The organism is Pseudomonas sp. TE3911 (assembly GCF_054062775.1).
The window spans coordinates 3,320,956-3,436,298 of the sequence record NZ_JBSSFP010000001.1; the positions used below are offsets into that span (position 1 = coordinate 3,320,956).

Below are 115,343 nucleotides of genomic sequence, written 5' to 3' on the forward strand. Positions count from 1 at the left end.
TCACCCGTCTGGAAATGCCGCACCCGGAGCGCTTCAGCGAGCTCATAAGCTCTTTCCAAGCCGGTTTCAGAAACAAGCACTGAGCACACAACAAAGAATCCGGAGCTGCCTTGCTTCGAGGTTTCTAGATCATGATTTCCGGATTCGTCGACAAACGCATAAGTCCTTTCCAACCCAGATACTCCTTCATGCCTCGGGAGGCTTTTCTTAGCCATTGATGCACTTTAACCCACCTCGACACGAGCAGCGGCACGAATTATAGCCATGTGCCACCAAGCATAGTTCGCGTAGAAGTCTCACCTGTCCGCCTTCATCTACGAGTATTCAGACACGCGTGCCAGCGCCTCATTGAGATGAGCTCCGTCACTCGATCCTCCTGCTCAAGCACACAACGATCTTGCTTGACCAAAATCGAGTTGAAGCGAAGTAAAGGCCTGTCCAATTGGAGACGGCATGCGCAGACGTCCTTCATCCCTGCGGAGCCGTCAAGCTCGAGTTGTATTTACGTACAAAAATCACGAAGAGCTGCCGGCCGCGGATCAGCGTTTAGGCCATGCCAATCCGTGGGTCATCACGTGAAAAAGCTAATGGTTCGCCCACAGCGCCTCAAGATTAACGTCATCGCTCGCAGGCCTGTGCCCTTCAAGCAGAGGATCTATCTTCAGGATCATCGGTAAATCAAAGGCCGTTCCAGTAAGTACACAGCACCCTTTAGCTAGCGTGGGTATCAATGATTTGGACGAAGCGTCCAATGTGCTGATTGTATTATCCAGAAGCATCAAATCGCGTTCATTCACCAGGCGATGAATGAAGAAATTGTGTATTTGAGAGACGATAGTAGGAGAGATGTCCGCAGGTCGCTGGCTGGAGAGCGTCAGGTACACGCCATATTTTCTTCCTTCCTTGATTATCTCCTCAAACAACTCCAGTCTATAATCCTTCCAGATTTCATGCTCTCGTGTCGATTGCTCGGAGAGGATGTTGTGTGCCTCATCAATGATCAAGTGCAGGGTTTTAGTCGGTGGGCTGTTCAAGCCTTCTGCTTCCTTGTGATTCACATAAAAATTCTTTGCAATGAGCATTGGCAGAATTTTTTTCACATCGTTCTTGCATTTTTTCAGTGAAATGACGTGCAGAAGGTAGGGAGGGGGTGGTGCATCGACGATATGCAATACGTTGCGCAATCCCGCCAGAGAAGACCTCGCCCTCGCCAACACGGGTTGGATATGTTCGTATTGTGCATAGCCCATCACCACATCACCGCAGAGCTGTAGATAGCAACGCAAAAGCAGCTCGTCGAATTGGTCCAGCGCATCCAGTTTTACATGTGCGGCAAGGAAAGGTTTCAAAAAGGCAGCAAATGCTTTCCCATCAGAATCGTAGTAGTGCCCTTCCAGCGCTCTGAAGTATTTGTTCTGCGCATGGTATTTTACCCCTGCCAAGTGGTGCTGCAATGCCTCAGAGCCTATAATCCGGGCGACCTCGCGTGTTAACTCCAGCGCCTCCGCTTTAGGTTCAGCAGCAGCAAACACTCGCTCAAACGTTTTTTCCAGAAAATGGGAGAGCGGCAGGTCTTTAAACTTTTCCCTCCCCGACAGAACCCGTCGGAGAAACGGTGCCTGAGTGTTGGTGGTTGCCTGAAAAAGCAGGCTGAGGGTTTCCGCATCCCAGAAATGAGCACTTTCCAGCGTGAATTTTTGTGCCCCATTCTTGGAGTCCAAAACCGTAACCTTTTTATCTTGGGTGGCCAGGATCTGGCCTCCAGTGTATTCACCATTAAAATCAATGATGACGAACTGACTCTTCCCTTTTAACCCGGCAAGTTTCTCCCGAAATAAAGTCGTATATAATTTGGCCAGCGTGTTCGACTTCCCACTGCCGGTGTTACCAAAAATGCCCAGATGACTGTTAAACAGCCGTGTCCACGGAAGGCTGATAGGGATATTCTCTTTGAGCATCGCGCCGATGGTAAAGCTGCCCCCATCATTCACACCGTAGATCTTCCCTACCATCTCCTCACTTAGGAGAGAGGCACGATCCCTGATCATCGGCATGTATTTCACGCCTTCATAGAACTTATTGTCAGCCACGTAACCGATGGGTCGAACATCCACCTTCCTGATGTAGGAGGTTTTTTCTGCGGTCTCGTCAAGCTTGCGCTCATCCAGATACTCACCTTCCACTAGGCATACAATATCGATGAACCCGCGTTGAATCAGCAAATGCTCTCTGATTGAAACACCCCTATACTTTTTACCCTCGTGAAATAGGGTTTCCTGGTTGGAATCCTCAAATATCCTCAGAGTAATCCTGACTCCGCTGACGGCAATAACCTCACCTACCCGGATGACCATCAGTGAGCATCTCCCGGCACGTAGGCCTGCGGGCTGAGCGAAAGCACATGCTTATTAAAATTGGCAAAATTCAAGTCAGCCCCCTCGGGCGGGCCAATGACCTTGACGTTTCTCCACGCGCCAAACTCGTCGCGCATTTTCTGTGCACCTCGTTGGCTGTATGCGCAGACAAACGTCTGCAGCTTGGGATTCGACAGCGAGCGCTGAACGAGCTTCAAGATGTGCTCATCCGCAAAGGAGAACCCGAATGTAATCAAGATCGAGTTGGGCCGTTCCAGTTCGTAGCTGAGTAGTCTGAGCATTTGATAGTAATGCTCTTCAAAAACCGTCTCGTGAAATTTCCACTTTGTGGGGTTCACGATTGGAAGCTTATTGTACTCGTACCAGAATCTTTCCATCTGATTGTGGGTAATCTTTACCAACGGAATCTCGTCCGTGACGCCCCCTTCTGTAGTCAGATACTTTGAGAGCTCAGAAATTTTGTTTATGACGTGCGGACTGAGAAGGTTTTTGAAGTCATTCTTGTAACTAACTTCAATCTTGTCCCCGCTCTTTGCCCAGTAGACCGAGCCATGCAGGTGAATAATATTGAGCTGCGGGACGCCGTACGCGGCACGCTCGAAAACACCGGTCTGGCATTGAAAAGTGTTAAAGTTTTTCGCGTGCAAATGCTTCTTATGAAACCCTGAAGTCCCGTCATTCACGACAAATTCGTGCGTCCCTCTCACCAGCAGGCGATCAGCGGCGTGCGCCAGACAGCCATCATAGTTGGTGGTGAAGATGTTGATCTTGCGATTGACATCCTTTCTTCTGTCCAAAAAACCTAATAGCGTACGCAAAAAAACTTCGTAATTATCAAGATTTTCCAGTCCCTCAGCCGTGGCAATCGCTGATGGAGAAAATTTCTGAACCGGATGAATGCACGTATTGTAATAGTGCATGAACAGCGCCGCGTTCTTCTCTGGGCGCAGTGCATATTTTGTCGACAGCGTTTCGATCGTCTCCCAGTTGCCGAGCGCATCCCTAATCTGCAATCCCAAAGTGGGAAACAAATCCGCCGAAGCACCAGAGCCGATCAGAATATTGACATTTTTGTTGTAGACATCCAGTGCTTCTATGGGCTCAAACAGACAACCTCCTGTCATTCGGCCTTGAGCCTTTTCCTATTCCGCGCCTCCTATAACCGTTCTGGAGAGGCCTGCCCTGCACGCTACTGTTTTGCCACCATACTGTCTACTAATGGCATCATGTCTTTCTCATGGCACTGCCAGCCCGGCAGTAGCGTTCGGAGCAAGCCAGACGCGGCACCGACCTCCTGCTCACCAACGAGGTGCACTTTAACCATCAGCCTTGACGCCTTGTAGCCATTTTATGCTCGGGGAATTGCGGGTCATGTCACAGAGCCTGACAGGTCAGTAATAGGTCTTGTTGGCATGAGGTGCGGCAGCCACGCTCAAGGCACACGAAAGCGGCCCTGATTTAAGGACGCGCCGGATTTGGCACTCCTTTGCACGATGTTTGGCACTCGAAAATATCGGCGGAATACTCCTTTTTGCGTTTTGTTTGGCACCGAGGCACTCAGGTGTTCCGACGTTTCGCCACTTCAGCAGTTAATGTCGGAACGACCTAGGCCAGTGTGTGATTCGAAGCAGCCGTTTGGCTTGCTGTCTTGGTTCACCATGAGCCCGATCATGGCCTATAGTCTCGAGCATGACGAATAATCCAACTGAAAAAGCTCTCATGGCGCGCGGCTTCGATAGTGAGACGGCCGCAAGGCTGCGGTTCGCAGGTCAGACATTGGCGAAGCTAAAGCTTTCGAGTGAAAATGCGTTGTCAGCGCTTGGACTGAATGCTGAGCAAATCGCAGCTATATACGGCGGAACCCGGCCAGCGATACCTCAGGAGGATCTTGTCAAAGTCTTGTTTGCCAACCGCTGGGTTTGCTGTGTCTGCCGTGATCCTCAAAGACCAATTATTGTGCACCATATTAACGAGTGGTCTACCAGTCGTGATCACTCAACGCCGAATCTAGCGGTGCTGTGCACTATCCATCATGGAGAGGCGCATACGAATCGGCAGCTTGAACAGAATCTGACGTCATCACGTATTTCAAGCCTCAAGGCTCAATGGGAACAGCAGGTTGTACGAGATGATGCCCTGGCTATTCAGCAAGGAAGTCAGCTCCAGCTTGATAACTGGCTTTACTTTAATCATCTGCGTCTGTTCGAGTTGGCGCAGGGGTTGGGAGTAGACCCCACTGCTGTATCGGGCTTTCAGCAGGCAATCACGGCAGGGGTCTGTGACCAAGCAGGTGCGGTCGTGAAGAGGGTGACAGCTGGCAGCTTTATGTACGCGGACTCAGATCGAATACAGCTTTACTATTATGTTACTGCGCTGTTTGCGGCCGTAATGCAGGACGTCGTTGTCAGGAACATTTCAGACCACCTCGACCGAAGCGTGCTGGGATGCACGATTGCGCCCGGCGACATCATATTTGTTCAAGGTGCTCACTCATTCTCAGATGAGTTACCAGCACCAGTGGGCATCGCTCTACGCAGAGGTACACGAACAGCAAATCACGTAATTATTAGCTTCATATTTGACTCGGCCGAAGCTACCTCAGTGTCCGCTTGGAGTCTTTGGCTAACAGGTCGACAGTCGGTTGGTAGCCTTATTCAAGTCAGGCAAATCCGGCGTATGGATGGTGGATTGCATATTGCTGGGACGGTGTTGGCAATTAGAAACGACTCTTCCGACTTGAAGGGACGGACGTACGAGCAAAGCCTTCACGATTCCGGGCTACCTCACCAAAGAGATGATGATTCTGACATCGATATGAGCCAATTCGATGCTGTATTTTGACTTGGTCGAGGGCTGCCCGGCTTGACGCTTCGAACTCACCTTTGTACCTGGTAAGTGCTCGGCGCACCGACACACACCAAGCTCCCTGACAAGCATGGAGGTTGTAGCGGCAACTGCTCAGTCAATAGGAATGACTAGGGTAATCCCGTTTCTTCCCGCCGACTCCCTCACCAGTGCCAAAGCTGTCACCTCCTCACACCTGAGCTTGCGCGTAGCGCGCCATTCCTGGTGCTCAATGTCTTAACCCAATCTTTTCAGATTCGGCGACATTGAAAAATATGGTCGGGACGGAGTGATTCGAACACTCTCCCTTTAGCACCCTATACATGGGGTAGCTGGATATTCCAAGTTTGTCCGCCAGCCGTGCCTGCCGAACGAATAAAAAACCCGGCACGAGGCCGGGTGGTTACCCGCCATCCCCAAGACGCAGCCCCCAAATGAGAGGGATGGAGAGCTGAAAAGAGAGGGCGGGAGCGAGATGATGCCAAAGGGTGTCTTCCTGCGCAATAGAAGCCTCTTGCCGAACATCTCCGCCGCACCTCAGGCAACGCGTGAAGTTCACGCACTTACGGCAGCCCGAGCTAGATGGACCCAAGCAAGCAGCGACATCCATCACAGCAAAAAGACAGCACCTCAGCTTGAACCCAGCGCACTGCAAACGATTCGTGCGGTCCCGTCGAAATTTGCCATATTGAGCACATCGATTGGCGCGCGACCTTTTAATCGCTCATGAGGCTTACAAAGGGCGCCATAAAGCCTCCACGCATCTATATCTGGAAATTGCGCTAACGCCGCAAGCACCAACTTATGCCGCAGTGGATCAAGCTGCCAATCGGGAATGCGCTGACCGCGATTCCCGAGGCTCAAAGACAGCAGGCGCCGAGCCTTGATATCGCGGTTGATCTGATCTCTGGATTTGCCTGCCAATTTGGCGAAGACTAGCAGCGGCAAATTACTCGAAGCCTCATAGGTGGCTAGCATCTCGGCGCGCTGGCGTTGAATGTCAGATACTTGGGGTTCGCGCAGCTGTTCAGTCTGCATTGGAATAGGTAGGACAGGTGAATACTGAGCCGCGTTAAGGACCTGTTCGTTGCTGACGGACATTTTGGAGACTGGGGCCGTCGTCGCAGGGAAGCCACTGCTGTACAGAACGGCGTTTGCGTTCGCGCTTTCCAACGAAGGTAACGAAGCTGCACCTTCTAAACGAATAGTAAGCGGAGAGCTAGCCGCTTTCAGCTGGCCTTGCCCCCAAAGATCCAGACGGTTCGCCCAATCCTGCATCATGGTCCGGCGCTGCTCGACATATTCCGCGTGATTGTAGGCCGCACTCACCTTGTCCGGATCCGCGTGAGAAAGCTGAGCATCCACCCAAACCTTCGGGTATCCGATCTCGTTCAACGCCGTCGAGATCGTCGCCCTCATCCCATGCCCGGTAAGTTGATCGGCGTACCCCATCCGACGTAACGCGCCATTCAGCGTGTTCTCACTGATACGCTTGCTCAGGTCGCTTCGATGCGCAAACAAGTAGCGCTGTGCGGGAACAACCTGGTCCAGTAAGTGACGCACGATCTCCAGCGCCTGAACTGACAGCGGCACGATATAAGGCGGTACGTTTTGGGTCTGCTTTCCAGGCTTCCGCATCGCTAGCTGGAGTTGTTTCACCACTTCCGCCGGTATGACCCACAAGCGCTTCTCCAGATCGAACTGGTCGGGTGTCGCCAACCGCAATTCGCCCGTGCGGACACCGGTCAGCAACAACAACCGAAGGCCAAGCCGAGTATGGTTGGCGCCACCGTAGTTTCGAAGAGCAGCCATCAATGCCGGAAGCTCATCCATTCGGAGAAATGGATTGTGCGTCACGGGAGGTTTGGGAAGTGCGACCACATCAAGGTCTGAAGCTGGGTTGTGTTCCAGCCCCTCGATCTTCACCAACGCATAGCGGAACAACTGGTTGAACCAGGTCCGGCATTTTTCGGCGGTCGTTAAGGCCTTGCGCTGCTCAATCCTGCTCAGCAAATCCAACAGATCGTGACGATTGATATCGTAGATGGACCGCCCACCCAGCGTGGGCAGGACGTCTTTATTGAAGATTCTCAAGATTTGCGAGAGCGTGCTTTGCCGGCCTTCCTTCAGGCTCAGTTTGCGAAACTCCACCCACTGATTGAACACGGCCTCGAAGGTATGCTCTGCCGCAAAACGAACAGCACGACGCTGTTGTTTACGGTGCTCATAGGGATTGATGCCTTGGGCGACCAAGGCGCGTGCCTCGTCACGTCGAGTACGGGCTTCTTTGAGACTGATTTGCGGATAACTGCCGAGAGACATGCGCTTCTGCACACCCGCCCAGTAATATCTGAAACGCCAGATTTTCCCGCCGCGTGCGGTCACGTTGAGCGCGAGCCCATCCGTGTCGCCTATCGTGTAGTCATTGCCGGTGATTCGGGCTTGCCGAACGGTGGTATCTGAGAGTGCCATCGAGAGCTCCTGAACAGAGTCAGGGCCAGATGCTCGTCTCGCTATCCAAGCTGCTCCAGCAAAAAACCGATTCAGTGCACATCCAAATCCAAGATCCTCGTTCGGGACTTAAATCGGGACTTAAAAGCACTGGATGGAGCTGGATTTCAGTGGTTCCCGCTGGAACGAAAAAAGGGCCTAAAGGCCCTGATTTCAATCACTTACAGAATTTAGTGGAACTCTGCAGCGCAATATTTGGAGCGGGAAACGAGACTCGAACTCGCGACCCCGACCTTGGCAAGGTCGTGCTCTACCAACTGAGCTATTCCCGCTTGGTGATGCGCATTCTATAGAATCCTGAGCACCCGTCAACCTCTTGATTCAAAAAAGTTTTATTTCTTTTCAACAGTAGTGCGCAGATGTGGCCAGGCAGCGCGCAGATACTGGAGCATCGACCACAGGGTCAGACCGGCGGCGATAAGCAGCAAGGCGTAGCCCAGCAATACCCAAAAGGAGAAATCGGACGGGTTCGCCAGCAGGATGACCAGCGCGAGCATTTGCGCGGCAGTTTTCCATTTCCCCATGTTGGACACGGCTACGTGGGCGCGGGCGCCAATTTCGGCCATCCATTCGCGCAGAGCCGAGACGACGATCTCACGACCGATGATCACCGCGGCCGGCAGTGTCAGCCACAGATTACCGTGCTCCTGCACCAGCAGGACCAGAGCGACAGCCACCATCAGCTTGTCGGCCACGGGGTCCAGGAACGCGCCAAAAGGCGTGCTCTGCTCCAAGCGGCGGGCCAGGTAGCCGTCAAGCCAGTCGGTGGCAGCCGCAAAGGCGAACACCGAACTGGAGGCCAAGTAGCTCCATTCGTACGGCAGATAGAACAACAAAATGAAAATCGGGATAAGCAAGACGCGTAGAACGGTGATCAGATTAGGGATATTCATCGGCACAACTGGCTACGAGGTGGAAAGGCATTCTATTCGCTGTGCAGATTCGCATAAATCAGCTCAGCGAGCTTTTTACTGATACCGGGTGCTTTGGCTATCTCGTCAATGCTGGCACGGGACAGCTCCTGCAAGCCACCAAAATGTTTAAGCAAGTCGCGACGTCGCGTCGGGCCGACCCCGGCCACCCCTTCCAGAGTTGAGGTTCGCCGGGTTTTGCCACGGCGTGCGCGGTGGCCGGTAATGGCGAAACGGTGAGCTTCGTCGCGAATCTGTTGAATCAAATGCAGCGCGGGCGAATCGCCCTTCAAAGTGAACTCATGGGCGGCATCATTCAAGTACAACGTCTCGAAACCCGCTTTGCGTGTGGCCCCCTTGGCCACGCCGAGCAGGATCAGGTCAGGTACCGCCAGCTCGTTGAGCACGTCGCGGGCCATGGACAGTTGCCCCTTGCCGCCGTCGACCAGAAGGATATCCGGCAACTTGCCCTCCCCGTCCTTCAACTTACTGAAGCGGCGCGTGAGAGCCTGGTGCATGGCGGCGTAGTCATCGCCGGCGGTCACGCCTTCGATGTTGTAGCGCCGGTAGTCGGATTTGATCGGCCCTTCCGGACCAAACACCACACAGGAGGCTACGGTGGCCTCGCCGCTGGAGTGGCTGATGTCGTAGCACTCCAGGCGCTGTGGTGGCTCGTCCAGATTGAGGACTTCGGCCAGGGCGTCGAAACGTGCGGCCACATGCTGCCGGTTGGCCAGGCGCGCACTCAGGGCCTGCTCGGCATTGGTCACCGCCAATTGCTGCCAACGCGCGCGGGTGCCGCGTACGCGGTGGCTGATGTCCAGCTCGCGGCCACGCAGTTCGTGGATCGCCTCGATCAAGGTGGGGAAGTCTTCGTGCACTACGTTGACGATCAGCTCCGACGGCAGGTCGCGCTCAGGGCTGCTCACGTAGTACTGGCCCAGGAAGGCGGCCATGACTTCGGCTACTTCCTCGTCGATACCGGTCTGCGGGAAGAAGTTCTTGCTGCCGAGCACTCGCCCGCCGCGCACGCTGATCAGGTGCACACAAGCGCCGCCCGGGTTGACGAAGGCCGCTATCACGTCAACGTCGCCGGTGCCACCTTCCATGCTCTGTTGGTCCTGGACACGGCGCAGCAAGGAGATCTGGTCGCGTAGCTCCGCAGCCCGCTCAAAATCCAGGGTACTCGCCGCCTGCTCCATGGCTGCCGATAGCTCATCGGTGAGCGCATTGCTGCGTCCTTCTAGGAACATCACCGAATGGCGCACATCCTCGGCGTACTCCGAGGGCTCCACCAGGCCCACACAGGGCGCCTTGCAGCGTTTGATCTGATATTGCAGGCAAGGCCGCGTGCGATTCTTGTAGAAACTGTCTTCACACTGGCGCACAAAAAAGGTTTTTTGCAGCAGGCTCAAGCTTTCACGAATTGCCCCAGCGCTGGGATAAGGCCCGAAGTATTTGCCCTTCGCCTTCTTCGCCCCGCGGTGAATGCTCAGGCGCGGGAAATTACCGTCCGATAAAAACACATAGGGGTAGGATTTATCGTCACGCAGCAGAATGTTGTAGGGCGGCCGCCATTCCTTGATCAGCGTCTGCTCAAGCAACAGCGCTTCGGTCTCATTGGCGGTGATGGTGGTTTCGACCTGGGCGATGCGCGCTACCAGGGCGGCAGTTTTCGGCGCGAGACCGCTCTTGCGAAAATAGCTCGCCAGACGATTCTTCAGGTTCTTGGCTTTGCCGACGTAAAGCAGGCGGGCCTCGCTGTCGAACATGCGGTACACGCCAGGGCGGCCACTGCAGGTTGAGAGAAAGGCACTCGGATCAAACGGTGTGGTCATGTCAGGCGCTGGCGTCCACCATGCCGTGGCGCACCGCGAGCAGGGTCAATTCAACATCACTGCTGATGGCGAGCTTCTCGAAAATGCGATAGCGGTAGGTATTAACGGTCTTGGGTGAGAGGCACAGTTTGTCGGAGATCGTCTGGACCTTCTGGCAACCGACGATCATCAAGGCGATCTGGATTTCCCGCTCCGACAGTGCATCAAACGGCGAGTCGCTGACAGGCTGGAAGGACTTGATGGCCAACTGCTGAGCAATCTGCGGGCTGATGTAGCGCTGGCCGGCAAACACCAGGCGAATGGCTTGGACCATTTCCGCCAAGCCTGCCCCTTTAGTGAGGTAACCCGCAGCACCAGCCTGCAGCAGACGTGTCGGGAACGGGTCTTCCTCGCACACAGTCACCACCACGACTTTGATGTCCGGATGGCTGCGCAGCAATTTGGTCGTTGCACCAAGACCGCCGATCCCAGGCATCTTGACGTCCATCAACACCACATCGGGTTTCAACTCCCGGGCCTTAATCAGGGATTCCTCCCCCGACTCGGCCTGGCCGACTACTTGCAGGCCATCGATGTCAGCCAGCATTCGTGTAATGCCTGTACGAACGAGATCATGGTCATCGACTACTAGCACCCTAATCAAGCAGACACCTCGCGAAATGGTCTTATAGGTTGCCGAACACCTTAGCAAAAAACCAAGGCGCAGACCTAGTTGCACGCGTCATATATATGGAGTTTGGTTAAGCGACGGCCACCCGCCGGGAGGCGGATGGCTCAATTTGCTGGGCGAAGCGTCAGGAATCCTGGGGGTTTGGCTTGGCTTTTCCATTCATTGACGATGAATGCTCGGCCAAAGTAGAGGTCAGGCGACGGATCGCAGCCTGGTCTTCCTTGAACATTGCGCGGTAATCCCCGAGTACCTTCTCTTCGATGTGGCTCAGGTTTTCCAATTGAATCGGCGTGGCTGCGCCAGTCAAAACGTACAGCACATCCACACCTCTCGCGGCGACGCGAGACAAGTAGTCCGCTTTAGGTGCACGTCCTCCACTTTCGTATTTACCTTGTGCGTTGGCTTCAACGCCTCCGATTTCACCAAATACTTTTTGCGACAGACCAAGTCGCTCCCTTTCTTGCCTCAAACGCAAACCGATTCCACTCATTTGGATGTATGATCCTGTTTGGCACACCCCAAGAGGTGACACTCTCATCCCTTATTTAAACAAACTTGAACGGTTTTGAACTATGCCCGGAATCCGTACCGCAGCACAAGCCAAGGCCTGGCTGGAACACCAAGGCAAGTCAGTTCAAGCGTTCGCTCGAGAACATGGCGTCGATCCGGCAACCACCTATCAAGTGCTCGCTGGGCGCAAAAAGGGACGGCGTGGGGAGGCCCACAAGGTAGCGGTCCTTTTGGGTATGAAAGAAGGGATTATCCTTTCTGAGGCTGATGGCCAAAACGCCGATCAGGAAGTCAACTCCTGAAGCCAGTATGCGCTTATTAGGATTGAACGCATGGTTTAGCTGCAGACACGCTCCATTCGCAAGAAGTAGTCTTCTTCGCCCACGATATTGAATCCCATACGCAGATAGAGTTTTTTGGCCGGATTCGTCTTGAACACGGTCAGGCGCAACAGGCCCAGCACCTGCGCCTTGAGCGTCATCTGCGCCAATACCCAACTCCCGGCGCCGATCCCGCGACAGTCTTCGAGCAGATGCAACTCCCGAATGTAGAGCGCCCGGCTATCACGGCTCAGACTGATAAACCCCAAAACGGTGTCGTCCCGGCAAATCAGCCAGTTTTCCCGACCTGCCCACGCGGTGTCGAAGCCATCGTTGGACCACCACAACCCGTACTGAACGTAATAGCGGGCCATGGCTTGTTGGGTCAGCGTTCGTGCAAAGGGCAGGTCCTGGTCGGTCGCAGCGCGCAGGTGAAAGGCCATTTACAGAGCTATCACTTGGCTGGTCCAACGCTCGGCGTGGCGACTCGCGATCAGCAGCGCATTCCCTACCCCGGGCACAACAGCAAGCAAACTGCCATCGGCGGCCCAGATCGCACTGCGACCCGCGCAGGCCCAGCCACCCGAAGGCCCACCATGATTCGCCATCAACACCAGCAAGCCATATTCAGCGGCGTAGCCTTGGAGCAGCGCACTGTCAGTTGCGTAGCCGCCTTCACTGATCAGCACACCGGCGGCATAGACAGTGGCGCCCGCTTGCGCCGCAGCACGCGGATGACTGGCGTGGGAAAAGTCTGCACACACCGCCAGTGAAATCCGGTCAGCCCCAAATTCAACAACAGCACCGCCCTGCCCTGGGACAAACGCGGCTTCTTCGCCGTCATGCAGATGTTGCTTGGTATAGACCGCCAGGGAGCCGTCCGCGCCCAGCACCAGAGCACCGATCAACACACCCGCCTCTGGCGCCAGTCGGATCGGCATACCCACCACCGCCGTCAGTCGCAGCTCCTGCGCCATTTCCCGCAAGGGCGCCAGCACCCGATCCTCTGGCGCAATCGCCAGTTCAGCAGCCAGCGACGGCTCATAGCCCGTCAACGACAGCTCGGGGAACACCAGCAATTGCACCCCCTGCTCCGCTGCAGCACGCATAAATGCCAGATGGCGTTCGATGTTGGCCGGCACATCGCCCGCAATGGAAATGGATTGAGCAGCAGCAAGGCTGAAGGCAGTCATGGTCGCGTCCAAGCAATCGGTATGTGAGTGTGACCAGCATATCGGCACTCACCCCATAGCCGTAAGTACCCCCACACAATAGAAATTACTGATTGAATCTCCCTGCTTGCCTCTAGTAAGCTCCGACCATCATTTGGAGACACACCATGTTGCAACTCACCCACACTCAGGTTTGCCCTGCTGCCAGCGCCCAGCGCTCGGTGTCGGCTACCCGTGTGAACGGTTCGAGCGCACTGGTCAGCTTTTATTTTGGGTATTGGTTTAGCCACTGGCGCGCCTGATACCTGAAATCGGCGCCCACTACTCAAGGGGTCGCCTACCAGAGAAATCTAACCCCCGGTCGGCTCCCCGACCGGGGGTTTTGTTTTTCAGGCCTCCATACACTTTTCAACTTGGTCAAGAACACTTAAAGGAATCACGACATGAACTACGCCACCTATTACCGCTACGACACTTGCACTGCATGGCGATTTAGCAAGCTCCGCTCGGGACAGCCTGCCGCCTCCGATCGGTCACCTATTGGTGGCAAGCCAACACACGTAGCCGATACGGCCAATTGTCGAACACCCCAGTAGGCCAAGCGCGCGGGAATAGCCCGCCGCTTGACCAGGAAGCAATGAATATGAACTCCTCCGTCGCCGCTCTACCCGTTGCCGCTCTGACTTGCGCCAATGAATCCCTGACCCAGCGTCTGCCCAGCTCCCTTGAGCTCAAGCACCAACTGCCCCTCAGCCCGTTCCTCACTGAACAGATCCACGCCCATCGCCAAGCCGTGCGCGCCATCCTCAATGGCGAAGATTCCCGCTTGCTGGTGATCGTCGGCCCATGCTCGATCCACGACCCGGAATCGGCCATGGAATACGCCCGCAACCTGAAGAAACTGGCCCTTGAGGTCAGTGACCAGATGTTGCTGGTGATCCGCGCCTACGTCGAAAAACCACGCACGACGATCGGCTGGAAAGGCCTGGCCTACGATCCTCGCCTGGATGGCAGTGATGACATGGCCGCCGGTTTAACCCTGTCACGCGAACTGATGCGCGAGATGCTGCGCCTGGGCCTGCCCGTCGCCACTGAACTGCTGCAACCCATGGCCGCCGGCTACTTCGATGACCTGCTCAGCTGGGTGGCGATTGGCGCGCGCACCACGGAATCGCAGATCCACCGCGAAATGGCCAGCGGCCTGGGCATGCCCGTGGGCTTCAAGAACGGCACCGACGGCGGCGTCGCGATCGCCTGTGACGCCATGCGTTCGGCGTCCCATCCGCACCGTCACTTCGGCGTCGATAGCCAGGGCCACCCGGCCATCATTCAGACCTCAGGTAACCCCGATACCCACCTGGTGCTGCGCGGTGGTCACCGTGGGCCGAACTACGATGCTCAGAGCGTGGCAGAGGTGAAGCATGGCCTGACCCAATCCAAGGTCATGCCACGGATCATGGTCGATTGCAGCCACGCTAACAGCGGCAAGGATCCACTGCGTCAGCCGGCCGTCTTCAATGACGTGCTGGAGCAACGCTTGCAGGGTGACACCTCGCTGATCGGCATGATGCTCGAAAGCCATTTGTTCGAAGGCTGCCAGCCGTTGAGCCCTTCGATGAAATACGGTGTGTCAGTGACAGACGGCTGCCTGGGCTGGACCGCCACCGAGCAGTTGTTGCGAGCGGCTGCCGAGCGCCTGCGCGCTTAAGATTGATCGTTCAAGGCGCTGCTACAGTGGGTACAGCGCCTCATGCCCCAGCCCCACACACTTGCCATTCGTGACATTCAGTCAAGAGTCCTTTTCGGATTCGACTGTGTTTGCGAAGGAACGACGAGGGGATACTTGACTCCATTGCCTACAGCCCTAATGGAGTTACTGATGTCTATCCTCACGCAAAAAGTCCCCGCCTTCGGCCTCGGCACCTTTCGCCTGCAAGGCCAAGTGGTAATCGACTCCGTCAGCACCGGCCTTGAACTGGGCTACCGCGCCATCGACACCGCGCAAATCTACGAGAACGAAGCAGATGTCGGCCAAGCTATCGCGGACAGTGGCATCCCAAGGGATGAGCTGTTTATCACCAGCAAGATCTGGATCGCCAATTTCGCCGAAGGCCAACTGATCCCAAGCCTCAAGGAAAGCCTGCGCAAGCTCAAGACCGATTACCTGGACCTGACCCTGATCCACTGGCCATCGCCGGAAGACCAAGTGCCCGTCGCCGAGTTCATGGGGCAGTTGCTGGAAGCCAAACGCATGGGCCTGACGCGCCAGATTGGTATTTCCAACTTCACCATCGACCTGATGAAGCAGGCCATCGCAGCCGTGGGCGCCGAGCACATCGCTACCAACCAAATCGAACTGCACCCCTACCTGCAAAACCAGCACGTCGTGGATTTTGCCACCGCCAACGGTATCCAGATCACCTCGTACATGACTCTGGCTTACGGCGAAGTGCTCAAAGACCCCGTGATCCAGCAGATCGCGGAGCACCACCAAGCCACCCCGGCACAAGTCGCACTGGCCTGGGCCATGCAGTTGGGTTACGCGGTCATCCCATCGTCAACCAAACACGCCAATCTGGAAAGCAACCTCAAGGCCATGCAGCTGACCTTGAGCCCTGCCGATATGGCGCAGATTGCCGGGCTGGAACGTGGCCACCGCTTGACCAGCCCCAAGGGCATCGCGCCGAAGTGGGACTAAACCCCCGCCACCGTTTTGCGCGATAACTCGCGCAGCCACGGCAACACCCGCAGGCCGACCGTGGCCTCGGGTGGGTCGATAATGTCCATGAAATGTTCGAGATTGACGTTGTCCGGCACACCGGGAAGCCGTACCACCACCGCCGATGTTGCGCCGCAGGGTGCCCCCAAATCCAGGTGATCGTAGACCAGTACATGGCGCACCTGGGGCTGGGGCCCGCAGCCATGGGTTATCAAACCCGCGCTGATAATCAGCACGTCAAAGGGTTCGGCTGGGATAGCCGTGAGTATCTGGACTTCTTCGAAGGTTTGTACCGGCACGATCCGGTGGTACCCCAACTGATTGAGCATTTTTTCGATGTACAACCGTTGCAGGTGTTGTTCATCAGCAATCAGGATGGTCAGTGCTTTGTTCGGCATGGCAAACACCTGGGCAGGCAGCGCTCGTCAGTGAGCGCCGCCTATTTTCCAGACATATCCCGAGGACAAAATCAGGCATATTCCCGCTTCGCGTAGGAGTTCTCCCAAATCAACCGAATGGCCCTCCTCCTCAGTCAAGCCTGATTGCCATAACGACTCAGGCTGTGCTGCAACTGTTCGATGGCCGCGTCTACGGACTCAACTGCAGCGTCCAACGCCCCCCTATCACGCCGCTCACATGCGCCCTCCAAGGTCTCGCAGCAGGAGGTCAGCACTTCAGCCTTGACCAAGCGCGCGCCTCCTTTGACACGATGAGCCAGGTCGTGAAGCTTGGCGAAAGCGCCTTGCCCTTTCAGCGTCGACAGCAAAGCACGGTCCTCTTCGAGGCTGTCCAGCAAAGGCGTCAGCAGCTCGCTGAGAGCATCGTCATCGCCCTGCGTCAGCGTGAGCAGCGGGCTTAAATCAAACGCTGCTCCGGCGTTATCCGTGGCGACTCCGGCGGTCCGTGATGCCAAGGCCAAGCGCAAGTCCTCAAGGCCGGTAGGTTTAAACAGGCAACCGTCCATGCCTGCTTGCCGGCAGCGTTCAGCCTCTTGCGGCAGTGCGTTGGCGGTGAACCCAAGTAACAGGCACGGCGTCAACCCAAGCTGGTGCTCTTGTGCACGAATGTCACGCGCCAACGCGTAACCGTCCTTGAAGGGCATATTGCAATCGGTGATCACGCCATCAAAATGTCCGGCCTGCCACAGTGCAAATCCTTGGGCACCGTCCTCTGCCGAAGTGATGCGATGCCCCAGAAAACTCAGTTGTCGAGCCAGTAACAAGCGGTTGGCTGGGTAATCATCCACCACCAGAATATTTAACCCACGGGCAGGCGGTATATGCGGGACCGGTGCAGAGACCGGCACGGCGGTGGTCATCGCAAGCGCCAATGTCACGTCCACTCGCGTGCCCTTGCCCAGCACGCTACTCAAATGCAGTTGACCGCCCATCATCTCGCACAGGTTACGGCTGATCACCAACCCCAGACCCGACCCACTTCGCCCTGGCTGCTCATTATTACTGCCTTGGATAAAGGGGTTGAACAAGCGCTGCTGGTCTTCGGCGCTGATGCCAATGCCCGAATCCTCCACCCACAACCGCACGTTCAGTTGGTCACTGTCCAACACAGGTACGCCCTGGGCGCCCAGCGACACTTGACCGGAGGCGGTGAACTTGATCGCATTGCCCAATAAATTGGACACCACCTGCTTGAAGCGCAGCGGGTCGACGATCACGGGTCGATCTATCAAAGGGTCAAGTTCCACTCGCAGCAACAGGCCCTTGTCCCTCGCCAACCCCTCAAACACCCGCGCCACGGAGGCCAACAGTTCGTGCAGATTGGCTGGCTCCAGGCTAAGGGAAAGGTGGCCGGATTCGATCCGTGCAATGTCGAGAATATCGCCGATCAACTCCAGCATGCCCCGGGACGCCACCGACGCGACCTCCAGCGCATCCCGGTCAGCCCTGCCCTGTTCGGCATTCTTCAGCGCCAGCTCGATCATGCCGATCACTGCGTTCATGGGAGTGCGGATTTCATGACTCATGGTCGCCAGGAACGTAGTCTTGGCACGATTGGCCGCGTCAGCCTCCTCCTTCGCTTCCTGCAACTGGCGCAACAAGCGCTGGCGCTCGCTGACATCCACCCAGCCCGCAATCATGCCCACGACACTGCCATTGCTATCGCGGTACGGGAGCATCCACTGGTAAATGGTCAGAACGCCACCACCCGGCACCTTGAGCACGCGGTCATGGATCTGCGGCTCACCCAACTCCATCAAACGCAAATAATCGGCATGAAACGAACGGGCCTGGGGCGGGTTACCTGTATCGGTTTCCACCACTGTCTTACCGATGACGTCTTCCAACTTGAACCCGAATACATCGAGATAGGCGTTATTGCAGGCCATCAAGCGACCCAGGCGATCACGCACATAAATGGGGTGCGGCGTGCCATCAATCAGCACACTCATAAAACGCATCTGGTCGCTCAAAGCACGTTCGGCCTGGGCGCGTTTGCGAATCAGATTACGCAGGTAGAACACCCAGCCCAGCGTCACCAGCAACAGCAGCGCGGCTAAGCCGAACCCTTGGATAATCATATTGCGGTGACGCATCCAGTAGTTGTCTTCGATGATGATCTCGCTGCGCCAATGGTTGGTCAGCTCATCCATTTCTTCGGGTGAAATGCTCAACAATGCCTTGTCGAGGATCGAGTACAACTCCAGTTCGCTGCGGTTGACTCCAAACGTAATCCGCGCAGGCTCCCTCCCGACCGTACTGGTGATACGCAAACGTTTAAGGTAATGGCGCGCGATCATGTAGCGCGCGCTGATCAGCGAAACCGCCGTCGCATCGACGCTGCCATTGGCCACCCATTCCATTGCCTGCTCAGGGTTCTGCGCGTCGACAAACCCGATATTGGGATAGTCCTTGGCGATTTGTGCGACCAGGCTGTCGCCGCTAACGATTGCCAGGCGCTTGCCGGGCATATCTTCCAGGGTCACCAGTTGCTCGTCGTCGGCACGCACCACCAACACATAGGGGTTGGACAGGTAAGGTCGGGTAAAACGGATCTTTTCGGACCGCTCGGCACTCGGGGTGACGACCGCCAGCATGTCCACACGACCCGCGCTGGCCTGATCAATTTGCGCGGGCAGCGAACTGCCGCGCTCTACATCGAACTTCAAGCCTGTGCGCAAACTGATGCGCGACAGTACTTCGGCGCTCAAGCCTTCGAATTGCCCCTGCCCGTTGAAAAAAGACAGCGGCACAAACTTGTCGAGCACCGCGATTTTCACCCGAGGGTTCTTCTCCAGCCAGCGTTGCTCGCTTTCACTCAAGCGCAGCTGATCCGCCTCCAGAAACCCGCTGCCACCGGCACTCCAACGACGTAGGATTTCCAGCTGCTGGCTGGCCGGAACGTCGGCCAAAGCAGCGTTGATGATGCCCAACAGGCGTGTATTGTCCTTGGCGAATGCGAACCCGAAAGGGTTGACCTCCAGTGCGGAAAAATCCGCCATGCGCACGTTGTTGAGGTGGTTCTTGTTGATCAAATAACGAGTGCTGATAGCGTCCCCCAGGTACACATCGGCCTGGCCGAACGCGACAGCACCTATGGCTTCGAAGGCCGAGGCAAATAAGAGCAACTGTGCATTGGGATAAAACGTCTGAACGGCGTCGGGCTGCATGTAGTGGTAGAGCATCGCCACGCGCTTACCCGAAAGGTCAGCTTTCAGCGCCTGGCTTTCCCCTGCGCGCGTTACCAGCGCAGGTTGGTCATTGGCGTAAGAACGGGACAGTACCAACTCCGAGTCAGCCGCCTCATAGCCATTGGCCGACCCGACAAAATCTACCTCGCCGGCCTTGAGGGCATCGATTACCTCATCGCGGGTGTCGTACCGCTTCACGTCGATCGAGACATTCAGTGCCTGGGCGACCAGTGCCGCATAGTCTGCGGTAATGCCCTCCAATTCATCGTTGTTGCTGCTCAGGTCAAAGGGGGCGAAATCAGGGGCCGACACGCCCATCGACAGCGTGCGCCGCTCGCGCAGCCAGCGCCAGTCGGCCTCGTCCAACACTACAGAAGGGTTTGCAAAAGTGGAGTGACCCAGCAGTCTCAGGTCGCGGGGTGCTTCGATGGCCATCGCCGCCCAAGGCAACAGCCCCATCAGCAGGATGGCCGCGTGTTTCGCCAGCCGGGAGGTAATCATTTCAGATCAGATGATTGCGCTGGGCAAACTTGGACAGATGAACCACCGAGGACATGCGCAACTTCTCCTTGAGCCGCGTTTTGTAGGTACTGATGGTCTTATGGCTCAACAGCATGTCCTCGGCGATCTCCTTGTTACCCAGGCCCAGCGCCAGCTTTTGCAACACCGTCAATTCGCGGTCAGACAGCGCCGCCACCAACTCCTGCTCAGTGGACTGCAAATCGTCGCGACGCACCGAACTGGTGGGCAGGCTGGGGAAGCAACTGTAGCCAGACCTGATCGCCCTGATCGCCTTCTGCAGCTCATCAAGTTCACCTGTCTTGGCGACAAACCCCATCGCACCAGCGCGCATGCAACGAGTCGAAAAGAACACCGCCAGATAAGAGGTCAGCACCAGGATCCTGCAAGGCAGCTCCAGCGCCTTGATCCGGCTGATCACCTCCAACCCACCGAGCTTAGGCATCGCCAGGTCAAGAATGATTAGGTCAGGGCGGGTTTCGCGAGCAATCTGCATGGCGTCAGCGCCGTTACCCGCCTGGTAGATTTTGTCGAAGCCCTCCTGCTTCAGCAGATATTTGACGGTGGCGCGTATAAAAGGGTGGTCATCCACTATTAAAGCTTTGTTGCTCATAAGACTCCCCTGAGAAGATCAGTACGCTTACATATCACGCGAGACCCAACTACCTGTGAAAAGTAACAGTTCCGACAAACGGTGCTGATTACTCCCTACAACAACTCAGGCAGTAAAGGCCCCTCCTTTTGAAAAAAACAGTAAACACGTAAAGCCGCGCCTTGATTCCTGAGCAGGCGCAAGCGCGCAACCTTAACAACCGACTGTTTTTTCCAATGAAGGGATAATCTCGACTAAATGTAGGACTTTTCCTCGGCACAGCAAGGTTGAGTCATCGAACGTTACTCGGTGGTACTCGGGCTCCAGAAGGCCTGTACCACCAGCGTCGACCTGGAAATCCGCACCACCAGGGCGTCCAACTCGTCACCGTCGACCGACGTCACCGCCAGTGTGGCTTCGATTTCCACCTCCTCGGTGCCGAACGGACGCACGTCGACATCACTGGCAGGGTAGTTACAGCGCGCGAGTTCGGATTCCAGCAACGCCAATACCGCGGTTTGCTGGGTACGTCGGGCAATCACATACAGGATGTTGGTGACTTCCGCCGACACCACATCCAGCGGCTGGCGGTTGATGTTATTGACGATTGGCCGCAGCAAGGTATTGGCCGCCAGCACAAACAGCGTGCCCAGCAACGCTTCGAGCACCAGGTCGGCACCGGCACACGCCCCCACGGCCGCCGACGCCCACAGCGTGGCGGCGGTATTGAGGCCACGCACATTGCCTTCTTCGCGCATGATCACGCCGGCACCAAGAAAGCCGATGCCCGACACCACATACGCAACCACTCGCACCGCGCCTTCCGCCCCACCGAGTCGGTTGGCCATGTCGACAAAAATCGCTGCCCCCACCGCCACCAGCACATTGGTGCGCAGGCCCGCCGTGCGCTGCCGGTACTGGCGCTCGAAACCGATCAGGCCACCGAGGATAAACGCGGCGGTGAGGCTGACCAAGGTGTCGATCAGGGAGTTGAGGTTGATGTTGTTGATTGCTTGCATAGGAGAGCTTCCCTATTCATTGCCAGCCAAACTTACGGATGTAGTAGCCCTTCACCGCTTGGGTCAGCGCCATGTACGCCAGCAGGATCACCGGCAAAAACACAAAGTACAGCGACGGCAGCGCCTGTAATTTGAAGTAGTGCGCCAGCGGGCCCATTGGCAGGAAAATCCCCACGGCCATGATCACGCCCGTCATCACCATCAACGGCATCGCCGCACGGCTTTGCAGGAACGGGATTTTCGGGGTGCGAATCATGTGCACGATCAGCGTCTGGGTCAGCAGCCCCACCACAAACCAGCCCGACTGGAACAGCGTCTGATGGTCTGGTGTGTTGGCATCGAACACGTACCACATGAGTGCGAACGTGGTGATGTCAAAGATCGAACTGATAGGCCCGAAAAACAGCATGAAGCGCCCCACATCCCCCGGCTGCCAGCGTTGCGGCTTGGCCAGCATCTCGTCATCGACATGGTCGAACGGGATCGCGATCTGGGAAATGTCATACAGCAGGTTTTGCACGAGCAGGTGCATCGGCAGCATCGGCAGAAACGGGATAAACGCACTCGCCACCAGCACTGAGAACACGTTGCCGAAGTTGGAGCTGGCGGTCATTTTGATGTACTTGAGCATGTTGGCAAAAGTGCGGCGGCCCTCCAGCACGCCCTCCTCCAGTACCATCAGGCTCTTTTCCAACAGGATGATGTCGGCCGCTTCCTTGGCGATGTCCACCGCGCTGTCCACCGAAATACCGATGTCCGCCGTGCGCAGCGCCGGTGCATCGTTGATGCCGTCGCCCATGAAACCCACCACATGCCCGTTGGCCTTGAGCAGGCGCACAATGCGCTCCTTATGGCTGGGCGTCAGCTTGGCGAACACATTGGTGGTTTCCACGGCCCTGGCCAACTCAGCGTCGGTCATGTCTTCGATGTCGTTGCCCATCAACAGACCTTGTTGCTCCAATCCCACTTCGCGGCAGATTTTTGCAGTGACCAGTTCGTTATCACCGGTCAGTACTTTGACCGCAACACCGTGGGCTTTCAGGGCTTTCAGCGCAGGCGCGGTGCTTTCCTTGGGCGGGTCGAGGAAGGCCACATAGCCGATCAATGTCAGGTTGTTCTCATCTGCCAAGCTGTAGGTGTCGCGCCCAGGTTCCATCGGTTGCGCAGCCACGGCCACCACACGCAGGCCTTCTTCATTGAACGCTGCGGTCACTTGGCGAATGCGCGCCAACAGCTCATCGGTGAGTGCTTCGTTGGTGTCGCCGTGGCGCACGCTGTTGCACACCGAGAGGATCTCCTCCACGGCGCCCTTGCAGATCAGCAGGTGCGGCAAGCCCTGCTCGGCGACGACCACCGACATACGGCGGCGGTTGAAGTCGAATGGGATCTCGTCGACCTTATGGAAGGCGGTGCCGACTTTAAGCTCGCGATGCACCTCCACATGTTCCAGCACCGCCACGTCCAGCAGGTTCTTCAGGCCAGTCTGGTAGTAGCTGTTGAGGTAGGCCATTTCCAATACGTCGTCGGATTCTTCACCCCACACATCCACATGGCGCGCCAGGAAAATCTTGTCCTGGGTCAGGGTTCCGGTCTTGTCGGTGCACAGCACGTCCATCGCGCCGAAGTTCTGGATCGCGTCCAGGCGCTTGACGATGACCTTCTTGCGCGACAAAAACACCGCGCCCTTGGCCAGGGTGGACGTGACGATCATCGGCAGCATTTCCGGGGTCAGACCCACGGCAATCGACAGCGCGAACAGCAGCGCCTCGGTCCAGTCGCCCTTCGTGAAGCCGTTGATAAACAGCACCAACGGCGCCATCACAAACATAAAGCGGATCAGCAACCAACTGACTTTGTTCACCCCATGCTGGAACGAAGTGGTAGCGCGATCAGTGGCGGTCACGCGCTGGGCCAGGGCACCGAAGTAGGTGTTGTTGCCGGTGGTCAGGATCACCGCCGTCGCCGCACCGGACACCACGTTGGTGCCCATGAACAGGATGTTGTCCAGATCCAGAGGATTGCGGGTATTGGCGTCCTGATGCTGGGCAAACTTCTCCACCGGCATCGACTCACCGGTCATCGCCGCCTGGCTCACAAACAGGTCCTTGGCACTGAGCACGCGGCAATCGGCGGGAATCATGTCGCCGGCCGACAGCACGATCAGGTCGCCGGGCACCAACTGCTTGATCGGCAACTCGACGCGCTTGGCCTCATCACGACGCAGCACCGTGGCGGTGTTGCTGACCATGGCTTTCAAGGCATCGGCGGCCTTATTCGACTTGGCCTCCTGCCAGAAACGCAGCAGCGTCGAGAGCACCACCATGGAGAAAATCACCGTGGCGGCCTTCATGTCTTCGGTCAGCCAGGAGATCACCGCCAGCAAGGTCAGCAACAGGTTGAAGGGGTTTTTGTAGCAGTGCCACAGATGCACCCACCACGGCAGCGGCTGCTCGTGCTCGACTTCATTGAGGCCGTGTTGCACACGCAGGGCATCGGCTTCCTGGGTGTTCAAGCCCTCGGCATGGCTGCCCAACGTGCCGAGCAATTGCGCGGTGCTGCTGTTGGCTGCGGCCACCAGGGTTTGCGCCAGGGTCGGCGGCACTTCGCGGCTGACGCTGGCGTCGGTGACGGTTTCGAGCATGGCCAGGCGACGGAAGTGCCGGGCGATGTGCCGGGTCCGCAGGAAGCCGGCGAAGAACTCTTTCAACAGAGTGAGGTTCATGGTGTTACTCCTGCGCGAGGAAAAACCGTCGTGCAGGTACTGCCGCTGCGCACCACGCCTGTCAGACAGGCGCAGTCAGCTTGGCCCGCCCGCCGCAAAAGGCAGGCGCGTCCGTAGCATCCTGAGGTCACTCAGGTGCTGGTCAGCGTCGATGAAAGAGGATCGAGACAGCACCAGAACTGGCCGCTGTCGGGATGCCGCTTCTCGCTTTGATGGCGAGACAACGGCATCGGATAAATGCGCGTTACCTTGCCAAGCCTATGCCGGTTACCGAAACCGGCCGACTACTGTCACTCGAACAAGTACCCACTGAGGGTCTCCGCTATTGATGAAAACGCGCGAAGCTTACGCCCCGACTTCAGGAGAGTAAACCGTAGGAAAGTTTCCGCATGATGAATAAGAAGATTCTTCAGGATGGGTTCAGGTAGGCGTTTTCCTGAGCTCACTGAGGATCAAAATGTGGGAGGGCGCGATCCTGGGCAACCAATGCCAGATACTCATCAAGCTGCCCTTCGGCCAGAACCTTGACCTGGATCGACACATGGTTCACCTGGCGGCCCATCCTGATTCCCTCGCGGGTGCGCACCTCGACATAGCCGAGCTTCGGCCAGAAACGCTCGGCCTTGGAATTGCCAACAACCACTGTCAGCCGCAGCCACCGAGCGCCATTTTCGATCGCCCACGCTTGAAGATCCGCATGCACCTGCTGCGCCAGTCCAGTGCCATGAAAACGGGCATCTACCAGCAGCAGACCGATATGCCATACGCCATCTGCGAGCAAATCGGCCGCAATATTCACTACGGCGACCAGTTGCCCGTCCGCACCGCGATAACCCAACCAGTAGATCCGGCTGCAACGCCAGCCCGGCGGAAGCTGGTTCTGCAACGCTTCGTGCGCTTCGGTTGGCGTGGCAGGCTCGCCGTTAACCGCCATGAAGTAATCCGGCGCCCGCTCAAAAAAACGCTGGAGCTCAGCCTCATCGCCGGCCCCCAGTTCAACTATATAAACGTCCTTGATGGTGCAGTTGATATCCATATCGCTCGACTCTTCTCATTCATCCCGCGTCAGTACTTCCAACAACTCGATCTCAAAGCGCAGATTGCTGTTGGGCTTGATATGCGCGCCCATGGAGCGCTCGCCATAAGCCAGATGCGCCGGCACGTACAACGTACGCACACCACCCACCTGCATGCCCATCAAGCCCTGGTCCCAACCTTTGATGACACGACCGGTACCGATCACACACTGGAACGGCTTGCCCCGCTCCCAAGACGAATCGAACACCGTGCCATCTTCCAAGGTGCCTGTGTATTGAGTGGTGATCAGCGCGCCCTTGACGACGGCTTTGCCGGTGCCAGGGCGGGTGTCGGTGATCTGGAGTTCGTTGTTGCTCATGGGGGTTCTCGTTGAAGGCGTAGAGGGTGGGTTTTTCCCAGAATTGGGTGGGATTGGCAAGTGTGGGAACCGTTGACTTCGAAAGTTTCCCTTCGGCCTACGCATAAACACAACATACCCTAACCAAAAATCACATCCTGCTTATTTTCTTCCGTACTGCTCACGCTCAACCTATAAAACAACCCATTCAAATAGCAGATAAAAATGACCATCGGATCTAATTTTAACTATCCCGCGGACATCGCTGAGCGACATCATCGAGAAAAGCGCTCCACCGATAATAAATGGAGAGGTACGTTCCCGAACCCGCCAGATTTGTGCTTTGACTATCGTGCTTTAGTAGAACAGGAAAACGGCATCGCCACAGCGACTGATACCCTACATAAAATATGTATTATCGGCGCCGGAGTCACCGGTTTAACAACAGCGCGAGAATTACATAGATGCGGCTTCACAAACATTACATTAATTGAAAAATCACAGCGTATTGGTGGTAGACATCTGACAGCGCTCGGAAAACATAATACGAATACCACCGGGCGGCCTCCGTTTGAGATGGGCGCAATGAGGATGCCCTTTTTCAACAAGTCAAACGAGCATCCGAAAGACGGTCGCTCGCTCATGGCCTATTACGCCAAAGAGTTCGAACTTGTCCATTCTGATTTCCCAAATCCTGGCAGCCCTACAGTCCAATCAACGGGAATATATCTGCGAGAGGGGAGCTTGGAGGGGGGCACAGAACCGACGATGCTAATCTGGAAAAATACGGATGGTAAAACAGCGCCGCCCGGTGAGTTATTGGGTGTCGTCTTTGCTAAGTGGACAACATTTGCCGAGCGCATGACGCTAAAGGTATCAGAGCATTATGGCTCCATAGGCTGGGAAAGCATGTGGTCTTCTATAGTCAAAAAATACGAAGGCATTTCATTCCGTGACTTGGTAAAGGTGCCCGTCATAAACCATTGGCGCCAAAATGACCCTGGCAACTTTGGAGGAATGGGCATGACTTCGCAAGAATCTGCGATTTTCTACTCTATAGGAATTGGAGATGGCAGTTGGGGAGCCTTCTATGATGTTTGCTCGATATATCCCCTACGCACTGCAATATTTGGTTTTAGTAGCCATCTTCAGTTGATCCACGGACGTGTGGATGCGAAGGGAGTACCTGTCGCCTCACCTTACCTGGAAGCTTCAGAAACATACGACTCAGAGGGTCTTCGCTTCAACAAACCAAACTATGTAGGGCTTGCCTCTCTCGCCGAGTCCCTACTTTTTATAAAACCGGATGAAGTGAAGGAATCACTTTACGAGCACTTAATCAAAAGCCCCACAGGCTTACTAACCAGCAGCACCGTAATAAAGCTTGAAAAACTTGAGAATGGAAAGATAAGAGTTTACTTCGACCGTAGCGCCACACACCTAGACAAGGCCAAAACCAACTTCGTCGATGCAGACTCCGTTGTAATTACCCTTCCTTCATGGCTGATAGAAACACAAATATCACTCGAGAATTTTAGTCCAGAACTATTGCCATACGAAACAATCTCCGCTTACAAAACAGCACATTGGGAAACGAGTTGCAAAGTATATGCCCCACTCAAAAAATCATTTCTCTCACACAACAAAAACATACCTCAAGCTATTGTTACCGACAGCTTTATACATGACGTCTACATGTATCGCTACAACGACAACAGCACCTACGACTGCATACTCTTAAGCTATACCTGGAAAGATGACGCTACAAAACTATCATTATTCAACGATAAGGAGCTCGTCGACAAATGCATAGAAGAGCTAGACAGAATTCTTTTAAAGTCGGCAAATATAAAAGAAATTATCTCGCCTTACATCGGGCGCGAACAAGCAGTTGTTCAGCGGTGGATGAATGATAAAAACTCCCTTGGTTGTGCGAAACTATATCGGGCAGGTACCTACTACGACGCTGTAGGCCTTATGAAATACAATAGAGACTTCTCTCACGTATCGGGCCTTTATTTTTGCGGCGAATCTTTCTCTGTTGATGCCGGGTGGACAGAGCCGTGTTTCAGAGGAGCCATCGATACTGTAATTAATATCTGCAGCAAAACCCGAGCAAACTTCAACGGTGGTTTCAGCCTGCGTGACTATCCTGAGTACAGAACGGAGAGCTAAATCAAAGTATAAGAAAGCGACTACAACGCAACAGGAACCATCTGACTACCCTTTAAACACTTCATCGCCTCTTATAAACATCCAACCAACCCCGGTTGCATAAAAATAAGAGGTCAACCCATGAGCGAACCAACAAGCCCTGCCCGCGTCGCCGTCATTCAGTTCGATCCCCAGGTGGGCGTGCGCAATCGAAGTGAAAACCTACGGCAGAGCCTCGTGCTGGCCACCGAAGCAGCAAACGGCGGTGCCAATCTGATCGTACTGCCCGAGCTTTCCAACTGCGGGTACTTCTTCAGCAGTCGCCAAGACGCCTTTGATCATGCGGAGACGGTACCCAGCGGGCAGAGCATGCGGGAGTGGATAGATTTTGCCCGTCAGCACAACGTGTATCTGGTGGCCGGTCTTAGCGAGATCGACGGGATGCAGCTGTTCAACACCGCGGTATTGATAGGTCCCGGTGGGTTTATAGGCAAGTACCGCAAGGCCCATTTGTGGAACCTGGAAAAACTCTGGTTCACCCCTGGAGATACAGGATTTCCGGTATTCGAAACGCCGATTGGTCGCATCGGCCTGCTGATTTGCTGGGACATCTGGTTCCCTGAGGTACCGCGCATTCTCAGTCAGCAAGGTGCCGATATCATTTGCAGTCTGAACAACTGGGTGTGGACGCCACCACCTCTTTTCGATGACGCCGGAAAGTGCATGGCGTCGTATTTGACGATGACAGCAGCCCATGTGAACAACGTGTTTATCGCTGCCGCCAGCCGCATCGGTGAGGAGCGGGATGCGCGCTACCTTGGATGCTCGCTGATCGCAGGAACCAATGGCTGGCCGATCGGCGCAGTAGCATCGGCAAATCGTCAGGAGATTTTGTTCGCCGATATCGACATCACCAGCGCCCGCAGCGCACCGATCTGGAACAGTCTCAACGATCTGCAAAGAGACCGACGCCATGATCTTTACGATCAGATGCTCGGATATTCCAAACACTCTGCCCTGCCTCGCTGAAAAGAGGGCATGCCATGGAAACCTTATTTGCCAAAAAAACCTTAACTGGCTCAAGAGCCGATACTACGGTTCTCATCGTAGGCTTGATCGTCAGCTCGCTGGTGCTGTGGGTCGTATTCAGCCATCGAGGCTCCTGGCCGGGATACAGCGAGATGATTACAGGCTTCCCCCATCCGGCCGCCTGGTTGCGGTGGGTAGTGGGAGATATCAGCGAGGTTGCCTTCTATAAACATGAACTTGCATCACTTGGCCTGTTGAGCGGCGCTTACCTGGCATGGTGGGCGAGCAAACGCGAAAAAGCCTGGCAGGGTTTTTCCATTTGCTATGGCAGCGGATTATGGCCTTGGCTGATAACAAGTTCTTTGATCGGGTTGCTGCTAAGCAACGTGCTGTGGGGTTGGAGCGTCACCGTCGAAACCTGGCAGCCAACATTTGCGGCGTTTGTTTCGTTGCCAGCCGCGATGGTGTTGATGTTTGGCGGGGGTTGGAAAGTCGCACTCAATGGTGCGGTGCTGGGCGCGTTGCTGGTTACACCGGCGTGCCTACTGATCGTCAATTTCGTGTGCATTCCATTGGGATTGCCGGCAGTTATCGGTAATGTGCTTGGAATGGCGTCTGGAAGCGTTATCGCGTTTGCACTGTGTCGCCGAGTGCCCTCGTTGGTGCGTTCAGACTACATCGCCCCCATCAGGCCATCACCCACTCCACCGCAATCGTATGGCGTAATCTGGAGCCTGCGCCGAGTGTTGGCGGACTTTTCCGAAGCGCCGTTTTTCGGGAATGAGCTAGCCAGCCTCGGGCTGTTAGCCGGGGTATTGCTCGCCTATGCACTCAACCCCATGAGTCCGGCCTATGGTTCAGGCTTGCTTCTACACTTGCTAGGTGCGCAGGCACTGACTTCTGCCATCGGGGTCGTGATCTGGCGACGCCAATGGATCAAGCGGGGTTGGTATCCAACCTATGTTCCGTTGGTATCTGTGGTACCCGCAGCCGTACTTACCCATGGTGGCAGTTGGATGGTGATTGGCTCTAGTGCAATGCTCGGCGCACTGATCGCACCACCATTGGCCTGTGCCATCGCATCTAAGTTGCCTGCTCACTTTCATCCGTACATCGGCAATGTGATGTCGATGGCATTGAGTACGTTGATGATTGTGCCGGTAGTAGGATGGTTGGGAACTTGACGGACGTGGGGGTCGATCGGTTGCCGAGATGCATGCGGCCGCATTAAGCAAGTACGCTTCAAGCAATACCCTGTGGCGAGTGAGCGTACCCGCTTGCCATAGGGATAACAGCAACCCTGTAAAGCCACTGACAAAATCGACTCCAGAACCTCGCCCCAAGCATCCTTGCACCTCGCATAGTGCTCCGCATACGTCTACGAACGCGCCTGCACAAGAGAGAAGTATCAGTTAGACGCCTTTGCTTGCGCTCTAATGTCACCTTTGCGTGATGCGCGTAACAAGGTCGCCCGTTTACGCGCATCACCATCAGGTCGAGCGTAGCTTCAACCCGTAAAGCGGCGTCCCTGCCACCTTATCGCCGGCCTTAAGCCAACGGCACGCGACGGTTAGTCAATGCCATGCGCCCTACAAAGAAGCTCAACGCCGCACCCAGCAACAGCATCGCCAGCGTGCTCCAGGCCGCGCGGGACAATTGCTTGGCCGCGACTTCACCTGCTTCACGGGCCTTCTGCTCAGCCTGCTGTTTCAGCTCGTCAACCTTCTGCATGGCTTGCTGATAAGCCTGGGCATAGTTGTCGACGATCTGTGTGGCTTCTTCCTTGCTCTTGCCGGTACGGGCAGCAACGATATTGACCAAGGCTTCTTTGTCAGCCGCGTTAAGCGCTGGCTCACCGGAGGCTTTGACGCGCTCAAACCACTGCTTCAGCGCATCGCCGGCCTGGGCAGGATCGGTCGCTGCGGTAGTCGCTGTCTGCTTGCCATCGGCGGCAGCCTGGTCGGTTTTCTGCTCGACATTGGCCGGGTCCAGCTCAGGCTTGCCGCTTTGCTTGAGCAAGGTGTCCAGTTCGCCTTGCAGGCTTTTCCAGTCCAGCTGGATGCCCTGCTCGTTCAGTTGCTGCTTGACGCTATCGCTGATGCCAGGCGCGGCGGCGGCAATCCCGCTACCGGCAGCAGACAAGCCTTTCCCAACCACGTTACCGGCGGTGCCAACCACACTGGCGGCCAAGCCTGCCAACAGCCAGGTGGTAAGCAAGGTGGTGACGGTCCAGGTCAGCACGCCGTGCAGGCCGCCACGATCCGGGGCCGTGCGGCCGGCGACGAAGGCACCCACACCGATGGCAAGTAATGTGGAGACAAACAGCCAGATCCCGGCCCCCGTGCCGAAACCGCTCAGCGGGTTACCGGCTTGCATCGGGTTAACCGCACTGGCACCGATGGCAGTGCCCAACACACTGAGGACCAGGTAGGTCACCAGGGCAATTGCACTACCGGCGAGCACCGAGCTCCAGGACACACGAAACAACGAGCGATTGGTTTCATAGACAGTGGTCATACAGAGGTCCTTCACATGTTGTTGAGGCAAGGCGAAATGCCTTGATGGATGGAGTCTGGCGAAACGACATACGTTCAGTCATGGCCCAAATGCACCAGTGCGCCTGGTGCATTCGCACTCCCCCGTACTCAGTTTCTTTGCACTATCGTGAAGGCAGGATGTCGTACGTCCATGCGCCCCTACACCGGAGAAATCATGACCCAGGATGTACTTGCCAAAGAAACCAACCGCCGCCAACTGCAGCAGATTATCTCCGGGCTCTCCGATGGGATTATCCTCGCGGAAGTCGACCAGACCATCCTGTGGGCCAATGAAGCCGCGCTGACCATGCACGGTGTGGATGACGTGGAGGCACTGGGTGCGAACGCCCAGGCCTACGCCGAGCGTTTTACCCTGCGTTATCGCAATAACCATCCCGTACAGCCGGATAGTTACCCATTGGCCCGCGCGGCGGCAGGCGATGAATTCAGCGACGTGGTGGTGGAAGTCACGCCCATCGCCGAGCCGGACAAAACCTGGGTCCACCGCCTGCGCAGCCTTGTGATCACTGACTCCCACGGCGAGCCGGAGTTACTGGTGTTGATCCTCAGCGACGCCACCGAATGGGCCAGCGCCGAGCAGCGCTTCGAAAAAACCTTCAACGCCAACCCCGCGCCCGCGGTGATTTGCCGCTTGAGCGACCTGCGCTACATCAAGGTCAACCAGGGCTTTTTGGAGATGACCGGCCACAACCGCGACCAGGTCATCGGCAAGTCCGTGTATGAACTGGATGTGCTGGAGCAGGCAGAGCGCAAAGACCTGGCCATCCAGCGCTTGGGCGAAGGCGCGACCATCCCGCAGATGCAGGCCGAACTGAAACTGCCCGAAGGCGGCAGCAAACTGGTGATCGTCGCCGGCCAGCCGCTGGACATGAACGAAGAAGACTGCATGCTGTTTTCGTTCACCGACCTTGAGCCTCGACGCAAGGCCGAAGTGGCCCTGCGCCAAAGTGAAGAACGTTTCGCCAAGTCGTTCCGCCTTACGCCGGTGCCCACGTTGGTGTGTAACGCCGCTAACCGCCAGGTGGTGGACGTCAACGAAGCCTTTATGAACATCACTGGCTATATCAGCGAAGAACTGATCGGTAAGTCCATCGAAGACATCGACTTTATCGACAGCCCCCAGGCAGGCACACAGTTGTTCACCACCCTGGAAAAAGCCGGCAACCTGGATGGCCAGGACCTCAAGGTGCGCAAAAAGGGCAACGAAGTGATCGACTGCGTGGTTTCCGCCGACACCGTGATCATCCAGGACGTGCCCTGCTACCTGCTGGTGCTGATGAACATCACCGAACGCAAGCGCTCGGAACTGGAGTTGGTGGCGGCCATCGAGGAAGTGATGCAGGACGCCTCTTGGTTCAGCCAGACCCTGATCGAAAAGCTGGCTAACGCCAAGAGCGTCAACAGCCCCAACCTGCCTAACGTCAACTTCACCGACCTCACCGCCCGCGAGCGCGATGTGCTGGGCTTGATCTGTGAAGGACTGGCCGACAAAGAGATCGCCTCACGCCTGAAACTGGCGCCCAACACCGTGCGCAACCACGTGGCCACGGTGTACTCCAAATTGGGGGTGCACAGCCGCAGCGCGGCCATCGTTTGGGCCCGCGAACGCGGGCTGTTCGCGAGTGAACTGCGCCTGAAAAACAAGCCCTGACAGTGCAAATGCACTAGTGCAGCTAGTGCGAATTCAACTTATGGCGGGGCGGCGTAAGCAATAACCTTCAAGGCATCGAACTGGATGCCCTGAAGGAACACGCATGTTTACCCTCGCCCAACTGCGAAATTGCATCGAAGAAGGCCTGTCGCCACTGACCTGCGAGTTCACCCTGTGCCGGGATGCGTCCTTGACCCTCAAGGTCTACGACGCCGATACCGGCCGGGTTGATCTGGTGGTTACCGGGATCAGCACCAACCGGCTGCAGACCCCGATAGAAGTGGAAAAAATGGTGGAAGAACTGCGCTACGAACTGCAGTGCAACACCATGGGCAAGCTCACGCTGAATGACTTCCCTTCAACGACGAACCAATGAAATAGAACACACCGCCGGCCACGATAAACATCCCCAGCATGTAGAACATCGTGTGGGCCGGCAGGTTGGCCAGTACCAGCCCACACAACACCGGCCCCAGGGCTGCGCCGAGGTTGGACAGGTTCTGCGCGCCGTAGTACATGCCCCTCAAATGGTCCGGGGCAATCCGGTCGATAAACATGTATTCGGCCGGGAACACGATAATCTCCCCCACCGTGAACACCGCCATTGCCAGGACCCACCACACCACGCTGGTGGACAGCGCAAAGCCGATCAGCCCCAACATGAACATGCTCAAGCCGAAGATGAGCCACTGGCTCAAATGACGGTGTGATATGCGCCGGCCGATCACATATTGCAAAGCGATCACCATTACCGCGTTGGTGGTGAGCACGGCGCTGATCACGGTGTAAGTGTGTTGCGCTGTGGTGGTGATCACCAGGTACTGCGACAGGTAGGCCGTGAACTGGCCGAACACGACTGCACTGAGCACACCGCCCATCGTGAAGCACACCAGCCGACGGTCCTGCAGCAATACACGGCCAACGGCAAGAAACGACACCGGCTTTTGCGCCACGTCCACTGTGGTTAACGTGCGATCGCCCCAGCGCCAATACAGCAGGAAAAACCCCGCCCCCAGCAGCGCCGATAACATAAACGGCAGGCTGATATCCATCTTCGCCACCATCGCACCGAAAAACGGCCCGACCGCGTAGCCAATGTTGGTAAGGGTGTACTTGATGGAAAACACTTCGCTGCGCGCGTCTTCCGGCAGCAGGCTCGCAAAGCCGGCCTTCACCGCAATATCGATGACCGCGTACGCAAGGTTGATCAGGATCAGGCAGCTATAAAACGTCCAGATGTTCTGCGCCACCAGCGTACCAATAAACCCCAGCACAAACAGCACGCTCATCCAGAGCAATAACCGATAGCTGTTGATGCGGTCGACCAGAAAACCGCCATACACGCTGAGCAGCGAGCCGACAATCAACGAGCTGCCGATCACCAGGCCAACTTGCGTGATGTCGAGGGTGAAATGATGGGTGAGGTAGATCACCAAGTAGGGAAACGTAATCGCCTTGGCCAGCGTCAGCAGCAACGTGGCGCTCAGCAACAGGTTAACGGTGCGGGGGTAGTTTCTTATTGTGGCAAGCATCCTGCTCTCATTCTTTGAAGGTAACGCGACCATTGCGGTCGGCTACCTTAACGCAAGAACAAGGCAAAAAGGAGGGTCACTTCTTGACGGGTGTGATCTCCAGAATGGTGCCGTTGGTGGTCTTGAGCAGTACGTATTTATCGCCCACCCGCGCCCATTGGCTTTCGTCCTCGGGCTGCTTGAGACCGCGCTTTTTCCAGTCGCTCACGGCCGACTCCTTGCGCATCAGAATATCCGGCGCGCGATCGCCTTCTTTCAGGTCACGGGTGTTGATGTTGGAAGGTTGCACAGTTTCCTGAGGCGTATCACCGGCCTGTACCACAAAGCTGGCGGTGGACAGGCTGGCGGCGACCAACAGGCAGGCAGCTAGGGTTTTAGACTTCATGGGTGCTCCTTCAATTAATGACACGTACCCAGGTTCGGACCGCGAGGGTTCGCAATCATTCAGCAAAGAACGCGGCTTAAAGACATCTACCGACGACTTCACCGCCCCCATTGCCTCCATGAAATAAAACCTGTAATTTTTCATGAAATTTCTCGATATAAATTTCATGAACCAGCAAGAAGAACTCGACGCCCTGGCGATCCTGATCCACGACCTGCGCAAGCACAAGAAGCTGACCCTCGCCCAACTCGCGCAAAAGATCGAGCGTTCGGTAGGCTTTCTGTCACAGGTGGAACGCGGCCTGTCACGTCCGACCGTGGCGGACCTCACTGCCATCAGCCACGCCCTCGACGTGCCCACCACGTACTTCTACAGCCAGCCCAAACCCAAGGCCATTGACTGGATCACGCGCCCCAACGAGCGGCGCACGGTGTATTACGCCAATGGCATCACCGACATCCTGGTCTCCCCCAGCATGAACGGCGCGTTTTCGATGCTCGACAGCCTGCTTGCTCCCGGTGCCAACAGTGGTGAGCAGACCATGAGCGACCGCGCCGAGCAGGCCGGTTTTGTGCTGGAGGGTGAATTAACACTGTGGGTCGAAGGCGAGGCCGATTCGGTCACCCTCGGCCCTGGCGACAGCTTCCACCTCGCCAGCTTTGCCCATTGCCGCTACGCCAACTTGACTGACCTGCCCGCCCGCGTGTTGTGGGTTTACAACTAGGAGCTGCACCCGTGAAAAGCCATGCCGCCACGTTACTGGCCGAAGTACGGACCTTTCGCCAGAACCACCCCGACGTGCGCTACGTCGACCTGATCGCCCTGGACATCCCCGGGCATTTCTACGGCAAGCGTTATCCCATAGAAATGCTGGAAAAGGTCGCCTCCGGCAGCCCGCTGAAGTTGCCACAGAACGCGGTGCTGCTGGGCGCCCAGGGCGGGTTGTTCAAGATCGGCGATTACTGCTTCAACGACGGCGACCCAGACGCCAACCGCCGCCTGGTGCCGGGCACGCTCAAGCCGGTGAACTGGGAATCGCAGCCCTTGGGCCAGATGTTGATCACCTCGGACGGTACCGACGCGCCGATCGAGTTCGAACCTCGCGAAGTCTTGGCCAAGGTGTTGGAACGCCTGCACCACAAAGGTATTCACCCGGTGGTGGCCTTCGAGCTGGAGTTCTATCTATTCGACAAGAAACTCGACAACGGCCTGCCGCAATTTGCCCGTGACCCACTGAGCGATGACGCCGACGACCAGCCCAACCTGCATATCGAACGGCTGTCACGCTTCAACGATGTACTCGACGATATGGCCCAGACCGCCAAGGACCAGGGCATCGACATCACGGTGATCACCGCCGAACTCGGCCCCGGTCAGTTCGAGATCAACTTCGGCCACCTCGACGACGGCCTGCGCGCCGCCGACTGGGCCGCCCTGTTCTGTCGCAGCACCCGGGGCGTGGCACTCAAACACGGCTACCGCGCCAGTTTCATGGCCAAGCCCTACCTGCAATTTCCCGGCAGCGGCATGCACGTGCATGTCAGCCTCTACGACGGCGCGGGCAACAACCTGCTGGCGGCGCATCAGCAACAACCGCTGCGCCATGCGGTGGCCGGCTGCCTGGAATTACTGCCCCACTGCATGCCGATCTTCTCGCCCAACCACAACGCTTTCCGCCGCCTGGGCGGCACGGTCAACGCTGCCACCCGCGCCTGCTGGGGGTTTGAGGACCGCGACGCGTGCGTGCGCATCCCTGAGTCTGACCCACGCAACCTGCGCATCGAACATCGCCTGGCCAGCGCCGACGCCAACCCGTATTTGGTGCTGGCGGCGATCCTCGTCGGTTTGGAACATGGCCTGGAAGCCAAACAGGAGCCCATCGCGCCACTGAACGAGGACCGCGCCAGCGGCACCGACTTCCCAGTGGAAATGCTTGATGCCGTGCGCGCCATGCAGCATCAGCCAGTATTGCGCGATAAGCTGGGCGCCGAATTTGTCGACGTGTACTGCGAGAACAAACGCCAGGATCACCTGGCCTTCCAGCAAGAGATCCACGCGCGGGAATACCGCTGGTTTCTCTGACTCAACCGCCATGGAATCACCGATGACCGACCAAAGCGCCCCGGCCCTCAAGGAAATCTTCAACGTCGAACGCCTGCAACACATCGCCACTGAAATGACGGCGGTGTATCCCGCGTTCGACGCCAAAGGTTTCCTCAAACACGCCACCGCCGGGCTGGACGAGTTGTCGGTGATGCAGCGCATGGCACGGGTCAGCGAAAGCCTGCACACGGTGATCCCCCTGGATTACCCCAAAAGCCTCAAGCTGCTTTACGCCCTGGCGCCACGCCTGAACAGTGGATTTGTCAGCCTGTTTCTACCGCACTACGTGGCAAGTTACGGCCTGGCTGACTTCGAGCGCTCCATGGCGGCGCTCAAGTACTTCACCACCTTTGGCTCGGCCGAGTTCGCGATAAGACACTTCTTGCTGCACGACTTCGAACGCTCCCTGGCAGTGATGCAGGCGTGGTCCCTGGATGACAACGACCACGTACGCCGCCTGGCCAGCGAAGGCTCGCGGCCCCGTTTGCCATGGTCGTTTCGCCTGACCGAAGTGCAGGCCAACCCAGCGTTATGCGCCTCGATCCTCGACAACCTAAAGGCCGATCCGAGCCTCTACGTGCGCAAGTCCGTGGCCAATCACCTCAACGACATCACCAAGGACCATCCGGAATGGGTGCTCAGCCTGATCGAAGGCTGGAACCTGGATAACCCGCACACTGCCTGGATTGCACGTCATGCGCTGCGCAGCCTGATCAAACAGGGCAACACCCGTGCGCTGACCATCATGGGCGCCGGCGCCAGGGCCGAGGTGACGCTCCATAACTTGAGCGTGACGCCGGCGGTGATCAATCTGGGCGAGCGGATTAACCTGTCGTTCAGCCTGGAATCCACCGCGGCCAGTGCGCAAAAACTGGTGGTGGATTACGCCATCGACTATGTAAAAAGCGCCGGGCATAGCGCGAGCAAGGTGTTCAAGCTCAAGGCGTTTACGCTGGGCGCGGGAGAACGACACAGCCTGCGCCGCGAGCAACATATTCGTGAACTGACTACACGCAAGCACTATCCCGGTCGGCATAGGGTGCATGTCATGGTGAATGGAGAAAGGCTCGGCAGCGCTGAATTCGAATTGCGCGATTAACCCGATGTTTAGCCAACACCGCCGATCAATGTGGGAAGGGGCTTGCCCCCGATAGCGGTGTGTCAGCCAGCCCATCTGGCGACCGGCCCACCGCTACCGAGAGCAAGCCCACTCCCACAGTTTTGCTTCGGTTTCTTCAGGTCGACTCGCCGAGCAACAGTGGCTGCTCCCGCGCGCACAACTCCACCACGTAATCCCACAACACCCGCAGCCGCACCGACTTGTGCAGTTCCCTGCGCGAGCTGATCCAGTAGCTGCGCTGGATCCCCTCCCCCGGCAGCAACGCCACCAACTCCGGATCGCCGGCAGCCATGAAGCACGGCAACACCGCAATGCCCAATCCGGAGCGCGCAGCCTGGTGTTGTGCGATCACGCTGGTGCTGTGAAACACCACTTTGGGGTTACGGCAGAAGCTGCTGAGGAATTTCAGCTCCTGGCTGAACAACAGGTCGTCGACGTAATCGATCCAGGAATGGGCAGCGAGGTCTTCGCGTTTTTCGATGGCAGGGTTGCGGTCCAGGTAAGCGCGGCTGGCGTAAAGGGCCAGGCGGTAATCGGTGAGTTTGCGGGTGACCAGTTGGTCGACGCTGGGGCGTTCGAGGTGGATGCTGATTTCCGCTTCGCGATTGAGGATGCTGACAAAGCGCGGCACCGCCACCAGTTCCACTTCCAATCCCGGATAACGTTCAAACAGCCCGCCCATGCGACTGGCGAGAAACATCACGCCCAGGCCTTCAGCCACGCCGAGGCGGATCTTGCCCAGCGGCGCGGCGGAATGCGTGAGTTCGTCTTCGGCCAGCAGCGCAACGTTTTCCATGGCTTCAGCGTGTTTGAGCAGGGCCTCGCCGGAAGGCGTCAGTTCGTAGCCTTGGGCGTGCTGCACGAACAGCGCGGTGCCGAGGCTTTTTTCGATGGCCTCGATATGCCTGGCCACGGTGGCGTGGGTGGTTTTCAGGCGCTGCGCGGCAGTAAGCAGACGACCACTGCGCTGGAGCTCAAGAAAGAACCGTAGGTCATTCCAGTCGAACATATCGCCTCCATTCAATCAGCCAGGGCAACGCTGTTTAAAAACGCACAGCAGCTGGGTAAAAACTAACATTTTTAAGACGAAAACTAACAACTAGGATGGAACCAATAAGAAAAACAAGCGAGGCCTCAGATGCCCATTGCAGCTGCACAATACGATTACGTGGTAGTAGGTGCCGGCCCCGCAGGCTGCCTGCTGGCCAATCGACTGTCCGCCAACCCTGCCCACCGCGTGCTCCTGCTCGAAGCCGGTGGCCGCGACAATTACCCCTGGATCCACATCCCCGTCGGCTACCTCTTCTGCATCGGCAACCCACGCACCGACTGGTGCTTCAAGACCGAAGCCCAAGAAGGGCTGCAAGGCCGTGCCCTGAGTTACCCGCGCGGCAAGGTGCTGGGCGGCTGCTCGTCCATCAACGGCATGATCTACATGCGCGGCCAGGCCCAGGATTACGACGGCTGGGCGGCGCAAGGTAACCCGGGCTGGGCCTGGAAAGATGTGCTGCCACTGTTCAAGCAGAGCGAAAACCACTTTGCCGGTGGCTCGGAATTCCACAGCGACGGCGGTGAATGGCGGGTCGAGCAGCAGCGCCTGTCGTGGCCGATCCTGGATGCATTTCGTGAGGCGGCAGCGCAAAGCGGCATCGCCGCTATCAATGACTTCAACCAGGGCGATAACGAGGGCTGCGGTTACTTCCAGGTCAACCAGAAAGCCGGCGTGCGCTGGAACGCGGCCAAGGCGTTTCTCAAGCCTATCCGCCAACGTCCCAACCTCACCGTGCTGACAGAAGTCGAAGTCGACCGCGTGGTCCTGGAAAACGGTCGCGCCTCGGCGGTGGTCGGGCGTCAAAACGGTCAGCAGATGAGTTGGAAGGCGTGCAAGGAGATCGTGCTGTGCGCCGGTTCCGTGGGCTCGCCAGGCATTCTGCAACGTTCAGGCATCGGCCCATCCAGCGTACTCAAGCCTCTGGGCATTGATGTGCTGCATGAACTGCCTGGCGTTGGCGGCAACTTGCAGGATCACCTGCAACTGCGGCTGATCTACAAGCTGGAAAAAGCCCGCACCCTGAACCAGATCGCTGGCACCGTGTGGGGCAAAATGGGCATGGGACTGCGCTACCTGTACGACCGCAGCGGCCCGCTGTCGATGGCGCCCAGTCAGCTCGGCGCGTTTGCCCGCTCCGGCCCGGAACAAACCTCGGCCAACCTCGAATACCACGTGCAGCCGCTATCCCTGGAGCGCTTCGGCGAGCCGCTTCACGCGTTCCCGGCATTCACCGCCTCGGTGTGTGATCTGCGTCCGCAAAGCCGTGGCCGTATTGATATCCGCTCGGCAAACCCGGCGGATGCGCCGCTGATACAACCCAACTACCTCAGCCATCCGCAAGACTTGCGCGTGGCCGCCGACGCGATTCGCCTGACCCGACGCATCGTCGCTGCCCCCGCCCTGAGCCAGTTCAAGCCGGTGGAGTATCTGCCCGGTGACTCGCTGCAAACCGAAGAGGAGCTGCACGAAGCCGCCGCCCGTATCGGCACCACGATTTTCCACCCGGTGGGCACTTGCCGCATGGGCAGCGACAAAGACGCCGTGGTCGATGCGCAACTGCGGGTGCATGGCGTGCCCGGCCTGCGCATCGCCGATGCCTCGATCATGCCGCGCATTACGTCCGGCAATACCTGTTCACCGACGCTGATGATCGCGGAAAAGGCCGCGCAGCTGATCCTTTCGCCGAACACAAGGAGTCTCGCCCCGGAGAAAAGAACTGGTTCATGCAATCTGAATAGCGGCGCCAAACCTGGCGCCGACAGTGGAACAACAATAAATAATCACTGTGAGGGCTACCCGATGTCAGAACACGCTCAAACCCTGGGCTCGACGAGAGACGCGAGCGCCAGCAACGACTCCAAGAAGGTCATCTTCGCCTCGTCCCTTGGGACGGTGTTCGAGTGGTATGACTTTTTCCTCTACGGCGCGCTGGCGGCCGTGATCAGCAAGCAGTTCTTTGCCGGGGTCAACGACACCACGGCATTTATCTTTGCCTTGATGGCCTTTGCAGCCGGCTTTGTGGTGCGCCCGTTCGGCGCGCTGGTGTTCGGCCGTCTGGGCGATATGATCGGGCGCAAGTACACGTTCCTGGTGACTATCATCCTGATGGGTGTCGCCACCTTCTGCGTCGGTTTGCTGCCGACCTACGCCAGCATCGGCATTGCGGCGCCGATCATTCTCATCGTGCTGCGCATGCTGCAAGGCCTGGCGTTGGGCGGTGAATACGGCGGCGCGGCGACCTATGTGGCCGAGCATGCACCCGCCGGCAAACGTGGCTTCCATACCAGTTGGATTCAGTCCACCGCTACCCTCGGCCTGCTGCTGTCGCTGCTGGTGGTGCTGGCCTGCCGCTACTTCACCGGCGACCAGTTCGAAGTGTGGGGCTGGCGCATTCCGTTCCTGTTTTCCATCGTACTGCTGGGCATTTCCACCTGGATCCGCATGAGCCTGCACGAGTCGCCGGCCTTCCTGAAGATGAAAGAGGAAGGCAAGGCCAGCAAGGCGCCGATCCGCGAGTCCTTCGGCAAATGGGAAAACCTCAAGGTCGTGCTGATTGCGCTGTTCAGTATTAACGGCGGGCAAGCGGTGACCTTCTACGCGGCGCAGTTTTACGTGCTGTTCTTCCTCACCCAATTCCTGAAGATGGACCCTGCATTGGCCAACATGCTGCTGATCATCAGCGTGGTAATCGGCGCGCCGTTCTTTATCTTCTTTGGCTGGCTGTCGGACAAAGTCGGGCGCAAGCCGGTGCTGATGCTCGGCCTGCTGCTGGCTACCTTGCTGTACTTCCCGATCTTCAAGAGCCTGGCGCACTACACCAACCCGGCGATGGACCAGGCCAGTACCCAGGCCCCGATCACCGTACTGGCCGACCCAGCCACCTGTACCTTCCAGTTCGACCCCGTGGGCAAGGCAAAATTTGACAGCCCGTGCGACAAGGTCAAGACCTTCCTGGTCAAGCAAGGCCTGCCCTACAGCAGCGCCGCCGCCCCCGCCGGCAGCCCGGTGCAGGTGAGCGTGGGCGACGTGCGTATCGACGGTTTTGACGAAAAAGCCCTGCGTGGCGCGGTAACCTTGGCCGGTTACCCGACTTCGGCGGATGTGGCTCAGGTCAACAAAGTCATGGTGGTGGTACTGATCGTTGCGCTGATCCTGATCGCGGCCATGTGCTACGGCCCGCTGGCGGCCCTGATGGTGGAACTGTTCCCGACGCGTATCCGCTACACCTCGATGTCACTGCCATACCACATCGGTAACGGCTGGTTTGGCGGGTTCCTGCCGACCGTGTCGTTTGCGCTGGTGGTGTACACAGGGGATATCTTCTACGGCTTGTGGTACCCGGTGGTGATTACCGGGGTGAGCCTGATTGTCGGGCTGTTCTTCCTCAAAGAAACGCGGCATGTGGATATCGATAACAACTGATCTACAGAACGGCGACAGTCCCCTGTGGGAGGGGACTTGCTCCCGATAACAGTGGTTCCGTCACCGTTGCAGTGACTGATAGACCACAATCGGGAGCAACCCCCCTCGCACACTGGCTTCGCAGTGCCCACATAATTTGCTGTATATCCATCCAGATAAAGGTTGATCAAATCCCTTCTTTTGCCCATTCTGCTCCCCATTCATCTGTGTAACGAATGGGCTGACCATGCGGCTGTACCTCTGTGAAAAACCCTCCCAGGCCAAGGACATCGCGGCCGTGCTCGGCGCCAGTCGCCGGGGCGACGGCTGCTGGCTGGGCAATGGGGTTACCGTCACCTGGTGCATCGGCCATCTGCTGGAAACCGCTCCGCCCGATGCCTATGACGCCAAGTACAAGCGCTGGGTACTGGCCGACCTGCCAATCGTCCCGGAAAAATGGAAGATGCTGGTCAAGCCCAAGACCGCCAGCCAGTTCAAGGCGGTCAAGCGCCTGCTGGGGGAAGCGCAGGAGTTGGTGATTGCAACCGACGCCGACCGCGAGGGCGAGATGATCGCCCGGGAGCTGGTGGAACACTGTCGTTATCGCGGGCCGATCCAGCGTTTGTGGCTGTCGGCACTGGATGACGCCTCCATTCGCAAAGCCCTGGCGGCGCTCAAGCCGGGTGCAGAGACGTTCAGCCTGTATCACTCGGCCCTGGGCCGCTCCCGCGCCGACTGGCTGATCGGTATGAACATGAGTCGCCTGTTTACGCTCCTTGGGCGTCAGTCCGGTTATCAAGGTGTGCTGCCGGTGGGTCGGGTGCAAACCCCGACTTTGCGTCTGGTGGTGGACCGCGATCGCAGCATCGCCGATTTCGTCCCCGTGGCTTATTGGGCCATCGATGTGGACCTGCGCCACGAACGCATGACCTTCACCGCCCAATGGCGGGCTGCCGAAGATGCCTGCGACGACCAAGGCCGCTGCCTGAACCCGCAACTTGCCCGAGAAGCCGCCGATGCCATGACCCGCGCCTCCAGCGCACGCCTGGTAAAACTGCGAACCGAACGCATGCGCGAAGTGGCGCCCCTGCCCTTCGACCTGGGCACCTTGCAGGAGATCTGCTCCAAGAAGCTCGGCCTCGGCGCCCAGGAAACCCTGGACATCGCCCAATCCCTCTACGAAACCCACAAAGTCATCACCTACCCGCGCAGTGATTGCGGCTACCTGCCGCTGAGCCAACACAGCGACGCACCAAAGATTCTCGCCGCACTGGGCCGTGCCGATACGGCAGTCAACGAGCTGATGCCCCATATCGACCCCCAACGCCGCTCGCGGGCCTGGAACGACGCCAAGGTCAGCGCTCACCACGGCATCATCCCCACGGGCGCTGGCAAGGACGTCGGGCAACTCACCGGTAAACATCGCGCGGTGTACACGCTGATTCGTGCGCGCTACCTGGCGCAGTTCCTGCCCAACCATGAATACGATCGCACTCAGGCGGATTTCGACTGCGCAGGTTTCGCATTGCGCGCGGTCGGCAAAGTCGTGATAGAGCCTGGCTGGAAGCGCGCCCTGCCCGAAGCGTTGGCGCCGACCAAAGGCCGTGAGACACCTGCGCCACAGGCCTTACCGACGCTGACACAGGGCCAGGACTACGCAGTGGACAAGGTCAACCTCAAGGATTTGTGGACTCAGCCGCCCAAACCCTTTACCGAAGGCGACCTGATCAAGGCAATGAAAAACGTCGCCAAACTGGTGGAAGACCCGCTCCTCAAGCAAAAACTCAAGGACACCACTGGTATCGGCACTGAAGCGACCCGCGCCGGGATTATCCAGGGTTTGCTTGATCGAGGTTACCTGGTGAAGAACGGCAAGGCGCTGTCGGCTACCCCGGCGGCGTTCAGCCTGATCGACGCAGTGCCCCGCGCCATCGCCGACCCCGGCACCACCGCAATCTGGGAACAAGCGCTGGACATGGTGCAAAGCGGCGAAATGAGCCTGGAAGAGTTCGTCGCCAAGCAGGCGGCCTGGATGAGCAAACAAGTGGCGCGATGCAATGGTATGCGCATGACCATCACCGGTCCGGCGAGCCCCGCAGGTCGAGGCACAGCCCCGTGGAAAAAGAAACGCAAAAGCGCCCCCCGCAAGACCGCTACCGGACCAAAGCGCGCCAAAAAGCCGACAACTGCGGGGTAAACCGCAAAAAAATCCGGCGAATGACGTTTTTCGACGGGTTTAACGCCGCTTTGGACCTTGCTCCCGCGCAGGCCGTCTAGGATTCTTTAGGGCACCTTGACTACCTGATAACAACACCGGAGTGGCCGCCATGAAAACTGTCGCAGAAGTACTCAAAGCCAAGGATCTTAAAAACCAGGACGTCCACACCATCCAATGGGACCACACCGTGTTTGAAGCGCTGGTGCGGATGTCGGAGAAAAACGTCGGGGCCTTGCCGGTTGTCAAGGAAGGCGTGGTGGTGGGGATCATCAGCGAGCGCGATTACGCACGTAAGCTCATTCTCAAAGGTCTATCGTCGGTAACGACGCGGGTCGATGAAGTTATGAGTTCGCCGGTGATATGCGTCGACCCTCACAAAAAGGTCGATGAGTGCATGAATATCATGACCGACAGTCACCTTCGCCACCTGCCTGTGGTCGAAGAAGGTCAGCTGTTGGGCCTGCTGTCCATCGGCGATCTGGTGAAGGAAGCCATTGCCGACCAGGCAGACCTGATTAAACAGCTGGAGCAGTACATCCGCGGCGAATAGGGAGACCCCATGCTCGACAGCCAGGAACACCAGAAAGACCATCTCGACATCCTGCACCGGGCCATGGCCGAACGGCGCTTTCTGGTGCTGACCGGTGCAGGGATCAGTACGTCATCGGGAATTCCCGATTACCGCGACAGCGAGGGCGTGCGCCGAGGCAAGGCACCGATGATGTACCAGGAATTCCTGGCCACGCCACAGGCTCGTCGCCGTTACTGGGCACGCGCGATGTTGGGGTGGCCAAGGGTACGCATTGCCACGCCGAACAAGGCGCACATGGCGCTGGCGACGCTGCAGCAACGCCAGCGCATCAGCGGGCTGATCACGCAAAACGTCGACACGCTGCATGACCAAGCCGGTAGCCACGACGTGATCGAACTGCATGGCAGCCTGCACAGGGTGCTATGCCTGGACTGTCAGCAGCGCAGTGATCGCAACGTCATCCAACGGTTGATGGAAGCCGAGAATCCCTATCTGGCGGGCGTTGATGCCGTTCAAGCGCCGGATGGCGATACCCTCCTCGACCCTGCGTTTGAAGAGCGCTTCCAAGTTCCCCGATGCCCCTATTGCCACGGTCAACGACTCAAGCCGGACGTAGTGTTTTTCGGTGAAAACGTCGCCACGGCAACGGCCGCCGCAGCGATGGCTGCGGTGGAACATGCCGAGGGGTTGCTGGTAGTGGGGTCGTCGCTGATGGCCTATTCGGCATTTCGTCTGTGCAAGGCAATGGTCGAGCAAGGCAAACCGGTGATCGCCATCAACCTGGGCAAGACCCGTGGGGATGAGTTGTTGCAGATGAAGGTCCAAGCATCGTGCGAGGTGCTGCTGCCCTTACTGGCAGAACGGCTTATCTGAAGTGTGGAACGCTCACCCCTGGATGCTCGCCACTAAAGCCTTCGGAAATCGAACCAAACCTCCAAAAAGTGACGCCCAAGTCACGTTATCCCGCATTTCCCCGTCCCCACAACGATTTATGTAGTGAATAAAAATAATCACTACATAACCGTTGACGTAACCTTTTTGTCCTTGCATTATCGAGACGTCTCCCGGATCGGGAGCGTTGGTAACAAGCGTTTTGAAAGAGCTCGTCTGACCGCCGAGCTGTTTTTTCCGGATGTGCACTGCCCACAAGGCAGATTGATGAAGCTGACCCACCCCGGAGGGATGGGTACAAGGAGCTCAAACGCTGCTTGTCTTCGTTATGAAACCATTGCGTAGCAGTTCATCAGCAAGACTACATGCATCAGGTTCAAGACCCTGCCCGTACTCGGCAGACCGTCACTGACGCCCGGTTTTCAGAACCGGAGACAACTAAGCAGTTTTAACGGAATTAACTGATAGATCGCCAACTGGTCAAGGGGCTTACACATGAATCTGAACAACCAACCAACTATCGATGAATTGGCTGAGATGTTCGCAGCGCAGAAAGACACGCTCGACGACCATATCTTGTGGATTGGCAAATCGGGCGAAGTGCAACTTGACTGCCTGGAGCCCAATACCGAAGAAGCCGAGTTTGACCGCAATAACCGTGAACTGGCAGCGCGCCTGAAGGTGTACCGCCGTGGCCAGGGTTATGTCGGCAAGAAGGCCGCGGCTGATCGCAACTTTATCGAACAGGTCTTTCATACACTCAATACCGAATGGCAGAACCTTAAAGGCCAATCGCAAGTAAAAGTGATTGATAGATACTGCTGATCACTCAGCATTAAATATTAAAGCCCGCTCGTTAGTTCGAGCGGGCTTTTTAATTGCTGCCTTATAACAACGCCGGAAACCGCCCCTTCCCCGCCTCATCCCGAAAAATATCAAACAATACTTGCGCCGCCGCCGACAGCTCATGCCCAGGCTTGGTCAGCACACCAATCGGCCGCTCAATCACCGGGCTGTTTAAGGTGATGCAATGGGCGCCAGCCTCTTCCATCTGCTGGGCACACAACGCAGGCACGGCGCTGACGCCGAGGCCATTGGCAACCATCTTGCCAACCGTTGCCAGTTGATGGCTTTCCAGCGCCACGGGCAGTTTCATCCGCAAGGCGCCCAAGTGCTCTTCCAGCATCACTCGTACCGTGGACGGTCGCTGCAACGTGATGAACGGCTGCTCCAGCAACGTCGCCCAATCGATCTCGGCACATTGCGCCAAAGGCGAATCACCCGGCACCACGGCAATAAAGCGATCCAAGTACAACGGTGTAAATGCCAAAGACGAGCCTTCCGACGGCTCAAATGCGACGCCCAGCTCCACCTGACGGTCGCGAACCATCTCCAGCACTTGCTCATTGATCAAGTCATGCACTGTCACATTCACTTGGGGGTAACGTGCACGGAATATCTTCAGGATCGGCGGCAGCAAATTGCCTGCAAACGATGGCATCGCCGCCACCGTGACCCGACCGCGTTGCAGCGTGAACCGTTGGCGCAGCTCATCTTCGGCATTGTCCCAATCCGCAATCAGCCGGCGCGCCAGGGGCAACAGGGATTCACCTTCCGGGGTCAGTGCAACGTTGCGGGTGTTACGGCTGAACAAACGGCCACCCAATCCTTCTTCCAGGCCCTTGATCGTCAGGCTCAGCGCCGATTGAGAGAGATGCAAGCGCTCGCAGGCGGCGGCAAAACTCAGGCTCTGAGCCACGGCGAGAAACGCCCGCATCTGCTTAACGGTCATGACGCTGCTCCGAGGGGGAATGAACTATGCTGTTTTTTAAATCAATCAACCTTAAAAAACAACTTAACAAATCAATCCGTCAGCGCAACACTCGGTTCACTGGCTGGACCACACACAATAAAAGAGGTGCATATGGCAGGTTTCGATAAACGCGTAGCGTCCTATGAAGAAGCGCTGGCAGGCCTGGAAGACGGCATGACCGTACTCTCCGGCGGTTTTGGCCTGTGCGGCATTCCAGAAAACCTCATCAACGAGATCAAGCGCAAAGGCACCCGCGACCTGACCGTCGTTTCCAACAACTGCGGTGTCGACGGTTTCGGCTTGGGCGTGCTGCTGGAAGAAAAGCAGATCAGCAAAGTGATCGCCTCCTACGTGGGTGAAAACGCTCTGTTCGAGAAACAACTGCTCAGCGGCGAAATTGAAGTGGTCCTCACTCCCCAGGGCACCCTCGCAGAGAAAATGCGCGCAGGCGGTGCCGGTATCCCGGCCTTCTTCACCGCCACCGGTGTTGGCACCCCCGTCGCCGAGGGCAAGGAAACCCGCGAATTCAATGGTCGTCCGTACCTGATGGAAGAATCCATCACCGGGGACTTCGCCATCGTCAAAGGCTGGAAAGCCGACCACTTCGGCAACGTCATCTATCGCCACACCGCCCAGAACTTCAACCCGCTGGCCGCCACTGCCGGCAAGATCACCGTGGTCGAAGTCGAGGAAATCGTCGAACCGGGCGAGCTGGACCCGGCGCAGATCCACACCCCTGGCATCTACGTCGACCGGATCATCTGCGGCACGTTCGAGAAGCGCATCGAACAGCGCACCGTGCGCAAATAATCTGCCTCCAGCCCTAAGAATAAGAGGAACACAACCATGGCTCTGACCCGCGAACAAATGGCCCAACGCGTCGCCCGCGAAATGCAGGACGGTTTCTACGTGAACCTCGGCATCGGCATTCCGACCCTGGTGGCCAACTACATTCCCGAAGGCATGGAAGTCATGCTGCAATCGGAAAACGGCCTGCTGGGCATGGGGCCGTTTCCTACCGAAGAAACCATCGATGCCGACATGATCAACGCCGGCAAGCAAACCGTGACCGCGCGTATCGGCGCGTCGATTTTCTCCTCTGCCGAGTCTTTCGCGATGATTCGCGGCGGCCACGTCGACCTCACCGTGCTTGGCGCGTTTGAAGTCGACGTACACGGCAACATCGCCTCGTGGATGATCCCTGGCAAATTGGTCAAAGGCATGGGCGGCGCCATGGACCTGGTGGCAGGCGCGGAAAACATCATCGTGATCATGACTCACGCGTCCAAGGACGGCGAATCCAAGTTGCTCAGCCAGTGCAGCCTGCCGCTGACCGGCGCCAACTGCATCAAGCGTGTCCTGACCGACCTGGCGTACCTGGAAATCGAAAATGGCGCTTTTGTCCTCAAGGAACGCGCACCAGGCGTCAGCGTTGAAGAGATTGTGAGCAAGACCGCCGGTAAACTGATCGTCCCGGACCACGTTCCAGAAATGCACTTCCAGTGAGGACAGATTCCATGCAAGACGTCGTGATTGTTGCTGCCACCCGCACCGCCGTGGGCAGCTTTCAAGGTTCCCTGGCCAGCATCCCGGCGCCGGAACTGGGCGCCGCCGTGATCCGTCGCCTGCTGGAGCAGACCGGCCTGGACCCGGCTCAAGTGGATGAAGTGATCCTTGGCCAGGTACTTACCGCAGGCTCAGGCCAGAACCCGGCGCGCCAGGCGTCGATCCTCGCCGGCCTGCCCCACGCCGTGCCCGCCCTGACCCTGAACAAGGTCTGCGGCTCAGGCCTCAAGGCTCTTCACCTCGGCGCCCAAGCCATCCGTTGCGGCGACGCAGACGTGATCATCGCAGGCGGCATGGAGAACATGAGCCTTGCCCCGTACGTATTGCCCGCGGCACGTACCGGTTTGCGCATGGGCCACGCCAAAATGGTCGACAGCATGATCACCGATGGCCTGTGGGATGCGTTCAACGACTACCACATGGGCATCACCGCCGAAAACCTGGTGGACAAGTACAACATCAGCCGTGAAGCCCAGGACGCGTTCGCTGCCGCATCGCAGCAAAAAGCCAGCGCGGCCATCGAAGCCGGGCGCTTTGCGGACGAAATCACACCGATCCTGATCCCCCAGCGCAAGGGCGACCCCGTGTCCTTCGCCATGGATGAACAGCCGCGCGCCGGCACCACCGCCGAATCCCTGGCCAAGCTTAAACCAGCGTTCAAGAAAGACGGCAGCGTCACGGCCGGCAACGCCTCAAGCCTCAATGACGGCGCCGCAGCGGTGCTGCTGATGAGTGCCGACAAAGCCAAGGCCCTCGGCCTGCCGGTATTGGCGCGAATTGCCAGCTACGCCAACGCCGGCGTCGACCCTGCGATCATGGGCATCGGCCCGGTCTCGGCCACCCGTCGATGCCTGGATAAAGCTGGCTGGAAACTGAGTGACCTGGACCTGATCGAAGCCAACGAAGCCTTCGCCGCTCAAGCGTTGGCAGTGGGCAAAGAGCTGGAATGGGACGCCGAAAAGGTCAACGTCAACGGCGGCGCCATTGCCATCGGACACCCCATCGGCGCTTCAGGCTGCCGCGTGCTGGTGACCCTGCTGCATGAAATGATCAAGCGCGACGCCAAGAAAGGCCTCGCAACGCTGTGCATCGGTGGCGGCCAAGGCGTAGCCCTCGCCCTCGAACGCGGCTGATAATGCAGGAGGGGGCTTGCCCCCCTCCCACATCAGATCTTCATTGGGTGTCAGACTGAGGCACCGCAAACACCGCATTCGCCCGCGCCACAACCTTCTCCCCCACCTGCAAACTCACCGTCCCAAATGCCATCTGCCGCCCACGCTTGTGATGCTCCAAGCGCACGGTAATCCACTCGCCCACCTGCACCGCCCCCAGGTAATCCACGGTCATGCTCGCAGTAATCAGCGGCAACGGCGGCTCACTGGAAAACGCCATCGCGTAGCCCATGCCGATATCCGCCAGGGTTGCCAAGACCCCGCCATGCACCGTGCCGCGCCCATTGGCGTGGCGATTGTCGGCGCGCAGGCCGACTTCCAGTTGCAGTCCCTCCCCCCGGCAATACGCAGGGCCAAGCAGGTCGAGCAATGGGCTGCTACGAGGCAGAGGGGCAAAACCTTCAGGCACGGCACGAGCAATCATGGCAGTTCTTCCTTGGCGTCAGGTTTGACATGTACGCCACGCTCCAAACGGTAGCCATCACCATCAACTGCGCAAATCTTGCGCGATGCTTTGCGTTAATCCGCCAGACCCGCTTTAATCGCCGCCAATTTCCCCGCACACCTCAAGGAACTGCAATGCGCCATCCGGACGGCAACCTTAAATCGCTTCGCGTGCCACTGTTGATCTTGCTGACCGGCCTGGCCCTAGGCGGCTGCTCGCCCAAGGATCACTCTCGCGCCACGGTGATCAACGGTGAACGAGGCAAAGCCGGTGCCCAATTGGCCTATGAGCATGAATTGACCCTGGCCCTGCCCGGCGCCCTGCTCGCGCCAAGGATGCAGGCCACCCGTGAGGCGTGTGAAACAGCGAGGTTTGGCGCGTGCAATATCCTGGGTATTACCGAAGACGGTAGCGGTGGCGAGATCATCTTGCGCATCGCACCAACGGGTGTGGAACCGATAGTCGCCATGGCGGCTGAAGGCGGCACACTTGGCCAGCGCATCACTACCGCCGAAGACCTGGCCGACGCAGTTGCCGATGTAAACCGCCGCCAAGCCCGCCTGCAGGCCCAGCAACAACGTCTCGACGAACTGGCCAAGCGCAAGGACATCACCGTTAGCGACCTGATCGCCTTGAGCAAGGAACAGGCCGGCATTGAAAACGACCTGCAGGAACTTGCCCAGATTGCCGCCGGCCAGCAACGTCGTCTCGACACCAACCGCGTCACCTTGAACTTCCGCTCATCCGATGGCGCGAACCAAGCTTCACGCTTCAGCCGGATGTTCAGCAACCTGGGGACTAATCTGGTAGAGGGCACAGCAGATGCCTTGGAACGCGCCAGCTATGTGCTGCCGTTCGTGATCCTGGCGTTCCCGGTGGTGTGGTTGTGGGTTTGGCTGTGGCGTAAGTTTGTCGTGAGGGGCAGGCGTCCTGTGGCCAGTGAGCGTCCTCTGGCCCCCTCGCCACAAAGGTGATCAGCGCTTCATACAGCGCTGAAACCGCTCATCCACCCGCTTGGCAAACCATGCCGTGGTCAGGTTGCGAGTGATCTTTGGACTCTTGAGCACGATGCCCGGCAGGATCGCCCGAGGCATCGGTTTACCAGCAGCCTTGTCAGCCAACGCAAATACACGCTTGTAAAGGGTGGTGTCCTCGAAATCCAACTGCTCGCCCTGCTCCAGTTGGCTGCGGATGCTGGGGTTACGCATGTCCAGCTTGGCGCCCAGGGAGCGCACCGCCAGTTCGGTGGTGCCCGGCAGCAGTGATCCATAGCGGATCAAGTCCCCATCCAGCGCCAACTCAGCCCCTGAAGCACGGCTGACCGCTGCCTGGAACGCCGCATTGCGGCTCGCATACCAGCCCGCGTTGAAGTCGGCAAAACGGTACAGCGGCTGGTCGTAATTCACCGGATAACCGAGCAAGTGGGCGATGCCAAAGTACATGCCGCCACGCCGAGTGAAGACCTCCCGACGAATCGTGCCGTCCACCGTGTAGGGATAACCCCGCGCCTGTTTCTGCGCAAACTCGATGCTGACCTGCATGGGACCAGCGGTGTGCACAGGGTTGAAGCCACCAAACAACGTATTGCCCAAGGGCACCATGCTGATGAAGTCGTCGAAGATGGCGCTGAGGTCTTTCTCCGTACGTGCCGCAATCAACCGGTCGGCGTAGGACTTTCCGGTGGGCGACTTCAATTGCAGCGCGCTGCGCACCACGAAGGCCGGCACATGCACTTTGCCGGCGCGGCGCAGGATTTCGTCCTGGGCGATCTTGCCCATATTGGGTACGGGTGGGTCCACCTGATAAGTGGACTCCTGCTCAGTCACCGCCAGCACAGCGCAAATATTCTCGGTGCTGGGGTAGATCTTTTGGGTGTCGAAAGCGGTGTAGATGTCTTGGGCCCAACCATTGCGATCCGCCACCTTGGCTGGAAGCAGACGCACGATCTGCGCCTTCACCTCGGCCTCGCTGCGCTCCGGTTGCTGCGGACCGCGTGAAGTGGAGCAACCGGCCAGCACCAGCAAGGGGATGAGGCACAGGATCAGGCGGCGTGGGGACATGGGGCTTCCTTGAGGACGATGGGCCAAGCGTTGCGGATATTGACCGGTAAGTCTAACGCGGGTTCGCGTCCCTGCCTGCTGTATGACCGAAGGGGGGGAAACGCCGCGGAAACTTCCCACGCAAGCGCCGGATAAGCGCTACTCCCCGCTGCGGAAAACGCCTGCAAAGTCCCTCGCCTGAATACACAGTGCGAGGGATTGCAGATGGTTTTTTTCGTTAAGGCCCCAACTGATGGGGCTGTCTTTTGATTCCCGTCATTGCCAGCTTTGTCCTGGCACCCATGGATCCCGAGGCGCCGGATGTTGAGCGCGTCTTTGGGGACTTCCGTCATTGCCTGAACACCTTTGATACCTGGGCCGAAAGCTTCTGGAGCGGTTCGGCATTGGAAGTCGAGCAGGTCTTCAAGGTGGGGGGCGAGGTGGCGCTGGTCGCGCCGGTTTCTTCCAAAGCCCCGAGCAAAACAGTTGCGATGTGCAGTGCCCAAGGCTCGTTGACCTTGGTGCATATGTTCGAAAGCACGCGCTTCGTGCCTATCGGCAATACGCCGGTGATGCTGCAAGCCATCGCGGCGGACGGCAGCCCGATGGGTCTGCCGCTGTATCGAACCATCGGCCCCAGCGGCATCCTCGAAATCACCGAGTGTGATCGCAACCAGCTCTACCAAATCACCTTCTATCCCAACGTTTCCAAGGATCACGTCAAGGCGCTGTATGCGTCTTATCAGACGGTGATTGCGGGGTTGGAGGGTCGTCTGCGGGATGAGTGGACGGAGACGTTCCAACTCCAATGGCAAGACTTTGCCAACGCCACACCCTTGGAACGCAGCGCGATGCAGGGCGTGGCGTTTTCAACCGGGATGGCCAATGCGCTCTACAACCTGTGGGACAACATCACCCAGCTCTATGACCTGCTCGCCGATCTCAAAGCGAATAGCGAGAAGCTGCTGCACTACCTCTCCCAGGCCGAGCTTGATGAGCTGCTGAAACAGGGTGCAGACGCGATTGCCAAGGGCTTGCTGGTGCTGAGCGATGAGCCACTGCTGTTCATCTATGTCTCGGCGATCGTCAGTTGGATACGTCTGCTACCGCCGCCAGACATGTATGAATTACTGGGCGAGATCACCGGTGAAGTGCTGATCAACCTGCTGCTGATGTGGGCGACGGCGGGCACAGGTGTGGCGGTACGCGTGGGTGCGCAGACGCTGAGTTCGATCAAATCCGGCCGCGCGCGGGCGTTATTGGAGTTGCTGGCCAAGCAGCTTGTGGGGCCGAAGCTGGATGCCCATGCCGAGGCGCTCAAGCCGTTGTTGTTGAGCAGTGCGGCGACGCCGATCAAGGCGGTGCCGGTTGCACCGTTGAAGGCTGGGGATCAGTTGATTTCCAACCCGGTGCCGGCGGTTCGTAACAGGAGACAGAAGACGGCGTTGGTCAGGCAGGAGCCTGTCGATGACGTGCCTGCTGTATCGACGAATCCGAAGGGCGATGCGGCGGCTTCTTCGAATAAGACGGTAACCAACGGCTGCCCCGTGTCGATGGTTACCGGGGAGGAATTGCTCACGCTCACCGATGGCACGTTGGACGGGATTTTGCCGTTCGAGTGGACGCGGTTGTATCGCACCAGTGCGGTGGAAGTGGATTGTGGGCTGGGGTTTGGATGGAGTCATTCGCTGGCGCATCGGCTTGTTGTGTCAGGCGATTCCGTGACGTGGACGGACCATGAAAACCGTTCGACCACCCTGCCCTTGCCAACGGTGGCTCGCCCCTCGATCACCAACAGCCTGGCCGAAGCAGCGATCTATTTAGGCGCGTCGCCGGATGAGTTGGTGTTGGCCCAGGCGTCGCGGTTTTATCACTTTCGCAACGGGGCGTTGGTCTCGATCAGTGATGCGTACGACAACCGGCTGCGGATTTCCCGAGACTTTTCAGGGCGCATTGAACGGCTGGATAACGGTGCGGGTTCTTCGCTGTTCTTGCGTTACGAGTCGGGCCGCATCATGGCGGTGGACTACCAGGTTCAGCGGGCCAAGGGACTTGAGCCTTACGCCTGGATCACTGAACAGAGTGTTGTTTCCTACGCCTATGACGACATTGGCCGATTGGTCTCGGCGACCAATGCGGTAGGCGAAAGCGAGGTTTACCGCTACGACGATCAGCACGTGATTCTTGAGCGCGGTCTGGCCGGTGGGGCGAGTTTCTTTTGGGCGTGGGAACGGTCCGGCAAAGCGGCGCGATGTGTCCGGCATTGGGCCAGTTTTTCGCAGATGGATACGCGGTATGTCTGGGGGGACGACGGCAGTGTTGTCGTTCACAACGCCGATGATAGCCAGGAAATTTACGTCCACGACGACCGCGCACGGCTGGTGCAGCGCATCGATCCGGACGGCGCTAAGCATTTCAAATCCTACGATGCCCAGGGTCGACTGACGGTCGAGCAGGATCCGCTCGGTGCAGTAACGGCGTATCAGTACGACGATGCCGGACGTTTGGTGGCGCTCTTTCCTGGAGACGATGAGCCAACGTCCTACGAGCATGACAATGGCTTCGTACGGGTTGTAAGGCGTGGCTCAGCGGTCTGGAAGTACGAGCGTAACGACCAGGGCGACGTTACCCGTAGGACCGATCCCGACGGCCATATCACCGACTACAGCTACAACAAATACGGGCAACTGATTGGCGTTTGGCATCCCGATCACAGTTGTCAGCGGTTGGTGTGGAATGAACGCGGCCAACGAGTTGAAGAGCAACTGCCCAATGGTGGGATCAAGCGTTATCGCTACGACGACCTGGGCCGGCAGATTGCCCGCGAGGATGAACATGGCGCGCTGACCCAGTATCAGTGGGATGCAGTCGGTCGATTGGTTCGTATTGTCCTGCCCGGCGGCGCAACGCGGGAATACAGCTACAACCCCTACGGAAAAATCACCGCCGAACGCGATGAATTGGGGCGCATTACCCGTTACGAATACGCCGACGGCCTGCACCTGATCAGCCGTCGCATCAACGCCGATGGCACTCAGGTCAACTATCGCTACGACAACGTCCGTCTACTGCTGACCGAAATTGAAAACGAAGTCGGCGAAACCTACCGGCTGGATTACCACCCCAACGGCCTGATCCAGCAGGAAGTCGGGTTTGATGGGCAACGTACCGCCTACGTCTACGACCTCAACGGCAACCTGCAGGAAAAAACCGAACACGGCGACGACGGCAGTCAGCTCGTCACGCGTTATGAACGCGATTACGCCGGACGCCTCGTAAGAAAAACGCTACCCGACGGCAGCAAGACCGATTACGCCTACGACCGCCAAGGCAATCTCCTCAGCGTCGACGACGGCCACTGGGCGCTGGCCTACGAGTACGACCAGCAAAACCGCCTCACCGCCGAGCATCAAGGCTGGGGCACCTTGCGTTATGGCTACGACGCCTGCGGCCAACTTCAACACCTGCGCCTGCCGGACAACAACCGCCTCACCTTCAACCACAGCAAAGGCGGCCACCTCGCCACCGTCGAACTCAACGGCAAAACCCTCACTTCGCACCTGTTCAAAGCCGGCCAGGAACACCAACGCCAACAAGGCCAACTGCTCAGCCACTACCACTACGACGACCAACACCGCCTGCACGCCCATGCCGTAACGCAGCAAGAACACCACCTGCTCCAACGCCAATACGACTACGACAGATCCGGCAACCTCACCCGCCTGCTCGACACCCGCAAAGGCGAACACCACTACCACTACGACCCACTAGGCCGCCTCACCCGCGCCGATCACTCCCAAGACCTACAGGAACGCTTCGGCCACAACCCGGCCGGCAACCTGCTCATGCACGACCGCCCCGGCCCCGACATCGTTGCCGGCAACCGCCTGATGATCCAAGGCGACCGGCATTACGACTACGACGCCTTCGGCAACCTCATCCGCGAACGGCGCGGCCGTGGGCACGCGCTGGTCACCGAATACCGCTACGACTGCCAACACCGGTTGATTGGCATTACCCAGCCTAACGGCCAAACCGCCAGCTACCGCTATGACCCGTTCGGGCGGCGTATCAGCAAAACCGTCGACGGTTTAACCACGGAGTTTTTCTGGCAAGGCGACAAGCTGATTGCCGAGCATCGTGCGGATAGCTACCGCAGCTACATTTACGAACCGGACAGTTTCCGCCCGTTGGCACTGCTGGAAGGCTTGGGTCCTGAGGAAACCAAGCCCTACCACTACCAACTCGACCACCTCGGCACACCGCAGGAACTGACCGATCCAAACGGCGAAATCGTCTGGTCCGCGCACTACCGCGCCTACGGCCAGATCAGCCGTCTCGACAGAGGAAAAATAGACAATCCGCTGCGCTTTCAGGGTCAATACTTTGATCAGGAAAGCGGGCTGCATTACAACCGGCATCGCTACTACAATCCGGATGTTGGTCGTTACCTGACGCCAGATCCGGTGAAGTTGGCGGGGGGGATCAACGCGTACCAGTACGTGCCTAATCCTACGGGGTGGGTGGATCCGCTGGGATTGAGCTCTTGTCCGCAAACAGGTGGATGCAAGCCCACCTTTAAAGAGAAAAACAGTCTTGATTCCGTTGGAGTTGATTCAGGTGAACCATCGACTCCGCAGCCTGAGGTTACCGCAAGACAGGGGAGAATTGAAAAGCTTACCGAGACCAATGCGAAGCGTAGAGTGTTGGAATACGAAGAAGAATACGACATGCACATGGTCGGTAAACACGGGCCAGAGGTGCAGGCCACCAAAGTAAGTCGACGATCAATAGATGGGAAGGATCCAATAACGGGTAAAGTTCCGAAAAGCAAAATGGGAGTTCCAAGCTCACAATTTAACAGCTGGAAACTCCAACTCCAGGCATGGACGAAAGCAACCTCCAGAGTTGAAAGAGGACTACCGCTTTACACCGGAGTTGACGATAAGAAAAACGATATCGTACGTTTGGAACTGCCAGGGGCAGGACGAGGCTACAGACCTAACAAGAAGGACAAAAACAACCCGAGCTTCAACCCTTCAATGAACGGCGCAGAAATGAAATTTCGTGAAGACGGCACGCCTTTTACACTATTTCCTATTAAGGAGTAACACATGCTATTCCACCCTTCTTCAGACAAAATACCTTTCGACGCGAGCCTATACTATTTTGTGGGGATTTTTGATATTTACGACCAAGAGGAAACTAAGGGAAAAGAACTCGCCCGCTACGACCCCAACAATGTTGAAGACAGGGAAAGCCTCATACTCAAATACTGCCTAGACCCGTACAACAAGCTCTCTTATCGCCACAAATACAAATTAGTGGAAAACTTATCGCTCGCTATAAATACGGAAAGCTACAACTTCCACTCATACTTTGAGGACGATCCAGAGCAGTATTCAACAATGGCTTGGGATGAAACACAGATAGATGATCCCCGGGGTTTTTTCTCAGAAATCTACCGCTTAGCCAAAGATGTATGGAAAGAAGACCTGCAAAAGGCAAGCCTTGAAGATCCATCAACCTGGTAACGACACCGCAACTCCCCCTGACAAGCCCCAATCCCTGTGGTGAACTGGCTTGCCCTGCGCTGGGCAAGCCAGTTCACTACAAAGGTTCGCTCATTAAATGAAAGTCGTGCAAGATCAAATTACCGTAATCCTACTCAACCATTTACCGCTCTCCCCCAAGGGATTAAATAATGCTGAAATGCCCATTCACGAGCATTCCTTACACTCCAAATATCGCTCACATATTAGGAGCGCTATCGATATACGATCTTGAGGACACTATTGGAAAAGAATTACGGGAATACGACCCCAACAACAAAACAGACAGAGAAACAATCATAAGCTCCTTTATTCTCAAAGAACTTATATATCTATCATATAGACATCGCTTCATATTGATATCTGCATTAAAAGAGGCAATAGAAAAACCCGACTTTGACTTCGCTAAAGAATTCGAAAGCGATCATGAAGAACATATAACTATGGCCTGGGATGAAACGGAAATAGAAAACCCCCGAGGCTTCTTCGCAGACATCTATCGTCTAGCTAATGAAATCTGGAAAGACGACCTCCAAAAAGCCAGCCTCGAAGACCCATCAACTTGGTAACAACACCGCCACTCCCACTGACAAATCGCAGTCGCTGTGGTGAGCAGGCTTGCCCTGCGCCGGGCTGCGAAGCAGCCCCCTTCAGGCAGATGCGGTGTATCAGGTGGATCGGCGATGTCAGGTTTGAGGTGTATCAACCTCGGAACATCTCGTGAGTCTATGAAGATGAAAAAAATCGGAGAGTGCTATAAAAAAGACAAATTTGAGTATGGAAAAAAAGAGAAGAAACAGCAACCCAGTTACCACCTATACGGAACACTGCCATGAAATACCACGCTAAACTTTCTATCCTGCGTAGCCTGCTATTCACCTACAACATCGAAAATCCTGACACTCCGAAAGAGAGATTTTTATCGCATCAAAAAACATAAACAACGACAAATAACTCGCCGACCTATTTAAAAAATTTCCAAACCTGAACTCATCAAACACGAAAGAGAGCAAAGAGAGTGACACACCAATATCATTCCGCACTTCTAAAACACGGACAAAAATTTTGAGTCTATATTTTATCTTTCTGCCACTTATTTTAACTATGAAACAACTGACAAAAGGCAATTTATGAAAACCCTTCTACACTGCCTTTGCAGATACAACGCCGAAGTCATAGACAATTTATTAAAAATCATTATAAAACCAATACGTCCACACACAGACTTCAAATAACGCTTATTCACCCAATTACGGAACTTAAGCGTTCACACAATGCAGTTTTTCTTACGAAGATCCAGTAATCAAAGCAGATCGAAAACTTGGGACTGCTTCACAGCACGGCGCTTGGCAAACCTGCTCATCACAAAGGCTAACTCATTAAATCAAACTCGAAAAACCAAAAAGGTGTAGGCACCAGCCTAAAAAGAGGTTCTCTGACAACCGTTCCTGGGAAAGAAATTTACCTTATCATTCGCAGAGACAAAAAGATGCCAGACGGCTACAGAATCCATACTGGATATCCAAACCCATGAATAAAGATTTCCCCGAACTACAACAATTTCTAGCTGGTTACTTTCATCAAGACTGGGTAGATGAATATAAAAATGCAGATGAAGTGATTGCGAGCTTTATATCTGAATCAGATAGAGAAACAATAACCAACGTAAAGCAAGAGCTCAATAAATTAATGTTAGCTGAACAGTCCGAACAGGAAATTCAAGATTTTCTTTTTTATGGCATAGGTTGTAACTACTATTATCCTCACGAATGGAAAAATGGGATGTTATGGCTACAACATGTCTATTTAACCTTGAGCGAAGCAAAAAGATAATCAACCGTTATTAGTAGGCATGGCGAGCGACCAATATCGCTCGCCACAGTGTTAAACGCCGCCCTCAGATCCCAGCCAACGCCAAGTCCATCGCAAAGTAAGTAAAGATCAAATCCGCACCCGCGCGCTTGATCGAACCCAACGTCTCACGCACCACCCGATCCTCATCGATCGCACCCGCCTGGGCACCAAACTTGATCATCGCGTACTCACCGCTCACCTGGTAAGCCGCCACCGGCAGACGTGAGGCTTCGCGGATGTCGCGGATGATGTCGAGGTAGGCACCGGCCGGTTTGACCATCAGAGCGTCCGCGCCTTCCTGCTCGTCGAGCAGCGATTCTCGCACGGCTTCGCGGCGGTTCATGGGATTCATCTGGTAACTCTTTCGGTCGCCTTTGAGGGCGCTGCCGCCGGCTTCGCGGAATGGGCCGTAGAGGGCCGAGGCGAATTTGGTGGAGTAGGCCATGATCGGAATATGGATGAAACCGGCGTCATCCAGCGCGCGGCGGATGGCCTGGACCTGGCCGTCCATGGCGGCCGACGGGGCGATCACGTCGGCGCCGGCGTGGGCGGCGGCTACGGCTTGTTTGCCGAGATTGACCAGGGTCGCGTCATTATCGACATGGGCGCCGTGCATCACGCCGCAGTGGCCGTGGTCGGTGTATTCGCAGAAGCAGGTGTCGGACATTACGATCATTTCCGGCACGGCGTCCTTGATGATCGAGGACATGCGCGAGACCAGACCGCGTTCTTTCCAGGTATCACTGCCGTTGGCGTCCAGGTGGTGAGACACGCCAAAGGTCATCACCGACTTGATACCGGCACGGGCATAGCGCTCGATCTCGGCAGCGAGCTTTTTCTCAGGGATGCGCTGCACACCCGGCATGCTGGTGATCGGTACGAAGTCGTCGATTTCTTCTTCAACGAAAATCGGCAGCACCAGGTCGTTGAGGGTGAACTCGGTTTCCTGGAACAAACCACGCAGCTCCGGAGAGCGGCGCAGGCGGCGTGGGCGGGCTTGGGGGAACTGGCTGGTCATGGTTTTCCTGACATAAAGGCTAAAACTTTGGGGCGAAAGCTTATGCCCCCAGGCCCCGGCAGCACAAATACCAAGGGGCCAACAGTGTATTGCGACGCTCGTAATAATGTATTGATCTAGAGCTGTAGACGCCCTTCGATGCACACCGCAACAGCGCCGCCGATCCAGATTTCATCGCCCTGGCGTTCGACGCTTATACGCCCCGCGCGCCCCATGGCTGTGCCTTGACTGACCACGTAGCGCTCCGGCGCCAGGCCTTCACCCAGCAACCATTGGGCAACGCCTGCATTCAGGCTGCCCGTGGCCGGATCCTCCGGCGCGCCGTCGCCTGCGACAAAGCCACGCACTTCAAATTGGGTATCCACGTCGTCTTGTTCAGGGTTACAGGGGGCAATCACGCCTACGGCCAGCCCTTTCAGCTGTGAATAATCCGGCTGCAACGCCAGGACTTGATCACGATCCGCCAACATCACGGCGAGCCACCCCGCCCCATTGTCGACCCACTGGCTGCGTAGGATGCAGCCCGGCTCCAGGCCCAACCCTAGGCGAATACGCTCCAGCAGGTCTTCCTCCAGCGGCCCCGAACGCAACAACGGCGGCGCGATAAACGCCAGTTCATCACCTTGACGACGGATTCGCACCAGGCCGATTTCACACTCCTGGATGATCTCTTCGCCTTTGGGCACCCCGCCCGCCGTCAACCACGCGTGGCAACTGCCCAACGTCGGATGCCCGGCAAACGGCAGCTCATGCACAGTGGTGAAAATTCTCACTCGGTAGTCAGCACGAGGATCGCGCGGTGTGAGTAAAAACGTGGTTTCACTGAGGTTGGTCCATTTAGCGAAGTCCGCCATCTGTTGATCGCTGAGGCTGTCGGCCCCCAAAACCACCGCCAGCGGGTTGCCCTTGAGCGACACGCGGCTGAACACATCCAGTTGTTTGAAATCGAAAGTCGGCATGCTTCAGCTCGGAATATTAAGGCCACGGATCACTGCCGGGCGGGCAACAAAACCATCCAGCGCGCGCAGTACGTTAGGGAAGTCGGCGATGCCCACGATATCGCCCGATTCATAAAAGCCGATCAGATTGCGAATCCATGGGAAGGTAGCAATGTCGGCGATGCTGTAGTCATCGCCCATGATCCAGGTGCGACCGAGCAGGCGTTTTTCCAGGACTTCGAGCAGGCGGCGGGATTCGGCGGCATAGCGGTCGCGGGGTCGCTTGTCTTCGTAGGCCTTGCCGGCGAATTTGTTGAAAAAACCCAACTGGCCGAACATCGGGCCGATGCCGCCCATCTGGAACATCAGCCATTGAATCGTTTCATAGCGTGTCGCAGGATCTTCGGAGAGCAACTGGCTGGTTTTTTCTGCCAGGTAAATCAATATCGCGCCGGATTCAAACAGCGCCAACGGCTGGCCAGCCGGGCCGTCGGGGTCGATGATCGCGGGGATTTTGTTATTGGGGTTCAGGGACAGGAACTCGGGGGACAACTGGTCCTGGGTCTCGAAACTGACCTTGTGCGCCTCGTAAGGCAGGCCCAGTTCTTCGAGCATGATCGAGACTTTTACCCCGTTGGGCGTGGGCAACGAGTACAGTTGCAAGCGCTCGGGGTGCTGGGCAGGCCATTTGCTATTGATTGGGAATGCGGCAAGTGGGTTCATCAGGAAATCCCTGGCTAGGCAGAAAGTCCCCATGATAGACATCTCCCCGGTGTCCTGCATGGGTCATCAATGCGCAACATTAGCGGGCTATTATCCCGCGCAGGCGAACCAATACGCCTGCCGGCACTCATAAGTGCGCTTAAACGGTGAATGGAGGCGCCTCGCTATAACGACACGGAATACCGCAGGACGCCACCGGCGTCATTGGGGCCAGGCTTGTCCGCCTTAACGTGACGCACGAAGACTCGAACCTATAATGAAGATCAAGCCTCTGCGCCTTGTGCAACGACTCAAACACTATTCGTATGTCATGTTGCCGCTGCTGCTGGTCAGCGGCGCCATGGTTGCAGCCCTCGATGCCCGTGAAAGCCGCGCCCAACCGGTGGACGGTGTGCAAACCCTGGTGTTCCTGCGCCACGGCGAAAAACCCGCCGGCGGACTCGGCCAGCTCAATTGCCAGGGCCTGAACCGCGCGATGAACCTGGCCACCCTGCTGCCGGAAAAATTCGGCAAGGCCAACTTTGTGTTTGCTGCCAACCCGACGCGCAATGTCGAGGAAGGTGAGCTGGACAATTCCTACAGCTACATCCGCCCACTGATGACCATCAGCCCCAGCGCCATCAAATTGGGCCTGCCGGTGAATATCAAATTCTCGGCGAATGACACCAGCGACCTCGCCGATGAGCTGGTCGAAGACAAATACCACAACGCCACCATCTACACCGCCTGGTCCCACGGTTACCTGCCGGAGTTGATCAATAAGGTGGCGAGTGAAGCGTCCGGCGAAAAACACACAATTACCGACGATTGGTCGGGCAGTGACTACGACACGCTGTATGTACTGACGCTGACCTGGCACAACGGCAAGGCCTCGCTGCTGAGCCGCAACTACAAGCAGGGCTTGAACGACGGCGATGAAACCTGCCCGGAACCGACACAGGTGAGTGCCGATAGCTGACAGCGTATGATGCGTCGCTATTGACTCACCGGCGGATCATCAGCATGTCTAAACTCTCCTCCACCCAGCCCGTACGGGGCTGGTCGTTCTGGTGGAAACCAGCGCTGTTCCTCTTGGTGGCCTGCATAGGCCTCTATTACGTGAAGTGGTCGCCCTACTACTTCAAGGCATTTGTAGCGGCCGACAATCACAGCATCGGCGCCTCGATTCTCAACGATCAACAAAGCTCGCCCCTGGCGGCAGCGCTGGCCTATGCCCAGGTGTATTTCCTGGCGATCTGGAAAGCCGCGGTGCTGGCGGTGATCCTTGGTTCGCTGCTGCAAGTGCTGATCCCCCGTGACTGGCTGCTGCGCCTGTTCGGCCGTGCAGGCCTCGGTTCGACCGTGCGCGGCGGGTTATTCGCCTTGCCGGGGATGATGTGCAGTTGCTGCGCGGCGCCGGTGGCGGCGGGCATGCGGCGCCAGCAGGTGTCGGTGGGCGCGGCGCTCGCTTTCTGGATTGCTAACCCGGTGCTCAATCCTGCCACCCTGGTGTTCATGGGCTTTGTGCTCGGCTGGGGATTTACCGCGTTGCGGTTGGTGGCGGGAATTGTGCTGGTGGTGGGCGTGTCGTTGGTGGCGCAGCGCATTGCTCGCCCGGACCAGATGCCTGAAGCGGCGTTGGACGCTGTCGCCGACGTCAGCACCATCGAGGCGCAACCTTTCCTGAGCCGCTGGTTGCGCACCCTGTGGCAGCTGTTCTGGAACACAATCCCCATCTACATCCTGGCGGTGCTGATCCTGGGTGCTGCGCGGGTATGGCTGTTCCCCCATGTGGACGGCGCCATGGCCAACAGCCTGGTATGGCTGGTGCCGCTGGCGATTGTCGGCACGTTGTTTGTGATTCCTACAGCGGCTGAAATCCCCATCGTACAAACCATGATGGCCCTGGGCATGGGCACCGGCCCGGCCGTGGCCTTGCTGATGACCCTGCCGAGCGTAAGCCTCCCGTCGCTGTTGATGCTGCGTAAGGATTTCGATGCGCGGGTGCTGGTGACGGTGGCCGGGTTGACCATGCTGGTGGGAGTGGTGTGTGGGCTGATCGGGGCGGTCATTCTTTAGTTATGTGGTTAGGCTGATGGCGGTTGCGCGAGCGAGCCCCACGCTCGCGCAAGTATTCCACCACCGCTGCCTGCTCCCCGGCAAACTCGATCCGTGCACCTTTCTTCTCACGTTGAAACGCGTACATAGGGTCGTAGTACTCACGCAACCCCACGATCCAACCCCGATGCAAGTCCACGCTACCGCTGCGGGCCTGTTCAGCCAGGGCCGCTTGCATCAGCGCGTGCAAACGCTGATAGCGCTCGCCCCCCAGACGCTTGTGGATATTGGCCAGGCTCTGGGTCAGCCGCTCGGCAAACCGCTCGAAACCCGCTTCGCCAAACGCTACGGCGAACTGCGCACACAGATCGGTCACGTACTCGCGTAATACCCGCTCTACACGGTTTTCCAGGCTTTCTTCCAGCCACACCATTGGATACACCTGCATGCCCCGGTGCAGGTTCAGCGGCAAGGCGCAGCTGCCGATCATGCGGCTTTCGTCCTCAAGCACAAACTGTTCGATGCCACGTGCGCGTTTTTTCAGAACGTCCACTGCCAGGCGGTTTTCGAAGTCGATGTTGGACGGCTGGCCGGTGGCGCGCTTGCCGAAGCTGGAACCACGGTGATTGGCGTGGCCTTCCAGGTCCAGGCCATTGTTCAACTGATTGATGACCTCGGTCTTTCCGCTGCCGGTCAGGCCGCCCAACAGCACGAAATCACACTGTTCGACCGCCTGGTCCACGGTCTCCAACAGAAACGTGCGCATGGCCTTGTAGCCACCGCCGATCCGCGGATAGTCGATACCCGACTCGTCCTTGAGCACCTGTTTCACCAATTGCGAACGCAGGCCGCCACGGAAGCAATACAGGTAACCGTCCGGGTTGGCCTGGGCAAACTCGGTCCAACGTGCCAGGCGCTCTTCAAGCACCTTGCCGCTGACCAACTGGTGCCCAAGGACGATTGCCGCCTGCTGCCCTTGCTGCTTATAGCAAGTGCCGACGCGCTGGCGCTCGTCATCGTTCATCAGCGGCAGGTTGACCACGCCGGGGAACGCGCCCTTGATGAACTCCACCGGCGCGCGGGTATCCATCATCGGCCGGTCGTTGAGGAAAATGTCGCGGTAATCGGTGATGTCAGTTGCCATCAAAACACCTCTACCGCGTTGGTCTGTCGCTCTACCAGTGCGCCGATCGGCTCCAGGCTCAGGCCCAGTTCCTTCGCCACCGCGTGGAACTCGGCATCACCTTCGAGGGTGACGGCGATCAACAGCCCGCCACTGGTCTGCGGGTCGCATAGCACGCGTTTGTGCAACTCCTGCACGCGCCCGAGTTTGCTGGCGTAGCTGTCAAAGTTGCGCAAGGTGCCTCCGGGCACGCAACCCTGGTCCAGGTAGTACTCGACCCCGGGCAGGCGTGGGACTTTTTCATATTCGATGCGTGCAGTCAGGCCACTGCCGTCAGCCATTTCCACCAGATGGCCCAACAGGCCGAAACCGGTGACGTCGGTCATGGCTGTCACGCAGGCCAGCTTGCCGAAACGGCTACCGGGCTTGTTGAGGGTGCACATCCAGTCGCGGGCCAGGCCGATGTCAGCCTCGCGCAGCTTGCCCTTCTTTTCGGCAGTGGTGAGGATGCCGATGCCTAACGGCTTGGTCAGGTACAGCTGGCAGCCAGCAGTGGCGGTGTCGTTGCGCTTCATATGGCGCTTTTGCACGATGCCGGTCACGGCCAGGCCGAAGATCGGCTCCGGCGCGTCGATGGAGTGGCCGCCTGCCAGGGGGATACCGGCGGCGTCGCACACCGAACGGCCACCGCGAATCACTTCCCGGGCAATCTCCGGCGCCAGCACGTTAACCGGCCAGCCGAGAATGGCGATGGCCATCAACGGGTCGCCGCCCATGGCGTAGATGTCGCTAATAGCATTGGTGGCGGCTATGCGGCCGAAGTCGAAGGGATCATCGACAATCGGCATGAAAAAGTCCGTGGTGGAGACCACACCGCGCTCGTCGTCGATGGCATACACCGCCGCATCGTCCCGCGAGGCATTGCCGACCCACAGGTTGGGGTCGAGGTTCTGTGCGCCGCTGCCGGCAAGGATAACCTCCAATACCTGGGGCGAGATCTTGCAACCGCAACCCGCGCCGTGACTGTACTGGGTAAGGCGAATCGGCTGGTTCATGGTGGACCTCAAAGTAACAAGTGGGGGGGAGTCTACCAGACAGCAAAAAGCCGGCTGGGCGCTTGCGAGCACAGCCGGCTTTCAGGTTTCAGCGATTACTGGCGGGCAGCGAGCAAACGCTTGTGACGGTTGCGTCGTGCGATGTTCAAGCATTCGATGGCCGCCGAGAAGGCCATGGCTGCGTACACGTAGCCTTTAGGCACATGGGCGCCGAAGCCTTCGGCGATCAGCGTCATGCCGATCATGATCAGGAAGCCCAGGGCCAGCATCACCACGGTCGGGTTGTCGTTGATGAATTTGGCCAACGGCTCAGCCGCCACCAGCATCACGATCACCGAGGTCACCACGGCAATGATCATGATCGGCAAGTGCTCGGTCATGCCCACGGCGGTAATGATGCTGTCGATGGAGAACACCAGGTCGAGCAGCAGGATCTGCCCGATCGCCGCGGCGAAGCCAATGGCCACGGTGTTGCCAACCGACGCTTTCTCTTCAGGCTCCGGGTCCATACTGTGATGGATCTCGGTGGTGGCCTTCCACACCAGGAACAGACCACCGGCGATCAGGATCATGTCCTTCCACGAAAACGCCTGGCCGAGTACTTCGAACACCGGTGCCGTCAACTGCACGATAAACGCGATAGTGCTCAACAGGCCCAGGCGCAATATCAGCGCCATGCTGATACCGATGCGCCGTGCCTTGGCCCGGTGCTGCTCGGGTAATTTGTTGGTGAGGATCGAAATAAAGATCAGGTTATCGATGCCCAGCACGATTTCCATGACGATCAGGGTGGCCAGTGCAACCCAGGCGGTGGGGCTGGCGGCCAGTTGTAAAAGGTAATCCATAGGTCAGTCCTGAGGTTGTGCCGGGAAATTAAGCTTCTTTACTGTTCGAGTCAGACTCGTTTTCTTCCTGATCGTCCTTTTTTTGCGGACTGATAAGGCCTTGTGTCGCTTCACTCAATGCCTGCTCGGCAGCCTTGTGGGTGTCATCGATGGCTTGCTTGACCGACTCGGTGGCCTTGCCCAAGACCTGCTGAGCACTTTTCTCGACCTGATCGCAACCACTGATCATTACCAAGGTAAGCGCAAGCAACGATGCCGCGCCCAGGGAATTGAGCTTCATCATGTATTCCTCGTTAGAACCATTGGGTCCAAATAGTGGCCCCGCGATAGCGAGGCATTCTATGCACGCGAACACTTCAGTAAAATTCGTATTTTTCTAGCATATACTTCGGTTTTTACGAAGTGATGGCTGCCATGCTCAACTACCGACAATTGCACTACTTCTGGGTCGTGGCCAAAACCGGCAGCATTGTGCGCGCCTGTGAGCAACTGAACCTCACGCCCCAGACCATCAGCGGGCAGATCAGCCTGCTGGAGCAAACCTTCGGTATCGCGCTGTTTCAACGAGTCGGCCGCCAGTTGGAGCTGACCGAAGCCGGGCGCCAGGCTCTGCCCTATGCCGAGCACATGTTCCAGACCGGCAATGAATTGGAAGCAATGCTGCGCGCGCAACCCGATCAACAGCAGATTGTGTTCCGGGTCGGTGTGGCGGATGTGGTGCCCAAGTCCATCGTCTACCGTCTGATCGCGCCGACCATGGAGCTGAGCGAGCCGCTGCGCATCACCTGCCGCGAAGACAAACTCGAACGCCTGTTGGCCGACCTGGCGATCCAGCGCCTGGACCTGGTGATCTCCGACAGCCCGATGCCGTCGCACCTCGACATCAAGGGCTACAGCCAGAAATTGGGGGAATGTGGCATCAGCTTTTTTGCCACTCAGGCATTGGCCGACCAACATGGCGGCGATTTCCCACAGTGCTTGCACGGCGCGCCGCTATTGATTCCAGGCGCGGAGACGGTAGTGCGCAGCCGCTTGCAACGCTGGTTCGCCGAGCAGCAGATCCAGCCGAAGATCATCGGCGAGTTCGATGACAGCGCCCTGATGCAGGCGTTTGGCCAATCCGGCAGCGGGATTTTTATCGCTCCCAGCGTGATTGCCGAGGAGGTGGTGCGCCAGTACGGCGTGGCGCTGATCGGTCAGACCGATGCGGTCACCGAGTCGTTCTACGCGATCTCGGTGGAACGCAAGGTCAAGCACCCCGGCATCGTGGCGATTACCGAAGGGGCAAGGCGCGAGCTGTTCACCGCCCTGCCCTGAAGGCTCAGGCCCCGGACGCGACCGGCTGTTTGGCGGTCATCAGCCACAGCGCCAGCAGGATCGACACCAGGATAAACCCGGACGCCGCAAAGCCCAGACTGCCCAGGCCAAAGGTGTCGATGACGTGCCCGCCGACCAACGCCCCCAAGCCAATCCCCAGGTTGGCCCCGGCAATGTTGAGCGACGCGGCGAACGCCGGCGCATGGGGCGCGGCCTTCATCAGTCGCACGTGGCTGACCAGGAACATCGCCGCTTGGGTCACGCCCCACACCGCCATCGCTGCCGCCAGGCCGACGGTGGAGTGAATCGCCGGCACCAATGCAACCATGCCGGCGATCATGAAACCGCAGAACACCATGGACGCGATCAACGGGTGACGATCCACAGCGCGGCCGCCCAAAGAGTTGCCGATCAGCCCGACAGCACCAAAGCCCATCAGGCACCAGCCCACCAGTGTCCCGTCGAAACCGGCCAGGCGTTCAAGGATGTCCGCCAGGTAGGTATAAGCCGTGAACATGCCGCTGAACACCAGGATCGACAGCAGGATATGACCCTGCATCAAGGGGTTGCGCAGGATCTTGAACTGCGAGCGCAGTGTCACTTCGTCGTTTTTCGGTTTCGTCACTGGCAAGTAGATAAACAGCAGCAAAGCCTTGGCCAACGCCACCACGGCCAGGATGGCGAACGCGGTACGCCAGCCGAACATATCGGAAATCAGCGTGCCCACCGGGATGCCAAATACCGTGGCGCAGACAATGCCGAAGCCGATCTTTTCAATGGCACGCCCAGCGTATTCCGGACCGACGATGTCCACCGCCGTTTCGCTGGCCAAGGCCCAGAACACCGGCAAGCCCAGGGCCGGAATCAGACGCGCCACGGCCATTACCCAGATATTCGGCGCCAGCGCGGCCACGGTGTTGGCTGCCGCGAACATGATCAGGATGGTGATAAACAGGCGCTTGCGCGGGAAACGAGCGCAGTACGCCGTTAGGAACGGCCCGAACGCCGCTACGGTAAACGCGAACAGCGTCACCAGCAGCCCCGCCTGGGACACGCTGACATTCAGGTCCCGGGCAATCGACGGCAGCAGACCGACGATGATGAATTCTGTGGTCAGCACGGTAAAGCCGGCGGCCGACAGCAGCAGGATGGGAAACAGCATGAAAACTCCAGAAACAACGACATCAACGACAGCCCGGAGGGCCCGCTGACGGATAGGAAAGTTGAGAGGGGGCGAATCTTAACAGAGTATGTCCGGAGTTGAACAAGGCTCGCCGCCGTGGGTGACGGAATGCCGCACTAAACGGGACATGTCCTACAGCATGCTAGACTCGCCGCCTGCTTCCTACAGCGCTTTCGCCTGCAATGCTGCGCCCTACTAAAAAAACTAGAGACAACTGTTTATGACTCCTGCCCCTTCCCTCCTCCAACGGCTGACACGCGTCAGCCTGGTCACGCAAATCGTCATCGGTTTGATCGCCGGCATTCTGCTGGCATTGCTGTTGCCTGAAGCCGCCAGAGCCACCGGATTTATCGGCAAAGTGTTTGTCGCCGCGCTCAAGGCAGTCGCGCCGATATTGGTGTTTGTGCTGGTGATGGCCTCGATAGCCAACCATAAACACGGCCAGGAAACCCATATCAAACCGATTCTGTTCCTGTATTTGCTGGGCACATTCGCCGCCGCCGTGGTGGCGGTGATTGCAAGCATGTGGTTTCCCTCGCCGTTGGTGCTCGTCACCCATGACGCCGCCGTCAGCGCTCCCGGCGGTATCGACGAGGTGCTGCAAAGCCTGCTGCTCAGCGTCGTGGACAACCCGATCAGCGCGCTGATGAACGCCAACTTCATCGGCATCCTGGCCTGGGCGATCGGCATGGGCATCGCCATTCGCCATGCGGGCGAAACCACCCGCACCGTGCTCGACGACCTCTCCAACGGCGTGACCCTGATCGTGCGCGTAGTTATCCGCTTCGCCCCCCTGGGTATTTTCGGCCTGGTCGCCTCGACCCTTGCCACTTCCGGTTTCGGCGCCCTGCTCGGCTACGCGCACCTGCTGCTGGTGTTGATCGGCTGCATGCTGTTCGTGGCCTTGGTGGTCAACCCGGCTATCGTGTTCTGGAAGCTGCGCCGCAACCCCTATCCGCTGGTGTTGATGTGCCTGCGCGAGAGCGGCATCACCGCGTTCTTCACCCGCAGCTCCGCAGCGAACATTCCGGTAAACCTGGCGTTGAGCAAACGCCTGGGCTTGCATGAAGACACCTATTCAGTGTCGATCCCGCTGGGTGCCACCATCAACATGGCCGGCGCCGCGATCACCATCACCGTGCTGACCCTGGCCGCCGTGCATACCCTGGGCATCAATGTCGACCTGCCGACCGCCGTGCTGCTTAGCGTGGTCGCGGCCGTGTGTGCGTGCGGCGCATCAGGCGTGGCCGGGGGTTCGCTGTTGCTGATCCCGCTGGCGTGCAGCCTGTTCGGTATTCCGAGTGAAATCGCCATGCAGGTGGTGGCCGTCGGCTTCATCATCGGTGTGCTGCAGGATTCGGCGGAAACTGCGCTCAACTCCTCCACCGATGTGCTGTTCACCGCCGCTGCGTGCCTGGGCAAGGAAGAGCAACCAGCTTAACGTTCGCGCACAAAAAAACCGGGGCGATTCCAGAGGGGACTGCCCCGGTTTTTTTATGGAAGCTTAGAACGCGCCCATGTAGTCACGCTTGCCCACTTCAACGCCGTTATGGCGCAGCAAGGCGTAAGCGGTGGTGACGTGGAAGAAGAACTGCGGCAGGCCGTAGGTCAGCAGGTAGGACTGGCCGCTGAAGCGCTTCTCTTTCGGGGTGCCTGGGCGGGTGATGATCTCGATACCTTCTTTGCCGTCGACTTGCTCAGGCTTGATGGTGTCGACAAACGCCAGGACCTTGGCGATCAGCGCTTGCAGGTCGGCGAAGGTCACTTCGCTGTCTTCGTATTTAGGCACTTCGATCTCGGCCAGGCGCGCAGAAACGCCTTTGGCGAAGTCGACGGCGATCTGCACCTGGCGCACCAGTGCGAACATGTCCGGGAACAGACGCGCTTGCAACAGAGCGTTGGGTTCGATGTTCTTGGCAGTAGCGTGGGCTTCGGCCTTGTTCAGCACATCGCTGAGGGCGTTAAGCATTTGCTTGAAGACTGGGATGGAGGCGGCGTACAGGGAAATAGTCATGACAGTCTCATCGGTAATGGCAGGGTTGGAACCAGCAGCGATTATAGCCATGCCCGGCGCTTGTCTTTTATTTTTTCAGGATTACGCTAGTGGCCTTCACTGCATAGGGAACGCGCGATGACCGCCGAGCACGACACCGACACCCCTGAGCCGCGCCTGAACAGCACGGAAATCCGCATTCTGGGCTGCCTGATCGAAAAACAGGCAACCAACCCGGAAACCTACCCCCTGACCCTCAACGCCCTGGTGCTGGCCTGCAATCAGAAGACCAGCCGTGAACCAGTGACAAACCTCAGCCAGGGCCAGGTCGGGCAAAGCCTGCGCGTACTGGAAGGCCAAGGCTTCACCCGCCTGGTGATGGGCAGCCGCGCAGACCGTTGGGAACACCGTGTGGACAAGGCACTGGAGCTAGTACCGGCGCAGGTGATCCTGATCGGGCTGCTGTTTTTACGTGGCCCGCAGACCGTCAATGAACTACTGACCCGCAGCGGACGCATGCATGATTTCGAAGATGCCGAGCAGGTGGTGCACCAACTGGAACGCCTGATTGCACGCGGGTTGGCGCTGCTGGTGCCGCGTCAGTCGGGGCAGCGGGAAGATCGGTATACCCATGCGCTTGGGAATCCGGCGGATATCGAGGTAATCATCGCGGCGCGAGGGAATCCTGTGGAGCGCGGGGCTGGAGTGTCTGTGGAGCGTATTGAAGAGCTGGAAGCGCGGATCGCAGCGCTGGAAGAGCGCCTCGCACAGCTGGAACAGGCATAACTCGGTAAAAACTGTGGGAGGGGGCGGTTCAGTTGGATCAGATTTGACTGACACACTGCTATCGGGAGCAAGCCCCCTCCCACAGTTGGTTGGATTCCAGTCCGGCAATGTGTTGATCGTGAATGCGTAAAGTTAAAGCTAAGTAACTGCTCCCCTGAAGATCAACATGTGGGAGGGGGCTTGCTCCCGATGGCGGTGGCTCAGTTGGAACAGCTTGTACTGACTGAGCGCTATCGGGAGCAAGCCCCCTCCCACAGTTGAGTGGATTCCAGTCCGGCAATGTGTTGATCGTGAATGCGTAAAGTTAAAGCTGAGTAACTGCCCCCCCTGGAGATCAATATGTGGGAGGGGGCTTGCTCCCGATGGCGGTGCTTCAGTTGGAACAGCTTGTACTGACTCAGCGCTATCGGGAGCAAGCCCCCTCCCACAGTTGAGTGGATTCCAGTCCGGCAATGTGTTGATCGTGAATGCGTAAAGTTAAAGCTGAGTAACTGCCCCCCCTGGAGATCAATATGTGGGAGGGGGCTTGCTCCCGATGGCGGTGCTTCAGTTGGAACAGCTTGTACTGACTCAGCGCTATCGGGAGCAAGCCCCCTCCCACAGTTGAGTGGATTCCAGTCCGGCAATGTGTTGATCGTGAATGCGTAAAGTTAAAACTGAGTAACTGCCCCCCTGGAGATCAATATGTGGGAGGGGGCTTGCTCCCGATGGCGGTGCTTCAGTTGGAACAGCTTGTACTGACTCAGCGCTATCGGGAGCAAACCCCCTCCCACAGTTGAGTGGATTCCAGTCCGGCAATGTGTTGATCGTGAATGCGTAAAGTTAAAGCTGAGTAAATGCCCCCCTGGAGATCAATATGTGGGAGGGGGCTTGCTCCCGATGGCGGTGCTTCAGTTGGAACAGCTTGTACTGACTCAGCGCTATCGGGAGCAAGCCCCCTCCCACAGTTGAGTGGATTCCAGTCCGGCAATGTGTTGATCGTGAACGCGTAAAGTTAAAGCTAAGTAACTGCCCCCCTGAAGATCAATATGTGGGAGGGGGCTTGCTCCCGATGGCGGTGCTTCAGTTGGAACAGCTTGTACTGACTCAGCGCTATCGGGAGCAAGCCCCCTCCCACAGTTGATTACCAGCGATCTTCAGCTCCGGGCAAAAGCCACGGCTTTTTCGAACTGTTCCGGGGTCGGCCGCACGCCCGTGTAGAGCACAAACTGCTCCAGCGCCTGGATTGCAATCACTTCCAGCCCAGTAATGACGCGCTTACCTTGGGCCCGTCCACGCACGATCAAGGGCGTTTCGGCGGGAATCGCCACCACGTCGAACACAGTCTCGGCGTTATCAACCGCATCCGCTTCAAACGCCAACGCATCTGCCTCGGCGCCGCCGGTCATGCCAATCGGTGTCACGTTAACCAGCATCTGCGGGCGCAGGTCGCCCAGTTCAGCCAGCCACTCATACCCCAGGCTCTGCGCCAGCGCCTTGCCCGCTGCTTCATTGCGCGCCACGATTACGCCATTGGCATAACCGCCGTCACGCAAGGCGCTGGCCACGGCCTTGGCCATACCGCCGCTGCCGCGCAGGGCGAACGTGGAGTCTTTGGGCACATCGTGCTTTTTCAGCAATTGCTCGATGGCGATGTAATCCGTGTTGTAAGCCTTCAGATGCCCGCCGGTATTGACGATGGTGTTGAGGGAGGCGATGGCCTGAACCGAATCGTCGAGTTCGTCCACCAAGGCAATAGCGGCCTCCTTGAACGGCATCGACACCCCGCAACCACGAATGCCCAACGCCCGGATACCGCCTATCGCTCCCGGTAAATCTTGGCTGCTGAACGCCTTATAGTAGAAATTCAGACCCAACTGTTCGTACAGGTGGTTATGAAAACGCAGGCCAAAATTCCCGGGGCGGGCCGACAATGACATGCACAGCTGGGTGTCCTTGTTGGGGTGCATCTGCATGGATAACTCCTTTGAGTAAGCAAATCGGTACAGACCTTACACAACCTTTACCTAGCGGCCGTGCTGTTTTTCAGAAATACGTTGTCTTAAAAGTATCCCCGCGACATTACTTGAGTCTATTGACTGCAGACCACAAGCGTAGGGGCCAACCGAGGAATGACCATGATTCGTAAACTCCCCAAGATCGCCTTGCTGGTAGGTGCACTCGCTATGGCCGGCCAAGCCTCCGCCCACGGTGGTGGATGGGGTGGCCCGGCCGTCTTGGGTGCACTGGTCGGCGCCGCCGTGGTGGGCTCCGTGGTTGCCAGCCAACCCCGTGAGGTCTATGTGCAGCAGCCGGTGTACGTGCAACCGCAGCCGGTGTATGCCGCGCCGCCACCGGTCTACTACGCACCGCCTCCACCTGTGTATGTGCAGCAAGAGGTGTATTACCGCCCGGCTCCCGTCTATTACGGCCCACCGCGTGGTTATTACGGCCCTCCCCACGGCTACTACCGTCACGGCTGGTAAGCCCTTATCTTCATGTTCGAAACAGGCCTCGCCCAACAAGCGAGGCCTTTTTTGTACACAACGACCGGATTTATCGTGCCAAGGTCGCTCTGAGGACAATGGCCAAGCGACAATCGCGCACTATTCAGTTCGAAAGTCTACTTGCCCGACCGGGGCTCACGCTGTCATGTTTGTGTCACGACACACTCCCACTATCGATGCAGTCCACCCAATAACAACAAGGACGACAGACCATGCCCACACAAAACCCGCACCGCACCGCTGGCCTCTGTACGTCCAGCAAGGTTTACAGCGCCCTCACGGAACTCAAGCACCTGGAAGGCCACCGCACTGCAAAATTCCTGGCGTTGCTAGCGGAAAACCTCGTGCGCAAAGGTCTGCTCAATGAGCAGGAAGTGGTGAGCATGCTCGATCAGGTAGTCGACTGACGTCTCTTGTTGATGTCGACTATTGAGCCAGGTGATTTTTCTTAAGCCGCCAGGCCCCTTAAGGTGACCCCCATAGCGATTGGAGGCCCCTTATGCCAACTGTTCAAATCATGTCTGTCATCGGCAGCGCCGTCCCCGCCCCTCTTCGGGAGCTGGGTTTGCTTGCCTGCTGGTACCTGGTACGCGACGGCGAAACCATCAGCGGCCCACTCACGTCCCTGTCAGCCGCCGAAAAACAACTGCAAAACGCCTCGAATTTCCGGCTCCACGCCTGAGACTTATGGCAATGGCAGCTTGACCCGAGGCTTACTTTCGACAAACAGCGCCCAACTGGACATGAACAGCGCCGCCACCAGCGGCCCGATCACAAACCCGTTGAGGCCAAACACCGATAAGCCGCCCAGCGTCGAGATCAGGATCAGGTAGTCCGGCATCCTGGTGTCTTTGCCCACCAGGATCGGGCGCAGCACGTTGTCCACCAGCCCAATCACAAACACGCCAAACAAGCTCAACACGATGCCCTGCCAGATCGAACCGCTCAGCAGGAAGTAGGCGGCCACAGGCCCCCACACAATCCCCGCGCCCACCGCTGGCAGCAACGACAGAAACGCCATCAATACCGCCCAGAGCAACGCACTGGGAATGTCCAGGAACCAGAAAATCAAACCTCCCAGTGCCCCTTGAGTCACGGCCACCAACACGTTGCCCTTGACCGTGGCACGCACCACCCGATTGAACTTCAGCTGCAACCGGCGCTTCTGCGGCTCGGCCAGCGGCGCTGCCGTGCGCACCTTGCGCACCAGTTCCGGACCGTCGCGCAGCAGGAAAAACAGCAGATACAGCATGATGAAAAAACTCACCAGGAAATCAAACGTTCCCTGCCCAAAGCTGAACGCCTGGGACGCGAAGAACTGGCTGCCCTGCATCGCGCTCTTAACGATATTCTCACGCAGCCCCTCAAGGTTACCCATGCCAAAGCGGTCCAGCAGGTGCTGGAAGTAAGGCGGCAGGAAGTGCTTGAACTGCTCGATATAACCGGCCACGTCGAGCTTGCCACTCTCGATGTTTTTGTAGAGCGTCGCGCCCTCTTGCACGAGCAAGGCGCTGGTGATGATCACCGGCAGGATCGCGATCACCAGGCACACCATCAAGGTACTCAGGGATGTAAGGTTGCGGTTCCAGCCGAACCGCTGCTGCAGGCGGCGCTGCATGGGGGCAAAGATGATGCCGAGAATCACGGCCCAAAACACCGCACCGTAGAACGGCAGCAATATCCAGATAAAGGCGATGGTCACCAGGACCAGCAGCAGCAACAGGGTTTTGAATTGCAGGTTGGTTTGATTCATGTTCGATCCATGTCAAAAAAGCAGGGCGCGCGTATGCGTCCCGGTGCTTAGTCCCCCGCAACTCCTGGGAGTGCCATCTTTGTTGATGCTAAGCGTAGACCCAGATCAATAAAGCCTTGCGCCGCTTCAACTACCCTCGCGCCTTTTTGCGACCCAAGCCCATGCCTCCTATCATCGCCCCCGAACTGCTCGCCCCCGCCGGCACCCTGAAAAACATGCGCTACGCCTTCGCCTACGGCGCCGATGCGGTGTACGCCGGCCAGCCACGCTACAGCCTGCGCGTGCGCAACAACGAATTCGACCACGCCAACCTGGCCCTCGGCATTGACGAGGCTCATGCACAGGGCAAGCGCTTTTACGTGGTGGTCAACATCGCGCCGCACAACGCCAAACTCAAAACCTTCCTCAAGGACTTGGCTCCGGTCATCGCCATGGGCCCGGACGCGCTGATCATGTCTGACCCTGGCCTGATCATGCTGGTACGTCGGCATTTTCCGATGATGCCGATTCACTTGTCAGTGCAGGCCAATACGGTGAACTGGGCCAGCGTGGAGTTCTGGCAGCAGCAAGGGATTTGCCGAGTGATCCTGTCGCGGGAACTGTCACTGGAAGAGATTGAAGAAATCCGCCAGCAGGTACCGGCCATGGAGCTGGAGGTGTTTGTGCACGGTGCCCTGTGCATGGCCTATTCCGGGCGCTGCCTGCTCTCGGGCTACATGAACAAGCGCGACGCCAATCAAGGCAGTTGCACCAATGCCTGTCGCTGGAAATACCAGGCCACACCGGCGGTGGAGAACGCCATGGGGGATATCGTCCAGGAGTATCAGCCGACCCTCGGGATGGGCGCACCGACTGATCAGGTGTTCCTGTTGCAGGAGGCCAACCGTCCCGATGAGCAGATGCCCGCCTTCGAAGACGAACACGGCACCTACATCATGAACGCCAAGGACCTGCGCGCGGTGCAGCACGTAGAACGCCTGACTCACATGGGTGTGCATTCGCTGAAAATCGAAGGCCGCACCAAGTCCCACTTCTACTGCGCACGCACCACCCAGGTGTATCGCCAGGCCATTGATGATGCAGTGGCCGGTCGCGCGTTTGATCGCGGCTTGATGATTAATCTGGAGTCCCTGGCCCAACGCGGCTACACCGAGGGTTTTCTGCGCCGCCATGTGCACGATGAATACCAGAACTACCAGAACGGCAGCTCAGTGTCCGAGCGCCAGCAGTTTGTGGGCGAGTTGACCGGCGAGCGCCGGGGCGACCTGGCCGAGGTCAAGGTTAAAAACCGCTTTGCCGTGGGTAATCACCTGGAGCTGATGACCCCCACCGGCAATTTCCACTTTGACCTGGCCGACTTGCGCAACGCCAAGGGCGAAGCCATCGAGGTCGCGCCGGGGGACGGACACACAGTGTATGTGCCGCTCCCGGCCCAGATGGACTTGCGCTTCGGCTTGCTGATGCGCGACGTTTAAATCCGGAACTGCCCGACCAATTGCCCCAAACGATGCCCCAGATCCGCCAGGCTGCGAGAGGTCTGGGCGCCCAATTGGGTTTCGTCTGCCACGCTGTCCACCGCCACGGCAATCTGGTGCACGCTGCGGTTGATCTCTTCGGCCACAGCGGTCTGTTCTTCGGCGGCGCTGGCGATCTGTGCGTTCATTGAATTAATGGTGCCGATCAACTGGGCCATGGTGTCCAGGGATGCGCCAGCCTGATTGGCCTGGGCCGAAGTGCCGTCACCGGCATCGCTGGAGCGGCGCATCGCGTCCACGGCGGCGACCGTGCCTTTTTGCAGGCGGTCGATCATGCCCTGGATTTCCTGGGTGCTGGTCTGGGTGCGACTGGCGAGGGCACGTACTTCGTCGGCGACCACCGCAAAACCACGGCCGGCCTCCCCTGCCCGCGCGGCTTCAATCGCCGCGTTCAGGGCCAACAGGTTGGTCTGCTCGGCAATCGAACGGATTACGCTCAATACGCTGACAATCGACGCCACATCCTGCTGCAGGCTGTCGAGGGACACGCCGCTGCTGCGGATATCGCTCACCAGTGCATGGATCTGCGCGATGCTGCCGTCCACCACCCGCTTGGCGGCCTGGCCTTCGGCGTCGGTCTGTTGCGCCGCCACGGAGGCGCCCTGGGCACTGCGCGCCACTTCTTGCGCAGCCGAGGACATCTGGTTGATCGCGGTGGCCACCTGGTCGGTCTCGTGGCGCTGGCGTTCCATGGCCTGCTCCGAGCGCTGGGCCTGGTCGGACACCTGGCTCACCAGCCCGGTCAGTTGCGCGGTCATTTCGGTGATCTGGCGCACCAGGCCGTGGATCTTGTCGACAAACCGGTTAAACGCGCCGGCCAGCTCGCCCAACTCATCCTGACTGGTGATGGCCAGGCGGCGGGTCAAGTCGCCTTCACCGGCCGCAATGTCATCAAGGTTGGCTTTCATCAGGTGCAGCGGACGCAGGATGGTATTGGCCAGCAGCATGCCCACGGCGGCAATCACCAACAGCACCACCGCGGCCACGCCAAGGATGCTCAGCAACACGCCTTCCATGCGCTTTTCTACCTTGGCCTCGACCACTGCCACCTGGGCTTCGATACCGTCCAGGTTCACCGAGGTACCGATGACCATGTCCCACTTGGGCAGGTATTCGGTGTAGCCGAGCTTGGGCACCAGTTCGGTCTGGCCGGGTTGGGTGGAGCTGTATTGCAGGTAGTGGCTGCCGTCCTTACCGACCTTGACCAAGTCGCGGTTGACGTAGACGCCGTTGGGGTCACGGTTGTCCTTGAAACTCTTGCCCACGCCGTCGGGGCTGTTGCCCTTGAACAGGCGGATGGTCTCGGAGTCGTAGCCGAAGAAGTAACCGTCCTTGCCGTAGCGGGTGTTGGACAGCAGCTTGACCACCTCGGCGCGCGCCGCTGTGTCGCCAGGTGCGGCAGCGTCGTAAAGCGGCTTGATGGTGGTCATGGCCACTTCTACATAACTTTGCAGAGTGGCCTTGGCGTCGTTGAGCAGGCGCTGACGGGTTTCATCCACCTCGTTGCGCGCCTGCCCCTGGAGGATCCATACGGTGGTCAGGCTGATCACCACGGCAAACAGCAGCACCGGCACGATCGCGAGGGACAGTACTTTGGCCTTCAAATTCAGACGCATGGCTTTTCTCTCTTATTAGGCGACTTGAGAGGTTATCGACCAACGTCAATGAATCTGTAGATCAGAGCGTCATCGCCGCAAACCAGCCAAATGCCAGCAACGGGATGTTGTAGTGCAGGAACGTCGGCACCACGGTGTCCCAGATATGGTGATGCTGGCCGTCGATATTCAGGCCGGAGGTCGGGCCGAGTGTCGAGTCCGACGCCGGTGAACCGGCGTCGCCCAGCGCACCCGCCGTACCGACGATGCACACGATGGCCATCGGGCTGAAGCCCAACTGCACACACAGCGGCACAAAAATCGCGGCAAGGATCGGCACCGTGGAAAACGACGAGCCGATGCCCATGGTCACCAACAGGCCCACCAGCAACATCAACAACGCACCGACCCCACGGCTGTGGCCGATGAACACCGCCGAGGTTTCCACCAGCGAGCGCACGTCGCCGGTGGCCTTGAGCACCTCGGCAAAGCCTGAGGACGCAATCATGATGAAGCCGATCATGGCCATCATCTTCATGCCTTCCGTGAACAGGTCGTCGGTGTCGCGCCAGCGCACAATCCCCGACACCGAGAAGATGAGGAAGCCGGCCAAAGCGCCGATGATCATCGAGTCCAGCCACAGTTGAATGATGAACGCCGAGGCAATCGCCACGCCGGCCACCATCAGGGTCAGCGGGTTGTACTGAACGGCAACCTGCTCGACCCGCTCGATTTTTTCCAGGTCATACACGCGCTTTTTGCGGTAGCTGATAAAGACCGCCACCAACAAGCCAACCACCATGCCCAGGGCGGGCAGGCTCATGGCGTGGGTCACGTTGACCTGACTGATGTCCACCCCACTGTTGGCCACATTGGCCAGCAGGATCTGGTTAAGGAAGATGTTGCCGAAGCCCACCGGCAGAAACATGTAGGGGGTGATCAGGCCGAAGGTCATTACGCAGGCAACAAGGCGGCGGTCCAGTTGCAGCTTGGTCAGCACGTACAACAGTGGCGGCACCAGCAGCGGGATAAACGCAATGTGGATCGGCAGGATGTTCTGCGACGCAATCGCGACTGCCCACAGCAGGCCGATCAACAGCCATTTGACGTGGCTGCCGCCGCTGGCTTCCTGGCGGTCGACCAGCAACAGCGCCTTGTCCGCCAGGGCGTGGGCCAGGCCTGACTTGGCAATCGCCACCGCGAAAGCGCCGAGCAATGCGTAGGACAACGCCACGGTCGCACCGCCGCCCAAACCGCCGTTGAAGGCTTTGAGCGTGGCTTCGATGCCCAGGCCACCGGTCAACCCGCCCACCAGGGCGCCGACAATGATGGCGATGACCACATGCACGCGGGACAGGCTGAGCACCAGCATGGTGCCGACCGCGGCGATGACTGCGTTAATCATGGTTACCTCAAGCAGAAACATAAAAAACAGGCATGCCCGCGCCCAGGTGGCCATTGGCTGGCGACCCGCGTGCAGGCTTTAAGGAGGTCTTATTAGAGGGCGCGCACTTTGCAGCAGGTAGGGCTACATGTCAAAAAACGACACCGATTTCAGATTTAAATTGATTGTTTGAATAAAGAAGCCTTCACAGCGGCCGATAAACTGACTCTATGTGCTTTCAGGTTAAGGATGTCCCGATGTCGCTCAGGCAGCTCTCCATTCAATGGAAAATCACCCTGCTCGCCGGTCTTTGCCTGCTAGGGATCGTGACCCTACTGGTGGGTTTGTCGCTGTATCGCATGGCGCAAAGCTCGGAGCAGGTCCAGGCGTCCAGCATGCAGATGCTCAACACCTCCGCCCAGGCACGCATCGAAGCCCAGGGCGAAGCGCAGGCGCTGGGTATTCGTCGCCAGTTCATGGATGCCTACCAATACGGCCACGGTTTTTCCCGTCAGGTCCTGTTCCTGCGCGAACAGGCCGAAAAGCGCTTCCTCGATGCCTTCGACACCCGCGAAGACCTGACCCGCCAGGTCAAGGCCGCGCTGCAGGCCAACCCGGACTTGCTGGGTTTGTCCCTGGTGTTTGAAGCCAACGCGCTGGACGGCAAGGACGAGTTGTTCGCCGATCAGGCGGAGCTGGGCAGTAACAACAAGGGCCGCTTCGCCCTGTACTGGTCTCAGCCGACTCCGGGCACACTCACCTCGATGGCGCTGCCTGAAAGCGACATGGCCGACACCAGCATCGGCCCCAGCGGTGAACCGGCAAACGCCTGGTTCACCTGCCCACGCACCACCCTCAAGCCATGCGTGATCGAACCCTACTTTTATATGATCAACGGCCAGAACGTGCTGATGACCAGCATCGTGTTCCCGCTGATGGTCAACGGCAAAGTCATCGCGTCGCTGTCGGTGGACATCAACCTCAACAGCCTCCAGGCCGTGAGCCAACAGGCCAGCAAAAAACTGTACGACGGCCAGACCCAGGTGAGCATCCTCAGCTCCACCGGTTTGCTCGCCGGCTACAGTGCGGATGCCACTCAATTAAGCAAACGCCTGGATCAAGTCGACACCGTCAGCGGCCCTAAAGTGCTCAGTGCATTGGCCAGCGGCCCACAGATCCGCAGCCTGCGCACCGACCTTCAGCTCAAGGTGCTGGCGCCGTTCGCGCCGATCCCCGACGGCAAGCTGTGGGGCGTATTGCTGGATGTGCCGGAAAAAGTCCTGGTCGGCCCAGCCGAAGCACTGAAGGCGCAATTGGATGCTGACAACGCGCGTGGCACGTTGCTGGAACTGGGCCTGGGCCTGCTGGCCGCGGTGATCGGCCTGATCCTGGTATGGCTGATGGCCCGCAGCGTGACGCGGCCGATCCTCGGCGTGGCACACATGCTCGAGGACATCGCCAGCGGCGAAGGCGACCTGACACGTCGCCTGGCCTACGACAAGAAGGATGAATTGGGGCAGCTCGCGGGCTGGTTCAACCGTTTCCTCGACAAGCTGCAGCCGATCATTGCCGAAGTGAAACGCTCGGTGCAGGACGCTCGTGGCACCGCCGACCAATCCGCCGCGATTGCCACGCAGACCAGCGCCGGCATGGAACAGCAGTACCGCCAGGTCGACCAGGTGGCTACCGCCTCCCACGAAATGAGTGCTACCGCCCAGGACGTCGCACGCAGCGCGGCCCAGGCCGCGCAAGCCGCACGCGATGCCGACCAGGCCACCCGCGACGGCCTGACCGTGATCGACCAAACCACCACCAACATCGGCCACCTGGCGGCGGATATGAGCACGGCCATGGCCCAGGTCGAAGGCCTGGCCGCCAATAGCGAGAAAATCGGCTCGGTACTTGAAGTGATTCGCGGCATTGCCGAGCAGACCAACCTGCTGGCGCTCAACGCAGCCATCGAAGCCGCCCGCGCCGGTGAGGCCGGTCGTGGCTTTGCGGTGGTGGCGGATGAAGTGCGCAACCTTGCGCGGCGCACCCAGGAATCGGTGGAAGAAACCCGCCTGGTGATTGAGCAACTGCAAAGCGGCACCGAGGATGTAGTTGGTTCCATGGGCAACAGTTATCGCCAGGCGCAGGGCAGTGTCGAACAGGTCGGCCAAGCCGTGACGGCCCTGCGCCAGATTGGCGATGCGGTCACAGTGATCAGCGACATGAACCTGCAGATCGCCAGCGCCGCCGAAGAGCAAAGCGCGGTGGCCGAGGAGATCAACAACAACGTGGCAACCATTCGCGATGTGACCGAGTCGTTGTCGGAACAAGCCAATGAATCGGCGCGGGTGAGCCAGGCGTTGAACAGCCTGGCGAATCAGCAGCAGGGGTTGATGGACCAGTTCCGCGTCTGAGGGTTGAAGAGGGTCAAATGTGGGAGGGAGCCGGTCGAATCGTCGCACCGCCCCTTCCACAGGGCAATTCGATCAGCACCTTGAGCCCGCCCAGCTCGCTTTCCTGCAACTGCAACACCCCGCCCCACACCTCGACGATATCCCGCACGATCCCCAGCCCCAAACCATGGCCATCAATCTGCTCATCAAGACGTGTGCCACGGCTGAATACCTGATCGCGCTGGGTTTCGGGGATACCGGGTCCGTCATCCTCAACCACCAGCAGGTAGCTGTTGGCGGTTTCACTGATATTCAGCCGCACATCGGCATCCGCCCATTTGCAGGCGTTGTCCAGCAGGTTGCCGAGCAGTTCCAATAGGTCTTCCCGGTCCCAAGGCAATTGCAAGCCTGGGGCCGCGTGGTAACTGAGGTCCAAGTGCTCGCCGTGGACCATGTTCAGGGTGGCCAGCAAACCGGGCAGTTCTTTTTCACAGTCGAACAAGGCGCCCGGCAAGGTTTCGCCGGCCAGGCGTGCGCGGTTGAGCTCACGGTTGAGGCGCTGTTGAACCTGCTCCAACTGCTCGCGCAAGAGTTTGCTCAGTTTAGGGTGATCCTTGAGCGCCTCGCTCGACGCAGCGCTCAACAGCACCGCCAGCGGGGTTTTGAGGGCATGGCCCAAGTTGCCGAGGGCATTACGCGAGCGCTTGAGGCTGTCTTCGGTGTGGGCCAGCAGGTGGTTGATCTGCGCCACCAGCGGCTCCAGCTCCAACGGCACCTGGGTGTCGAGTTGCGAGCGCTGGCCCTGCTGCAATTGGGCGATCTGGTTGCGGGCGGTTTCCAGCGGGCGCAAGGCGCGACGTACGGTGACCCGCTGCAGGATCAATACCAGCAGCAACGCCGCCAACCCCAGCACCAGACCGATCTGACGCATCAGCCGGAAGCTTTCCCGCACCGGTGTGTAGTCCTGAGCCACGCTGATGGAAATTGATTGGCCAAAGCGTTTGTAGTCCGAGCGCAATACCAGCAACTGCTGGCCTTCCGGGCCCAGTTGCAGGTTGCCCTTGAGCCCCACTTCGGGCAGTCGGGGCAACTCCTGATCCCACAGAGAACGGGAACGCCAATGGGTGTCAGCAAAATCGATACGGAAGTAATGCCCGGAAAACGGCCGCTGATAGGCCGGCGAGAGGCGCTGCTCATCCAACTGTACGCCGTTGGGCCCGCGCACCAGCGCCACCAACAGGTTTTCAGCGTCGTTGCGCAACCCCGCTTCCAGGTAGCGCTGCAAACCGGCTTCAAACAACCACAGACTGGTTTGCGCCAACACCAGGCCGACGATCACCATCACACTGATCAACCCCAGGCTGAGGCGGCGTTGAATCGACTTCATGCAGGGCTGGCGCCAAAGCGGTAACCCTGGCCGCGCCGGGTTTCGATCACGCTGCGCCCCAATTTGCGACGCAGGTGATTGACGTGGACTTCCAGCACGTTGGAATCGCGCTCTGTCTCGCCGTCATACAAGTGCTCAGCCAGGTGGCTTTTCGACAGGATCTGTTCGGGGTGCAGCATGAAGTAGCGCAACAAGCGGAATTCGGCGGCGGTCAGTTGGATCTCGTCACCGTCGCGCAGTACGCATTGGCGACCTTCGTCCAGGTGCAGCCCGGCGGCCTGCAAGGTGGGCTGGTTGGCCTGGCCGTGGGAACGGCGCAACAGCGCCTGGATGCGCAGGTGCAGTTCTTCGGGGTGAAAGGGTTTACTCAGGTAGTCGTCGGCACCGGCCTTGAGCCCTTCGATCCGTTCTGCCCACGAATCGCGGGCGGTAAGAACGAGCACCGGAGTGGCCAACGCGGCTGCACGCCATTGCGCCAGCACCTCAAGGCCGGGCAAACCGGGCAGGCCGAGGTCGAGGATGATCAGGTCGTAGGGTTCGCTGCGGCCCTGGTAAGCAGCGTCGCGACCGTCGGCCAGCCAGTCGACGGCATAGCCCTGGCGCTGCAGGCCGGCCAACAATTCATCGGCCAGGGGTACGTTGTCTTCCACCAGGAGCAGGCGCATCAGTCTTCCTCGTCTTTGATCAGTACACCGTTGGTGGCGTCGAGTTTAATCTCACGTACCACACCTTCGGTGGTCACCAACTCCACTTCGTAGGCATATTGGCCGTGTTTTTTCTCAAGCTCGGCTTCCAGCAAACGGGAGCCGGGATACCGCGCCATGGCCTGCTGCAACAGTTGCTCCAGCGGCAGGATCACCCCCTGCTGGCGCAGCGCGAGGGCTTCGTCCTGGTTGAGATCGCGGGCCTGCAAACCTGAGCAGAACACCACCAGCACCAACGCCACTCGACTGCCGGCGCGTAAATTTACCTTCATTACGTATCCTGATGATTCTTGAGAACCTGCCCGGTGAGCGCGTCCAATTCAACATCCCATTCAATGCCGTGGCGATCTTCCAACTCAACCTCGTAGACGTACTTGCCATACGCCTCGTCCAGATCGGTGTCCAGCAGCGTCGAACCGGGGTGCAGGGCCAGGGCCGTGGCTTCCAGTTGGTCAAAGGCGACAATTGTAACAGTGGCGGGCACGGTCAGTGGCTTGTCGGGGTCCACGGCTCCGGCCTGGGACGCCGCGGAGGCGATGATAGCGGCGGCGACCAGAGCAGTGAGGCGTTTCATGATAAGTCTCCATAACACGAAGTTAGTCCTACGCCAGCCACGGTATATGCCGCAACTTAACTGAAACTGAATTGCCACCATGGCAATTTCGGGAAAGGCCTTTTCCCACAACCCGCGAGATTTCCTATACTGCCCCGCTCGCTTCAACAGAGACCGGTATGACAGCCATTCACATCAAGTTTCCCGCCCTGACCCTCAAGGCCGGCACGCGCGCCCTCGCCCGCATCCGCGAACAAGGCCTTAAGCCTGACGACGTAGGCATCCTCCCCGGTGCGGCTGGCGGCCCCAAGGCTTTGGGCATCCAGGGCCTGGACTTGGCGCTGTTCGGCGACTGGCTGCCCCGCGCACCACGGGAGCGGGCGCTGATAGGCGCATCCATCGGTTCCTGGCGCTTTGCCAGCGCCTGCCTGCCCGACCCGGTGCAAGGCCTGCTGGACCTCGGCCGCTTGTACAACGAGCAGCGCTTTGCCAAAGGCGTGACCATGGCCGAGGTCACCCAGAGCTGCCAGCGCATGCTCGACGACCTACTGGCCGGCCGCGATGCACGCGTACTGGACAATCCCGACTATCGCCTGAATATCATGGTGGTCAAAAGCCACGGCCTGCTTGCCGACGACCATCGCGGGCGCCTGGGTCTGGGCCTGTCAACGGTGATCGCCGACAACCTGCGCGGCCGCGCGCGGCTGTCGCGGCATTTCGAACGGTTGATCATCCATGACCCGCGCCAACTGCCACCGGTGCATCCACTGAAGGATTTCCCATCGCGGTTTCTTGAACTGGATGCAGGCAACCTGCGCCAGGCACTTCTGGCGTCGGGCTCGATCCCGATGGTGATGCAAGGCGTGCGCGACCTGCCCGGCGCAGGCGCTGGCACCTACCGCGACGGCGGCCTGCTGGACTACCACCTTGATCTTCCCTACCACGGCGATGACATCGTGCTGTACCCGCACTTTACCGATCGGGTGATCCCCGGCTGGTTCGACAAAGGGCTGCCATGGCGGCGCAGCAATCAGCAGGGATTGCAGGACGTGTTGCTGCTGGCGCCGTCCAAGGACTACCTGGCCCGCCTGCCCCACGGCAAACTGCCGGACCGCAGCGATTTCAAACGCTTTTTGGGCGACGACAAAAGCCGCAATAAGTACTGGCAAACCGCGATGAGCGAGAGCCAGCGGTTGGGGGATGAGTTTCTGCAACTGGCGGATAACGGAGGCCTGGGCGAGCGCTTGCAGGCGCTTTGACCCAGCGGTATGCGCGGCGCGTGATCAAGCTGTTAAACTCGCCGCCTGCCAGATACCTGACCGAGCTGAAAATACTGTGGAAATCTTCAAAGAGTTTACCTTCGAATCCGCCCACCGCCTGCCGCACGTGCCGGATGGCCACAAATGCGGGCGCCTGCATGGGCATTCGTTCAAGGTGGCGATTCACCTGAGCGGCGACCTGGATCCCCACACCGGCTGGATTCGCGACTTCTCGGAGATCAAGGCGATTTTCAAGCCACTCTATGAACGCCTCGACCACAACTACCTCAATGACATCCCAGGCCTGGAAAACCCAACCAGCGAAGTGCTGGCCAAGTGGATCTGGAATGAACTGAAACCACTGCTGCCAGAACTCAGCGCAATTCGCATCCATGAGACCTGCACCAGCGGCTGTATCTATCGCGGCGAGTAAGCCAGCGATGTGAAAAAACCACCCATGCGGTGGTTTTTTTGTGGCTGCCTCACTTACAGCCACGCTTCCCGACGGTAAGGAGCACTCGCCCCGACGGCCGGACTCAAGCCCTGCGATCACACACGCTGTCCGACTGATCCATTTTGTATCACCCCCTGCACTGCTTTCGTGCCCGACTGGGCACAGCGAACATTCTTTTCTGCGCGTCTCCCCTGTTTGGCTATAAATACTGTGCACCGTGCACAGCCGCCGCCGTGCGCCCGTCACTGCTGCGGATTTGGCACGCGCGGTGCAATAGGCCTCGTCACTCATTCAGGGAGCAAGGCACATGACGCAGCAAGAAACGGGCAACGATTACCCCTTAAGCGAAGTCCCCATGCATGCGCGCAAGGGCCTGGCGTCAACCGCCATGGTGCTGTTGGGCTTTACGTTTTTTACCGCGACCATGTTTGCCGGCGGCAAGCTGGGAGTAGCGTTCAGCTTCACCGACATGCTCGGCGTGGTGGCCCTGGGTAACCTGCTGCTGGGTATTTACGCCGCAGGCCTGGGCTACATTGCCTTCAAGAGTGGTTTGAACTCGGTGCTGATGGGGCGATTCTGCTTCGGCGAAGTGGGCAGCAAACTCAGCGACTTGATCCTCGGTTTCACCCAAATCGGCTGGTACGCCTGGGGCACCGCCACTGCTGCCGTGGTGCTGGGTAAATATTTCGAGCTGAGCCAGGGCAGTGTGCTGGCCTTGATGGTGCTGTTCGGCCTGGTGTTCTGCGCGACAGCCTACGTGGGCTATCGCGGGTTGGAGATTTTGTCCTACATCGCGGTGCCGGCCATGGGCCTGTTGCTGTTTTTGTCGATGTGGGTCGCCACGATGAAAATCGGCGGGCTGGACGGGTTGCTGGCGGTGGTGCCGACCGCTGAACTGGACTTGTCGACGGCAATCACCCTGGTGTTCGGCACCTTTGTCAGTGGCGCGACCCAGGCCACCAACTGGACGCGGTTTTCACGCTCAGCCAGGGTCGCGGTGCTGGCCAGCCTGATCGGTTTCTTTATCGGCAATGGCCTGATGGTGTTGATCGGGGCCTATGGCGCCATCGTCTATCAGCAACCGGACGTGGTGGAAGTATTGCTGCTGCAAGGCTTTGCCATGGCGGCGATGGCCATGTTACTGCTCAACATTTGGAGCACTCAGGACAACACCATTTATAACTTCGCCGTGGCCGGCTGCAATCTGCTGCGCACCAAACGCCGGAAAACCGTGACCCTGGCTGGTGCGGTGATCGGCACGTTGCTGGCGCTGCTCGGCATGTACGACATGCTGGTGCCCTACCTGATCCTCCTGGGCACGGTGATCCCACCCATTGGTGGCGTCATCATGGCGGACTTCTTCTACCGCTATCGCGGCCAATACCCGCGCCTGGCTGAAGCGCGTCTGCCGGCGTTCAACTGGCCAGGGCTGGTGGCGTATGCGGTGGGCACCGTGCTGGCATTCAACTCACCCTGGGTCGCGCCGTTGGTGGGGATCGCTGCCGCGTCACTGACCTACATCGCGCTGACCGCCGTACTACGCGTGCGTGTACCGCTGGCTGACGCCCAGGCATGAGCCTGACCCTCGCCGACGTACTGGCCCTGCCCGGGCTGGAATCCATGCGCCTGCGGGCCGGTGAAGCCAGCCTGGATAACCGCGTTCGCTGGCCGTACGTGGCGGAAAACAGCGGGATCGCCGAGTGGGTACTGGGCGGCGAACTGGTGTTCGTCACCGGCATCAACCACCCACGGGATGAAGCCAATCTGCTGCAACTGCTGGACGAAGCGTGTCAGCGCCAGGTCGCCGGATTGGTGATTCTTACCGGGCCGGCATATATCCAGGCGATCCCCCAGCGTTTACTCGACGCCGCCGAAGCCGCCGGCATGCCACTGATCGAACAGCCTTATTCGTTGAAAATGGTACTGGTGACCCAGGCTATCGGCTCCGCACTGATTCAGTCCGAACAGCTGGGGCGCTCACGCCATGATGTGCTGGAGCGCTTGCTGACCGGTGACTATCAATCCCTGGATCTGCTGCTGCACCGCGCTGTGCAATTGGGCATGTCCCTGGCGGGGCATTGGCAAATTGTGCAATTGCAACTGGAAGGCAGTGAATTGCTGTTCGCCCAAGACGACGCGACGCGGGTGGAGGCGCAACTGGCCCGACAGCATGATGCAATCAGTCGCCGCTTGCGTCAGTTGTCGACCGCGCTGCCGATACTCGGGCGGGCCGGACAATGGACCCTGTTGCTACCGGCGCCGGATGCTGTCGCGGCCTCGGCCAACCGTCAGCAATTGGCCCAGTGGCTGAAGCCCCTGAACCTGCGCCTGGCACCCCTCAAGCTATTTATCGGCTTGAGCGCGGCGCGCCATCCGGCCGAGCGCCTTGCTCAAGCACAGGATGAAGCGCGCCAGGCCCTGGCCGCCGCGCGACGGTTCAGCGAGCGGGCCGGATTGTGCGTGTATGACGAATTGGGCGTGCTCAAGTTGCTCAGCGGCGTGCGTGATCGCGCCCTGCTCGACCAATTTCTCAATGAGCGCCTCGGCCCGTTGCTGCGCCACGACCTGCACCATGGCCCCAGCCTGATGCCGACCCTGGAAGCCTGGTTTCACGAGAATGGTAACCTGATGGCCGCCGCCCAGCGCCTGGCCGTACACCGCAATACCCTGACCCACCGCATCCAGCGCATCGAAGCCCTGTGCGGGCTGACGCTGGATAATTCATATGACCGCCTGGACATCGGCATTGCCCTGATGATCTGGCGGCTGTCTGCCTGATTGTTTTTAGCCAAGAGGAACTTGCCCATGCACATCATCAACGCCCGCCTGCGCAACCGTGAAGGCCTGCATGATCTGCACCTGGAAAACGGCCGGATCGCCAGCATCACCCCACAAGCGACTCCACCCGTCATGAAGGCTGGCGACCTGGATGCCGCTGGCAATCTGGTAATCCCGCCCTTCGTCGAACCCCATATCCACCTTGACGCCACTCTTACCGCTGGCGAACCACGTTGGAACATGAGCGGCACCCTGTTCGAAGGTATCGAGTGCTGGGGAGAACGCAAAGCCACCATCACCGAGGAAGACACCAGGACCCGTGCCAAGAAAACTATCCAGTCCCTTGCCGCCCACGGCATCCAGCACGTACGCACGCATGTCGACGTGACCGACCCCGACCTCACGGCGCTCAAGGCCATGCTGCAAGTGCGCGAAGAAAGCACGCACCTGATCGACCTGCAAATCGTCGCCTTCCCTCAAGAAGGCATCGAGTCGTACCGCAACGGCCGCGAGCTCATGGAAGAAGCCATCCGCCTGGGCGCCGACGTGATCGGCGGCATCCCCCACTTTGAATACACTCGCGACCAAGGCGTGAGTTCTGTGAAATTCCTGATGGACCTGGCAGAGCGCACCGGTTGCCTGGTGGACGTGCATTGCGACGAAACCGACGACCCCCATTCGCGCTTCCTCGAAGTGCTGGCCGAAGAAGCCCGCAGCCGCGGCATGGGCGCCCGCGTCACGGCCAGCCACACAACGGCCATGGGTTCCTACGACAATGCCTACTGCGCCAAGTTGTTCCGCCTGCTGGGCCACTCCGGTATCAGCTTCGTCTCGTGCCCGACCGAAAGCATCCACCTGCAAGGCCGCTTCGACAGTTTCCCGAAACGGCGAGGTGTCACGCGGGTCAACGAACTGCTCGAAGCGGGCATGAACGTGTGCTTCGGACAGGACTCCATCGTCGATCCCTGGTACCCGCTCGGCAACGGCAACATCCTGCGGGTGCTCGAAGCCGGTTTGCACATCTGCCACATGCTCGGCTACCGCAACCTGCAAAGCGCGCTCGACCTGGTGACCGACAACAGCGCCAAGGCCATGGCCCTGGGTGATCGCTACGGCCTTGAGCCTGGACGCCCAGCCAATTTGTTGATCCTCTCGGCGGACAGCGACTACGAGGTGATTCGCAGCCAAGGACTACCGCTGTACTCGATTCGCAACGGCAAGGTGTTGATGAAGCGCCAGCCCGCGCAGGTGGAGTTTATGTAAGCACGGGGATCATACGACTGAGTCGATATCCAGCGATTGCGCCCTCCCCAGCTCGCTTGGCGTGGCGGGAGGGATACTGGCGACCTGAGGCAGTGCCTGGTTTTCACGATGACGGAACCAGCGCTTCAGGCTCGGCGGCACCGCTGCAGAGTGGGCGTGGCTCCCGTAGATATCACGGGCATCGAGGCGACGCCAACGCAGGGTTTGCAGGCGTTCGCGACTGGTGTGCAGGCGGTCGATCTCTGCATTCAAGGGCTCGTGATATTCATAGGACCGTGCGTTGGTCGGGCGATGTCGGGTAAGTTCACGCCGCTTGTCTTGCAGTTGTTTGCGCATGGTCGCCAGGGCATGGTCGAGCAGTTCAAACTCGCGCTGGGTCACCAGAGGGCCGTTGCGATCCAAAGCTTGTTGCCAGCGCCGCAACGTCGCCCAGGCAGCAGGGATGTAGCTGGCGGTCATGAAGTGCTGTTTGTATTGCACCAGTTGCCTGATCAAACCTTCGCGGTCGGGCATGTCACCTCGCACTTGCAACGCTCGACTGTGACCAGCCTCTTCGATGGACTCACAACCAGGCTTCCACAATACCGACGAGTGCGTGCCATCCGGGAGCATGATCGGCATAAAGTGCTGCTGCTCGCCATGATGTTGGTAAGGGTTGCCGCCAATACGTATCAAGCCGGCTGCGAACAGCAGACCACCTGCGGTGGGCGCGCTGAATAGCGTGACGGCGCCAGGGATCCAGAGCTTGGCGGTGGTATTCATCCAGGGCGCAGGGACGCTGGGAACGGGGTCGTTGTGGTTGACGATGCGATGGTGGACCAGCGTGGATGCGCCGCGAGTGAACTCGGAGTCGGCGGCGCGGGGAGCGCCGTAGGTGTAAAGGAGGACGTTGTAATTGGCATCGGGAATTCGACGTAACCCTTCAGCCAGGAGCAACGCAATCGCGCCGCCCAGGCTGTGGCCACAAATCACAATGCGCTGGCCGGTGTGAAACTGATCAAGGTAGCGTAGTACGAAATCACGCACCGCTTGGTATGCCAGATAAAACCCTTCATGCGCCTTGCCAACACCCTCCGCGAAAAGCACCTGGTGGGCGTTGGCATCTCGCAACCCATCAGCTGAACTGGCAGTGCCTCGCACCGCTATCAGAATTACCTCATCGTGGTGAGTGATGAACGCCTGGGTATCAGTGCCGCCTTTTTCGTCATCGAAGAAATGCAAGCGCGCGGGGTGTTCCTGTTCATCCCCCAGTTCCGGGCGATTCTGTGGGTATAACGCAGGATCAAAGGGCAGGATTTCGAAGCGCCTGGAGTACGGGACTTCCTCATAGAGTGGATAGAAACGCTGCGTTTGCTCCGGATCAACTCTCCACGCTTCCTGATGCCCTGAAAGCTGCTCGGCAAATAGATTTCCGACACTTGGGTCTAGCGGAAAACGCACTTCATCCTGGGGTTTCTCCGGCGGCACCTGACCGAAGTTGCAATAACTCAGTGATGCAAACAATGCCAACTGGTACAGGTTCAAGGCACAGAAATCGTCTTGAGTGGAAAGCATTGGGCGCAGGGCTCGAAGCGGGCGTACTTCGAGAACGGTGTGGTTGTTGGGGAAGAGCACGACCCCGAACAAGGCTGGCTGAGGTGGACCGAAGCCGAGGTCTGCCATCATTTTTAGGGCGTGGCGTTGGGGGCGATGAGTACGAGGAGCTATCGGAGGTAAGTGGGCGACATGGCGAACGAGATCGCGCACCTCGACTTGATAAAACCTATTGGCATGCTGTTTCGCGGGATTGTTTTCGATACGGCGACCGTCAGCCGCAGCAAATCGGGTTTGTTCTGCACGAAATTGGAGATCGGTGATGGGAAGCTTATAGGTAGGACGTATCATTAGCCGCTGATACGGTAGATCTACTCCAGAATACAAATCGTCAAAAACAAGAACCACAGGGCCGCAATACACATCTCCTAGTTTGGCGAAACCTTCCCCATTCAGCCGGCCTTTGTATTGCTGTCCAGTACTGTCGTGGACAGTGTAGGACAGACCGCCATACGTCACTCCAACCCCAAGTTCATCTACTAGACAGAAACTTACCCAATGCCCTCGCAATGAGCAGGCGGGCTTATTGTCACTAAAAAAGGTTGCTTCCTTGCGTCCAAACTCATGAGCTTTCTCCTTGCTACTTGCACGATGGATAAACATCACAGATGCGGCCATCCGGCATTTTAATCGGCTTAAAGTTGGTCGTATCACCATTGCAAAAGGCGTCCAGATCTTCGAAGCTTTTCCCCCTACACCGCTTCCAGCCACCAGGAACGGCAACCCAGCTATCGTCAAAAGCCGGCTGTTCCTCCTCCGTTAAAGTCAGCACCACCCTAAGCGTTTTACCCGGTAGCTCATCGCGCTGTGCAACACCCCCTGCGGGCGCTTTTTGCAGTTGACCTGCCGCGTCCAGTGAACGGCATTGCAGAATCTTCCTGATCCCATGAAGAGGGCCTACCGTTCGAAACCACCACTGACATTGACCCTGCAGCTCCTGAACACCGGATTCAGGCATCCGGGGCGAATCCAGGCGATCGATAATGGAAATACCCGCAATATCCCCCCCAACATCCCCATCCCGTTTCCCCCATTTCGCATAAAAATCAAACTCGACGCCACGCAACACCAGCGGGCATCCCTCCACCGTTTCAGTTAGCGGCAATTGATAACTCACCCGACTGGCCGCAGGTTTGTATTCGGTAAAAAAGACCTTCCGCTCTGGCCGCTTGCCTCGACGCCTTGGCAAGGTGCAAGTCTCACCCGTGGCGGGCCTGTAGTTGGCGGCTGTTTTAAGTTTAAATTCCGGTGGTAGATCCACCTGCAGCGTAAAGCTTTCGACCGGCTTTACCGCACACCCCGAAAGCCCTGCCATCCCCAGCGCCAGCAGCACACCCAAGATCCGCCTACTCATCGTTTTTCTCCATCGAGCGCCACAGCTGCAACGTCCGCTGGAAATGATCTTCAGGGGTTTCTCCGACGGTTGGCTGCCATGGAATCACACTGGCGCGACTGGCCTCTTCCAACCGTCGCACTACCAGAAACTCCAACTGCTCCGGCTGGTTCCATTGCCAGGCCCGAGCCTGTTCGAGTACCTGGGTCAGCCATACCCTGGGGTCTTGGAATTCGACCAGCGCTGCCAGACTTTCACTGTGCTCCGCCAGCAGGTAACGCAGGATATTGGCGTGCAAAATGGCGTGGGCATTTGGGTTAGGTATGTTCAGCCAAGGGGCTGGATCGGGCACCGTATAATCACCGGGAGCAGGGTTACTGCCATAGTGCCAACGGTCTTCGTGCCAGTAACACACACTGATCAGCGGACCTAGGAATGCTGGCCATTGCTCAACCTTCAGGCAGTTGAGTGCACGCGCCAGCGTACGATTATCGTGAAATCGGTACAGCGCCTGGTGCCCCTCGGGCCCGACCAGCAGCCGGTCGCGCCAATGCCGCGTCACGTCCGTGAGGTCCACGTTTGGCAAACTGCCCAACCACCCCCAATTCATCTCCGGCTTTTGTAGAAGATCGAGCAGCGCGGGCTCGCCAACCTGATCCAGCAACAGGATCAAGGGGCCAGCCGTGGCGATTTCCGCCAGCGGGGTTTGTGCGTAGAGGCTGCAATAGTCTGGAAAGCCTCGCGCTGCCAACATCGGCTGGCGGGCTGCGTTACTGCCTTCAAGTATCAAGCACAGCCTGCGCCCTGCCTGCAGCTGCTGGCTCATCCATTGGTTTGGAAGGTTGTCCATCAGGCAGCCCTCTCACTGATATCGCACAGGCCTTCGCGGCAGCGTTCGCACACTGGACAGAAGTCCGCGCCCAGTTGCTTGGCCAAGTGCATGATGACGCCCTGGACAACGGAGACTTCAGGGGCTGTAGCAACCGACACAGAACTCGCCGACCCGGTCGCGGACGGTGTGCCACCGAGGGTAATGGGCCGACTACTGAAAATACCTCCCGCCTGGATCACCAGGTGCTCTCCGCCCGCCTTGAAGCTCAGGTGTGCGCCGGCGTCGATCACCAAGCTGGCACCGGCCTTGAGATGCACCTCTTGGCCAGCTTCGATCACGAGGGTCTGCCGGACATACGTCTGGCTATCGCCCTGCACGTCCAGGTGGTCGCTGGCTTTGAGAACAACCTTACGATCACCCGTGACATGACGATGCTCCTCACTTTCCAGGTGAACCGTGCTTAACCCTCGAATGATTTCCCGTCGCTCCCCATCCACTTCCAAGCGAGCGTCATGGCCCACCTGTTGCTCAAAATCCCGTTGAGCCCGAACGTAGATGAGCTCCTCGCCACGACGATCTTCGAGGTGCAACTCGTTGGAACCTTCACCGCCCAGGGTGCTGCGAGTGCGCAAGACACTGCGGGTCTTGTGTTGCGGCAAAGGATAGGTAGGCATGTGCAACGCATTCGGCAGGCAACCGTGGATCAACGGCTGGTCCGGGTCTCCTTCAAGGAAGGTCACCAGCACTTCCATGCCCACCCGTGGGAGCATCGTTGCGCCAAACCCATCACCGGCCCATCCTGACGCCACTCGCACCCAACAACTGCTTTTGTCATCGGTCTTGTCCAACCGGTCCCAATGAAATCGCACTTTCACCCGGCCGTATGCATCGCAATGCACCTCCTCACCGGAAGGCCCGGTGACCGTTGCGGTCTGGGTCCCGTTGATGGTCGGCTTGGGGTGTTTGAGGGGCGGTCGATGCGTCGCACTCCAGGGTGTCGCCGTGAAGCGATTGCGATACCCCTGAAATGTACCCACTTCCTCAGCCGCTTCCTCCAGCACCTGGGGTTGATAACCCTCGTGCCGGACCGAAGTGATTAACCAAAGGTCATTGCAGAGCGGATCTGGATATTCCTGCAATTCAAGGAAATGCCCACTGCGCAATACCGGCTGGTCGCTCTTGCCCAGCGCGCGAAAACGGTCGCGTTGATGGCGCTCCAAGCCTCTGCGAGCCAGGCGCGAACCCCGTGCATGACCGCTAAAACCTGCTGGATAACAGTAGTCTTCAAGGGTTTGCGCTGCGGTCGAGCCTGCGGTGGTCTGTAAGCGCAAGGAGGGATGTTCAAAGTCATGATCGCGGCGCACCGTTTGCCCACTGCGGGTGCCCAGGCGCACATCGAAACGCTGGATAACCAGCGTATCAGCCTGCGGCCCGCCGGCAGGTGAATAACGTTGCACGGGCAAGCGGCGGAATACGGTCTGGTCATCGCCAAATACCAACACATGCGCGCCCTCGCTGTGACGGAAGTGGTAATGAATGCCCTCCTCTTCACACAGCCGCTGGATGAAATGCAGGTCGGTTTCCGCGTATTGCACACAGAACGTACGAGGCGGATACACCACCGGCCCCAGCTCAAAGGCATAGCTGTCGGCCAGAATGCCGTGGTGCTCAAGGACTGTCGCGATGATCTGGGGAACGCTGCGCTGCTGGAAAATCCGCTGGTCGCGCCGATGACCAAGGTAGGCGAGGCGCGGCGCCAACGTCAGGTGATAGCGGGTGAGCCGCCGGCCAGGATCATCGCGGCCAATTGCGTAAATCTGACCATGCAATCCTGTATCCGTGTCGCCGAACGCCAGGTATGCAGGCTGGTGAAGCAAAGCCTCCAGATCCAGTGAAGGATTTTCGCTGACCACCTGCACCTGAATAAAAAATGGTTGATCAACGACCTCCTGGCCTTTGAACGCCAACACTTGAAAGTCACTTTTAATACCTGGAAGGATCAAATTGAAACGTGACGAAAAAAACGCACTAACCATCCGTTGTTACCCGCCAAATCTATTTATTACCGTACTGAAATACTTCCCCCGTCAAACGTAGAAAAGTTACCGAGAGAAAGCGCCTGAACGCCATGAAGCTTAGCGATTTCAGGAAAAAATCGACCTCGGAAAAATAAAAGAGAAGTTTCGTACAACGAAGATTGAAGGGTCTTTTACAAGATATTAATTCTATTCAACCAAACACTTCTTAAAGACAAGAAATGCCCTACACCAACTTTCGTCTAATCAATTAATTGATCGTGAAACAGCTGACACCCCCTTGGGCATCAGCGATTCAAAAAGCTTTACGCCTGAGGCCGCGCGGTCCCGAACAGACTGACGCTCTGCAGTGTGTCGTTCTGCGTATGCAGGCGGACCGGCGCAGTGCCACCAGGCATCACCACGGCGACTTCACCGCCCTCAACCCAACCCACTCGCCAAGCCGCACAGGCCACGGCACTGGCGCTGGTTCCGGAGGACGCCGTAGGGCCTTCTCCCCGTTCGAACACCCGGGCAATCACTCGGTTGCGGGAGTGCCTGGCGACCCATTGCAAATTGATCCCGGCCAAACAGGGGCGACCGCTGCCAGCCGGAGGGGCGAAGGCTATCGCCTGCAAGCGTTCATACAACGCGGGTTGCTGCATCTGTAGGTTATCCGGCAAAGCTGACACCTGATCGACCAAGGTCACACAATGAGGGTTACCTACACGCACAAACTGACTGTGTGCCCACCGCGGATCGATCGCCGCCAACACCCTCACGTAACTCAGTTCAGTGCCGGCCAGAATTGTCTGCTCCACCTCTTGCGCACCAACGGCTGACGGCCCAAATCCAGGCAAACCCAAGGCCAGCCAAAATCCCGAGAGGTGCTCGTAGACGGCAGGCTCGACACGAGTCACCACCGGCGACACTGCATCAGGCTTGTCATGATGCACTCGCAATTCACACGCCTCAGTCATCAAGCCCTGGTCAGTGAGGGCCTGGGCGAAAATCGTCAACCCATTGCCACTGCGCTCAGCCAGGGAGCCGTCGGTGTTCACGATCAATAGGTCAAACGGCGGTTCGGTCTGGAACGGGCCAACCAACAAACCATCACAGCGGTGGGGCTTGGCATTGATGGGACGCGGCGTCGAATTCCAATCGCATTCAGACGTTATGGCTCGGGTTGCCCAACGCTCGCGAGCACGCACGGCTTGCGCGGCGCTGTCGGGCACCTCAATGCCCTGGTTTCGTAAAAAAGCCGGGCTGGTCACGCCATAAATATTGCCTCGTGCGTCATAGAACAGGGTCATGGTGCTAGTCGCCTTCCAATTTTCATCGGTTCGTCCGCTCACTTGCCTACAGACTGGGCAAGCAGCGTATTACACAACATAGCGTTTGTGGGAGGCGGCCTGGAAGGTGGTAATCCACCACGAGAAACCCGGGGTTCACCGGTTCCCACAGGGATTACGCACCTTCCAGGCCGCCTCCTACGAGCTCAACACCTCCTGTTGTGGCTACCGACATCCATAGGGTTCCCGGTTTGTAAAAATTAACCTGAGTACAGGTCATCTCCGGGGAACCCGGCTCGCCCCCCAAGGCCCGATGTGCAAGGATGTCGCGTCGGACACCGTTCGTTGAACGCAAAACCAAGGATTTTTCATGACTGCCATTCCCACCTCCGCGCCCGTGATCCCCGGGCGGTTGGAGCAGATGTCGACACGTATTGCATTTTTTATCGCCGGCTTCGGCATTGCTGCGTGGGCGCCGCTGGTGCCGTACGCCAAGGCTCGTGCAGAACTGAGTGAGGGCACCTTGGGTCTGCTGCTGTTGTGCCTGGGGGTGGGGTCTATCATCGCCATGCCGGCCGCCGGCGCATTGGCATCGCGCTATGGTTGCCGACGCGTGCTGAGCGCCGGCACGATCATGATCTGCCTGGCCCTGCCCATGCTGGCCACGGTCAGCTCGATACCGTTACTGATCGCCGCGTTGTTCCTGTTTGGCGCGGGCTTGGGCACTGTGGACTCCACGGTGAACCTGCAAGCCGTGATTGTTGAGCGGGCCAGTGGCAAAACAATGATGTCGGGCTTCCATGGTTTGTTCAGCCTGGGAGGTATTGTCGGCGCGGCGGGGGTTGCCGGGTTATTGGGACTGGGGCTGTCGCCTCTCCAAGCGACCCTGGTGGTGATCGTCATCATGGCGGTGGCGCTGCTCAAGGCCGGTCCGCATTTGCTGCCCTACGGCAGTGAAAGTTCGGGCCCGGCATTTGCTGTTCCCCACGGCGTGGTGCTGTTTATCGGCTGTCTGTGCTTTATCGTGTTTTTGGCCGAAGGCGCCGTGCTTGACTGGAGCGCGGTGTTCCTCAGTGCCGAACGCGGACTTGACGAAGCCTACGCTGGCCTGGGTTACGCAGCGTTCGCCCTGACCATGACCGCCGGCCGTTTGACGGGTGATGCCATCGTACGGCGCCTGGGCGCTACGCGGGTGATCGTGATCGGGGGCGCACTGGCCACCGCCGGCATGTTGCTGGCGACGCTGCTTCCTGCCTGGGAAACCGCTCTGCTGGGCTACGCATTGGTAGGCGCCGGGTGTTCGAATATCGTACCGGTGCTGTATACCGCCGTCGGTAAACAGACAGTGATGCCAGAGCACATCGCCGTGCCCGCCATCACTACCCTGGGGTATGCCGGGATTCTTGCCGGTCCCGCCGTGATCGGTTTCATCGCGCATGGCAGCAGCCTGAGCAGCGCCTTCGTGCTGATCGCATTGTTGCTTGCGGGTGTGTCCCTCAGCGGCAAAATTCTCAAGGTGTAAACCATCAGCGCGCCTTGCGAGCTTCGTCTTGTTCCAGCCAACGATCGAGACTTTTGTTGCTGAGCCAGCCTTCCTTTTGAGGAGGCCCAAATAGTCGCGTTCCGTTCGCGCGCTCCAGTGAAGGCAGTAACCCTGGCCGCTCTAGAATGTTCTTTGCGGTGTAGACGCAAAGCTCGCTGTACTTGGGCCTGGGCATGCCGGTGGACGGCTCCAGCACTGGGATACCCTGCGGGTCAACGGCATACGGGTCCTGCATGACCGCCTTGAGTGTGGCGATTTCGACGTACTGGTGCTGCTCAAACAGAAACGTCCGGTCCTGGGATTTGTCTCTCAGTTGCTCGAAGTGGCCCTGCAGGGCCTGCACCACCTGGGTGTTACTCTGGGCATGGAACGGATCCTGGCTGAACACGCTCGGAGAACTATTGCCCTGCAATGTTTGGGCGGCGGCCCTGAGACTGTCACGAGTAATATCACCGTCGCGGCTCAAGATCGCGTCATTCAATCGCGGTCGCTTCAGAATTTCACTGACCACCTGAATCGTTCGGTCCAACTCCTCGTGTTGACCCGTACGTTCAGCGGCAACGCGCCGCAATGACGACCAGGTCAAACGTCCTTCGTTCAGGAATGGGTGCAGCCTGCCAAAATCTTTCTCCAGGGCCGTTGCTAATTGGCTGTCCGTGGACGCCACCCCGGGAGGCGAAAGATTGGCGCGCGTCACTGACAGGTTCTGCAGCGCTCGGTGATGCAGCACCGACAATGTACCGCGCAACGGCAATCGCCCGCGCGACGCGTTTTCCGGATGCGCTGGGCGAGCGTCATTCCAGGTTTCAGCGTGGGTGAGCGACGCTGGCGCTGTGGGTCTTGAAACCATCCCGTCCAGTGCCAGAGGCCCACCATGAGGTAGTACACCCTCGATTTTCATGGGTTTTCTCCAACTTTTTTCCGATCCCTGCCTGTACGGTGATCGCCCCCTTGGCGGCCGAAATCATCGAATGGATTCCACTCAGGCAAGCACCTCATGTGTGGCTGGACGAATACGACAGTTCCTTACGACCAATGAATTCCAATGACAGCATGTAAAAACCCACGAACGCGCCTTTACCGACTCCACCAGGCCGTCAGGTAACTCATCAGCCTGGAGTGTTTAAGTGGCTTGGTGTTATCACTAGAGGCGTGGTTGGACTTGAGCAGTCCCCTGCAAAAATCTTCCTCTACGGGCGCCTGGAATTTGTGCTGACCTGCGAATGTCCTCATGCGCCTGGCTTCGACAGCATGCGCAGTCTGCAGGGCCAGGGACTCTTGCGTCGCTATGTCGCCTTTGGACAGAGTTGAGTCGCCATCATGAGAATCACGAAACAACTCATGACAGCTGGGTTGAGATGAGTGAAACGAGGTTGACGTCATTTGCTAGCCCTCCACTTGGAATTTGAAAGACGGTGCATATGACCTATGTGGTAAATCGGCGTAAACAGTTCCTGACACAATTGAAGCAGACGCCGTCATTCAATAACGGCGTCTGAGTTTCGGTTAACGGGAAAGCTGGTAGAGCGCTTGCCAGCTGATGCGACCGTCGTTATCACGGCCCGCGAGATTGTCCATTTTCTTCAACACGTCACTGCGTCTGAGAATTTCCTGGGCAAGCTGGACAAGGTGATCCTTGGAAGAATCGCCCGTCTGAGACTGTGACGCCAACCGCCTGAGGTCATGGAAGCTCAATTCCCCGGCCCTGGGATTACTTTTCAACTCGTTGAAGTGCTTAAGCATTTCCCCGGCCAACTCCTTGTCGCTCTTGTATTTGAAGTAATTTTCTCCCTTGATTACAGCATTCACATTTTGCCGATTGATCAGGCCATCCAACGCACCGGTGGAGGTATTCCGGTCAAGGGCGCTCATCAGTTCTGGACGACGTAGCAACTCATTGGCCAGGCGAATGTTCGCGTTCGTGACGGGATCGGGAGACCAGCCTTTTTTGGCCATCGCATGGATACTATCAACGCTTATATACCCAGGGTTATTGCGGTCCCTGAAGGCGTTGAAGTTGTCGCTCAACTGCTGCGCCAACTGTTCGTTGTTTTTCAACGAGTACTGCGGATCAGGCCTGCATGGAGGCATCGGATAGGGTCTGCAGGGGGTGGGGTTGGGTCGTGGGGGTGGATTGCTACAGCCAGGATTTGGCCTCGGCGGCGGATTACTGCAACCAGGGTTTGGCCTTGGTGGCGGATTGCTGCAGCCTGGGTTTGGCCTCGGTGGTGGATTGCTGCAACCGGGAAAGGGTGGTCGATAGCCGGAAAAACAATGGCCTACCCAGTGTTTGAAAGAGGTCACGAAATTCGACGTGGCCGGCGCGCTGTAAGAAGGCTCCATACGTTCAAAAGGGTTCTGACGGGCCGGCAACGACTGGCGATCGCCGAATACCGGCCCGCCCTGGCTCTCCGGCGACAGGAACCTGACGTTCGCAGCCGCGTTGCCGTTCGGGGCGGGCACCTGCCGTTCGGCGTTGCCTTGAGGCGCAACATTGTCCTGCGAACGAGCAGAGGTTGATGAAGCAGCAGCGTGTGTATCGGACATCGATACCGACATAAGTTTTCTCCATTGCGGTGGGCGCGATCTTCAGCTTGTCGCTCCAACGTAACGTCGAAGCCCATCAGCTTTCCCATGCGTGGTGCTTTCGTCGGTACCGGTTCCTGTGTCAGCCGCAATATGCGCTGCATGGATGTAAGAAATAGCCAAAAAAATCAAAGCCCCTCGCTGAGCTGCGACTTTTCCCAAACGATATGGGTTAGAACCCGACGCTGGCCTGTAAAAAGAACGTACACGGCTAGCCCAGGTACAACCCCGCAGTGTTGTCGCTGGAGCGGGTGTAGTGCTGCTGGTCGAACTCATAGTGGTGTTCTGAGTTCTCAGTGCGCCACACGTCGAAACGCTTGCGCTCGATTGCGCGCGGTTTGATACGGATACGTCGATATAAGCACCCGCACAACAACCAGTGTGAGTCGGCTCAATTTCTCCCAGCTACCACACGGATGAACTTCCGTTGCGCGCCATCAGTCAGCTAATTGAACTCATGAATTAATAGGCTGGGTGGGCAATGCACATCTCGTTAGAGCAACAAGTAGCACTGGTGACGGGCGCCAGTTCTGGAATCGGTGCTGGTGCGGCCAAGGCTCTGGCTCAGGCCGGGGCTGCCGTGGTGCTGAACTACAACCGCCAGGCCGCCCCCGCCGAAGCGCTGGCGGCGCAGATCAACGCCGACGGCGGGCGGGCGATTGCCATTGGCGCCGACGTGTCCAAAGAGGCCGATGTAGAACGGCTGTTTGCCCAGACCCTCGATGCGTTTGGCCACTTGGATATCCTGGTGGCCAACTCCGGCATGCAGAAGGACGCTGCCGTGGTCGACATGACCCTCGACGATTGGAACAGCGTGATCGGCGTCAACCTCACCGGCCAGTTCCTCTGTGCCCGCGCTGCCCTGCGTATCTTCAACCGCCAGGGCATCCGTGAAGGTGTGTCCCGGGCGGCGGGCAAAATCATCCATATGAGCTCGGTGCACCAACTGATCCCTTGGGCCGGGCATGTGAATTACGCCGCGTCCAAAGGCGGCGTGGAAATGCTGATGCGCAGCCTTGCCCAAGAGGTCAGCGAGCAGCGCATCCGCATCAATGGGATTGCGCCAGGGGCGATTCGGACGGCGATCAACCGCGCAGCCACCGAAGGCGCGGCGGAAAAAGAACTGCTCAAATTGATCCCGTATGGCCGGGTCGGCGATGTGGAAGACGTCGCCAACGCCGTGGTCTGGCTGGCCAGCGATGCCTCCGACTATGTGGTCGGCAGTACCTTGTTCATTGACGGCGGCATGAGCCTATATCCGGAGTTTCGTGACAATGGTTGATTTGAAAAAGGTTGATTTGAAAAACGAACCACAGAGCGCCATTGACGCCCACGGCATCATCGGCGATATGCGCAGCGCGGCACTGGTTAACGATAAAGGCAGCATCGATTTTTTCTGCTGGCCGGAATTCGACAGCCCCTCGATCTTTTGCTCGCTGCTCGACACCCCCGATGCCGGTATCTTCCAACTCGCCCCGGATTTGCCCAACGCCCGCCGCGAGCAGATCTACCTGCCCGACACCAACGTGCTGCAAACCCGCTGGCTCAGCGATGAAGCCGTGGTGGAAATCACGGACCTGCTGACCATCAGCGAAGAAGCCGATGACCTGCCACTCTTGATCCGCCGGGTACGCGTGGTCAGCGGCCAAGCTAACATTCACCTGCGCTGCGCCGTGCGCCATGACTACGCACGCACGCCAACCGCCGCCTCCCTCGATAACGGCACCGTGTGCTTCAGCGCCGACGGCCAGCCTGGCCTGCGTTTGTCCAGCAGCCATCCACTGCAACTCGAAGACAACACTGCCGTGGCGAGCTTTACCCTGACTCAGGAAGAAGGCGCCGAATTTGTCCTCGGCGGCCAAAACGATGAACGCGTCGACAGCAGCTGTACCGACTTGGCGCTGGCCCACACGTTGAAGTTCTGGCGTGGCTGGATCGCCCAATCGAACTACCGTGGGCGCTGGCGCGAAATGGTCAACCGCTCGGCCCTGGCGCTGAAGCTGTTGACCTCGCGCAAACACGGCGCAATTATCGCCGCCGCCACCTTCGGGCTGCCGGAAGCACCCGGCGGCGAGCGCAACTGGGACTACCGTTACACTTGGATCCGTGACGCCTCGTTTACCGTCTATGCCTTTATGCGCTTGGGCTTCATCGACGAAGCCAATGCTTACATGCGTTGGCTCAAAGGACGCGTCAGCGACTGCTGCGGCAAGCCGACCAAAATCAACATCCTCTACGGCATCGACGGTCGTCAGGAGCTGCCAGAAACCGAGCTGGACCACTTCAGCGGCCACGGTGGCGCCCGGCCGGTGCGCATCGGCAATGAGGCCGTCGACCAGATCCAGCTGGATATTTATGGCGAGTTGATGGACGCGGTGTACTTGGTCAACAAGTACGGCGAAGCCATCTCCCACGAGGGTTGGAAACACACCGTGGAAGTCGCCGATCAGGTCTGCGAAATCTGGAACCAGAAAGATGTGGGCATCTGGGAAATGCGCGGTGAGCAGCACCACTTTCTGCATTCCCGATTGATGTGCTGGGTGGCCCTGGACCGTGCGATCCGCCTGGCCTCCAAACGCTCGCTGCCGGCGCCGTTCGCACGCTGGGACCAGACGCGCCAGGCGATCTACGCCGACATCTGGAGCAACTTCTGGAACGAAGAACGCGGGCACTTTGTACAGCACATCGGCAGCACGGCGCTGGATGGTTCGATGCTGCTGATGCCGCTGGTGCGCTTCGTCGCCGCCACCGACCCGCGCTGGTTGAGCACCCTGGAAGCGATCCAGAAAAGCCTGGTGCGCGACGGCATGGTCTACCGCTATCGCAACGACGACAGCCAGATCGACGGCCTGCAAGGCACCGAAGGCGCATTCACCGCCTGCTCGTTCTGGTACGTCGAATGCCTGGCCCGCGCCGGCCAGGTGGAAAAGGCCCACCTGGAATTCGAACAACTGCTGCGCTACGCCAACCCACTGGGGTTGTATGCCGAAGAGTTCGACAGCCAGGCGCGGCATCTGGGCAATACGCCCCAAGCGTTGAGCCATTTGGCCCTGATCAGCGCGGCGACATTCCTGGACCGTAAATTGAGTGGGGAGAAAACGGTATGGCAACCTTGAGAGGTAACCGGTAAGGCACTGACTCACTGCGGTCCAAATAGCGGTCTGTGCTCTACAAAAATGCAAAGGCTGACACATACTGCTGTGGCGAACAGGCTTGCCCCGCGCTGGGTGGCGAAACCGGCCCAATCAAAACGCCGCATTCTGCCTGACAGAACGCGGCGCCTGATTTTGGGGCCGCGTCGCAGCCCAGCGCGGGGCAAGGCCGCTCACCACAAGGGCCTTGCTTCCCTTCAAATGTGCTAACGCTGGCCAACCACGGAGCCCAACCATGACCCTGACCGCCCCATTGCTACACGCGCAAACCTCCATGCTCGACATCGCCTATGAAGCCCGCGGCCCTGCCGACGGTGAGCCGGTGATCCTGCTGCATGGTTTCCCTTACGACCCGCGCGCTTACGACGCCATTGCCCCGGTGCTCGCCGGGCGCGGCTGCCGGGTGTTGGTGCCGTACCTGCGCGGTTATGGCCCCACGCGTTTTATCAACGCGCAGGTAATGCGTTCCGGGCAACAGGCCGCGTTAGCCAAGGATCTGCTGGAGTTCATGGATACGCTGGGTATCGCGCAAGCCACGCTGGCGGGTTATGACTGGGGTGGGCGCGCCGCGTGTATCGTCGCCGCGCTGTGGCCGCAGCGGGTGCGCGGGCTGGTGACCGGGGATGGCTACAACATCCAGAACATCGCCAAGTCGCTCAAGCCTCGGGCGCCGGTGACGGAGCATCGGTTGTGGTACCAGTATTACTTTCACACCCAGCGCGGTGTGGACGGGTTGACCGCCAACCGTCGCGAGCTCTGCCAATTGCTATGGGCGCTGTGGTCGCCGTCATGGGCCGAGGGGCCGGACCTGTATGGGCAGACGGCGCCGTCCTTCGATAACCCGGACTTTGTCGAGGTGGTGATTCACTCTTACCGCCACCGTTTCATGTATGCGCCCGGCGATCCGGCGCTGGAAGCCATCGAGCAGGCGTTGGCGATGCAACCGGCGATCTCGGTCCCGAGCATCTCGTTGTGCGGTGCCGATGACGGCGTAGGCCCACCGCCGGAAGAGGACGATGACGTGGAGCACTTCAGCGGTTTTTACCGACGTCAGGTGTTGCCCGGCGTGGGCCACAATATTCCCCAGGAAGCACCGCAGGCGACCCTGTCAGCGATCATCGAGCTACTCGATAGGGCTTAAGGCACTGCGGCAATCCTGAAGCTGAACACGCTGCCCTGCCCCTCCTCGCTCTCAGCTCGGAGGGCGCCGCCGTAGGCTTCGATAAAAACCCCGCCCGCTGTGGGTGGGAGGCCAACATAGCACCTTGGTTCAACGGTGTACTTTTCGTTCAGGCCAGTGCGCAAAAGCGTTCGCGGTAGGCCTGGGGCGTGACCGACAAGGCCCGCAAAAAGCTGCGGCGCAGGGTTTCTTCACTGCCAAAACCGCACTGCACGGCGATACGTTTGATTGACGCATTGCTGTCTGCCAATTGCCGGCGGGCGGTTTCGACGCGGATCAGCTCGACGGCGCGCGCTGGGGTTTGCCCGGTTTCGGCGCGGTAGTGGCGCACAAAGCTGCGCTCGCTCATGCCGGCCTGGGCGGCCAGGGTCGGGATGTTCAATTCCAAAGTGAGGTTTTCGGCCATCCAGGCGTGGAGTTCTGCGAAGCGGCTGTCGCCCTTTTGCAGGGACAGTGTCACGCTGAACTGCGATTGGCCGCCGGGGCGCTTGAGAAACACCACCAGGTGCCGCGCCACTTCCAGCGCTACCGCGCCGCCGAAATCTTCTTCCACCAAGGCCAGGCAAAGGTCGATGCCGGCGGTGACACCGGCCGACGTCCACACGGCGCCCTGCTGGATGAAGATCGGATTGGACTCCACCGTCAGCGAAGGAAACCGGCGCGCCAATTCCTCGCAGCGCGTCCAGTGAGTCGCCACGCGACAGCCATCGAGCATGCCGCTGGCGGCCAGCAAAAATGCGCCCGTGCACACCGAGGTCATGCGTCGGGTATGCCGGGCCTTTTCCCGAACCCAGTCCACCAGCGCCAAGTCTTCGGAGGCGCCATAAACGCCCCAGCCGCCAGCGATTACCAAGGTATCGCAAGGCGCATCGACGGCGGGCAGCGGTTCGGCTACCAGGGCCAGCCCGGCAGAGGTCATCACCGGCGCGCTTTGAGCAGCGATCACTGAGACCGCATAAGGCAGCGGCAGGCCGCGCTGGCGGGCCAAGTCATTGGCGGAAGCGAACACCTGCAACGGCCCGGTCACGTCAAGCACTTGGGCGTTATCGAAAGCGAGGACGTGGACAATTCTGGGCATGATTGGCGTAATTCGTGGGGTCAATGGCGTATTCGCCAAAGCCTAGGCCTCTAGAGTGAAGCCGTCCACCTCTTTATCGGAGCATCCTTGATGACCTTGCAGATCGGCTTTGTGTTGTTTCCCGGCATCCAGCAACTGGACCTGACCGGCCCCTATGACGTGCTGGGTTCTCTGCCGGACGTGAAATTGCACCTGGTGTGGAAAGACCTGGCGCCGGTCACCTCCAGCACTGGGTTGGTGTTTACACCGACCACCACCTACGCCGACTGCCCCAATCTGGATGTGCTCTGCGTGCCCGGCGGTTCCGGCGTGGGTGCGCTGATGGAAGACCCGGCCACCCTGGATTTCCTCAAGACCCAGGCCCAGACCGCACGCTATGTGACCTCGGTGTGCACCGGCTCGCTGGTACTCGGCGCGGCGGGTCTGCTGCGCGGCCGCAAGGCCACCACCCACTGGGCCTACCACGACATGCTCGCCCCGCTCGGTGCTATCCCGGTGCAGGAGCGCGTAGTGCGTGACGGCAACCTGTTTACAGGGGGTGGAATCACCGCGGGGATCGACTTCGCGCTGGTGCTGGCGGCCGAGTTATACAGCGAAGCGGCGGCGCAACTGGTGCAGTTGCAGATCGAATATGCACCGGCACCGCCGTTTGATTCGGGCAGCCCGCAGACGGCGCCTGCGCATGTGCTGGAAGAGGCGAAGAAGCGCACGCTGGAATCGCGCAAGGTGCGCGGTGAGATCACCGCACGGGCGGCGGCGCGGTTGGGCTGACATGGACGCGCGCCGCTAGCTCTGCCTGGCGTGCTCCCCGCCACCCAAGATCAGTTGGGACGAGACATCACCGCCAGGCGCACCGCCAGCAGCATCAGTACCGTCGCCAGGCCCCACTTCTGTAGCCAGGCGCTGTTCGAACGCCTGGCAAAGAACCGGCTGAGCGCCCCGCCAAAACACCCCAGCAGTACGTGAAATACACCGGCAATCACGGTCAGCACCCCGCCGAGCACCATCAGCTGCATGGCAATGGGCCCGGCCTCGGGCCTTACGAACTGCGGCAGGAATACCAGAAAAAACAGCAACGCCTTAGGGTTGAGCAAGCTGTTGAGCATCGCCTGCCAACAGACTTGGCCCAAGGCCACGCGGTTGATGTGAGCCATGTCCAGGCCAGGGCTTTTCTGCAAGGTCTTGAACACCAGCCACAGCAGGTAGATCACTCCCGCATAGCGGATCACATCAAAGGATGGCGGCCAACTGGCGACCAGCGCCGTCACCCCGCTGGCGGTCAATACCGTCAGCAGCAGGTCCGCCACACAGATGCCCAACGCCGACGCCATTGCTCCGCGCCAGCCGTGGGTCACGCCATGGCTGATGACAAAAGCCATGTTCGGCCCCGGTGATAGCAACAACAGCACCACGGCACCGGAAAATATCGCCAGGGTCGCCACGTCGATCATGCTCAGCCCTCCACCAGGAAAGCCCGCAGACTAATCGGCGCGCTTTGGGCAAACAAAAAATTGTGCTGGATACATTGCTTGCCAGTGATTGCTCAACGCCACGACCAACGTCTAGAATGCGAAACATTATCAATTAAGACTGCTGCGCCAGGATGCCCATGTCGAGCGATCACCCACTGGACCATGCCGCCATCGGCCAGCTGTACCATGCCCATCATTCGTGGTTGCGCGGCTGGTTGAGTCGGCGCACCGGTTGCCGTGAGCATGCCGCCGACCTGGCCCAGGAAACCTTCGTGCGCCTGCTCAATGCGCGCAAGCAGCAGACGGTGCAGCAGCCGCGCGCGTACCTGAGCAGCATCGCGCGCAGCCTGATGATCGACCAGTACCGGCGCCGTGAACTGGAGCGTGCCTACCTCGAAAGCCTCGCGCATTTTCCGCAGGCTGAAGTGCCGTCGGAGGAAACCCGGCGGCTGATCCTCGACAGCCTCGAACGTATCGACCGCCTGCTCGACCAACTCAAGCCGCGCGTGCGCGAAGCGTTCCTGTTAGCCCAACTTGATGGCCTGACCTGCGCCCAGATCGCCCTGCGTCTGGGCGTGTCCAAAGCGACCGTGGAGCGCGACCTGTCCAAGGCGCTGCACGCCTGTTATCGGTTGCGTTATGCCGAACTATGACCCGCGCCTCGTAGACCAGGCCATCCAGTGGATGATCACGCTGCGCTTCAACACAGCCGACGACGCCAGCACCGCCGCATTTGACCGCTGGCTGCACACCAGCGCCGAACACCAGCAAGTGTGGCAGCGGGTGGCGACGATGAATGACGACTTCAGCCAACTACCGGCCCAGGTCGGGCGCCATGCCCTGCGGGGTGCGCGCCAACGCATCAGCCGTCGTGATGGCTTGAAACTGCTCGGGCTGATGGCCGGCGCAGCCGGTTTGACCTGGCTTGGCCGCGACTACACGCCGCTGCCGGCCCTGATGGCCGATTACCGTACCGTCACCGGCGAACGACGCTGGGTGGCGCTGAACGATGGCAGCAACATCCAGCTCAACAGCGCCAGCGCTTTCGATACGGCGTTCAATCAAGAGCGGCGCCTGGTGCACCTGCGTCAGGGTGAAATCCTGGTCAATACCGGCGTCGACAGCCGACCTTTCTGGGTGCAGACCCGCGACGGTTACTTGCGCGCCATTGGCACCCGCTTCCTGGTACGCGAAGACGCCCAAGGCACATTGCTCGCCGTGCAACAGGGCAGCGTGGCGCTGTTTGCCGACCGTCACGACACCCACGCACAGCAGTTGATAAAGCCGGGCGAACAGGTGCTGTTCGACCGCAATGGCATCCGCCCTCCCCTCGCCAATGGACTCGACCCTTGGGCTTGGAGCGATGGCGTGATCAGCGCCCACAACATGCGCCTGGATGACTTCCTCGCCGAGCTGGGGCGCTATCGAAACGGCCTGCTGCGGTGCAGCGAAGCGGTCGCCGGGATGCGCGTGTCGGGCACCTATCAGTTGGACGATACCGATCAAGTGCTCAGCCTGGTGGCGCATTCACTCAAGGTCGACGTCACCTACCGCAGCCGTTATTGGGTGACTGTTTCACCCCGTGTATAACCCTTCAAAAATAAATGAGGTGAATTCGCATTACCGCTCGACCTGTTAGGAAAGGCCGATCAACAGGCCGGTTCTGTTCACTTCCTTCAGGAGCATCCCGCGGTCATGCAAGCGTTCCCCTCCCAACGTTCCCCCCTAAAGCGCGCAGCGCAGGCCGCTTTGCTCGGCGCCTGCCTGAGTGGCGCGGCTGTGCCATTGGCCGTGATGGCTCAAACCCCAGCCAGTGACATCCAGGCCCGCGACTGGCATATCGCCGCCGGCTCCCTGGCCGATGCGCTGGACCAGTTCGCCCGTCAGGCCAGTATCAGCCTGTCGTATGACGCCACTAGCGTCGCCGGCAAGGCCAGCCCAGGCCTCAACGGCCGCTTCGACCCTCAACAGGCCCTCGGCCAGTTGTTGCGAGGCCAAGGCCTGGAAGCCCAGCGCCAGGGCAACAACACGTGGTTGCTGCTGCCCGAAGTGGCCGAAACCGGCGCTCTGAACCTGGGCGCCACGATGGTCACTGGCGAGCGCTTGGGCGTCATCACCGACGGCACCGGTTCGTACACCACCGGCGCAGTGACCATCGGCAAAGGCGAACACAGCCTCAGGGAAACGCCGCAGTCGGTCAGTGTGCTGACCCGCCAACTCATGGATGACCAGAACCTCACCACCATCGACGATGTGATGGAACGCACGCCGGGGATCACCACCTACGAGTCGCCCATGGGCGGCAAGTACTTCTATTCCCGTGGTTTCAAGATGCTCGGCCAGTACCAGTACGACGGCGTGCCGTTGGACATGGGCAAAGACTACGTACAAGCCGACAGTTTCAGCGCCAACATGGCGATCTACGACCGAGTGGAAGTGCTCAAGGGCGCGGCCGGGATGCTCAAGGGCGCCGGCACCGCCAGCGGCGCGGTGAACTTCGTGCGCAAGCGACCCCAGGCCAATCCCACCAGCAGCCTGTCGTTGTCCGCCGGCACCTGGGACAACTACCGCGCCGACGTCGACACCGGCGGCCCGTTGAATGACAGCGGTACTATTCGCGGCCGCGCAGCGATCAGCCAGCAGGAGCGCGGCTCTTACATGGACATCCAGAAGCGCCAGGACCAAGCGTTCTACGGCGCGCTGGACATCGACCTCAGCCCCGAAACCACCCTGGGCGTCGGCGCCAGTTACGAAGACGTGGACGCCACACCGTGCTGGGGCGGCCTGCCCCGCTACGCCGATGGCAAAAGCGCCAACCTCAGCCGCTCCACCTGTCTGGGCCAGTCCTGGAACGACTGGCAAAGCCGGCGTACCACGTTCTTTGCCGACTTGACCCATCAATTCAACGATGACTGGAAACTCAAGGTGTCGGCGGTGCACAGCCGCAATCTGCAAGACACCAAGTACGCTGCCAGCGAAGGCACGATCGCCTACGGTGATCCGGCACCCACGGCCGGTTCCTATGCCGCATTGATGGACTACAACCACAAGGACTTCGGCCTCGACGCCTACGTCGATGGCACGTTCGAAGCCTTCGGCCTGGAACATGAGTTGATCCTCGGCGCCAACGGCAGCCGTGGCACTCAGGACGATGTCTACGCGATCCAGAGCCTGGCCTTGCGCCAGAGCATCTACCAACCTAATCGTCACTTCCCGGAACCGGCCGACAGCACCTTCTGGCCGAACATGTACCGTGGCGGCACGGTCAAGGAGACCGCCACCCAATACGGCACCTATGCCACATTGCGCCTGCGCCTGGCCGAGCCGCTGATGTTAATCGTCGGCAGCCGCGTCAGTTGGTACGAAAACCGTCGCCAATCCTACAACCTGGCCTGGGGCGAATGGGCTTCGCAGGATGCACGCACTCGGGAAACCGGCGAAGTCACACCGTTTGCCGCGCTGATCTACGACCTCAATGAGCACCTGTCGGTGTACGCCAGCTATGCGGATATCTTCCAGCCGCAGAGTTCCTACGCTACCGTCGACGGCGCTGCGCTCAAGCCGAAGATCGGCGACAACTACGAGTTGGGCATCAAGGGCGAATGGTTCGACGGACGCCTCAACAGCTCCCTGGCGCTGTTCCGCGCCCTTGAGAAAAACGGCGCCGAATCCGACTACACCACCCAATGCGCGACCTCCGCCGATGGCTATTGCTACACCGACAAAGGCAAGGTGCGCGCCCAGGGCATAGAGGCCGAAATCAGTGGTGAAGTGCTGGAACGCCTACAGCTGTTCGGCGGCTATACCTACACCCAGACCAAGTCCCTGAGCAACATCGAAGTCGCGAAGGAAGGTGGCGTTTCCAACACCTACGTGCCCCGCCACATGCTGCGTTTGTGGG

The 115,343-nt window shown here is 58.6% G+C and carries 98 protein-coding genes, 1 tRNA gene and 3 pseudogenes (2 of these 102 only partly in view); 50 read left to right on the plus strand and 52 right to left on the minus strand.

The genetic code is table 11. The features are described from left to right. From ACVWXD_RS14915 to ACVWXD_RS14925, 3 genes are all read right to left on the minus strand, one after another. Positions 1 to 215 carry the 5' end (the start) of a DUF3800 domain-containing protein gene (locus ACVWXD_RS14915; RefSeq protein ID WP_457371145.1) on the minus strand. It extends 1,006 nt beyond the left edge of the window, so only the first 215 of its 1,221 coding nucleotides appear in the window; the start codon lies at positions 213 to 215; its stop codon lies off the left edge, out of view. A gap of 369 nt (positions 216 to 584) precedes the next feature. After that, positions 585 to 2,354: an ATP-binding protein gene (locus ACVWXD_RS14920; RefSeq protein ID WP_183703930.1), complete on the minus strand. Its 1,770-nt coding sequence runs from the start codon at positions 2,352 to 2,354 to the stop codon at positions 585 to 587. Beyond that, positions 2,354 to 3,499, minus strand: a complete 1,146-nt coding sequence (locus ACVWXD_RS14925) for a hypothetical protein (protein ID WP_457371146.1) — start codon at positions 3,497 to 3,499, stop codon at positions 2,354 to 2,356. Before ACVWXD_RS14925 ends, ACVWXD_RS14920 begins: the two co-directional genes overlap by 1 nt. Positions 3,500 to 4,064: 565 nt before the next feature. On the opposite strand from ACVWXD_RS14925, the gene ACVWXD_RS14930 reads away from it, so the two are divergent. Further along, positions 4,065 to 5,216, plus strand: coding sequence for an HNH endonuclease signature motif containing protein (locus tag ACVWXD_RS14930; protein ID WP_183703927.1), 1,152 nt, complete (start codon positions 4,065 to 4,067; stop codon positions 5,214 to 5,216). A 633-nt stretch (positions 5,217 to 5,849) separates the two neighbouring features. Here the strand turns inward: ACVWXD_RS14930 and ACVWXD_RS14935 are convergent. The 6 genes from ACVWXD_RS14935 to ACVWXD_RS14960 all read right to left on the minus strand — a co-directional run bounded on the left by ACVWXD_RS14935 (position 5,850) and on the right by ACVWXD_RS14960 (position 11,639). Further along, positions 5,850 to 7,691: an integrase arm-type DNA-binding domain-containing protein gene (locus ACVWXD_RS14935; RefSeq protein WP_183703924.1), complete on the minus strand. Its 1,842-nt coding sequence runs from the start codon at positions 7,689 to 7,691 to the stop codon at positions 5,850 to 5,852. Between the two features lie 235 nt (positions 7,692 to 7,926). Beyond that, positions 7,927 to 8,002: transfer RNA gene (locus ACVWXD_RS14940), tRNA-Gly, on the minus strand. 60 nt (positions 8,003 to 8,062) lie between these two features. Then, positions 8,063 to 8,623, minus strand: coding sequence for a CDP-diacylglycerol--glycerol-3-phosphate 3-phosphatidyltransferase (gene pgsA, locus ACVWXD_RS14945; RefSeq protein WP_032886611.1), 561 nt, complete (start codon positions 8,621 to 8,623; stop codon positions 8,063 to 8,065). Between the two features lie 32 nt (positions 8,624 to 8,655). Continuing rightward, positions 8,656 to 10,479 carry an excinuclease ABC subunit UvrC gene (uvrC, locus tag ACVWXD_RS14950; protein WP_095186526.1) on the minus strand — a complete coding sequence of 608 codons (1,824 nt, stop codon included), beginning with the start codon at positions 10,477 to 10,479 and terminating at the stop codon, positions 8,656 to 8,658. Between the two features lies 1 nt (position 10,480). Beyond that, on the minus strand, positions 10,481 to 11,122 hold the full coding sequence (gacA, locus tag ACVWXD_RS14955) for a response regulator transcription factor GacA (protein ID WP_032886613.1): 642 nt from the start codon (positions 11,120 to 11,122) through the stop codon (positions 10,481 to 10,483). 151 nt (positions 11,123 to 11,273) lie between these two features. Then, positions 11,274 to 11,639, minus strand: coding sequence for a helix-turn-helix domain-containing protein (locus ACVWXD_RS14960; RefSeq protein WP_032886614.1), 366 nt, complete (start codon positions 11,637 to 11,639; stop codon positions 11,274 to 11,276). An 82-nt stretch (positions 11,640 to 11,721) separates the two neighbouring features. Between ACVWXD_RS14960 and ACVWXD_RS14965 the strand changes: the two genes are divergently transcribed. Next, entirely contained in the window at positions 11,722 to 11,961 is a 240-nt protein-coding gene (locus ACVWXD_RS14965; RefSeq protein WP_032886615.1) for a DNA-binding protein, read from the plus strand. Between the two features lie 35 nt (positions 11,962 to 11,996). On the opposite strand, the gene ACVWXD_RS14970 is transcribed toward ACVWXD_RS14965, so the two are convergent. Next, positions 11,997 to 12,422, minus strand: coding sequence for a GNAT family N-acetyltransferase (locus ACVWXD_RS14970; protein WP_122681482.1), 426 nt, complete (start codon positions 12,420 to 12,422; stop codon positions 11,997 to 11,999). Beyond that, entirely contained in the window at positions 12,423 to 13,172 is a 750-nt protein-coding gene (locus tag ACVWXD_RS14975; protein ID WP_122681483.1) for a carbon-nitrogen hydrolase family protein, read from the minus strand. 146 nt (positions 13,173 to 13,318) lie between these two features. Between ACVWXD_RS14975 and ACVWXD_RS14980 the strand changes: the two genes are divergently transcribed. The 3 genes from ACVWXD_RS14980 (at position 13,319) to dkgB (ending at position 15,849) form a co-directional block, all read left to right on the plus strand. Next, on the plus strand, positions 13,319 to 13,453 hold the full coding sequence (locus ACVWXD_RS14980) for a hypothetical protein (RefSeq protein ID WP_256585361.1): 135 nt from the start codon (positions 13,319 to 13,321) through the stop codon (positions 13,451 to 13,453). Between the two features lie 341 nt (positions 13,454 to 13,794). Then, positions 13,795 to 14,859, plus strand: coding sequence for a 3-deoxy-7-phosphoheptulonate synthase (locus tag ACVWXD_RS14985; protein WP_457371147.1), 1,065 nt, complete (start codon positions 13,795 to 13,797; stop codon positions 14,857 to 14,859). 171 nt (positions 14,860 to 15,030) lie between these two features. Beyond that, on the plus strand, positions 15,031 to 15,849 hold the full coding sequence (gene dkgB, locus ACVWXD_RS14990; protein ID WP_122753692.1) for a 2,5-didehydrogluconate reductase DkgB: 819 nt from the start codon (positions 15,031 to 15,033) through the stop codon (positions 15,847 to 15,849). Here the strand turns inward: dkgB and ACVWXD_RS14995 are convergent. From ACVWXD_RS14995 to ACVWXD_RS15025, 7 genes are all read right to left on the minus strand, one after another. Next, positions 15,846 to 16,268, minus strand: a complete 423-nt coding sequence (locus tag ACVWXD_RS14995) for an ANTAR domain-containing protein (RefSeq protein WP_032886621.1) — start codon at positions 16,266 to 16,268, stop codon at positions 15,846 to 15,848. The two genes, dkgB and ACVWXD_RS14995, sit on opposite strands and share 4 nt — an antisense overlap. Before the next feature lie 134 nt (positions 16,269 to 16,402). Beyond that, positions 16,403 to 20,020, minus strand: coding sequence for a transporter substrate-binding domain-containing protein (locus ACVWXD_RS15000; RefSeq protein WP_457371148.1), 3,618 nt, complete (start codon positions 20,018 to 20,020; stop codon positions 16,403 to 16,405). Between the two features lies 1 nt (position 20,021). Next, positions 20,022 to 20,651 (minus strand): response regulator transcription factor, encoded by a 630-nt coding sequence (locus tag ACVWXD_RS15005; protein WP_032886624.1) that lies wholly within the window; start codon positions 20,649 to 20,651, stop codon positions 20,022 to 20,024. A 281-nt stretch (positions 20,652 to 20,932) separates the two neighbouring features. Further along, positions 20,933 to 21,649, minus strand: a complete 717-nt coding sequence (locus tag ACVWXD_RS15010; protein ID WP_032886625.1) for an MgtC/SapB family protein — start codon at positions 21,647 to 21,649, stop codon at positions 20,933 to 20,935. Positions 21,650 to 21,665: 16 nt separating this feature from the next. Further along, complete coding sequence (gene mgtA, locus ACVWXD_RS15015) at positions 21,666 to 24,371, minus strand: magnesium-translocating P-type ATPase (protein ID WP_122764991.1); 2,706 nt, start codon at positions 24,369 to 24,371, stop codon at positions 21,666 to 21,668. Between the two features lie 442 nt (positions 24,372 to 24,813). Then, positions 24,814 to 25,407 carry a GNAT family N-acetyltransferase gene (locus ACVWXD_RS15020; protein ID WP_260366438.1) on the minus strand — a complete coding sequence of 198 codons (594 nt, stop codon included), beginning with the start codon at positions 25,405 to 25,407 and terminating at the stop codon, positions 24,814 to 24,816. 15 nt (positions 25,408 to 25,422) lie between these two features. After that, positions 25,423 to 25,767 (minus strand): FKBP-type peptidyl-prolyl cis-trans isomerase, encoded by a 345-nt coding sequence (locus tag ACVWXD_RS15025; RefSeq protein ID WP_095186520.1) that lies wholly within the window; start codon positions 25,765 to 25,767, stop codon positions 25,423 to 25,425. Positions 25,768 to 25,971: 204 nt separating this feature from the next. Here ACVWXD_RS15025 and ACVWXD_RS15030 point away from each other — a divergent pair, with 204 nt between their 5' ends. The 3 genes from ACVWXD_RS15030 (at position 25,972) to ACVWXD_RS15040 (ending at position 30,113) form a co-directional block, all read left to right on the plus strand. Then, positions 25,972 to 27,921 (plus strand): flavin monoamine oxidase family protein, encoded by a 1,950-nt coding sequence (locus ACVWXD_RS15030; RefSeq protein ID WP_457371149.1) that lies wholly within the window; start codon positions 25,972 to 25,974, stop codon positions 27,919 to 27,921. A gap of 120 nt (positions 27,922 to 28,041) precedes the next feature. Then, on the plus strand, positions 28,042 to 28,929 hold the full coding sequence (locus ACVWXD_RS15035; RefSeq protein ID WP_099603168.1) for a nitrilase family protein: 888 nt from the start codon (positions 28,042 to 28,044) through the stop codon (positions 28,927 to 28,929). A gap of 14 nt (positions 28,930 to 28,943) precedes the next feature. After that, positions 28,944 to 30,113, plus strand: coding sequence for a hypothetical protein (locus ACVWXD_RS15040; protein WP_206073153.1), 1,170 nt, complete (start codon positions 28,944 to 28,946; stop codon positions 30,111 to 30,113). A gap of 364 nt (positions 30,114 to 30,477) precedes the next feature. Here the strand turns inward: ACVWXD_RS15040 and ACVWXD_RS15045 are convergent, their stop codons facing one another. Further along, complete coding sequence (locus tag ACVWXD_RS15045; protein ID WP_032886629.1) at positions 30,478 to 31,446, minus strand: hypothetical protein; 969 nt, start codon at positions 31,444 to 31,446, stop codon at positions 30,478 to 30,480. 195 nt (positions 31,447 to 31,641) lie between these two features. Here ACVWXD_RS15045 and ACVWXD_RS15050 point away from each other — a divergent pair, with 195 nt between their 5' ends. After that, positions 31,642 to 33,138 carry a PAS domain S-box protein gene (locus tag ACVWXD_RS15050; RefSeq protein ID WP_095186527.1) on the plus strand — a complete coding sequence of 499 codons (1,497 nt, stop codon included), beginning with the start codon at positions 31,642 to 31,644 and terminating at the stop codon, positions 33,136 to 33,138. A gap of 103 nt (positions 33,139 to 33,241) precedes the next feature. After that, the gene (locus tag ACVWXD_RS15055) at positions 33,242 to 33,514 is read left to right on the plus strand and encodes a DUF1652 domain-containing protein (protein ID WP_032886630.1); all 273 of its coding nucleotides are present in this window, start codon (positions 33,242 to 33,244) and stop codon (positions 33,512 to 33,514) included. Here ACVWXD_RS15055 and ACVWXD_RS15060 read toward each other — a convergent pair. Together ACVWXD_RS15060 and ACVWXD_RS15065 are read right to left on the minus strand one after the other, a co-directional pair. Continuing rightward, the gene (locus ACVWXD_RS15060) at positions 33,477 to 34,670 is read right to left on the minus strand and encodes an MFS transporter (protein ID WP_181644280.1); all 1,194 of its coding nucleotides are present in this window, start codon (positions 34,668 to 34,670) and stop codon (positions 33,477 to 33,479) included. The genes ACVWXD_RS15055 and ACVWXD_RS15060 overlap by 38 nt on opposite strands. A gap of 76 nt (positions 34,671 to 34,746) precedes the next feature. Beyond that, positions 34,747 to 35,055 (minus strand): RcnB family protein, encoded by a 309-nt coding sequence (locus ACVWXD_RS15065; protein ID WP_032886633.1) that lies wholly within the window; start codon positions 35,053 to 35,055, stop codon positions 34,747 to 34,749. Positions 35,056 to 35,221: 166 nt separating this feature from the next. Here ACVWXD_RS15065 and ACVWXD_RS15070 point away from each other — a divergent pair, with 166 nt between their 5' ends. The 3 genes from ACVWXD_RS15070 to ACVWXD_RS15080 are packed head-to-tail and all read left to right on the plus strand — an operon-like array spanning position 35,222 to position 38,257. Further along, positions 35,222 to 35,779 carry a helix-turn-helix domain-containing protein gene (locus ACVWXD_RS15070; protein ID WP_032886635.1) on the plus strand — a complete coding sequence of 186 codons (558 nt, stop codon included), beginning with the start codon at positions 35,222 to 35,224 and terminating at the stop codon, positions 35,777 to 35,779. Between the two features lie 11 nt (positions 35,780 to 35,790). Beyond that, on the plus strand, positions 35,791 to 37,137 hold the full coding sequence (locus ACVWXD_RS15075; RefSeq protein WP_122753696.1) for a glutamine synthetase family protein: 1,347 nt from the start codon (positions 35,791 to 35,793) through the stop codon (positions 37,135 to 37,137). 22 nt (positions 37,138 to 37,159) lie between these two features. Next, positions 37,160 to 38,257: a DNA alkylation repair protein gene (locus ACVWXD_RS15080; protein WP_122756075.1), complete on the plus strand. Its 1,098-nt coding sequence runs from the start codon at positions 37,160 to 37,162 to the stop codon at positions 38,255 to 38,257. 136 nt (positions 38,258 to 38,393) lie between these two features. On the opposite strand, the gene ACVWXD_RS15085 is transcribed toward ACVWXD_RS15080, so the two are convergent. Beyond that, positions 38,394 to 39,287 (minus strand): LysR family transcriptional regulator, encoded by an 894-nt coding sequence (locus tag ACVWXD_RS15085; protein ID WP_032886642.1) that lies wholly within the window; start codon positions 39,285 to 39,287, stop codon positions 38,394 to 38,396. 129 nt (positions 39,288 to 39,416) lie between these two features. Here ACVWXD_RS15085 and ACVWXD_RS15090 point away from each other — a divergent pair. From ACVWXD_RS15090 to ACVWXD_RS15115, 6 genes and pseudogenes are all read left to right on the plus strand, one after another. Further along, a pseudogene (locus tag ACVWXD_RS15090) lies at positions 39,417 to 40,925 on the plus strand (GMC family oxidoreductase); the annotation flags it as partial. Positions 40,926 to 41,129: 204 nt separating this feature from the next. After that, positions 41,130 to 42,752, plus strand: a complete 1,623-nt coding sequence (locus ACVWXD_RS15095) for an MFS transporter (protein ID WP_032886646.1) — start codon at positions 41,130 to 41,132, stop codon at positions 42,750 to 42,752. 226 nt (positions 42,753 to 42,978) lie between these two features. Next, a complete protein-coding gene (locus tag ACVWXD_RS15100; RefSeq protein ID WP_457371150.1) occupies positions 42,979 to 44,928 on the plus strand; it encodes a DNA topoisomerase III in 1,950 nt (649 codons plus the stop codon). Between the two features lie 130 nt (positions 44,929 to 45,058). Further along, a complete protein-coding gene (locus tag ACVWXD_RS15105; protein ID WP_032886648.1) occupies positions 45,059 to 45,499 on the plus strand; it encodes a CBS domain-containing protein in 441 nt (146 codons plus the stop codon). A 9-nt stretch (positions 45,500 to 45,508) separates the two neighbouring features. After that, positions 45,509 to 46,354, plus strand: a complete 846-nt coding sequence (locus ACVWXD_RS15110; RefSeq protein ID WP_457371151.1) for an NAD-dependent protein deacetylase — start codon at positions 45,509 to 45,511, stop codon at positions 46,352 to 46,354. Positions 46,355 to 46,867: 513 nt separating this feature from the next. Then, positions 46,868 to 47,197, plus strand: coding sequence for a hypothetical protein (locus ACVWXD_RS15115; protein ID WP_032886651.1), 330 nt, complete (start codon positions 46,868 to 46,870; stop codon positions 47,195 to 47,197). Between the two features lie 61 nt (positions 47,198 to 47,258). On the opposite strand, the gene ACVWXD_RS15120 is transcribed toward ACVWXD_RS15115, so the two are convergent. Next, positions 47,259 to 48,164, minus strand: a complete 906-nt coding sequence (locus ACVWXD_RS15120; protein WP_457371152.1) for a LysR substrate-binding domain-containing protein — start codon at positions 48,162 to 48,164, stop codon at positions 47,259 to 47,261. 132 nt (positions 48,165 to 48,296) lie between these two features. Here ACVWXD_RS15120 and ACVWXD_RS15125 point away from each other — a divergent pair, with 132 nt between their 5' ends. The 3 genes from ACVWXD_RS15125 to ACVWXD_RS15135 are packed head-to-tail and all read left to right on the plus strand — an operon-like array spanning position 48,297 to position 50,884. Then, positions 48,297 to 48,995 carry a CoA transferase subunit A gene (locus tag ACVWXD_RS15125; protein ID WP_032886653.1) on the plus strand — a complete coding sequence of 233 codons (699 nt, stop codon included), beginning with the start codon at positions 48,297 to 48,299 and terminating at the stop codon, positions 48,993 to 48,995. 36 nt (positions 48,996 to 49,031) lie between these two features. After that, positions 49,032 to 49,691: a CoA transferase subunit B gene (locus ACVWXD_RS15130; protein WP_032886654.1), complete on the plus strand. Its 660-nt coding sequence runs from the start codon at positions 49,032 to 49,034 to the stop codon at positions 49,689 to 49,691. An 11-nt stretch (positions 49,692 to 49,702) separates the two neighbouring features. Next, complete coding sequence (locus ACVWXD_RS15135; protein WP_457371153.1) at positions 49,703 to 50,884, plus strand: acetyl-CoA C-acetyltransferase; 1,182 nt, start codon at positions 49,703 to 49,705, stop codon at positions 50,882 to 50,884. 40 nt (positions 50,885 to 50,924) lie between these two features. Here ACVWXD_RS15135 and ACVWXD_RS15140 read toward each other — a convergent pair whose 3' ends face one another. Further along, complete coding sequence (locus tag ACVWXD_RS15140; RefSeq protein WP_032886656.1) at positions 50,925 to 51,347, minus strand: PaaI family thioesterase; 423 nt, start codon at positions 51,345 to 51,347, stop codon at positions 50,925 to 50,927. Positions 51,348 to 51,502: 155 nt separating this feature from the next. On the opposite strand from ACVWXD_RS15140, the gene ACVWXD_RS15145 reads away from it, so the two are divergent. Further along, positions 51,503 to 52,342 (plus strand): DUF4349 domain-containing protein, encoded by an 840-nt coding sequence (locus tag ACVWXD_RS15145; RefSeq protein WP_457371154.1) that lies wholly within the window; start codon positions 51,503 to 51,505, stop codon positions 52,340 to 52,342. On the opposite strand, the gene ACVWXD_RS15150 is transcribed toward ACVWXD_RS15145, so the two are convergent. Continuing rightward, positions 52,343 to 53,428, minus strand: a complete 1,086-nt coding sequence (locus tag ACVWXD_RS15150; RefSeq protein ID WP_260366432.1) for a DUF1615 domain-containing protein — start codon at positions 53,426 to 53,428, stop codon at positions 52,343 to 52,345. A 245-nt stretch (positions 53,429 to 53,673) separates the two neighbouring features. Here ACVWXD_RS15150 and ACVWXD_RS15155 point away from each other — a divergent pair, with 245 nt between their 5' ends. The 4 genes from ACVWXD_RS15155 to ACVWXD_RS15170 all read left to right on the plus strand — a co-directional run bounded on the left by ACVWXD_RS15155 (position 53,674) and on the right by ACVWXD_RS15170 (position 60,792). Beyond that, positions 53,674 to 58,518 (plus strand): RHS repeat-associated core domain-containing protein, encoded by a 4,845-nt coding sequence (locus ACVWXD_RS15155; RefSeq protein WP_457371155.1) that lies wholly within the window; start codon positions 53,674 to 53,676, stop codon positions 58,516 to 58,518. A gap of 3 nt (positions 58,519 to 58,521) precedes the next feature. Next, the gene (locus ACVWXD_RS15160) at positions 58,522 to 58,941 is read left to right on the plus strand and encodes a hypothetical protein (protein ID WP_457371156.1); all 420 of its coding nucleotides are present in this window, start codon (positions 58,522 to 58,524) and stop codon (positions 58,939 to 58,941) included. Positions 58,942 to 59,111: 170 nt separating this feature from the next. After that, positions 59,112 to 59,528, plus strand: coding sequence for a hypothetical protein (locus tag ACVWXD_RS15165; RefSeq protein ID WP_457371157.1), 417 nt, complete (start codon positions 59,112 to 59,114; stop codon positions 59,526 to 59,528). Between the two features lie 961 nt (positions 59,529 to 60,489). Beyond that, positions 60,490 to 60,792, plus strand: coding sequence for a contact-dependent growth inhibition system immunity protein (locus ACVWXD_RS15170; protein ID WP_095186449.1), 303 nt, complete (start codon positions 60,490 to 60,492; stop codon positions 60,790 to 60,792). A gap of 64 nt (positions 60,793 to 60,856) precedes the next feature. Here ACVWXD_RS15170 and hemB read toward each other — a convergent pair whose 3' ends face one another. The 3 genes from hemB to ACVWXD_RS15185 all read right to left on the minus strand — a co-directional run bounded on the left by hemB (position 60,857) and on the right by ACVWXD_RS15185 (position 63,492). Next, entirely contained in the window at positions 60,857 to 61,831 is a 975-nt protein-coding gene (hemB, locus tag ACVWXD_RS15175; protein WP_457371158.1) for a porphobilinogen synthase, read from the minus strand. A gap of 116 nt (positions 61,832 to 61,947) precedes the next feature. After that, the gene (locus tag ACVWXD_RS15180) at positions 61,948 to 62,790 is read right to left on the minus strand and encodes a PhzF family phenazine biosynthesis protein (RefSeq protein ID WP_095186451.1); all 843 of its coding nucleotides are present in this window, start codon (positions 62,788 to 62,790) and stop codon (positions 61,948 to 61,950) included. Between the two features lie 3 nt (positions 62,791 to 62,793). Further along, entirely contained in the window at positions 62,794 to 63,492 is a 699-nt protein-coding gene (locus ACVWXD_RS15185) for a glutathione S-transferase N-terminal domain-containing protein (RefSeq protein ID WP_032886667.1), read from the minus strand. Positions 63,493 to 63,748: 256 nt separating this feature from the next. Here ACVWXD_RS15185 and ACVWXD_RS15190 point away from each other — a divergent pair, with 256 nt between their 5' ends. After that, positions 63,749 to 64,450 carry a hypothetical protein gene (locus tag ACVWXD_RS15190; RefSeq protein ID WP_032886668.1) on the plus strand — a complete coding sequence of 234 codons (702 nt, stop codon included), beginning with the start codon at positions 63,749 to 63,751 and terminating at the stop codon, positions 64,448 to 64,450. 44 nt (positions 64,451 to 64,494) lie between these two features. After that, positions 64,495 to 65,550 carry a permease gene (locus tag ACVWXD_RS15195; protein ID WP_032886670.1) on the plus strand — a complete coding sequence of 352 codons (1,056 nt, stop codon included), beginning with the start codon at positions 64,495 to 64,497 and terminating at the stop codon, positions 65,548 to 65,550. Here the strand turns inward: ACVWXD_RS15195 and mnmH are convergent. The 4 genes from mnmH to ACVWXD_RS15215 form a co-directional block, all read right to left on the minus strand. Beyond that, on the minus strand, positions 65,540 to 66,673 hold the full coding sequence (gene mnmH, locus ACVWXD_RS15200) for a tRNA 2-selenouridine(34) synthase MnmH (RefSeq protein ID WP_095186452.1): 1,134 nt from the start codon (positions 66,671 to 66,673) through the stop codon (positions 65,540 to 65,542). The genes ACVWXD_RS15195 and mnmH overlap by 11 nt on opposite strands. After that, a complete protein-coding gene (gene selD, locus ACVWXD_RS15205; RefSeq protein WP_457371159.1) occupies positions 66,673 to 67,707 on the minus strand; it encodes a selenide, water dikinase SelD in 1,035 nt (344 codons plus the stop codon). Before selD ends, mnmH begins: the two co-directional genes overlap by 1 nt. 95 nt (positions 67,708 to 67,802) lie before the next feature. Then, the gene (locus ACVWXD_RS15210) at positions 67,803 to 68,552 is read right to left on the minus strand and encodes a TerC family protein (RefSeq protein ID WP_032886672.1); all 750 of its coding nucleotides are present in this window, start codon (positions 68,550 to 68,552) and stop codon (positions 67,803 to 67,805) included. A 28-nt stretch (positions 68,553 to 68,580) separates the two neighbouring features. Beyond that, entirely contained in the window at positions 68,581 to 68,832 is a 252-nt protein-coding gene (locus ACVWXD_RS15215; RefSeq protein WP_457371594.1) for a hypothetical protein, read from the minus strand. Positions 68,833 to 68,966: 134 nt separating this feature from the next. On the opposite strand from ACVWXD_RS15215, the gene nhaR reads away from it, so the two are divergent. Further along, entirely contained in the window at positions 68,967 to 69,869 is a 903-nt protein-coding gene (gene nhaR / locus ACVWXD_RS15220) for a transcriptional activator NhaR (protein ID WP_032886675.1), read from the plus strand. A 4-nt stretch (positions 69,870 to 69,873) separates the two neighbouring features. On the opposite strand, the gene ACVWXD_RS15225 is transcribed toward nhaR, so the two are convergent. Further along, a complete protein-coding gene (locus tag ACVWXD_RS15225; protein WP_032886677.1) occupies positions 69,874 to 71,031 on the minus strand; it encodes an MFS transporter in 1,158 nt (385 codons plus the stop codon). A gap of 241 nt (positions 71,032 to 71,272) precedes the next feature. Between ACVWXD_RS15225 and sstT the strand changes: the two genes are divergently transcribed. Further along, positions 71,273 to 72,493: a serine/threonine transporter SstT gene (sstT, locus tag ACVWXD_RS15230; protein WP_032886678.1), complete on the plus strand. Its 1,221-nt coding sequence runs from the start codon at positions 71,273 to 71,275 to the stop codon at positions 72,491 to 72,493. 63 nt (positions 72,494 to 72,556) lie between these two features. Here sstT and ACVWXD_RS15235 read toward each other — a convergent pair whose 3' ends face one another. Continuing rightward, complete coding sequence (locus tag ACVWXD_RS15235; protein WP_032886679.1) at positions 72,557 to 73,066, minus strand: DUF1993 domain-containing protein; 510 nt, start codon at positions 73,064 to 73,066, stop codon at positions 72,557 to 72,559. A gap of 117 nt (positions 73,067 to 73,183) precedes the next feature. On the opposite strand from ACVWXD_RS15235, the gene ACVWXD_RS15240 reads away from it, so the two are divergent. Then, complete coding sequence (locus ACVWXD_RS15240; RefSeq protein WP_181644270.1) at positions 73,184 to 73,831, plus strand: YceH family protein; 648 nt, start codon at positions 73,184 to 73,186, stop codon at positions 73,829 to 73,831. A gap of 1,136 nt (positions 73,832 to 74,967) precedes the next feature. Here ACVWXD_RS15240 and ACVWXD_RS15245 read toward each other — a convergent pair. Then, complete coding sequence (locus ACVWXD_RS15245) at positions 74,968 to 75,786, minus strand: shikimate 5-dehydrogenase (RefSeq protein ID WP_099601852.1); 819 nt, start codon at positions 75,784 to 75,786, stop codon at positions 74,968 to 74,970. Between the two features lie 156 nt (positions 75,787 to 75,942). Here ACVWXD_RS15245 and ACVWXD_RS15250 point away from each other — a divergent pair, with 156 nt between their 5' ends. From ACVWXD_RS15250 to ACVWXD_RS15260, 3 genes are all read left to right on the plus strand, one after another. Next, positions 75,943 to 76,296: a hypothetical protein gene (locus ACVWXD_RS15250; protein ID WP_032886686.1), complete on the plus strand. Its 354-nt coding sequence runs from the start codon at positions 75,943 to 75,945 to the stop codon at positions 76,294 to 76,296. 233 nt (positions 76,297 to 76,529) lie between these two features. Further along, positions 76,530 to 76,724, plus strand: coding sequence for a hypothetical protein (locus ACVWXD_RS15255; RefSeq protein ID WP_032886687.1), 195 nt, complete (start codon positions 76,530 to 76,532; stop codon positions 76,722 to 76,724). Positions 76,725 to 76,816: 92 nt separating this feature from the next. Continuing rightward, positions 76,817 to 76,999 carry a hypothetical protein gene (locus ACVWXD_RS15260; protein ID WP_032886689.1) on the plus strand — a complete coding sequence of 61 codons (183 nt, stop codon included), beginning with the start codon at positions 76,817 to 76,819 and terminating at the stop codon, positions 76,997 to 76,999. A 3-nt stretch (positions 77,000 to 77,002) separates the two neighbouring features. Here ACVWXD_RS15260 and ACVWXD_RS15265 read toward each other — a convergent pair whose 3' ends face one another. Continuing rightward, a complete protein-coding gene (locus ACVWXD_RS15265) occupies positions 77,003 to 78,070 on the minus strand; it encodes an AI-2E family transporter (protein ID WP_457371160.1) in 1,068 nt (355 codons plus the stop codon). Positions 78,071 to 78,231: 161 nt separating this feature from the next. Between ACVWXD_RS15265 and trhP the strand changes: the two genes are divergently transcribed. After that, entirely contained in the window at positions 78,232 to 79,545 is a 1,314-nt protein-coding gene (trhP, locus tag ACVWXD_RS15270; protein ID WP_457371161.1) for a prephenate-dependent tRNA uridine(34) hydroxylase TrhP, read from the plus strand. Here trhP and ACVWXD_RS15275 read toward each other — a convergent pair. The 3 genes and pseudogenes from ACVWXD_RS15275 to ACVWXD_RS15285 all read right to left on the minus strand — a co-directional run bounded on the left by ACVWXD_RS15275 (position 79,542) and on the right by ACVWXD_RS15285 (position 82,602). After that, positions 79,542 to 80,363 carry a methyl-accepting chemotaxis protein gene (locus tag ACVWXD_RS15275; RefSeq protein WP_371260722.1) on the minus strand — a complete coding sequence of 274 codons (822 nt, stop codon included), beginning with the start codon at positions 80,361 to 80,363 and terminating at the stop codon, positions 79,542 to 79,544. The two genes, trhP and ACVWXD_RS15275, sit on opposite strands and share 4 nt — an antisense overlap. Before the next feature lie 36 nt (positions 80,364 to 80,399). Then, positions 80,400 to 81,221, minus strand: a pseudogene (locus ACVWXD_RS15280) (cache domain-containing protein); the annotation flags it as partial. A gap of 61 nt (positions 81,222 to 81,282) precedes the next feature. Next, a complete protein-coding gene (locus ACVWXD_RS15285; protein ID WP_457371595.1) occupies positions 81,283 to 82,602 on the minus strand; it encodes a Na+/H+ antiporter family protein in 1,320 nt (439 codons plus the stop codon). 239 nt (positions 82,603 to 82,841) lie between these two features. Between ACVWXD_RS15285 and ACVWXD_RS15290 the strand changes: the two genes are divergently transcribed. Further along, positions 82,842 to 84,989, plus strand: coding sequence for a methyl-accepting chemotaxis protein (locus ACVWXD_RS15290; RefSeq protein WP_032886695.1), 2,148 nt, complete (start codon positions 82,842 to 82,844; stop codon positions 84,987 to 84,989). A gap of 13 nt (positions 84,990 to 85,002) precedes the next feature. Here the strand turns inward: ACVWXD_RS15290 and ACVWXD_RS15295 are convergent, their stop codons facing one another. The 4 genes from ACVWXD_RS15295 to ACVWXD_RS15310 are packed head-to-tail and all read right to left on the minus strand — an operon-like array spanning position 85,003 to position 87,633. Next, on the minus strand, positions 85,003 to 86,355 hold the full coding sequence (locus tag ACVWXD_RS15295) for a sensor histidine kinase (RefSeq protein WP_032886697.1): 1,353 nt from the start codon (positions 86,353 to 86,355) through the stop codon (positions 85,003 to 85,005). Next, positions 86,352 to 87,020 carry a response regulator transcription factor gene (locus tag ACVWXD_RS15300; RefSeq protein WP_032886699.1) on the minus strand — a complete coding sequence of 223 codons (669 nt, stop codon included), beginning with the start codon at positions 87,018 to 87,020 and terminating at the stop codon, positions 86,352 to 86,354. Before ACVWXD_RS15300 ends, ACVWXD_RS15295 begins: the two co-directional genes overlap by 4 nt. After that, entirely contained in the window at positions 87,020 to 87,331 is a 312-nt protein-coding gene (locus ACVWXD_RS15305; protein WP_032886701.1) for a PepSY domain-containing protein, read from the minus strand. Before ACVWXD_RS15305 ends, ACVWXD_RS15300 begins: the two co-directional genes overlap by 1 nt. Continuing rightward, on the minus strand, positions 87,331 to 87,633 hold the full coding sequence (locus tag ACVWXD_RS15310) for a PepSY domain-containing protein (protein WP_032886703.1): 303 nt from the start codon (positions 87,631 to 87,633) through the stop codon (positions 87,331 to 87,333). Before ACVWXD_RS15310 ends, ACVWXD_RS15305 begins: the two co-directional genes overlap by 1 nt. 158 nt (positions 87,634 to 87,791) lie before the next feature. Here ACVWXD_RS15310 and ACVWXD_RS15315 point away from each other — a divergent pair, with 158 nt between their 5' ends. The 5 genes from ACVWXD_RS15315 to codA all read left to right on the plus strand — a co-directional run bounded on the left by ACVWXD_RS15315 (position 87,792) and on the right by codA (position 93,366). Further along, on the plus strand, positions 87,792 to 88,871 hold the full coding sequence (locus ACVWXD_RS15315) for a patatin-like phospholipase domain-containing protein (RefSeq protein WP_401380532.1): 1,080 nt from the start codon (positions 87,792 to 87,794) through the stop codon (positions 88,869 to 88,871). A gap of 76 nt (positions 88,872 to 88,947) precedes the next feature. Continuing rightward, positions 88,948 to 89,304 carry a 6-carboxytetrahydropterin synthase QueD gene (gene queD, locus ACVWXD_RS15320; protein ID WP_003173033.1) on the plus strand — a complete coding sequence of 119 codons (357 nt, stop codon included), beginning with the start codon at positions 88,948 to 88,950 and terminating at the stop codon, positions 89,302 to 89,304. Positions 89,305 to 89,632: 328 nt separating this feature from the next. Beyond that, positions 89,633 to 90,901 carry a cytosine permease gene (gene codB / locus ACVWXD_RS15325; RefSeq protein ID WP_122681507.1) on the plus strand — a complete coding sequence of 423 codons (1,269 nt, stop codon included), beginning with the start codon at positions 89,633 to 89,635 and terminating at the stop codon, positions 90,899 to 90,901. Next, positions 90,898 to 92,103: a PucR family transcriptional regulator gene (locus ACVWXD_RS15330; protein ID WP_122681508.1), complete on the plus strand. Its 1,206-nt coding sequence runs from the start codon at positions 90,898 to 90,900 to the stop codon at positions 92,101 to 92,103. The genes codB and ACVWXD_RS15330 overlap by 4 nt, the downstream gene beginning before the upstream one ends. Before the next feature lie 27 nt (positions 92,104 to 92,130). Continuing rightward, positions 92,131 to 93,366, plus strand: coding sequence for a cytosine deaminase (gene codA, locus ACVWXD_RS15335; protein ID WP_457371162.1), 1,236 nt, complete (start codon positions 92,131 to 92,133; stop codon positions 93,364 to 93,366). A 9-nt stretch (positions 93,367 to 93,375) separates the two neighbouring features. Here codA and ACVWXD_RS15340 read toward each other — a convergent pair. The 5 genes and pseudogenes from ACVWXD_RS15340 to ACVWXD_RS15360 form a co-directional block, all read right to left on the minus strand. Continuing rightward, positions 93,376 to 95,525 (minus strand): annotated as a pseudogene (locus ACVWXD_RS15340) (lipase family protein). Positions 95,526 to 95,539: 14 nt separating this feature from the next. After that, entirely contained in the window at positions 95,540 to 96,313 is a 774-nt protein-coding gene (locus ACVWXD_RS15345; protein WP_401383754.1) for a hypothetical protein, read from the minus strand. Further along, a complete protein-coding gene (locus tag ACVWXD_RS15350; protein ID WP_457371163.1) occupies positions 96,306 to 97,142 on the minus strand; it encodes a DUF4123 domain-containing protein in 837 nt (278 codons plus the stop codon). Before ACVWXD_RS15350 ends, ACVWXD_RS15345 begins: the two co-directional genes overlap by 8 nt. Further along, positions 97,142 to 99,160: a type VI secretion system Vgr family protein gene (locus tag ACVWXD_RS15355; RefSeq protein WP_457371164.1), complete on the minus strand. Its 2,019-nt coding sequence runs from the start codon at positions 99,158 to 99,160 to the stop codon at positions 97,142 to 97,144. Before ACVWXD_RS15355 ends, ACVWXD_RS15350 begins: the two co-directional genes overlap by 1 nt. Positions 99,161 to 99,465: 305 nt before the next feature. Continuing rightward, positions 99,466 to 100,452, minus strand: a complete 987-nt coding sequence (locus ACVWXD_RS15360; protein ID WP_457371165.1) for a diaminopimelate epimerase — start codon at positions 100,450 to 100,452, stop codon at positions 99,466 to 99,468. 349 nt (positions 100,453 to 100,801) lie between these two features. On the opposite strand from ACVWXD_RS15360, the gene ACVWXD_RS15365 reads away from it, so the two are divergent. Then, positions 100,802 to 101,953 carry an MFS transporter gene (locus ACVWXD_RS15365; protein ID WP_032886723.1) on the plus strand — a complete coding sequence of 384 codons (1,152 nt, stop codon included), beginning with the start codon at positions 100,802 to 100,804 and terminating at the stop codon, positions 101,951 to 101,953. Positions 101,954 to 101,957: 4 nt separating this feature from the next. Here ACVWXD_RS15365 and ACVWXD_RS15370 read toward each other — a convergent pair whose 3' ends face one another. Both ACVWXD_RS15370 and ACVWXD_RS15375 read right to left on the minus strand, forming a co-directional pair. Beyond that, positions 101,958 to 102,875, minus strand: a complete 918-nt coding sequence (locus ACVWXD_RS15370) for a type III secretion protein (RefSeq protein WP_177434325.1) — start codon at positions 102,873 to 102,875, stop codon at positions 101,958 to 101,960. A gap of 605 nt (positions 102,876 to 103,480) precedes the next feature. Next, a complete protein-coding gene (locus tag ACVWXD_RS15375) occupies positions 103,481 to 104,533 on the minus strand; it encodes a type III secretion effector protein (RefSeq protein WP_178075189.1) in 1,053 nt (350 codons plus the stop codon). A 508-nt stretch (positions 104,534 to 105,041) separates the two neighbouring features. Here ACVWXD_RS15375 and ACVWXD_RS15380 point away from each other — a divergent pair. The 3 genes from ACVWXD_RS15380 (at position 105,042) to ACVWXD_RS15390 (ending at position 108,853) form a co-directional block, all read left to right on the plus strand. Continuing rightward, positions 105,042 to 105,842, plus strand: coding sequence for a glucose 1-dehydrogenase (locus ACVWXD_RS15380; protein ID WP_032888248.1), 801 nt, complete (start codon positions 105,042 to 105,044; stop codon positions 105,840 to 105,842). Further along, the gene (locus tag ACVWXD_RS15385; RefSeq protein ID WP_181644471.1) at positions 105,835 to 107,676 is read left to right on the plus strand and encodes a glycoside hydrolase family 15 protein; all 1,842 of its coding nucleotides are present in this window, start codon (positions 105,835 to 105,837) and stop codon (positions 107,674 to 107,676) included. The genes ACVWXD_RS15380 and ACVWXD_RS15385 overlap by 8 nt, the downstream gene beginning before the upstream one ends. Positions 107,677 to 107,947: 271 nt before the next feature. Beyond that, positions 107,948 to 108,853 (plus strand): alpha/beta fold hydrolase, encoded by a 906-nt coding sequence (locus ACVWXD_RS15390; protein WP_457371166.1) that lies wholly within the window; start codon positions 107,948 to 107,950, stop codon positions 108,851 to 108,853. Between the two features lie 148 nt (positions 108,854 to 109,001). Here ACVWXD_RS15390 and ACVWXD_RS15395 read toward each other — a convergent pair whose 3' ends face one another. Continuing rightward, complete coding sequence (locus ACVWXD_RS15395; protein ID WP_457371167.1) at positions 109,002 to 109,970, minus strand: GlxA family transcriptional regulator; 969 nt, start codon at positions 109,968 to 109,970, stop codon at positions 109,002 to 109,004. Positions 109,971 to 110,060: 90 nt separating this feature from the next. Between ACVWXD_RS15395 and inhA the strand changes: the two genes are divergently transcribed. Further along, entirely contained in the window at positions 110,061 to 110,741 is a 681-nt protein-coding gene (gene inhA / locus ACVWXD_RS15400) for an isonitrile hydratase (RefSeq protein WP_457371168.1), read from the plus strand. Between the two features lie 50 nt (positions 110,742 to 110,791). On the opposite strand, the gene ACVWXD_RS15405 is transcribed toward inhA, so the two are convergent. Further along, the gene (locus tag ACVWXD_RS15405) at positions 110,792 to 111,421 is read right to left on the minus strand and encodes a LysE family translocator (RefSeq protein ID WP_032888237.1); all 630 of its coding nucleotides are present in this window, start codon (positions 111,419 to 111,421) and stop codon (positions 110,792 to 110,794) included. Positions 111,422 to 111,579: 158 nt separating this feature from the next. On the opposite strand from ACVWXD_RS15405, the gene ACVWXD_RS15410 reads away from it, so the two are divergent. From ACVWXD_RS15410 to ACVWXD_RS15420, 3 genes are all read left to right on the plus strand, one after another. After that, a complete protein-coding gene (locus ACVWXD_RS15410) occupies positions 111,580 to 112,095 on the plus strand; it encodes a sigma-70 family RNA polymerase sigma factor (protein WP_032888235.1) in 516 nt (171 codons plus the stop codon). Then, positions 112,082 to 113,032 (plus strand): FecR domain-containing protein, encoded by a 951-nt coding sequence (locus ACVWXD_RS15415; RefSeq protein ID WP_032888233.1) that lies wholly within the window; start codon positions 112,082 to 112,084, stop codon positions 113,030 to 113,032. The genes ACVWXD_RS15410 and ACVWXD_RS15415 overlap by 14 nt, the downstream gene beginning before the upstream one ends. A 105-nt stretch (positions 113,033 to 113,137) precedes the next feature. Further along, positions 113,138 to 115,343: the 5' portion of a TonB-dependent siderophore receptor gene (locus ACVWXD_RS15420; RefSeq protein WP_457371169.1), read on the plus strand. 281 nt of this gene lie beyond the right edge of the window; only the first 2,206 of its 2,487 coding nucleotides appear in the window; its start codon is at positions 113,138 to 113,140; its stop codon lies off the right edge, out of view.

Bases quoted from the DNA above. Each gene is read 5' to 3' on its own strand.
- ACVWXD_RS14920 (WP_183703930.1), bottom strand. From the start codon at position 2,354: ATGGTCATCCGGGTAGGTGAGGTTATTGCCGTCAGCGGAGTCAGGATT.
- ACVWXD_RS14925 (WP_457371146.1), bottom strand. From the start codon at position 3,499: ATGACAGGAGGTTGTCTGTTTGAGCCCATAGAAGCACTGGATGTCTAC.
- ACVWXD_RS14930 (WP_183703927.1), top strand. From the start codon at position 4,065: ATGACGAATAATCCAACTGAAAAAGCTCTCATGGCGCGCGGCTTCGAT.
- ACVWXD_RS14935 (WP_183703924.1), bottom strand. From the start codon at position 7,691: ATGGCACTCTCAGATACCACCGTTCGGCAAGCCCGAATCACCGGCAAT.
- pgsA (WP_032886611.1), bottom strand. From the start codon at position 8,623: ATGAATATCCCTAATCTGATCACCGTTCTACGCGTCTTGCTTATCCCG.
- uvrC (WP_095186526.1), bottom strand. From the start codon at position 10,479: ATGACCACACCGTTTGATCCGAGTGCCTTTCTCTCAACCTGCAGTGGC.
- ACVWXD_RS14960 (WP_032886614.1), bottom strand. From the start codon at position 11,639: ATGAGTGGAATCGGTTTGCGTTTGAGGCAAGAAAGGGAGCGACTTGGT.
- ACVWXD_RS14965 (WP_032886615.1), top strand. From the start codon at position 11,722: ATGCCCGGAATCCGTACCGCAGCACAAGCCAAGGCCTGGCTGGAACAC.
- ACVWXD_RS14970 (WP_122681482.1), bottom strand. From the start codon at position 12,422: ATGGCCTTTCACCTGCGCGCTGCGACCGACCAGGACCTGCCCTTTGCA.
- ACVWXD_RS14975 (WP_122681483.1), bottom strand. From the start codon at position 13,172: ATGACTGCCTTCAGCCTTGCTGCTGCTCAATCCATTTCCATTGCGGGC.
- ACVWXD_RS14980 (WP_256585361.1), top strand. From the start codon at position 13,319: ATGTTGCAACTCACCCACACTCAGGTTTGCCCTGCTGCCAGCGCCCAG.
- ACVWXD_RS14985 (WP_457371147.1), top strand. From the start codon at position 13,795: ATGAACTCCTCCGTCGCCGCTCTACCCGTTGCCGCTCTGACTTGCGCC.
- dkgB (WP_122753692.1), top strand. From the start codon at position 15,031: ATGTCTATCCTCACGCAAAAAGTCCCCGCCTTCGGCCTCGGCACCTTT.
- ACVWXD_RS14995 (WP_032886621.1), bottom strand. From the start codon at position 16,268: ATGCCGAACAAAGCACTGACCATCCTGATTGCTGATGAACAACACCTG.
- ACVWXD_RS15000 (WP_457371148.1), bottom strand. From the start codon at position 20,020: ATGATTACCTCCCGGCTGGCGAAACACGCGGCCATCCTGCTGATGGGG.
- ACVWXD_RS15005 (WP_032886624.1), bottom strand. From the start codon at position 20,651: ATGAGCAACAAAGCTTTAATAGTGGATGACCACCCTTTTATACGCGCC.
- ACVWXD_RS15010 (WP_032886625.1), bottom strand. From the start codon at position 21,649: ATGCAAGCAATCAACAACATCAACCTCAACTCCCTGATCGACACCTTG.
- mgtA (WP_122764991.1), bottom strand. From the start codon at position 24,371: ATGAACCTCACTCTGTTGAAAGAGTTCTTCGCCGGCTTCCTGCGGACC.
- ACVWXD_RS15020 (WP_260366438.1), bottom strand. From the start codon at position 25,407: ATGGATATCAACTGCACCATCAAGGACGTTTATATAGTTGAACTGGGG.
- ACVWXD_RS15025 (WP_095186520.1), bottom strand. From the start codon at position 25,767: ATGAGCAACAACGAACTCCAGATCACCGACACCCGCCCTGGCACCGGC.
- ACVWXD_RS15030 (WP_457371149.1), top strand. From the start codon at position 25,972: ATGACCATCGGATCTAATTTTAACTATCCCGCGGACATCGCTGAGCGA.
- ACVWXD_RS15035 (WP_099603168.1), top strand. From the start codon at position 28,042: ATGAGCGAACCAACAAGCCCTGCCCGCGTCGCCGTCATTCAGTTCGAT.
- ACVWXD_RS15040 (WP_206073153.1), top strand. From the start codon at position 28,944: ATGGAAACCTTATTTGCCAAAAAAACCTTAACTGGCTCAAGAGCCGAT.
- ACVWXD_RS15045 (WP_032886629.1), bottom strand. From the start codon at position 31,446: ATGACCACTGTCTATGAAACCAATCGCTCGTTGTTTCGTGTGTCCTGG.
- ACVWXD_RS15050 (WP_095186527.1), top strand. From the start codon at position 31,642: ATGACCCAGGATGTACTTGCCAAAGAAACCAACCGCCGCCAACTGCAG.
- ACVWXD_RS15055 (WP_032886630.1), top strand. From the start codon at position 33,242: ATGTTTACCCTCGCCCAACTGCGAAATTGCATCGAAGAAGGCCTGTCG.
- ACVWXD_RS15060 (WP_181644280.1), bottom strand. From the start codon at position 34,670: ATGCTTGCCACAATAAGAAACTACCCCCGCACCGTTAACCTGTTGCTG.
- ACVWXD_RS15065 (WP_032886633.1), bottom strand. From the start codon at position 35,055: ATGAAGTCTAAAACCCTAGCTGCCTGCCTGTTGGTCGCCGCCAGCCTG.
- ACVWXD_RS15070 (WP_032886635.1), top strand. From the start codon at position 35,222: ATGAACCAGCAAGAAGAACTCGACGCCCTGGCGATCCTGATCCACGAC.
- ACVWXD_RS15080 (WP_122756075.1), top strand. From the start codon at position 37,160: ATGACCGACCAAAGCGCCCCGGCCCTCAAGGAAATCTTCAACGTCGAA.
- ACVWXD_RS15085 (WP_032886642.1), bottom strand. From the start codon at position 39,287: ATGTTCGACTGGAATGACCTACGGTTCTTTCTTGAGCTCCAGCGCAGT.
- ACVWXD_RS15095 (WP_032886646.1), top strand. From the start codon at position 41,130: ATGTCAGAACACGCTCAAACCCTGGGCTCGACGAGAGACGCGAGCGCC.
- ACVWXD_RS15100 (WP_457371150.1), top strand. From the start codon at position 42,979: ATGCGGCTGTACCTCTGTGAAAAACCCTCCCAGGCCAAGGACATCGCG.
- ACVWXD_RS15105 (WP_032886648.1), top strand. From the start codon at position 45,059: ATGAAAACTGTCGCAGAAGTACTCAAAGCCAAGGATCTTAAAAACCAG.
- ACVWXD_RS15110 (WP_457371151.1), top strand. From the start codon at position 45,509: ATGCTCGACAGCCAGGAACACCAGAAAGACCATCTCGACATCCTGCAC.
- ACVWXD_RS15115 (WP_032886651.1), top strand. From the start codon at position 46,868: ATGAATCTGAACAACCAACCAACTATCGATGAATTGGCTGAGATGTTC.
- ACVWXD_RS15120 (WP_457371152.1), bottom strand. From the start codon at position 48,164: ATGACCGTTAAGCAGATGCGGGCGTTTCTCGCCGTGGCTCAGAGCCTG.
- ACVWXD_RS15125 (WP_032886653.1), top strand. From the start codon at position 48,297: ATGGCAGGTTTCGATAAACGCGTAGCGTCCTATGAAGAAGCGCTGGCA.
- ACVWXD_RS15130 (WP_032886654.1), top strand. From the start codon at position 49,032: ATGGCTCTGACCCGCGAACAAATGGCCCAACGCGTCGCCCGCGAAATG.
- ACVWXD_RS15135 (WP_457371153.1), top strand. From the start codon at position 49,703: ATGCAAGACGTCGTGATTGTTGCTGCCACCCGCACCGCCGTGGGCAGC.
- ACVWXD_RS15140 (WP_032886656.1), bottom strand. From the start codon at position 51,347: ATGATTGCTCGTGCCGTGCCTGAAGGTTTTGCCCCTCTGCCTCGTAGC.
- ACVWXD_RS15145 (WP_457371154.1), top strand. From the start codon at position 51,503: ATGCGCCATCCGGACGGCAACCTTAAATCGCTTCGCGTGCCACTGTTG.
- ACVWXD_RS15150 (WP_260366432.1), bottom strand. From the start codon at position 53,428: ATGTCCCCACGCCGCCTGATCCTGTGCCTCATCCCCTTGCTGGTGCTG.
- ACVWXD_RS15160 (WP_457371156.1), top strand. From the start codon at position 58,522: ATGCTATTCCACCCTTCTTCAGACAAAATACCTTTCGACGCGAGCCTA.
- ACVWXD_RS15165 (WP_457371157.1), top strand. From the start codon at position 59,112: ATGCTGAAATGCCCATTCACGAGCATTCCTTACACTCCAAATATCGCT.
- ACVWXD_RS15170 (WP_095186449.1), top strand. From the start codon at position 60,490: ATGAATAAAGATTTCCCCGAACTACAACAATTTCTAGCTGGTTACTTT.
- hemB (WP_457371158.1), bottom strand. From the start codon at position 61,831: ATGACCAGCCAGTTCCCCCAAGCCCGCCCACGCCGCCTGCGCCGCTCT.
- ACVWXD_RS15180 (WP_095186451.1), bottom strand. From the start codon at position 62,790: ATGCCGACTTTCGATTTCAAACAACTGGATGTGTTCAGCCGCGTGTCG.
- ACVWXD_RS15185 (WP_032886667.1), bottom strand. From the start codon at position 63,492: ATGAACCCACTTGCCGCATTCCCAATCAATAGCAAATGGCCTGCCCAG.
- ACVWXD_RS15190 (WP_032886668.1), top strand. From the start codon at position 63,749: ATGAAGATCAAGCCTCTGCGCCTTGTGCAACGACTCAAACACTATTCG.
- ACVWXD_RS15195 (WP_032886670.1), top strand. From the start codon at position 64,495: ATGTCTAAACTCTCCTCCACCCAGCCCGTACGGGGCTGGTCGTTCTGG.
- mnmH (WP_095186452.1), bottom strand. From the start codon at position 66,673: ATGGCAACTGACATCACCGATTACCGCGACATTTTCCTCAACGACCGG.
- selD (WP_457371159.1), bottom strand. From the start codon at position 67,707: ATGAACCAGCCGATTCGCCTTACCCAGTACAGTCACGGCGCGGGTTGC.
- ACVWXD_RS15210 (WP_032886672.1), bottom strand. From the start codon at position 68,552: ATGGATTACCTTTTACAACTGGCCGCCAGCCCCACCGCCTGGGTTGCA.
- ACVWXD_RS15215 (WP_457371594.1), bottom strand. From the start codon at position 68,832: ATGAAGCTCAATTCCCTGGGCGCGGCATCGTTGCTTGCGCTTACCTTG.
- nhaR (WP_032886675.1), top strand. From the start codon at position 68,967: ATGCTCAACTACCGACAATTGCACTACTTCTGGGTCGTGGCCAAAACC.
- ACVWXD_RS15225 (WP_032886677.1), bottom strand. From the start codon at position 71,031: ATGCTGTTTCCCATCCTGCTGCTGTCGGCCGCCGGCTTTACCGTGCTG.
- sstT (WP_032886678.1), top strand. From the start codon at position 71,273: ATGACTCCTGCCCCTTCCCTCCTCCAACGGCTGACACGCGTCAGCCTG.
- ACVWXD_RS15235 (WP_032886679.1), bottom strand. From the start codon at position 73,066: ATGACTATTTCCCTGTACGCCGCCTCCATCCCAGTCTTCAAGCAAATG.
- ACVWXD_RS15240 (WP_181644270.1), top strand. From the start codon at position 73,184: ATGACCGCCGAGCACGACACCGACACCCCTGAGCCGCGCCTGAACAGC.
- ACVWXD_RS15245 (WP_099601852.1), bottom strand. From the start codon at position 75,786: ATGCAGATGCACCCCAACAAGGACACCCAGCTGTGCATGTCATTGTCG.
- ACVWXD_RS15250 (WP_032886686.1), top strand. From the start codon at position 75,943: ATGACCATGATTCGTAAACTCCCCAAGATCGCCTTGCTGGTAGGTGCA.
- ACVWXD_RS15255 (WP_032886687.1), top strand. From the start codon at position 76,530: ATGCCCACACAAAACCCGCACCGCACCGCTGGCCTCTGTACGTCCAGC.
- ACVWXD_RS15260 (WP_032886689.1), top strand. From the start codon at position 76,817: ATGCCAACTGTTCAAATCATGTCTGTCATCGGCAGCGCCGTCCCCGCC.
- ACVWXD_RS15265 (WP_457371160.1), bottom strand. From the start codon at position 78,070: ATGAATCAAACCAACCTGCAATTCAAAACCCTGTTGCTGCTGCTGGTC.
- trhP (WP_457371161.1), top strand. From the start codon at position 78,232: ATGCCTCCTATCATCGCCCCCGAACTGCTCGCCCCCGCCGGCACCCTG.
- ACVWXD_RS15275 (WP_371260722.1), bottom strand. From the start codon at position 80,363: ATGACCGCGCAACTGACCGGGCTGGTGAGCCAGGTGTCCGACCAGGCC.
- ACVWXD_RS15290 (WP_032886695.1), top strand. From the start codon at position 82,842: ATGTCGCTCAGGCAGCTCTCCATTCAATGGAAAATCACCCTGCTCGCC.
- ACVWXD_RS15295 (WP_032886697.1), bottom strand. From the start codon at position 86,355: ATGAAGTCGATTCAACGCCGCCTCAGCCTGGGGTTGATCAGTGTGATG.
- ACVWXD_RS15300 (WP_032886699.1), bottom strand. From the start codon at position 87,020: ATGCGCCTGCTCCTGGTGGAAGACAACGTACCCCTGGCCGATGAATTG.
- ACVWXD_RS15305 (WP_032886701.1), bottom strand. From the start codon at position 87,331: ATGAAGGTAAATTTACGCGCCGGCAGTCGAGTGGCGTTGGTGCTGGTG.
- ACVWXD_RS15310 (WP_032886703.1), bottom strand. From the start codon at position 87,633: ATGAAACGCCTCACTGCTCTGGTCGCCGCCGCTATCATCGCCTCCGCG.
- ACVWXD_RS15315 (WP_401380532.1), top strand. From the start codon at position 87,792: ATGACAGCCATTCACATCAAGTTTCCCGCCCTGACCCTCAAGGCCGGC.
- codB (WP_122681507.1), top strand. From the start codon at position 89,633: ATGACGCAGCAAGAAACGGGCAACGATTACCCCTTAAGCGAAGTCCCC.
- ACVWXD_RS15330 (WP_122681508.1), top strand. From the start codon at position 90,898: ATGAGCCTGACCCTCGCCGACGTACTGGCCCTGCCCGGGCTGGAATCC.
- codA (WP_457371162.1), top strand. From the start codon at position 92,131: ATGCACATCATCAACGCCCGCCTGCGCAACCGTGAAGGCCTGCATGAT.
- ACVWXD_RS15345 (WP_401383754.1), bottom strand. From the start codon at position 96,313: ATGAGTAGGCGGATCTTGGGTGTGCTGCTGGCGCTGGGGATGGCAGGG.
- ACVWXD_RS15350 (WP_457371163.1), bottom strand. From the start codon at position 97,142: ATGGACAACCTTCCAAACCAATGGATGAGCCAGCAGCTGCAGGCAGGG.
- ACVWXD_RS15355 (WP_457371164.1), bottom strand. From the start codon at position 99,160: ATGGTTAGTGCGTTTTTTTCGTCACGTTTCAATTTGATCCTTCCAGGT.
- ACVWXD_RS15360 (WP_457371165.1), bottom strand. From the start codon at position 100,452: ATGACCCTGTTCTATGACGCACGAGGCAATATTTATGGCGTGACCAGC.
- ACVWXD_RS15365 (WP_032886723.1), top strand. From the start codon at position 100,802: ATGACTGCCATTCCCACCTCCGCGCCCGTGATCCCCGGGCGGTTGGAG.
- ACVWXD_RS15370 (WP_177434325.1), bottom strand. From the start codon at position 102,875: ATGAAAATCGAGGGTGTACTACCTCATGGTGGGCCTCTGGCACTGGAC.
- ACVWXD_RS15375 (WP_178075189.1), bottom strand. From the start codon at position 104,533: ATGTCGGTATCGATGTCCGATACACACGCTGCTGCTTCATCAACCTCT.
- ACVWXD_RS15380 (WP_032888248.1), top strand. From the start codon at position 105,042: ATGCACATCTCGTTAGAGCAACAAGTAGCACTGGTGACGGGCGCCAGT.
- ACVWXD_RS15385 (WP_181644471.1), top strand. From the start codon at position 105,835: ATGGTTGATTTGAAAAAGGTTGATTTGAAAAACGAACCACAGAGCGCC.
- ACVWXD_RS15390 (WP_457371166.1), top strand. From the start codon at position 107,948: ATGACCCTGACCGCCCCATTGCTACACGCGCAAACCTCCATGCTCGAC.
- ACVWXD_RS15395 (WP_457371167.1), bottom strand. From the start codon at position 109,970: ATGCCCAGAATTGTCCACGTCCTCGCTTTCGATAACGCCCAAGTGCTT.
- inhA (WP_457371168.1), top strand. From the start codon at position 110,061: ATGACCTTGCAGATCGGCTTTGTGTTGTTTCCCGGCATCCAGCAACTG.
- ACVWXD_RS15405 (WP_032888237.1), bottom strand. From the start codon at position 111,421: ATGATCGACGTGGCGACCCTGGCGATATTTTCCGGTGCCGTGGTGCTG.
- ACVWXD_RS15410 (WP_032888235.1), top strand. From the start codon at position 111,580: ATGTCGAGCGATCACCCACTGGACCATGCCGCCATCGGCCAGCTGTAC.
- ACVWXD_RS15415 (WP_032888233.1), top strand. From the start codon at position 112,082: ATGCCGAACTATGACCCGCGCCTCGTAGACCAGGCCATCCAGTGGATG.